The 115,343-nt window shown below is 60.9% G+C and carries 86 protein-coding genes, 2 tRNA genes, 1 pseudogene and 1 riboswitch (2 of these 90 only partly in view); of the genes and pseudogenes, 54 read left to right on the forward strand and 35 right to left on the reverse strand.

Annotated features, from left to right (window positions below; translation table 11 throughout):
- From yccS to AC07V9_RS14325, 12 genes are all read right to left on the reverse strand, one after another.
- A protein-coding gene (gene yccS / locus AC07V9_RS14270; RefSeq protein ID WP_495016350.1) for a YccS family putative transporter crosses the window boundary here: on the reverse strand, window positions 1–87 show its beginning. Its footprint begins 2,124 nt before the window's first position; only the first 87 of its 2,211 coding nucleotides appear in the window; it begins with the start codon at window positions 85–87; its stop codon lies off the left edge, out of view.
- 245 nt (window positions 88–332) lie between these two features.
- On the reverse strand, window positions 333–1,511 hold the full coding sequence (locus AC07V9_RS14275; RefSeq protein WP_495016351.1) for a BaiN/RdsA family NAD(P)/FAD-dependent oxidoreductase: 1,179 nt from the start codon (window positions 1,509–1,511) through the stop codon (window positions 333–335).
- Between the two features lie 140 nt (window positions 1,512–1,651).
- A complete protein-coding gene (gene dbpA, locus AC07V9_RS14280; protein WP_495016352.1) occupies window positions 1,652–3,031 on the reverse strand; it encodes an ATP-dependent RNA helicase DbpA in 1,380 nt (459 codons plus the stop codon).
- 274 nt (window positions 3,032–3,305) lie between these two features.
- Complete coding sequence (gene mdtD, locus AC07V9_RS14285; protein WP_495016353.1) at window positions 3,306–4,748, reverse strand: multidrug transporter subunit MdtD; 1,443 nt, start codon at window positions 4,746–4,748, stop codon at window positions 3,306–3,308.
- Between the two features lie 186 nt (window positions 4,749–4,934).
- Complete coding sequence (locus AC07V9_RS14290) at window positions 4,935–6,260, reverse strand: TldD/PmbA family protein (protein WP_495016354.1); 1,326 nt, start codon at window positions 6,258–6,260, stop codon at window positions 4,935–4,937.
- Window positions 6,260–7,702 (reverse strand): TldD/PmbA family protein, encoded by a 1,443-nt coding sequence (locus tag AC07V9_RS14295; protein ID WP_495016355.1) that lies wholly within the window; start codon window positions 7,700–7,702, stop codon window positions 6,260–6,262. Before AC07V9_RS14295 ends, AC07V9_RS14290 begins: the two co-directional genes overlap by 1 nt.
- A 172-nt stretch (window positions 7,703–7,874) precedes the next feature.
- Entirely contained in the window at window positions 7,875–9,575 is a 1,701-nt protein-coding gene (gene betA / locus AC07V9_RS14300) for a choline dehydrogenase (RefSeq protein ID WP_495016356.1), read from the reverse strand.
- A 198-nt stretch (window positions 9,576–9,773) separates the two neighbouring features.
- Window positions 9,774–11,246: a betaine-aldehyde dehydrogenase gene (betB, locus tag AC07V9_RS14305; protein ID WP_495016357.1), complete on the reverse strand. Its 1,473-nt coding sequence runs from the start codon at window positions 11,244–11,246 to the stop codon at window positions 9,774–9,776.
- Between the two features lie 85 nt (window positions 11,247–11,331).
- Window positions 11,332–11,931 carry a transcriptional regulator BetI gene (gene betI / locus AC07V9_RS14310; protein WP_495016358.1) on the reverse strand — a complete coding sequence of 200 codons (600 nt, stop codon included), beginning with the start codon at window positions 11,929–11,931 and terminating at the stop codon, window positions 11,332–11,334.
- Between the two features lie 254 nt (window positions 11,932–12,185).
- Window positions 12,186–13,367, reverse strand: a complete 1,182-nt coding sequence (gene choV, locus AC07V9_RS14315; RefSeq protein ID WP_495016359.1) for a choline ABC transporter ATP-binding protein — start codon at window positions 13,365–13,367, stop codon at window positions 12,186–12,188.
- Window positions 13,364–14,209, reverse strand: a complete 846-nt coding sequence (choW, locus tag AC07V9_RS14320; RefSeq protein ID WP_495016360.1) for a choline ABC transporter permease subunit — start codon at window positions 14,207–14,209, stop codon at window positions 13,364–13,366. Before choW ends, choV begins: the two co-directional genes overlap by 4 nt.
- A 67-nt stretch (window positions 14,210–14,276) precedes the next feature.
- Window positions 14,277–15,224, reverse strand: coding sequence for a choline ABC transporter substrate-binding protein (locus AC07V9_RS14325; RefSeq protein ID WP_495016361.1), 948 nt, complete (start codon window positions 15,222–15,224; stop codon window positions 14,277–14,279).
- 478 nt (window positions 15,225–15,702) lie between these two features.
- Here AC07V9_RS14325 and AC07V9_RS14330 point away from each other — a divergent pair, with 478 nt between their 5' ends.
- Window positions 15,703–17,079, forward strand: a complete 1,377-nt coding sequence (locus AC07V9_RS14330) for an L-serine ammonia-lyase (protein ID WP_495016362.1) — start codon at window positions 15,703–15,705, stop codon at window positions 17,077–17,079.
- Window positions 17,080–17,663: 584 nt separating this feature from the next.
- Entirely contained in the window at window positions 17,664–18,767 is a 1,104-nt protein-coding gene (gene gbdR / locus AC07V9_RS14335; protein WP_166596071.1) for a choline metabolism transcriptional regulator GbdR, read from the forward strand.
- A gap of 172 nt (window positions 18,768–18,939) precedes the next feature.
- Here the strand turns inward: gbdR and AC07V9_RS14340 are convergent, their stop codons facing one another.
- A complete protein-coding gene (locus tag AC07V9_RS14340; protein ID WP_495016363.1) occupies window positions 18,940–19,203 on the reverse strand; it encodes a hypothetical protein in 264 nt (87 codons plus the stop codon).
- A 339-nt stretch (window positions 19,204–19,542) separates the two neighbouring features.
- Between AC07V9_RS14340 and AC07V9_RS14345 the strand changes: the two genes are divergently transcribed.
- Window positions 19,543–20,385 carry a 23S rRNA (adenine(2030)-N(6))-methyltransferase RlmJ gene (locus AC07V9_RS14345; protein WP_495016364.1) on the forward strand — a complete coding sequence of 281 codons (843 nt, stop codon included), beginning with the start codon at window positions 19,543–19,545 and terminating at the stop codon, window positions 20,383–20,385.
- 214 nt (window positions 20,386–20,599) lie between these two features.
- Here AC07V9_RS14345 and msrA read toward each other — a convergent pair whose 3' ends face one another.
- From msrA to aceE, 4 genes are all read right to left on the reverse strand, one after another.
- Window positions 20,600–21,262 carry a peptide-methionine (S)-S-oxide reductase MsrA gene (msrA, locus tag AC07V9_RS14350; protein WP_495016365.1) on the reverse strand — a complete coding sequence of 221 codons (663 nt, stop codon included), beginning with the start codon at window positions 21,260–21,262 and terminating at the stop codon, window positions 20,600–20,602.
- A gap of 106 nt (window positions 21,263–21,368) precedes the next feature.
- The gene (locus tag AC07V9_RS14355; protein ID WP_495016366.1) at window positions 21,369–24,062 is read right to left on the reverse strand and encodes a putative bifunctional diguanylate cyclase/phosphodiesterase; all 2,694 of its coding nucleotides are present in this window, start codon (window positions 24,060–24,062) and stop codon (window positions 21,369–21,371) included.
- Window positions 24,063–24,489: 427 nt separating this feature from the next.
- Window positions 24,490–26,139 carry a dihydrolipoyllysine-residue acetyltransferase gene (aceF, locus tag AC07V9_RS14360; RefSeq protein WP_495016367.1) on the reverse strand — a complete coding sequence of 550 codons (1,650 nt, stop codon included), beginning with the start codon at window positions 26,137–26,139 and terminating at the stop codon, window positions 24,490–24,492.
- Window positions 26,140–26,280: 141 nt separating this feature from the next.
- Window positions 26,281–28,929: a pyruvate dehydrogenase (acetyl-transferring), homodimeric type gene (gene aceE / locus AC07V9_RS14365; protein ID WP_495016368.1), complete on the reverse strand. Its 2,649-nt coding sequence runs from the start codon at window positions 28,927–28,929 to the stop codon at window positions 26,281–26,283.
- A gap of 387 nt (window positions 28,930–29,316) precedes the next feature.
- Here aceE and glnE point away from each other — a divergent pair, with 387 nt between their 5' ends.
- From glnE to AC07V9_RS14405, 8 genes are all read left to right on the forward strand, one after another.
- Window positions 29,317–32,268, forward strand: a complete 2,952-nt coding sequence (glnE, locus tag AC07V9_RS14370; protein WP_495016369.1) for a bifunctional [glutamate--ammonia ligase]-adenylyl-L-tyrosine phosphorylase/[glutamate--ammonia-ligase] adenylyltransferase — start codon at window positions 29,317–29,319, stop codon at window positions 32,266–32,268.
- Window positions 32,269–32,528: 260 nt separating this feature from the next.
- On the forward strand, window positions 32,529–33,563 hold the full coding sequence (gene waaF, locus AC07V9_RS14375) for a lipopolysaccharide heptosyltransferase II (protein ID WP_495016370.1): 1,035 nt from the start codon (window positions 32,529–32,531) through the stop codon (window positions 33,561–33,563).
- Between the two features lies 1 nt (window position 33,564).
- A complete protein-coding gene (gene waaC / locus AC07V9_RS14380; protein WP_495016371.1) occupies window positions 33,565–34,629 on the forward strand; it encodes a lipopolysaccharide heptosyltransferase I in 1,065 nt (354 codons plus the stop codon).
- Window positions 34,629–35,753, forward strand: coding sequence for a glycosyltransferase family 4 protein (locus AC07V9_RS14385; protein WP_495016372.1), 1,125 nt, complete (start codon window positions 34,629–34,631; stop codon window positions 35,751–35,753). The genes waaC and AC07V9_RS14385 overlap by 1 nt, the downstream gene beginning before the upstream one ends.
- Window positions 35,750–36,556: a lipopolysaccharide core heptose(I) kinase RfaP gene (rfaP, locus tag AC07V9_RS14390; protein ID WP_495016373.1), complete on the forward strand. Its 807-nt coding sequence runs from the start codon at window positions 35,750–35,752 to the stop codon at window positions 36,554–36,556. Before AC07V9_RS14385 ends, rfaP begins: the two co-directional genes overlap by 4 nt.
- On the forward strand, window positions 36,556–37,290 hold the full coding sequence (locus AC07V9_RS14395) for a lipopolysaccharide kinase InaA family protein (RefSeq protein WP_495016374.1): 735 nt from the start codon (window positions 36,556–36,558) through the stop codon (window positions 37,288–37,290). The genes rfaP and AC07V9_RS14395 overlap by 1 nt, the downstream gene beginning before the upstream one ends.
- Complete coding sequence (locus AC07V9_RS14400) at window positions 37,287–38,042, forward strand: lipopolysaccharide kinase InaA family protein (RefSeq protein WP_495016375.1); 756 nt, start codon at window positions 37,287–37,289, stop codon at window positions 38,040–38,042. The genes AC07V9_RS14395 and AC07V9_RS14400 overlap by 4 nt, the downstream gene beginning before the upstream one ends.
- Window positions 38,043–38,228: 186 nt before the next feature.
- Window positions 38,229–39,668 (forward strand): lipopolysaccharide kinase InaA family protein, encoded by a 1,440-nt coding sequence (locus tag AC07V9_RS14405; protein WP_495016376.1) that lies wholly within the window; start codon window positions 38,229–38,231, stop codon window positions 39,666–39,668.
- Between the two features lie 50 nt (window positions 39,669–39,718).
- Here the strand turns inward: AC07V9_RS14405 and AC07V9_RS14410 are convergent, their stop codons facing one another.
- The gene (locus AC07V9_RS14410) at window positions 39,719–45,829 is read right to left on the reverse strand and encodes a dermonecrotic toxin domain-containing protein (protein WP_495016377.1); all 6,111 of its coding nucleotides are present in this window, start codon (window positions 45,827–45,829) and stop codon (window positions 39,719–39,721) included.
- 335 nt (window positions 45,830–46,164) lie between these two features.
- On the opposite strand from AC07V9_RS14410, the gene AC07V9_RS14415 reads away from it, so the two are divergent.
- The 7 genes from AC07V9_RS14415 (at window position 46,165) to AC07V9_RS14445 (ending at window position 54,630) form a co-directional block, all read left to right on the forward strand.
- Window positions 46,165–47,922, forward strand: a complete 1,758-nt coding sequence (locus tag AC07V9_RS14415; RefSeq protein ID WP_495016378.1) for a carbamoyltransferase family protein — start codon at window positions 46,165–46,167, stop codon at window positions 47,920–47,922.
- Entirely contained in the window at window positions 47,906–49,036 is a 1,131-nt protein-coding gene (locus tag AC07V9_RS14420; RefSeq protein WP_495016379.1) for a glycosyltransferase, read from the forward strand. The genes AC07V9_RS14415 and AC07V9_RS14420 overlap by 17 nt, the downstream gene beginning before the upstream one ends.
- A complete protein-coding gene (locus tag AC07V9_RS14425) occupies window positions 49,036–49,932 on the forward strand; it encodes an antimicrobial resistance protein Mig-14 (protein ID WP_495016380.1) in 897 nt (298 codons plus the stop codon). Before AC07V9_RS14420 ends, AC07V9_RS14425 begins: the two co-directional genes overlap by 1 nt.
- Window positions 49,929–51,338, forward strand: a complete 1,410-nt coding sequence (locus AC07V9_RS14430; RefSeq protein WP_495016445.1) for a PIG-L deacetylase family protein — start codon at window positions 49,929–49,931, stop codon at window positions 51,336–51,338. Before AC07V9_RS14425 ends, AC07V9_RS14430 begins: the two co-directional genes overlap by 4 nt.
- A 68-nt stretch (window positions 51,339–51,406) precedes the next feature.
- Window positions 51,407–52,363, forward strand: a complete 957-nt coding sequence (locus tag AC07V9_RS14435) for a glycosyltransferase (protein ID WP_495016381.1) — start codon at window positions 51,407–51,409, stop codon at window positions 52,361–52,363.
- 114 nt (window positions 52,364–52,477) lie between these two features.
- The gene (locus AC07V9_RS14440; RefSeq protein ID WP_495016382.1) at window positions 52,478–53,407 is read left to right on the forward strand and encodes a glycosyltransferase family 2 protein; all 930 of its coding nucleotides are present in this window, start codon (window positions 52,478–52,480) and stop codon (window positions 53,405–53,407) included.
- 86 nt (window positions 53,408–53,493) lie between these two features.
- A complete protein-coding gene (locus tag AC07V9_RS14445) occupies window positions 53,494–54,630 on the forward strand; it encodes an O-antigen ligase family protein (RefSeq protein ID WP_495016383.1) in 1,137 nt (378 codons plus the stop codon).
- Here the strand turns inward: AC07V9_RS14445 and AC07V9_RS14450 are convergent.
- The gene (locus AC07V9_RS14450; protein WP_495016384.1) at window positions 54,621–55,283 is read right to left on the reverse strand and encodes a protein kinase family protein; all 663 of its coding nucleotides are present in this window, start codon (window positions 55,281–55,283) and stop codon (window positions 54,621–54,623) included. The genes AC07V9_RS14445 and AC07V9_RS14450 overlap by 10 nt on opposite strands.
- 106 nt (window positions 55,284–55,389) lie before the next feature.
- Here AC07V9_RS14450 and msbA point away from each other — a divergent pair, with 106 nt between their 5' ends.
- Both msbA and hldE read left to right on the forward strand, forming a co-directional pair.
- Window positions 55,390–57,192 carry a lipid A export permease/ATP-binding protein MsbA gene (gene msbA / locus AC07V9_RS14455; RefSeq protein WP_495016385.1) on the forward strand — a complete coding sequence of 601 codons (1,803 nt, stop codon included), beginning with the start codon at window positions 55,390–55,392 and terminating at the stop codon, window positions 57,190–57,192.
- 141 nt (window positions 57,193–57,333) lie between these two features.
- On the forward strand, window positions 57,334–58,755 hold the full coding sequence (gene hldE / locus AC07V9_RS14460) for a bifunctional D-glycero-beta-D-manno-heptose-7-phosphate kinase/D-glycero-beta-D-manno-heptose 1-phosphate adenylyltransferase HldE (RefSeq protein WP_495016386.1): 1,422 nt from the start codon (window positions 57,334–57,336) through the stop codon (window positions 58,753–58,755).
- A gap of 178 nt (window positions 58,756–58,933) precedes the next feature.
- Here the strand turns inward: hldE and AC07V9_RS14465 are convergent, their stop codons facing one another.
- The 4 genes from AC07V9_RS14465 to AC07V9_RS14480 form a co-directional block, all read right to left on the reverse strand.
- Window positions 58,934–59,902, reverse strand: coding sequence for a metal ABC transporter ATPase (locus AC07V9_RS14465; RefSeq protein WP_495016387.1), 969 nt, complete (start codon window positions 59,900–59,902; stop codon window positions 58,934–58,936).
- Between the two features lie 37 nt (window positions 59,903–59,939).
- Window positions 59,940–60,749 (reverse strand): aldo/keto reductase, encoded by an 810-nt coding sequence (locus tag AC07V9_RS14470; RefSeq protein ID WP_495016388.1) that lies wholly within the window; start codon window positions 60,747–60,749, stop codon window positions 59,940–59,942.
- Window positions 60,746–61,921, reverse strand: a complete 1,176-nt coding sequence (locus tag AC07V9_RS14475) for an NAD(P)/FAD-dependent oxidoreductase (RefSeq protein WP_495016389.1) — start codon at window positions 61,919–61,921, stop codon at window positions 60,746–60,748. The genes AC07V9_RS14470 and AC07V9_RS14475 overlap by 4 nt, the downstream gene beginning before the upstream one ends.
- 62 nt (window positions 61,922–61,983) lie before the next feature.
- On the reverse strand, window positions 61,984–62,316 hold the full coding sequence (locus AC07V9_RS14480) for a DMT family transporter (protein WP_495016390.1): 333 nt from the start codon (window positions 62,314–62,316) through the stop codon (window positions 61,984–61,986).
- 107 nt (window positions 62,317–62,423) lie between these two features.
- Between AC07V9_RS14480 and AC07V9_RS14485 the strand changes: the two genes are divergently transcribed.
- Window positions 62,424–63,308 (forward strand): LysR family transcriptional regulator, encoded by an 885-nt coding sequence (locus tag AC07V9_RS14485; RefSeq protein WP_495016391.1) that lies wholly within the window; start codon window positions 62,424–62,426, stop codon window positions 63,306–63,308.
- 14 nt (window positions 63,309–63,322) lie between these two features.
- Window positions 63,323–64,597 carry a lipid IV(A) 3-deoxy-D-manno-octulosonic acid transferase gene (gene waaA, locus AC07V9_RS14490; protein WP_495016392.1) on the forward strand — a complete coding sequence of 425 codons (1,275 nt, stop codon included), beginning with the start codon at window positions 63,323–63,325 and terminating at the stop codon, window positions 64,595–64,597.
- Between the two features lie 197 nt (window positions 64,598–64,794).
- Here the strand turns inward: waaA and AC07V9_RS14495 are convergent, their stop codons facing one another.
- Window positions 64,795–66,234 (reverse strand): TolC family outer membrane protein, encoded by a 1,440-nt coding sequence (locus AC07V9_RS14495; protein WP_495016393.1) that lies wholly within the window; start codon window positions 66,232–66,234, stop codon window positions 64,795–64,797.
- 181 nt (window positions 66,235–66,415) lie between these two features.
- Window positions 66,416–66,520: riboswitch (TPP riboswitch) on the forward strand.
- Window positions 66,521–66,690: 170 nt separating this feature from the next.
- Here AC07V9_RS14495 and thiC point away from each other — a divergent pair.
- Together thiC and cytX are read left to right on the forward strand one after the other, a co-directional pair.
- Complete coding sequence (gene thiC / locus AC07V9_RS14500) at window positions 66,691–68,577, forward strand: phosphomethylpyrimidine synthase ThiC (protein WP_495016394.1); 1,887 nt, start codon at window positions 66,691–66,693, stop codon at window positions 68,575–68,577.
- A gap of 133 nt (window positions 68,578–68,710) precedes the next feature.
- Entirely contained in the window at window positions 68,711–70,021 is a 1,311-nt protein-coding gene (cytX, locus tag AC07V9_RS14505) for a putative hydroxymethylpyrimidine transporter CytX (RefSeq protein ID WP_495016395.1), read from the forward strand.
- Here cytX and AC07V9_RS14510 read toward each other — a convergent pair.
- The gene (locus tag AC07V9_RS14510) at window positions 69,990–70,736 is read right to left on the reverse strand and encodes an RsiV family protein (protein ID WP_495016396.1); all 747 of its coding nucleotides are present in this window, start codon (window positions 70,734–70,736) and stop codon (window positions 69,990–69,992) included. The two genes, cytX and AC07V9_RS14510, sit on opposite strands and share 32 nt — an antisense overlap.
- A gap of 231 nt (window positions 70,737–70,967) precedes the next feature.
- Between AC07V9_RS14510 and AC07V9_RS14515 the strand changes: the two genes are divergently transcribed.
- Both AC07V9_RS14515 and AC07V9_RS14520 read left to right on the forward strand, forming a co-directional pair.
- Window positions 70,968–71,585, forward strand: a complete 618-nt coding sequence (locus tag AC07V9_RS14515; protein WP_495016397.1) for an NUDIX domain-containing protein — start codon at window positions 70,968–70,970, stop codon at window positions 71,583–71,585.
- Window positions 71,576–72,034 carry a DUF1249 domain-containing protein gene (locus tag AC07V9_RS14520; protein ID WP_495016398.1) on the forward strand — a complete coding sequence of 153 codons (459 nt, stop codon included), beginning with the start codon at window positions 71,576–71,578 and terminating at the stop codon, window positions 72,032–72,034. The genes AC07V9_RS14515 and AC07V9_RS14520 overlap by 10 nt, the downstream gene beginning before the upstream one ends.
- Here AC07V9_RS14520 and AC07V9_RS14525 read toward each other — a convergent pair whose 3' ends face one another.
- Entirely contained in the window at window positions 72,035–72,511 is a 477-nt protein-coding gene (locus tag AC07V9_RS14525; RefSeq protein ID WP_495016399.1) for a YkgB family protein, read from the reverse strand.
- Between the two features lie 280 nt (window positions 72,512–72,791).
- Between AC07V9_RS14525 and cpdA the strand changes: the two genes are divergently transcribed.
- The 7 genes from cpdA (at window position 72,792) to AC07V9_RS14560 (ending at window position 81,021) form a co-directional block, all read left to right on the forward strand.
- The gene (gene cpdA / locus AC07V9_RS14530) at window positions 72,792–73,601 is read left to right on the forward strand and encodes a 3',5'-cyclic-AMP phosphodiesterase (RefSeq protein WP_495016400.1); all 810 of its coding nucleotides are present in this window, start codon (window positions 72,792–72,794) and stop codon (window positions 73,599–73,601) included.
- Between the two features lie 187 nt (window positions 73,602–73,788).
- Window positions 73,789–74,355: a YqiA/YcfP family alpha/beta fold hydrolase gene (locus AC07V9_RS14535; RefSeq protein WP_495016446.1), complete on the forward strand. Its 567-nt coding sequence runs from the start codon at window positions 73,789–73,791 to the stop codon at window positions 74,353–74,355.
- Window positions 74,356–74,445: 90 nt separating this feature from the next.
- The gene (gene parE, locus AC07V9_RS14540) at window positions 74,446–76,350 is read left to right on the forward strand and encodes a DNA topoisomerase IV subunit B (RefSeq protein WP_495016401.1); all 1,905 of its coding nucleotides are present in this window, start codon (window positions 74,446–74,448) and stop codon (window positions 76,348–76,350) included.
- On the forward strand, window positions 76,350–77,345 hold the full coding sequence (locus AC07V9_RS14545) for an esterase-like activity of phytase family protein (protein WP_495016402.1): 996 nt from the start codon (window positions 76,350–76,352) through the stop codon (window positions 77,343–77,345). Before parE ends, AC07V9_RS14545 begins: the two co-directional genes overlap by 1 nt.
- Before the next feature lie 35 nt (window positions 77,346–77,380).
- Window positions 77,381–77,863 (forward strand): retropepsin-like aspartic protease family protein, encoded by a 483-nt coding sequence (locus AC07V9_RS14550; RefSeq protein ID WP_495016447.1) that lies wholly within the window; start codon window positions 77,381–77,383, stop codon window positions 77,861–77,863.
- 10 nt (window positions 77,864–77,873) lie between these two features.
- A complete protein-coding gene (gene parC / locus AC07V9_RS14555) occupies window positions 77,874–80,132 on the forward strand; it encodes a DNA topoisomerase IV subunit A (RefSeq protein ID WP_495016403.1) in 2,259 nt (752 codons plus the stop codon).
- A 181-nt stretch (window positions 80,133–80,313) separates the two neighbouring features.
- Window positions 80,314–81,021, forward strand: a complete 708-nt coding sequence (locus tag AC07V9_RS14560) for a PqiC family protein (RefSeq protein ID WP_495016404.1) — start codon at window positions 80,314–80,316, stop codon at window positions 81,019–81,021.
- Window positions 81,022–81,162: 141 nt separating this feature from the next.
- On the opposite strand, the gene AC07V9_RS14565 is transcribed toward AC07V9_RS14560, so the two are convergent.
- Complete coding sequence (locus AC07V9_RS14565; protein WP_495016405.1) at window positions 81,163–82,686, reverse strand: histidine kinase; 1,524 nt, start codon at window positions 82,684–82,686, stop codon at window positions 81,163–81,165.
- Window positions 82,687–82,816: 130 nt separating this feature from the next.
- On the opposite strand from AC07V9_RS14565, the gene serB reads away from it, so the two are divergent.
- Entirely contained in the window at window positions 82,817–84,034 is a 1,218-nt protein-coding gene (gene serB, locus AC07V9_RS14570; protein ID WP_495016406.1) for a phosphoserine phosphatase SerB, read from the forward strand.
- Window positions 84,035–84,059: 25 nt separating this feature from the next.
- Here serB and AC07V9_RS14575 read toward each other — a convergent pair whose 3' ends face one another.
- The 4 genes from AC07V9_RS14575 to AC07V9_RS14590 form a co-directional block, all read right to left on the reverse strand.
- Window positions 84,060–85,844: a cyclic-di-GMP receptor FimW-related protein gene (locus AC07V9_RS14575; protein WP_495016407.1), complete on the reverse strand. Its 1,785-nt coding sequence runs from the start codon at window positions 85,842–85,844 to the stop codon at window positions 84,060–84,062.
- Window positions 85,845–86,127: 283 nt separating this feature from the next.
- Complete coding sequence (gene asd / locus AC07V9_RS14580) at window positions 86,128–86,997, reverse strand: archaetidylserine decarboxylase (protein WP_495016448.1); 870 nt, start codon at window positions 86,995–86,997, stop codon at window positions 86,128–86,130.
- A gap of 47 nt (window positions 86,998–87,044) precedes the next feature.
- Window positions 87,045–87,860, reverse strand: coding sequence for a rhodanese-like domain-containing protein (locus AC07V9_RS14585; protein WP_495016408.1), 816 nt, complete (start codon window positions 87,858–87,860; stop codon window positions 87,045–87,047).
- A 45-nt stretch (window positions 87,861–87,905) separates the two neighbouring features.
- Window positions 87,906–89,441: an HDOD domain-containing protein gene (locus AC07V9_RS14590; protein ID WP_495016409.1), complete on the reverse strand. Its 1,536-nt coding sequence runs from the start codon at window positions 89,439–89,441 to the stop codon at window positions 87,906–87,908.
- A gap of 211 nt (window positions 89,442–89,652) precedes the next feature.
- Between AC07V9_RS14590 and motA the strand changes: the two genes are divergently transcribed.
- Together motA and motB are read left to right on the forward strand one after the other, a co-directional pair.
- Entirely contained in the window at window positions 89,653–90,504 is an 852-nt protein-coding gene (gene motA, locus AC07V9_RS14595) for a flagellar motor stator protein MotA (protein ID WP_480398463.1), read from the forward strand.
- Between the two features lie 3 nt (window positions 90,505–90,507).
- Window positions 90,508–91,545 carry a flagellar motor protein MotB gene (gene motB, locus AC07V9_RS14600; RefSeq protein ID WP_495016410.1) on the forward strand — a complete coding sequence of 346 codons (1,038 nt, stop codon included), beginning with the start codon at window positions 90,508–90,510 and terminating at the stop codon, window positions 91,543–91,545.
- Window positions 91,546–91,663: 118 nt separating this feature from the next.
- Here motB and rsgA read toward each other — a convergent pair whose 3' ends face one another.
- Window positions 91,664–92,695 carry a small ribosomal subunit biogenesis GTPase RsgA gene (gene rsgA / locus AC07V9_RS14605; protein WP_495016411.1) on the reverse strand — a complete coding sequence of 344 codons (1,032 nt, stop codon included), beginning with the start codon at window positions 92,693–92,695 and terminating at the stop codon, window positions 91,664–91,666.
- Window positions 92,696–92,808: 113 nt separating this feature from the next.
- Here rsgA and orn point away from each other — a divergent pair, with 113 nt between their 5' ends.
- A complete protein-coding gene (gene orn, locus AC07V9_RS14610) occupies window positions 92,809–93,345 on the forward strand; it encodes an oligoribonuclease (RefSeq protein WP_495016412.1) in 537 nt (178 codons plus the stop codon).
- A gap of 134 nt (window positions 93,346–93,479) precedes the next feature.
- A complete protein-coding gene (locus tag AC07V9_RS14615) occupies window positions 93,480–94,091 on the forward strand; it encodes a trimeric intracellular cation channel family protein (protein WP_495016413.1) in 612 nt (203 codons plus the stop codon).
- Between the two features lie 156 nt (window positions 94,092–94,247).
- On the opposite strand, the gene queG is transcribed toward AC07V9_RS14615, so the two are convergent.
- A complete protein-coding gene (queG, locus tag AC07V9_RS14620; protein WP_495016414.1) occupies window positions 94,248–95,357 on the reverse strand; it encodes a tRNA epoxyqueuosine(34) reductase QueG in 1,110 nt (369 codons plus the stop codon).
- 62 nt (window positions 95,358–95,419) lie between these two features.
- Here queG and AC07V9_RS14625 point away from each other — a divergent pair, with 62 nt between their 5' ends.
- From AC07V9_RS14625 to AC07V9_RS14685, 13 genes and pseudogenes are all read left to right on the forward strand, one after another.
- The gene (locus tag AC07V9_RS14625) at window positions 95,420–96,916 is read left to right on the forward strand and encodes an NAD(P)H-hydrate dehydratase (protein ID WP_495016415.1); all 1,497 of its coding nucleotides are present in this window, start codon (window positions 95,420–95,422) and stop codon (window positions 96,914–96,916) included.
- The gene (gene tsaE / locus AC07V9_RS14630; RefSeq protein ID WP_495016416.1) at window positions 96,904–97,374 is read left to right on the forward strand and encodes a tRNA (adenosine(37)-N6)-threonylcarbamoyltransferase complex ATPase subunit type 1 TsaE; all 471 of its coding nucleotides are present in this window, start codon (window positions 96,904–96,906) and stop codon (window positions 97,372–97,374) included. Before AC07V9_RS14625 ends, tsaE begins: the two co-directional genes overlap by 13 nt.
- A 2-nt stretch (window positions 97,375–97,376) precedes the next feature.
- Window positions 97,377–98,816 carry an N-acetylmuramoyl-L-alanine amidase gene (locus AC07V9_RS14635; RefSeq protein WP_495016417.1) on the forward strand — a complete coding sequence of 480 codons (1,440 nt, stop codon included), beginning with the start codon at window positions 97,377–97,379 and terminating at the stop codon, window positions 98,814–98,816.
- Window positions 98,817–98,824: 8 nt separating this feature from the next.
- Window positions 98,825–100,813: a DNA mismatch repair endonuclease MutL gene (mutL, locus tag AC07V9_RS14640; RefSeq protein ID WP_495016449.1), complete on the forward strand. Its 1,989-nt coding sequence runs from the start codon at window positions 98,825–98,827 to the stop codon at window positions 100,811–100,813.
- Window positions 100,813–101,784, forward strand: a complete 972-nt coding sequence (miaA, locus tag AC07V9_RS14645; protein WP_495016418.1) for a tRNA (adenosine(37)-N6)-dimethylallyltransferase MiaA — start codon at window positions 100,813–100,815, stop codon at window positions 101,782–101,784. Before mutL ends, miaA begins: the two co-directional genes overlap by 1 nt.
- Before the next feature lie 90 nt (window positions 101,785–101,874).
- The gene (hfq, locus tag AC07V9_RS14650; protein WP_339448568.1) at window positions 101,875–102,135 is read left to right on the forward strand and encodes an RNA chaperone Hfq; all 261 of its coding nucleotides are present in this window, start codon (window positions 101,875–101,877) and stop codon (window positions 102,133–102,135) included.
- Window positions 102,136–102,147: 12 nt separating this feature from the next.
- The gene (gene hflX, locus AC07V9_RS14655) at window positions 102,148–103,449 is read left to right on the forward strand and encodes a ribosome rescue GTPase HflX (protein ID WP_495016419.1); all 1,302 of its coding nucleotides are present in this window, start codon (window positions 102,148–102,150) and stop codon (window positions 103,447–103,449) included.
- 96 nt (window positions 103,450–103,545) lie between these two features.
- On the forward strand, window positions 103,546–104,721 hold the full coding sequence (gene hflK, locus AC07V9_RS14660; RefSeq protein WP_495016420.1) for an FtsH protease activity modulator HflK: 1,176 nt from the start codon (window positions 103,546–103,548) through the stop codon (window positions 104,719–104,721).
- Window positions 104,721–105,590, forward strand: a complete 870-nt coding sequence (gene hflC / locus AC07V9_RS14665; RefSeq protein ID WP_495016421.1) for a protease modulator HflC — start codon at window positions 104,721–104,723, stop codon at window positions 105,588–105,590. Before hflK ends, hflC begins: the two co-directional genes overlap by 1 nt.
- A 295-nt stretch (window positions 105,591–105,885) precedes the next feature.
- Window positions 105,886–107,073 (forward strand): ATP phosphoribosyltransferase regulatory subunit, encoded by a 1,188-nt coding sequence (locus AC07V9_RS14670; RefSeq protein ID WP_495016422.1) that lies wholly within the window; start codon window positions 105,886–105,888, stop codon window positions 107,071–107,073.
- Window positions 107,074–107,128: 55 nt separating this feature from the next.
- Window positions 107,129–108,421 (forward strand): adenylosuccinate synthase, encoded by a 1,293-nt coding sequence (locus AC07V9_RS14675; protein WP_495016423.1) that lies wholly within the window; start codon window positions 107,129–107,131, stop codon window positions 108,419–108,421.
- A gap of 966 nt (window positions 108,422–109,387) precedes the next feature.
- Window positions 109,388–109,600: pseudogene (locus AC07V9_RS14680) on the forward strand (methyl-accepting chemotaxis protein); the annotation flags it as partial.
- A gap of 201 nt (window positions 109,601–109,801) precedes the next feature.
- Window positions 109,802–110,506, forward strand: a complete 705-nt coding sequence (locus AC07V9_RS14685) for a methyl-accepting chemotaxis protein (protein ID WP_495016450.1) — start codon at window positions 109,802–109,804, stop codon at window positions 110,504–110,506.
- A 147-nt stretch (window positions 110,507–110,653) separates the two neighbouring features.
- Here the strand turns inward: AC07V9_RS14685 and AC07V9_RS14690 are convergent.
- Window positions 110,654–110,740 (reverse strand) — tRNA-Leu (locus AC07V9_RS14690).
- Between the two features lie 222 nt (window positions 110,741–110,962).
- Window positions 110,963–111,049: transfer RNA gene (locus AC07V9_RS14695), tRNA-Leu, on the reverse strand.
- 227 nt (window positions 111,050–111,276) lie between these two features.
- On the opposite strand from AC07V9_RS14695, the gene rnr reads away from it, so the two are divergent.
- The 3 genes from rnr to rpsF form a co-directional block, all read left to right on the forward strand.
- Window positions 111,277–113,883, forward strand: a complete 2,607-nt coding sequence (rnr, locus tag AC07V9_RS14700) for a ribonuclease R (protein WP_495016424.1) — start codon at window positions 111,277–111,279, stop codon at window positions 113,881–113,883.
- A complete protein-coding gene (gene rlmB, locus AC07V9_RS14705) occupies window positions 113,880–114,638 on the forward strand; it encodes a 23S rRNA (guanosine(2251)-2'-O)-methyltransferase RlmB (protein ID WP_495016425.1) in 759 nt (252 codons plus the stop codon). The genes rnr and rlmB overlap by 4 nt, the downstream gene beginning before the upstream one ends.
- Before the next feature lie 319 nt (window positions 114,639–114,957).
- On the forward strand, window positions 114,958–115,343 hold the 5' portion of the coding sequence (rpsF, locus tag AC07V9_RS14710) for a 30S ribosomal protein S6 (RefSeq protein ID WP_062379020.1). The gene runs 37 nt beyond the window's last position; the window shows 386 of its 423 coding nt (coding positions 1–386); the start codon lies at window positions 114,958–114,960; its stop codon lies off the right edge, out of view.

Here is a 115,343-nt window from a genome sequence, read left to right on the forward strand (position 1 = left end):
CAGCGCGATAAACACCCGCACGCTGTAGGAAAACTTGTCCAGCGCCCACAGGCGGCGGAAGGTATTGCGCAACGATTTCGATGCCATGAACGCGGACGGCCTTTTTCGCGACTGATTCTGCTGAAGGATATGTACAGCGCCTGATGCACGCTGTACATCCGGTTAGCAAAATTTATTCCGTTGTGCGGCCGACACCGATCTCCCGTAGGAGCTTGCGGAGGTTACGACGCTGGCGAAGGGGCCGGGATAGTCAACACATCTTCATCATCAGACAGATCGCTTTCGCCAGCGTCGTAACCTCCGCAAGCTCCTACAGGGATTTGTGTAATGCCTTAGATGTACTGCGCTGCTGCGTACGCCGAGGCCCAGGCCCACTGGAAGTTGAAGCCGCCCAGATGGCCGCTCACATCCAGCACCTCGCCAATGAAGTAAAGCCCCGGGGATTTCAGCGACTCCAGGGTCTTGGACGACACTTCCCGCGTGTCGATGCCGCCCAGCGTCACTTCTGCCGTGCGATACCCCTCGGTGCCGGCCGGAACCACCTTCCAGCTCGCCAGTTTCTCGGCGATGTCCGCCAGCTCGGCGTGGGTGTACTGCTTCATCGGTTTGGAGACAAACCACTGATCGGCGATCAGGTTGGCCATTTTTTTGGTGAAGATCTCGCCCAGCAGGGTCTTGAGCTCGCTGTTCGGGCGCTCGGCCTGTTGCTCGGTCAGCCAGCCGTGGGCGTCGTGATCGGGCAGCAGGTTGATCTCCACTGTGTCGCCGGGGTGCCAGAACGAGGAAATCTGCAGGATCGCCGGCCCGCTCAATCCGCGGTGGGTGAACAGCATGTTCTCGCGAAAGCTGATCTCGTTGCAGCTGATCAGGCAGTCCACCGACGTGCCCGACAGCTCGGTGCACAGGTCTTTCAGCTGATCAGTGATGGTGAACGGCACAAGGCCTGCGCGCGTCGGCAGCAAGGTGTGACCGAACTGCTTGCCCACCTGATAACCGAAGCCGGTGGCGCCCAATGTCGGGATCGACAGCCCGCCTGTGGCAATCACCAACGACGTGCAGGTGATGGTGCCGAGTGTGGTTTGCAGAAGATAGCCGGATTCGGTTTTCTCGATGGCCTGCACCGAGGTGTCCATGTGCAGGGCGACGCCTGCGTCATCGCACTCACTGAGCAACAGGCCGAGGATGTCGCTGGACTTGTTGTCGCAGAACAGCTGGCCGAGTTTTTTCTCGTGATACGGCACGCCGTGCTTGGCCACCAGCGCGATGAAATCCCACTGGGTATAGCGGGCCAGCGCTGATTTGCAGAAATGCGGGTTCTGCGAGAGGAAGTTGGCGGGCTCGGTGTACAGGTTGGTGAAATTGCAGCGCCCGCCGCCCGACATGAGGATTTTCTTGCCCGGCTTGTTGGCGTGATCGATCAGCATCACTCGGCGTCCACGATTGGCGGCAGTGGCAGCACACATCAAGCCTGCGGCGCCAGCGCCGATGATCACAACGTCAGTAACGGGCAAAGCGGTGTCCTCGGGTGTTCTGTGGTGTATCAGAAGGTTTGCGGTGATTGTGAGTACGTTTCGCGAATGAATTCGCTCCCACAGGTTGAACGCGGTCAGTCTGTGGGAGCGAATTCATTCGCGACGCGGTTTGCGGGTTCTCAGAGAATCCGCACCCGCAACGACTTGCCCTTGATCTTGCCGTTGTTCAGGCGATCCAGTGCCTGCTTGGCAATGCTGCGCTCCACTGCCACATAGGCCTGGAAGTCGAAAATCGCGATCTTGCCGACCTGAGTGCCCGCAACGCCCGCGTCACCGGTGAGTGCGCCGAGGATGTCGCCCGGACGCAGTTTGTCCTTGCGGCCCGAACCGATGCACAGGGTGGTCATCGGTGGCAGCAGCTTGCCGCCTTCCTTGCGAGTCAGTTGGTCGTACTGCTGCCAGTTCAGCGGCGCTTTCTGCAGCTCTTCGACGGCGCGGGCGCGCTGGCTTTCGCCGGGGGCAACGAGGCTGACGGCGATGCCGGTCTCGCCCGCACGACCCGTACGGCCAACGCGGTGAATGTGGATTTCCGAATCGCGGGCGAGCTCAACGTTGATCACCATGTCCAGCGCGTCGATGTCCAGGCCGCGAGCGGCGACGTCGGTGGCGACCAACACGGAGGTGCTGCGGTTGGCAAACATCGCCAGCACCTGATCACGGTCACGCTGTTCCAGATCGCCATGCAGCCCGACGGCCGACATGCCCTTGGCGGTGAGGTGATCGACCACTTCCTGCACCTGCTGCTTGGTGAAGCAGAACGCGACGCAGGATTGTGGACGGAAATGATCGAGCACCTTCACTACTGCTTCCAGACGCTGCTCGGGGGAGATTTCGTAGAAAATCTGCTCGATCTGGCTGTCGGCGTGCAGCGCTTCGACCTTGACGGTTTGCGGGTCGCGCATGAACTTGGAGGCCAGCTGCTTGATGCCGACCGGGTAAGTGGCCGAGAACAGCAGGGTCTGACGACGCTCCGGGGTCTGCTCGATGATGTCGGCGATAGCGTCGTAGAAACCCATGTCGAGCATGCGGTCGGCTTCGTCGAGAACCAGCGTGTTCAGGCCATCGAGAACCAGCGAGCCTTTGCGCAAGTGCTGCTGAATGCGCCCTGGCGTGCCGACGATGATATGCGCGCCGTGCTCCAGCGAAGCGATCTGCGGGCCGAAGGACACGCCGCCGCACAGGGTCAGGACCTTGATGTTGTCTTCGGAGCGCGCCAGGCGGCGGATTTCCTTGGCCACCTGATCCGCCAGCTCGCGGGTCGGGCAAAGCACGAGTGCCTGGCAGCCGAAGTAACGCGGGTTGATCGGGTTGAGCAGGCCGACGCCGAATGCGGCGGTCTTGCCCGAACCGGTCTTGGCCTGGGCAATCAGGTCCATGCCCTTGAGCATCACCGGCAGGCTCTGCGCCTGAATCGGCGTCATCTCGGCATAACCAAGGGACTCCAGGTTAGCCAGCATGGCGGCGGAAAGGGGCAGCGAGTTGAAAGCGGTGTTGGTCACGGGGCAGGCCTGCAAAACAAAATGTCGCGCAGTGTATCAGGTCGAAGCCCCTGCCTTGGGGCTGCGGGCGATAAATGGTGGGGTTGTGCAACGATGTTGGGCGCGCCGGTGATCTCGCTGTCGAAATGCGATCTCCTGTGGGAGCGAATTCATTCGCGAGACGGCGGTACATCCGACAGATATGTATCGAATGCACCGGCCTCTCGCGAATGAATTCGCTCCCACAGAGGGATTTGCGTCCGGCAGGCGAGACCGGTGCGCGCCTCTCCGACGATCACGCCTCGATCTCAGGCTCCGTCTGCGGTTTGCGCGGCGGGTTCTCGGGTGGCATGCGCGGCGACAGCTGCAGAAAGATCGACGCCGCCAGCATCGCCAGCACCCCTACGCACAGGAACGTCAGCTGAAACGCGCCCAGGACGCTGCTGACTTCTCCGCTCGCCACATCATCGGTAAAGCCCCCCAGCAGCGCTGCCGCGCAGGCAACCCCCAGGCTCAGGGACAGCTGCGCCACCACCGACAGCAAGCTGTTGCCACTGGCCGCGCTGGCGTCGTCCAGGTCGATCAGCGTCACCGCGTTCATCGCCGAAAACTGCAGCGAGTTCACCCCGCCCAGAAACGCCAGGTGAATCAGCAGCATCCAGTACGGCGTGTCAGCGTCCACCAGTGCCATGCTCGCCAGCAGCGCGCCAAGCAGCAACGTGTTGCCGGTGAGCACGATGCGATAACCCAGGCGTTCGATGGCACGAGTAGCCAGGGGCTTGGCGAACATCGCCGCCAAGGCCAGCGGAATCATGCTCATCCCTGCGTGGGACGGCGAATAGCCCAGCGCCACTTGCAGCATCAATGGCACCAGAAACGGCAATGCGCCGCTGCCCAGACGCGCAAATAAGTTGCCCATGATCCCCACCGCGAAACTGCGGGTGCGGAACAGCGACGCGGAAAACAGCGGCGATTCCACATGACCCGCGCGCAGCCAATACGCCGCCAGGCACGCCATGCCGCCGAACAGCAGCATCACTACGCGCAGGTGCGGCAGGTGCAGCTCGCCCAGGCCTTCCAAAGCGATGGTGATCAGCACCATAGAAGCGCCGAACAGGGCAAAACCCACCAGATCGAAACGAGTACGCCCGCCGCCCACGAGATCAGGGATAAATTTGCGTACGGCAAAACAGCCGAGAATGCCCACCGGAATGTTGATCAGGAAGATCCAGTGCCAGCTCAGGTATTCCACCAGCCAGCCGCCGACCGTCGGGCCCATCAGCGGGCCGAGCAGGGCCGGCATGGTGATGAAACTGAGGATGCGCACCAGTTCCGTTCGCGGATAGGCCCGCAGCACGATCAGCCTGCCCACTGGCATCATCAACGCCCCGCCGAGCCCTTGAACCACGCGGGCGGCGACCAGCATGCCCAGGGAATTGGCTGCCGCGCACAGCAGCGAGCCAAAGCTGAACAGCAGGATGGCGCTGAAGAAAATGCGCTTGATGCCGAAGCGGTCCGAGATCCAGCCGGAGGCCGGGATCAGCAGGGCGATGGTCAGCATGTAGGCGATGATCACCGACTGCATACGCAGCGGGTCTTCGGACAAGGATCGGGCCATGGACGGCAACGCGGTGTTGAGGATCGTGCCGTCCAGGCTCTGCATGAAAAAGGCGATGGCGATGACCCATGGCATCCAGCGCAGGGTTCTGGCGTCCAGTTGCGGCGTGGTGGTCGGCATGTGAAGTCGTGGGTCCTTTTGGCTTTTTTATGAATTTTTAAAAGTGTCGCTTTCCTGTAGGAGCGCGCTTGCCCGCGAAAGGGTTTGTCAGTCACCCACGATGTTGGATGTGCCGACGTATTCGCGGGCAAGCGCGCTCCTACAGGAAGGTCATCGCCCGGCAGATCTTGAGAGTCTGCTGCCTCGCTACAACGTCAACGTCAGCTTGTTGACCAAAGCCCCCGGCAGCAGATTCGAAGCTGTCTGACGTTGACTGTAGGTACTCGTCGAGAGGATGAGTTCCCTTTGCGTGGTCAATTGTTCGAGCGCGCTGCCCAGCAGGCTGAACACGCTGTCATCGAAACGCATGGTGCTGACCGGTGCCTTGATCTTGCCGTCTTCGACCCAGAAGGTCGCGAACCGGGTCATGCCGGTGATACGCCCGGCCGTGCGGTCCGAGAAGTTCAGGTACCACAGGTTGCTGATGTACAGCCCCGTGCCCAGCGCCTTCAGCACGTCGTCCAGTGCCAGCGTGCCACCGTTCATGCTCAGCGCGCTGGGCGATTCACCCCATCCGGCGCCGTTGGCGGTCAGGCCGTATTCGGCGGCGCTGCGCGAATCGATCAGGCGGTCTTTTGCGACGCCTTCAACCACCAGCGACAGGTCCGAGCGCGGGTAGCCTTCGCCCGAAAACGCGGGAGACAACGAGCCCGTCACCTGCTCATCCAGGCTCACCAGGGGATTCAATGTCGCGTGACCGTCGTACAGACGTTGCAACGGGCTGGTCTTGTCGGCCAGCGATTGCGCCGAGAAACCACCCCAGCACAGCATGCCGACCACTTCTTCCAGCGCGGCCGGTGCCAGGTACGCGCGATAGTGGCCGGGCGCCAAGGTGTACGACGGCTGACCCAGAAATGCCAGCTGCTCGCGGGCCAGGGCAAAGCGTTTGGCGAATGCTTGGTCGCTCCATTCGTGGCCGGCGTAGTTCGCCTTCACCGCCTGACCGTTTTCGTGAAACAGGCTCCAGTCGAAATTGAAGCTGTTCGCCTGATGCCAGCCCAGTGCGCCGTTGGAGCTGGCAAAACCGCGATAGATCGGCCCTGCGGCGTAGATGCCGACCAGATCCAGCCCTTCGCCCAGTTGCGCGATCTGCTCGACCACACGGGCGCTGTCCGGCAGCGGTGCGTCCTGAACATTGCTGCTCTGCCAGGCGTCGTCGTTGAGCAGCAGATACGGATCGGCAGGCAGCAGCGTCAGGGTTTCGCGCAATTGTTGCAGCGCCTCGTCCAGACGCTGACGATCCACGGCCTCATCACCCGACAGGGTCAGGTTGAGGTCGGCATGGCGACCGTCGTCGATCAGCTTGAAATACACGCTGGCTTGCTGCACATGCCCAGCCTGCCGCACCTTGGCGTGGTTGAAACGAATGAAATCCGAAGCCTCGGCGTTGTAGCTGAGGGTGAAGCGTTCCTTCGGCGTGATCGCGCCTTGCAGCCAGTCGACCAGCGCCTTGAATAGGGATTGATGGGACATCAGGCGTCACCTCCGAAAACATCGACGTTAGCGAACACGCAGGCGGGCGAGGCATGGCCTACGCGCACCACCTGATTGGGTTCGCCCTTGCCGCAGTTCGGCGTGCCGAGCACTTGGAAAGTGCTGGCGTCGCCGACCGCGCTGAGGTTGCGCCAGAACTGCGCAGAGATCGCCCGATAGTTGGGGTTTTTCACCACGCCCTTGAGTTCGCCGTTCTCGATCAACTGGCCCCACTCGCAGCCGAACTGGAATTTATTGCGTGCATCGTCAATCGACCACGAGCGATTGGTGCTCATCAGAATGCCGTGCTCGATGCCGCCGATCAGCTGCTTCAAGGTCTTGTCGCCGGGCTCGATGTTGAGGTTGGCCATGCGGTCGATCGGTGCGCGGTTCCAGCTGCAGGCGCGGCTGTTGGCGACGCCTTCCATGCCGCTGCGAAACTGCGACAGCGCGCCGCCCAGCGGACGTTCGAGCACGCCGTTCTTGATCAGGAATTGCTTGCTGGCTGCAGTGCCGTCGTCGTCGAAAGCGTAACTGGCCAGTTGTTCGGGGATTTCCGGGTCGAACGTCACGTTGAGCAGCCTGGAGCCGTATTGCAGGCTGCCGAAGTCGCTGGCCTTCACGAAACTGGTGCCGGCGTAGTTGCGCTCATCGCCCAGAATGCGATCCAGCTCCAGCGGGTGGCCGATGGATTCGTGGATCTGCAGGATCATCTGGTCCGGCGTCAGCAGCAGGTCGCGCGGGCCGATGGGCGTGTTGGGCGCCATGATCAGTTGCAGCGCCTGATCGGCAACGTGGGCGGCAGCGCCAATGATGCCGCAGGAGGTGATGACTTCCGCGCCGCCCTGTTGGCCGAAATTGTCGCGGCCCAGGCTGCGGGTCTGGCTGTCCTGGCCGTCGTAGGCGGTGACGCTCAGGCCGGGAAAGACGAAGCGCTGGGCCTGACGAATCTCGGCGCCTGCAGTGTTGAGGTAGATCTGCTCGACGTTCTCAAGGCCGAGGCTGACCTGCCAGTTTACCAGGCGCTCATCCCTGGGCACCGACGCGGATTCTTGACCGAGCAGGGCGTAGCAGTCGCTGAGCGAAGGGAAGGCGCTGGTCAGGTTCGGCGACAGGTAGTCGGCGCGGCTGGTGGCGACGGCGTGCTCGCGCAGGTCGAGCAGGGAGTGCCCGGCGAGTGACCGTGCCTGGGCTTCGGCCCGTTCAAGGGCGGCCTGCAGGCCTTGTTGCGAGAGGTCGTTGGTGGCCGCGTAGGCTTCGACCCCGTCGATGCGCACGGTCAGCATGGCGCCTTCGTCGACGCTCAGTTGTGGCGGTTCTGGGACGTTCTTGCGTACGGCCAGGTGTTGGCTGGTCTGTTTGACATAGCGCAGGGAGAGAAACTGGGCGCTGCTGTGCAGGGCGGCGAAGCGCTGCTTGAGTTGAGTGGAGAAGTCGAACATGCAGGAAAGCTCCTTGGTCATTCGGAGGGCATGCTGCGAATCATAGCGCGCAAGGGCTCTGGGGCGCGCCACCTGTAGGAGCGCGCTTGCCCGCGATGAAGCTGTGCCAGTCACCAACGTGGTTGGATGTGCCGACACAATCGCGGGCAAGCGCGCTCCTACAGGAGAATGGTCACGCGGTTGGGTTGATTTCCCTCATCGGCTTGCCACGCACCGGTGCATCTCCGGCCACGAAATATTTGGCGGTGCTGCGCGGCAGTGGCGTGCGGCCACGGATCTTGTCGGCGATTTTCTCGGCGATCATGATCGTCGGCGCGTTGAGGTTGCCCGTGGTGATGATCGGCATGATCGAAGCATCGACCACGCGCAGGCCTTGTATGCCATGCACACGGCCTTCGGCGTCGACCACGGCCATCTCGTCGGTGCCCATCTTGCACGAGCACGACGGGTGAAACGCCGTCTCGGCATGCTCGCGGACGAACTGGTCAAGCTGCTCGTCGCTCTGCACTTCGATGCCAGGGCTGATTTCGCGGCCGCGGTATTTGTCCAGCGCAGGCTGCTGCATGATTTCGCGGGTCAGGCGAATGCCGTCACGAAATTCCTGCCAGTCCTGCTCGGTGGCCATGTAGTTGAAGAGGATGCTCGGGTACTCGCGAGGGTCCTTCGATTTCAGCTGCACGCGGCCACGGCTCGGCGAGCGCATAGAGCCGACGTGCGCCTGGAAACCGTGCTCCTTCACGCCATTGCTGCCGTTGTAGTTAATCGCCACTGGCAGGAAGTGATACTGAATGTTCGGCCACTCGAACTCCTCGCGGGAACGAATGAAACCACCGGCTTCGAACTGATTGCTCGCGCCAATGCCTTTGCCGAGGAACAGCCATTCGGCGCCGATGGCCGGCTGGTTCCACCACAGCAGCGACGGGTAGAGCGACACCGGTTCCTTGCAGGCGTATTGCAGGTACATCTCCAGGTGATCCTGAAGGTTTTCACCCACGCCTGGCAGGTCGTGGATCACCGGAATGTCGAGCTTTTTCAGCAGCGCAGCCGGGCCCACGCCGGAGCGTTGCAGCAGTTGTGGCGAGGCAATCGCGCCGCTGCTGACGATGACTTCCTTGCGTGCGCGGGCTTCGATGCGGGTGTCGCTGTCGCCCACCAGATACGTCACGCCGACCGCGCGCTTGTTGTCGAACAGGATGCGATCGGTCAGCGCATGGGTGACGATGGTCAGCGTCGGGCGCTGCTTGGCCTGGTCCAGATAACCGCGCGCGGTACTGGCGCGACGGCCGTTCGGCGTCACGGTGCGGTCCATCGGGCCGAAGCCTTCCTGCTGATAGCCGTTGAGGTCGTCTGTGCGCGGGTAGCCCGCCTGCACACCGGCCTCGACCATGGCGTGGAACAGCGGGTTATTGCCCGCTTTTGGCGTGGTCACACTGACCGGGCCATCGCCGCCGTGGTAGTCGTTGGGGCCGATGTCGCGGGTTTCGGCCTTGCGGAAATACGGCAGACAGTCGAGGTAAGACCACGCTTGCAGGCCTGGCAGTTTTGCCCAGCCGTCGTAGTCCATGGCGTTGCCGCGGATGTAGCACATGCCGTTGATCAGCGACGAGCCGCCCAGGCCCTTGCCACGGCCGCATTCCATACGGCGGTTGTTCATGTGCGGCTCTGGGTCGGTTTCGTACGCCCAGTTGTAGCGGCGGCCCTGCAGCGGGAAGGCGAGGGCAGCGGGCATTTGAGTGCGGAAGTCGGCGCGGTAATCCGGGCCGCCGGCTTCGAGCAGCAGGACCGTGACGCCAGCGTCTTCGGTGAGGCGCGTGGCCAGGGTGTTACCAGCCGAGCCTGCGCCGATGATGATGTAGTCGAATTCCTGAGACATGAGATCCTCCGTTCAGAAAGTTGTGGCGGGGGAGAGGCGTGGGGAGCGATTGGCTGCTCGACCCCTTGCACCCCATGCTAGTGCGCTGGCCGGACCGGCCTCTCGCGAATGAATTCGCTCCCACAGGTTAATGGCGGTCCCTCTGTGGGAGCGGATTCATCCGCGATGGCGTTGGCCGGTGCTTACCGGACGTCTGAATCAGAACACCGACGCGTAATCGCCCAGCTCCACCTGTACTGATTTCAGGCGCGTGTACTGCGCCAGCGAGCTGATGCCGTTCTCGCGCCCGACGCCCGATTGCTTGTAGCCACCGACCGGCATCTTCGCGTCGGATTCACCCCAGGCGTTGATCCAGCAAATGCCCGCTTCGAGCTGATGAATCACGCGATGGGCGCGGTTCAGGTCCTTGGTGACGATGCCTGCGGCAAGGCCCATTTCGGTGTCGTTGGCGCGACGGACGACTTCTTCTTCAGTCTCGTAGCTGAGAATGCTCATGACCGGGCCGAAGATTTCCTCTTTGACGATGGTCATGTCGTCGCGGCAATCGGTAAACACGGTAGGCGCCACGAACGCACCCTTGGCGAACTCACCCTCGCTCAGACGCTCGCCGCCGATCAGCAGGTGCGCGCCTTCTTCCTTGCCCTTGGCGATGTAGCCCAGCACGCTTTCCATGTGCGCGAAGCTGACCAGCGGGCCAAAGTTGGTGTTCTCGTCCTGCGGGTTGCCAGCGCGAATGCGCTTCACACGCTCGACGATCTTGGCTTCGAACGCAGCCTTCGAGGCGCTCGGCACGAACACGCGCGTACCGTTGGTGCAGACCTGACCGGAGCTGTAGAAGTTGGCCATCATCGCGATGTCGGCGGCGCGATCCAGGTCGGCGTCGTCGAAGATGATCAGCGGCGACTTGCCGCCCAGTTCCATGGTCACTTCCTTGAGCGAAGAACTCGACGCGCTGGCCATGACTTTCTTGCCGGTGTCGGTGCCGCCGGTGAACGAGACTTTCTCGATGCGTGGGTGCTCGGTCAGCCAAGTGCCGACTTCACGGCCGCTGCCGGTCAGTACGTTGAACACGCCGTCGGGCAGGCCGGCCTGGGTGTAGATTTCGGCAAGTTTGAGGGTGGTCAGCGAGGTGACTTCGCTCGGCTTGAAGATCATCGCGTTACCGGCGGCCAAGGCCGGTGCGGATTTCCACAGGGCGATCTGAATCGGGTAGTTCCACGCGCCGATGCCGACGGTGACGCCCAGCGGTTCGCGGCGGGTGTAGACGAACGAGGAGGTGCGCAGGGGAATCTGCTCGCCTTCGATGGCCGGGACCAAGCCTGCGTAGTATTCGAGCACGTCGGCGCCGGTAACGATGTCGACGTATTTGGTTTCGGAGATGGCTTTGCCGGTGTCCAGGGTTTCCAGCTCGGCCAGCTCATCGTTGCGTTCACGCAGGATGTCGACGGCGCGACGCAGGATGCGCGAACGCTCCATGGCGGTCATCGCAGCCCAGATTTTCTGACCCTTTTCAGCACTGACCACGGCACGTTCGACGTCTGCCTGAGTGGCCCGCTGAACCTTGGCGAGCACTTCGCCGTTGGCCGGGTTGATGGCTTCGAAGGTTGCATCGCCGCTGGCGTCGACGTAACCGCCGTCAATGTAGAGTTTTTGCAGTTCGAAACGGGCCATAAAGTCCTCGCAGTTGTCTGTGATGGGCGTTGACCGGGTGCGCCGTGCGCAGTGCCGATCGCGGTTGGGCGGGCTGCCGTCCCTATCAGGAGCGGTGCGCCGCTTTTGCCAGTTGCAAATCCATGTATTCGTAGGCGAGCTGTTGCGCCTGTTCGGTATCGAAGGCGTCCCCCGAGAGCGCGCCGCGTAGCCACAAGCCGTCGATCAATGCCGCCAGGCCGCGAGCGGCGGTGCGTGCTTCGTCCAGCGCCAGCACGCGGCGGAACTGGCAACACAGGTTCGAATACAGGCGGTGATCGTTGATCCGCTGCAAGCGATGCAGCGACGGCGAATGCATGCTGGTGGCCCAGAAGGCCAGCCAGGTTTTCATCGCCGGGCCATTGACCTGGCTGGCGTCGAAGTTGCCCTCGATGATGACTTTCAGATGCGCCCGGGGGCTGTCGTCGGTCAGTGCCTGACGACGCTCGGCGACGTTGACGATCAGCGCGTTCATCAGGTGGCGCATGGTCGCTGCGATCAGGCCGTTCTTGTCCTGAAAGTAGTGACTGATGATGCCGTTGGAGACCCCTGCCAGTTTGGCGATCAACGCAATGCTGGCGTCGCCCATGCCGACCTGATCCACCGCCGTGAGGGTGGCCTGGATCAGCTGTTGACGCCGAATGGGTTGCATACCGACCTTGGGCATCTGTGAGTCTCCTTGGCTCGCCAGTGATCGTGAAAGACTGAAAAACGGCCCCCAGTCTAGTGCTTTTTAATTGAACGTTCAATCAACAAAAAACCATAGGCGTGCGAAAAGGCTCTGCAAGCCTCTGATTCCGACCTTAAATCAATCACCTGTAGGAGCGCGCTTGCCCGCGATGAGGTCGGCACATCCAACATCGTTGGCGGCTGACACTACGCAATCGCGGGCAAGCGCGCTCCTACAGTCCGGTGATGCTCTTAGCCGTGATTCTTACCAAGCAATGCGTGGTACAGCTCGCTGTCGCCGAGGATGCCGACCAGCTGGTTGTTCTCTTGCAGCACCAGCTTGTTGCCGGTGTGGTAACGAATCTGCAGGGCTTCGCGCATGCCGATGTCCGAGTGCACGACGGTCGGTTTGCGGCCGAGCGCTTCGACCGACTGACCAGGCGTCCAGCTCTGCAGATCGACGGCAGCGCCATGCTGACGCAGGCCTTTGATCTGGTTGCCTTCGGCCAGGTCGATCCATGAATCGTCGCCCGGGTCGAGGCACACCTGGGAGCCGTTGATGCGGGTGCAATCGGTGATCGGGCGCATCAGGCTGCGACCGCACAGCACGTTCAGCGGGTTGGTGTGGGCCACGAAGGTGCGCACGTATTCGTCCGCGGGGTTGAGCACGATCTCTTCCGGCACGCTGTACTGGATGATCCGGCCGTCTTTCATGATCGCGATGCGGGTGCCGAGCTTGAGGGCTTCGTCCAGGTCGTGGCTCACGAATACGATGGTCTTGCTCAGCTTTTTCTGCAGCGCCAGCAGTTCATCCTGCAGGCCTTGGCGGATCAACGGGTCGAGCGCGGAGAACGGTTCGTCCATCAGCAGAATGTCGGCGTCCATCGCCAGTGCGCGGGCTAGGCCCACACGTTGCTGCATGCCGCCGGACAGCTCGTCGGGCTTCTTGTTGCGCCATTGAGTCAGGCCGACCAGTTCAAGTTTTTCGTCCACCAGCTGGCGACGTTCCTTCTCGGGGCGACCCTGCATCTCCAGGCCGAAGCTGATGTTCTCGCGAACGGTCAGCCAGGGCATCAGCGCAAACTTTTGGAACACCATGGCGATGCGCTTGGTGCGCATCATTTTGAGCTCCGCGGGCGAGCAGTTGGCGATGTTGATCTGCTTGCCTTCGTGCTCGACGAACAGCGAACCGCGGCTGACGGTGTTCAGGCCGTTGATGCAGCGCAGCAGACTGGATTTGCCCGAACCGGACAGACCCATCAGGACGCAGATCTCGCCTTTGTTTATTTCCAGACTGGCTTTTTCAACACCGACGATCTGGCCGGTTTTCTTCAGGATTTCCGGCCGCGCAAGGCCCTGATCCAGCAGCTTGAGAGCCTCGCGCGGGTCTTTGGAGAAGACGACGTCTACCTGGTCGAATTTGATGATGCTCATGCGTCGGCCCTCACTTTAGCGTCGGGTTGTTTGCAGATACGGTCGAGCATGATCGCCAGCAATACGATCGCCAGGCCCGCTTCGAAGCCCAGTGCGATATCAGCAGTGTTCAGTGCGTTGACCACGGGTTTGCCCAGGCCGTCGGCGCCCACCAGTGCCGCAATCACCACCATCGACAGCGACAGCATGATGCACTGGGTGATACCGGCCGCGATGCTTGGCATGGCGTGGGGCAGTTCGATTCGCGACAGCAGTTGACGACGCGAGCAGCCGAAGGCTTTACCGGCGTCGAGGAGTTCTTGCGGGACATCGCAGATGCCCAGATAGGTCAGACGGATGGGCGCGGCGATCGCGAACACCACCGTCGAAATCAGACCCGGCACCACACCCAGCCCGAAGAGGGTCAGGGTTGGAATCAGGTAAACGAAAGTCGGGACCGTCTGCATCAGGTCCAGGACCGGGCGCATCGCGGTGTAAAACCACGGTTTGTGTGCGGCGACGATGCCCAGCGGCACACCGATGACCACGCAGACCAGGGTGGCGAACAGTACTTGCGCCAGGGTCTCCATGGTTTCCTGCCAGTAGCCCAGGTTCAGGATCAGCAGAAAGGAAATCACGACAAAGGCGGTCAGGCCCCACTTGCGCTGAATGAAGTGAGCAAGCAGAGCAATCAGGCCGATCAGAACGAAAGGATTGAACCAGGTCAGACCACCGGTCAGTCCGTGGATCATGGCTTCCAGTGACGAAGCGATGGCGTCGAAGGTGCTGGCGCCGTGTTGCGTCAGCCATTCGACAAAGCCTGCGATGTACTGGCCCAGGGGAATTTTATGATCAGTCAGCATGGTATCGATTGTCCGCGTGCGGGATGAAAAGGGGACAACAGGCGGGCGAACCCGCCTGCCTGTCGAGTTACTTCGTCAGCTCGGCTTTAGCGGCTTCCAGGCCAGGTTTACCGTCCACTGTGGTGACACCCGCCAGCCAGGTGTCGAGTACTTTCGGGTTCTTCTTGATCCACGCCTTGGCGGCGGCTTCAGGCTTCATTTTGTCGTCCAGGATGTTGCCCATCAGCTCGCTTTCCATGTCGACGGTGAATTCCAGATTCTTCAGAAGCTGACCGACGTTGCTGCATTCGCTGGTGTAACCCTTGCGGGTGTTGGTCGCCACGGTTGCCGCGCCGAAATCAGGCCCGAAGAAATCGTCCCCGCCGGTCAGGTACTGGATCTTGAAGCGCTTGTTCATCGGGTGCGGCGCCCAACCCAGGAACACCACGGCGGTGTCGCGTTTGGAGGCGCGGTCGACCTGCGAGAGCATGCCGGCTTCGCTCGACTCCACGACTTTGAAGCCTGCGTCTTTCAGGCCAAAGGCGTTCTTGTCGATCATGCTCTGGATCAGACGGTTGCCGTCGTTGCCAGGCTCGATGCCGTAGATTTTGCCGTCGAGTTCTTTCTTGAATTTGGCGATGTCGGCGAAGTCATGCAGGCCTTTGTCGTACAGCGCTTGCGGCACGGCCAGGGTGTATTTGGCGCCGGTGAGGTTGGTGCGAACGACTTCAACAGTGCCGGCGTCGCGGTAGGCCTTGATGTCGTTTTCCATGGTCGGCATCCAGTTACCCAGGAAAACGTCCATGTTCTTGCCATCGGCCAGCGACTTGTAGGTCACGGGCACGGAAATCATGGTGGTTTTAGTCTTGTAGCCCAGCGACTGGAGGACAACGCTGGTGGTGGCGGTCGTTGCGGTGATATCGGTCCAGCCTACATCGGAAAAATTAACCGTCTGGCAAGCGGCGGGTTCTGCAGCCTGCGCCAGCATCGGCAGACTCAACGCAACGCCCAGTAATAGCTTGTGTGAACCTTTCATGGTTGGACTCCTTAGGTGTTTTCTTCTCGTCATCAGTCAGGGCTGACGCGTTTTTTTGGTGTCGGCGAGTCAAGTGGGAAAACAGCTCTATCACTGCGTCTGGCGATTGAGTCGATAACGATCATGTAACAGCCAAAATCAAACGCCTACAGGGTGCGTCGTAACCAGTACAGAGGGGGTCGTATCCAGTGTCGGTGACGTCGCTTACAGCTTTTTTCCCCGCTCGCGGACTGGTTTTCGAGTGTCGTTGCGGCAAAAAGTGTCGAAAACAGTGGCTCTTCTTCTGGGGGATGTGCCCCTGCGCGCGAATGCGTCGCCGCGACGTTTGTGGACAAGAGTGAGTCGGTGTGAGACGCCGCCCCTCGAGATAAAAGGCTGATGATGCCGCCATCTCGACGGATTGCAGCTTCAAGCGTAGCAGCTCCGTCGCCGGCCGCTGGGCGCGCCGGAAACCGTGTGTTTCGGGGGTTTGCAGTTAATGGCTATCAGCGTGTTCGACCTGTTCAAGATCGGTATCGGTCCTTCCAGCTCCCACACCGTGGGTCCCATGCGTGCTGCGGCGCTGTTCGCTCAAAGCTTGCGTGAAAGCGACCGCCTGGGGCAGGTGACGCGCATCGAAGTGCGCCTTTATGGCTCGCTTTCGGCGACCGGTGTCGGCCACGGCAGCGACAACGCCGTGATCATGGGGCTGATGGGCGAATGGCCTGACGCAATCGACCCGACCCAGATCGGCCGTCACATCGCCGAGCTGCGCGAAACCGACACCCTGAAGCTCAGCAACGATCATTCGATTCCTTTCGTCTGGCAACGCGACATGCTGCTGCTCGACGAAAACCTGCCGTATCACCCCAACGCCATGACCCTGATCGCCTTCGATGCCAGCGGCGAGCTGCATCGCGACACCTACTACTCGGTGGGCGGCGGTTTTGTAGTGGACGAAGCGCAAGCGGCCAGCGGCGTGCTGGATGCCGACACCACGGTGTTGCCTTATGACTTTTCCAGCGCCGAAGAACTGCTGAGGCTGTGCAAGCAGCACGGTCTGCGGGTTTCGGAACTGATGATGGCCAACGAGAAGGTCTGGCGCAGCGAAGAAGAGATTCGCGCGGGCCTCATGCGTTTGTGGCGCGCGATGCAGGATTGCGTTGAGCACGGCCTTAAAGAAGAGGGCGTGTTGCCCGGCGGCCTGAATGTGCGTCGTCGTGCGGCGCGCTTGCATCGCAGCCTTCAGGAACTGAACAAGCCCAACGTCATTGGCTCGACCCTGAGCGCGATGGAGTGGGTCAACCTGTTCGCCCTGGCGGTCAACGAAGAAAACGCCGCGGGCGGGCGCATGGTTACGGCGCCGACCAACGGCGCGGCGGGGATCATCCCGGCGGTGCTGCATTACTTCGTGAAATTCAGCGATGAAGTCAGCGAAGCCAACGTGGTGGATTACTTCCTCGGCGCGGCCTCGATCGGCATCCTCTGTAAAAAGAACGCCTCCATCTCGGGCGCTGAAGTGGGCTGTCAGGGTGAGGTCGGTTCGGCCTGCGCCATGGCTGCGGCCGGGTTGGCGGATATCCTCGGCGCATCCCCGGAGCAGCTGTGCAACGCCGCTGAAATCGGCCTGGAACACAACTTGGGCCTGACCTGCGACCCGGTGGCGGGGCTGGTGCAGGTGCCGTGCATCGAGCGCAACGCGATTGCCGCGGTGAAGGCCATCAACGCTGCACAGATGGCGCTGCGTGGGGATGGCGAGCACTTCATCTCGCTGGACCGCGTGATCCGCACCATGCGCGACACCGGCGCCGACATGCACGACAAATACAAAGAGACCTCGCGCGGAGGGTTGGCGGTCAGCGCGGTGGAGTGTTGATCAGTCAATTCTCGCTGTCTGTGCTGATGCTTTCGTGAGCACGCTCACTCCCATAGTATTTCAGGCGTCTTCAAATACCACGTGCACCCCAAAAACTGTGGGAATGAGCTTGCTCACGAAGGCGTAATAACTGGCACCGCTGAAACCGGTTCTCATTTGCTTACCCGGTTCTGCTCGCTTTTCGCTCACGCGCCAAACCTGCCGCTTTCTTTTGGCGCGTGAACGGTTGCGGCATGGCGCAACGCCATGTCACGCCCGCGTTACCTGTGCTACCGCCGGTCAGCCGTGCATGGGGGTGACACTCACCCTGTCGCCGAGTTTTCGGCGATTCACACAAGTGCTACCGAATTGCTCATCCCGCCCGCCGTTTCCGTGGCCTAACGATCGGTAGGTCGCTAACGGAACATCCATGTCGCTCCCGAATAGACGCATCGCGACGTCGCTATCAGAAGTTATTGAATGCCCATTCAACTTTAGGCATGGCATTTGCGTTGCAATAGACAAAGCTCTCCACAGATGAGGGCGAAACAACAAGAGCCTCTGCTTGGGGCCATCAACCGCTTTTCGTGTGAGGAGATACCGTGATGACTTCGTTCAACTCCGGGGCTCAACCCCAGAACCGTGCGCCTCAATCCATCGGCTTTCTGCTGTTGGACAATTTCACACTCATCTCTCTCGCATCTGCGGTTGAGCCACTGCGTATGGCCAACCAGCTCTCCGGCCGTGAGCTGTATCGCTGGACCACCCTGAGCGTCGACGGCGGCCAGGTCTGGGCCAGCGATGGTCTGCAAATCACCCCTGACGCGGCCATGCACAAGGCCCCGGCGCTGGACACCGTGATCGTCTGCGGCGGCGTCGGCATTCAACGCACGGTGACCCGCGAACATGTAAGCTGGCTGCAAAGTCAGGCGCGTCAGTCTCGTCGTCTGGGCGCGGTCTGCACCGGCAGCTGGGCGCTGGCGTGCGCAGGGCTGCTCGATGGATTCGATTGCAGCGTGCACTGGGAATGTCTGGCGGCGATGCAGGAAGCCTTTCCGCGCGTGGCCATGAGCACCCGCCTGTTCACCCTCGACCGTAACCGTTTCACCAGCTCCGGCGGCACCGCGCCACTGGACATGATGCTGCACCTGATCAGCCGCGATCACGGCCGTGAACTGTCCGCCGCGATTTCGGAAATGTTCGTCTACGAGCGCATCCGTAACGAGCAGGATCACCAGCGCGTACCGCTCAAGCACATGCTTGGCACCAACCAGCCAAAGCTGCAGGAAATCGTCGCACTGATGGAAGCCAACCTCGAAGAGCCGATCGACCTCGACGAGTTGGCGGTCTATGTGTCGGTGTCGCGACGTCAGCTCGAAAGGCTGTTCCAGAAATACCTGCACTGCTCGCCATCGCGCTATTACCTCAAGCTACGCCTGATCCGCGCGCGTCAGTTGCTCAAGCAAACGCCGATGTCGATCATCGAAGTGGCGTCGGTCTGTGGCTTCGTCTCCACGCCGCACTTCTCCAAGTGCTACCGCGAATACTTCGGCATCCCGCCGCGTGACGAGCGCGTAGGCTCCAACACCGCCCAACAAGTGGCGATGATGCCGATTCCCCAGGCGATGGTGCTGGCGCCGCTGTCCGGGCCGTTGTCGGCATTGAGTCAGGCGCGTAACGAGTCGACGTTTGCGAGTGTGAGGTTGTAAAGGCGGGCGGGACGATATTGGGATCATGTGCCTGGCGCATGACCCTTTGTGGAAGCGAATTTATTCGCGATTGGCCAGTACATCCGACGGACTTCTAGCGGCTGTATGATCTTTCGCGAATGAATTCGCTCCCACAGGTTTTATGTTGCCGTCGAGGTTGCGCCAGCCGTCCTCAGGCGCTTTGGGATTTGTTATACGTCGCCAACGCCGGCAACAGCTGCTGATCAATCGCCTGACGCACTGCGGGCAAGATAGTCGCGCTGCCGCTGAGCATTCTTTCTACCAACTGACGCAACGCGCGTGCGCGGTCTTCGTTGAGGCCGCAGACGGCCTGAGCACAGGCTTGTTCGGCGGTGGCGCCTGATGGCATTTCAAAGCCGATGGATCTGAGTTGACCGAGTAGATCGTCCTGGTCGATCAGGTCTGCATGCATCATGACGCTCGCTCCTTTTATTGACGTTGAAGCGATTCTGGTAGCGCGCCGCACGCTCGGCAATACCTGTCGTCGGCAATGTCTGGCATGCACATCAGTGTGTCGGTTTTGGCTATGTAACCGTTTAGTTAATTCGGCATAATGGCCTCACTTAACATTGTCCGCGCCACGGTTTGGTCACCCTCTAGCGCGGACAAGCACCTCAACCCCGGTTTTGTAACGGCTTAACCGGGGCTTTTTTTGCCTGTCGTTCTTGCAGCAGCGGTTCTGCTGGCTCGGGCTACGAGCGGTCTGCGCAACGCCGACCGTTTTGGTAAACTCCGCAGCCTTCCAGGAGCCGCCATGAACTACCGTCACGCCTTCCACGCCGGCAACCACGCCGACGTCTTGAAACACATCGTCCTGACTCGCTTGATCGCGCTGATGTCGCGTAAGGAGCAGCCGCTCGCCTATATCGACACCCACGCAGGCCTCGGTCTGTATGACTTGCAGGGCGATCAGGCGACGCGCACCGGTGAATGGATCGAAGGCATCGGCCGTCTGTGGGACGCCGACGACATTCCAGAAGCTGCCGCCGGTTACATGGACGTGATCCGTCACATGAACCGCAAGACCGGCGAGCTGCGCTACTACCCGGGCTCGCCCGAGCTGGCCCGACGCGTGACCCGCGAGCAGGACCGCGTGCTGCTCAACGAGAAGCACCCCGAAGACGGCGCCCTGCTTAAAGACAACATGAAATACGACCGCCGCGTTGCTGTGCACCTGGGCGAGGGCTGGCATGTGCCACGCGCGCTGCTGCCGGTGCAGGAGAAACGCGCCGTCATGCTGATCGATCCGCCGTTCGAGCAACTGGACGAAATGAAGCGCTGCTCGGTGGCCCTCAAGGAAGCCATCGGCCGCATGCGCCAGACTGTCGCGGCCATCTGGTACCCGATCAAGGACCCGCGCGCGCTCAAGCGTTTCTATCAGGAACTGGCTGAAACCGGCGCGCCAAAGCTGTTGCGTGTGGAGTTGCTGGTGCATCCGCTGGACACGCCGAACAGCCTGAACGGCTCGGGCCTGGCGATTGCCAACCCGCCGTGGGGGCTGGAAGAGGAATTGCGCGCGCTGCTGCCGTGGCTGGCCGAAAAACTGGGGCAGACCCAGGGGGACTGGCGGCTGGATTGGCTGATTGCCGAGGCCTGAGGGCTTGCGAGCTTCACGCCATGAAGGCTTGAGCCGAATCGCACGCCGAACCGAACCTGTGGGAACGATCTCAAGCCGAAACCTGTGGGAGCGAATTCATTCGCGAGACGGACATGCAGCCGTTAGAGATACGCCGGATGTACCTACGATTCGCGAATGAATTCGCTCCCACAGTGGATCGTCGCTGTTCAGCTGTGACGATGTTCCAAACGGATTACGCCTGATTGAGGCTTGGCGGCATGCAAACGCCTGTCCCGCCAATCCCGCAATAGCCCTGCGGGTTCTTCGCCAGGTATTGCTGGTGATATGCCTCGGCGAAATACACGGTCGGCGCCTGGTCGATCTCGGTGGTGATATCGCCCAGCCCTGCCTTGGTCAGTTCAGCCTGATACACCTTGGCGCTGGCCTGGGCTGCGTCCAATTGTTCCGGTGTAGTGCAGTAGATCACCGAGCGGTATTGAGTGCCGATGTCGTTGCCCTGACGCATGCCCTGGGTCGGGTTGTGCAGTTCCCAGAACATCGCCAGCAGCTCCTGATAGCTGACCTTCGCCTTGTCATACACCACCAATACCACTTCGCTGTGGCCGGTCAGGCCGGAGCAGACTTCTTCATAGGTCGGGTTGGGCGTGAAGCCGCCTGCGTAGCCGACGACTGTGCTGACCACGCCATCGCGTTGCCAGAAACGACGCTCGGCGCCCCAGAAGCAACCCAGGCCAAAAATGGCGAATTCCACGTCTTCGAAGAACGGTCCCAGCAGCGGGTTGCCGTTGACGAAGTGGGTTTCAGGCAGGGCCATCGGGGTTTCGCGGCCCGGCAACGCTTGCTGGGCGGTAGGGAGTTCGTTTTTGTTCACAAGAATTTCCGAGCGCAGGGCCATGAGGTCAATCCTCTCTGGACAGGTGACTGCCATAAGTGGGGGCTGGATGTGCTGAATCCAATGAAAGGCGGTCAGTTTGCCGTACAAGCGTGGGGCAGGGAAGGGCTCAGGACTGGGTGACGCGGGGGTAGCGACGCAGGGCGTTGATCAGGTCTTCGCCGGGGATGGGCTTGTCGAACAGGTAGCCTTGGCCCACGTCGCAACGATGGCGGCGCAGGAACGCCAGCTGCTCGGCCGTCTCGATGCCTTCGGCGACCACGGTCAGCTTGAGGTTATGCGCCATGGCGATGACCGCCGAGGTGATCTCCATATCGTCCTGGTCATCCGGAATGTCGCGGATGAAGCTGCGGTCGATCTTGATCACATCGATGGGGAATTTCTTCAGGTAGCTGAACGACGAGTAACCGGTGCCGAAGTCGTCCATCGCCAGGGTCAGGCCCAGGGTTTTCAGGGACTCCAGCTGCAAGCGTGTGTCTTCGGTGGCCTCCAGCAGCAGGCCTTCGGTCAGTTCAAGCTCCAGCAGCGACGGGTCGAGCTGTTCTTCGCGCAGGATGCTGGCCAGGGAGCTGACCAGATCCGGGTCGGAGAATTGCTTGGGCGAGACGTTAATCGCCACGTGCAGCTTGCCGTAACCGGCGGCGGTCAGTTGCTTGCTCATGCGGCAGGACTGACGCGCGACCCATTTGCCGATCGGGATGATCAGGCCGGTTTCTTCAGCCACGCTGATGAACTGGTCCGGGCGGATCATGCCCTTTTCCGGGTGATTCCAGCGCAGCAGCGCTTCCATGCCCAGCAACCTGCCGGTACGCAGGCACAGTTTGGGCTGGTAGAAGACTTCCAGCTCGTTCTGGGTCAGGGCGCGGCGCAGATTGTTTTCGACGAACAGCTTGTAGCTTGCCTCGGCGTTGAGCGCTTCAGTGAACACCTGTACCTGATGCTTGCCGTTGGCCTTGGCCTTGTGCAGCGCAAGCCCCGCGTTCTTCATCAGGGTCTGCGGATCGCGACCGTGCAACGGCGCGCAAGCCAGGCCCACGGAGCCGGTGACGCTGATCAGCTGATTGTCGACGAACATCGGTTTGTCGAGGGTGGTGAGCACCTGATGCGCGATGCGCTGGCCGTCTTCAGGGCCGGTGTCGTCGAGCAGCACGGCGAATTCGTTACTCGCAAAACGCGCCAGAATCCCGGTGGGGCTCAGGCTGTTGCGCAGGCGCCGGGCCAGACTGATCAGCAGTTTGTCGCCCGTCTGGTGGCCGAGGCTGTCGTTGATGCGCTTGAAGTTGTCGATGTCCACCAGCAACAGACTGATCGGCGTTTCGACGTCCCGGGCGAAATGCTCGTCGAGGGTGCGAATGAACGCCGGGCGGTTGCCCAGGTTGGTCAGGTTGTCGGTGTACGCCAGGCGCTCGATCCGCTGTTGGGAGAGCTTGGCCTGGGTGATGTCTTCGTAGATGCCGATGTAATGGGTCAGCTCGCGGTTGTCGCCATAGACCTTGGAAATCGACAACTGGCCCCAGTAGGGCTCCAGATTCTTGCGGCGGCTCTTGAATTCGCCTTGCCAGCTGTTGCCGGTGGCCAGGCTGGAATTGGCGTCAAGCAGCAGCGAGCCGAGATTTTCCAGCGCTGGCAATTCCGACAGGCGATGCCCGTGGACCTCGTCGGCGGTGTACTGGGTGATTTCGGTGAAACTCGGGTTGACGTACTCAACCACGCCGTTGCAATTGACCAGCAGAAACGCATTGGCGCTCTGCTCCACGGCACGCTGGAACAGGTGCAGGGCGTTGGTCGCGGTGCGACGGTTGTGATTGTTGATCGCTTGCGCGAACTGATCGGCCAGCTCACCGGCAAAGGCGATCTCGTCGGATTGCCACTCGCGGGTCGCGCCGGTTTGCTCCAGGCAAAGCACGCCGACCACGTGGCCATCGATGCGAATACTGGCGTCGAGGATTGCGTTGATGTCACGAGGCCCGAGGCTTTCTGCCAGCTCGCGGGTGCGCGGGTCATGCTGGACGTCGTGGGCGTCGATGGCGCGGCTGGTGTGCAACGCTTCCAGATAACTGGGGAAGCGGCTGATGTCGATCGGTGCGCCCTTGAGGTACTCGTCAGTGTCGCGGCGGTACTCGGCGATGGGCTCCAGCACGTTGCCGACGAGGTTCCAGATGGCGGCGCGGTCGATGTCGTAGATTTCGCAGGCGTTTTTGGTGATCAGCTCTGCGGCTTCCAGCAACGAGTCGTTGGAGCGGTAACGGTGGCGGGTCAGGCGCAGGATCAGGTCCTGCTGGGCGCGCACCCGTTCCAGGTGCTTCAGTTGCTCGTGCTGAGCGCGCTGATTGAGCTCCAGCGCGATCTGCAGGCGCGAGTTCTGCACTTCAAGGTCGGGGGCAATGGTCAGTTCGTTGGAATCGAAGACATCGTCGACCACCATCAGGTAGCCGCGCAGCAACTCGCGATTGTGCTGCCGGTAGCCTTCACCGATTTCCAGCAGACCCAAGGGGCCGCGGGTGGTGTGCAAGGTGTAACGGATGACGTAGTGCGAGTTCGTGCCCAGTTGCATCTGCACGGCGTCGTGTAACTGGTACCGGGCCTCGGGCTCCATCAGGCTTGCGTAGGGCGCTCCGATCAGGGCACACAGCTCGATGGCGGGCATGTCGAACTGCTTTTCGCAGCTTGGGTCCAGGTACAGCATCGCCCAGCTGGGTTCATTCAGCCGCTCGAAACGCAGCATGCCGAGCCGCGAGGGCACCGGCAACTGAGTCACGACCTCGGCTGCCGATCGGGCGGCAGCATCAGGTTGGCTTTTCATGAAGGAACTCGCTTTAAGAGTACTGTCGCGCGTGGGCAAGGAGCCCATCGTTAAATCGCGTGTCGCAAGGTTGCATCATGGCGAACGGGCTGACAAGTGAGCGCGATGGCTTAGTGCTATAAATCTGTCGGCAAATCGTGCATTAACTGAAGGTTGTTGGTCGGATTTGTCGGAAAGGGGCGGTAACTGGTTGTTAGTAGTACTTCTGGTTATCGGCAGAGACGCAATTCTCTGTAGGAGTGCCATTGCCCGCGACGGCGGGGTGTCAGTCGCCAACGATGTTGTATCGGCCGACGCCGTCGCGGGCAAGCGCGCTTCTACAAGAAAAAGGCAAAAAAAGCCCCGCCAATCAGCGGGGTTGAGGTACGAGCGTGGCAGCTCGAAAAACAGCGAAGGCCCGCCTCTACAGAAACGGGCCTCGTACGGCTTACAGCAGAATGGTACGGATATCCGCCAGCAGATCACCCAGACGCTTGGTGAAGCGAGCGGCTGCGGCGCCATTGATCACGCGGTGATCGTAGGACAGCGACAGCGGTAGCATCAGGCGTGGCTGGAAAGCCTTGCCGTCCCACACCGGTTGCATGGTGGCCTTGGACACACCCAGGATCGCGACTTCCGGCGCGTTGACGATCGGCGTAAAGCCGGTACCGCCAATGTGACCCAGGCTTGAGATGGTGAAGCAGGCGCCCTGCATGTCGTTGGCCGACAGCTTTTTGGAGCGCGCTTTTTCAGCCAGCTCGGCTGCTTCGGCGGCCAGTTGCAGCAGGCTCTTCTGGTCGACGTTCTTGATCACAGGGACCAGCAGGCCTTCCGGCGTATCCACGGCGAAACCGATGTGGAAGTACTTCTTGCGGATGACCGCTTTGCCGCTTGGCGCCAGCGAGCTGTTGAAGTCCGGCAATTCCTTGAGCAGGTGCGCGATGGACTTGAGCAACAGCGGCAGCACGGTCAGTTTCACGCCCGCTTTTTCAGCGACGGCTTTCTGCGCCACGCGGAAAGCTTCCAGGTCGGTGATGTCGGCCTGGTCGAACTGGGTCACGTGCGGGATGTTCAGCCAGCTGCGGTGCAGGCCGGACGCGCCCAGTTGCATCAGGCGGGTCATCGGTACTTCTTCGATTTCGCCGAAACGGCTGAAGTCGACTTCCGGAATCGGCGGGATGCCTGCACCGCCGGTTGCACCAGCAGCGGCCGGTGCGTCCTTGGCCTTGGTCATGATGGATTTGACGTACGCCTGCACGTCTTCCTTCAGAACACGGCCGTGTGGACCGGTGGCGGTCACAGCGCTCAACTCGACGCCGAACTCGCGAGCCAGCTGACGAACAGCTGGGCCTGCGTGGACCTTGGCACTGGCTTTTGCCGGAGCGGCGGCTGGAGCAGGGGCCGCTTCAGCTTTCGGTGCAGGCGCGGCAGCCGGTGCGGCAGCAGGCGCTTCAGCCTTGGCTGGTGCCGGGGCAGCAGCCTGAGCAGGGGCGGCGGCGGGTGCTGCGCCTGCGACTTTGAGTTGCAGGATCAGGTCGCCAGTGCCGACTTCGTCTTCGACCTTGACGCTGATGCTCTCGACCACGCCAGCAGCTGGAGAAGGAATCTCCATCGAGGCTTTGTCGGATTCCAGGGTGATCAGCGATTGATCAGCTTCGATGCTGTCGCCCACTTTGACCAGCAGCTCGATGATGCGAGCCTTGCCCGACGAGCCGATGTCCGGCACGTGGATGTCCTGAACGGCTGCTTCGGCAGCAGGCGCAGGTGCGGCGGCAGGAGCAGGTGCTGCAGCTTCAGCGGGTTTTTCAGCAGTTGGCGCAGGTGCGGCAGCAGCAGGCTCGGCAGCAGGCGCTGCGGCGGCGTCGCCTTCCACTTCCAGCTCCAGCAGTTCGTCGCCTTCTTTGAGGCGGTCGCCCAGTTTCACTTTCAGGCTTTTGACGACACCGGCTTTCGGCGCAGGGATTTCCATGCTCGCCTTGTCCGACTCAAGGGTCAGCAGGCTCTGATCGGCTTCGATGCGATCGCCAACCTTGACGAACAGCTCGATGACTTCACCGTCACCGCTGCCGATGTCGGGTACACGAATTAACTCACTCACAATGTCTCTCCTCAGGAGAACCTGTTCACTCGATTGCGCCGGTACAGGTGCAACGAAACAGCCTGGGATGCTCATTTACCGAAGTAAATTCCGCATCGGCGGCTGTTTCGTGCACGCGCCCGGCGCGCTTGCGATCTACGATCAGCAGTCCAGCGGGTTGCGCTTCTCAGGGTCGATGCCGAACTTGGTGATGGCTTGCGCCACGACTTTAGGTTCGATATCGCCACGATCAGCCAAGGCTTCCAGAGCGGCCAGCACGATGAAGTGACGGTCGACTTCGAAGAAGTGACGCAGCTTCTTGCGGCTGTCCGAACGGCCGTAGCCGTCAGTGCCCAGGACCTTGTATTCCTTGGTAGGAACCCACTGACGGATCTGGTCAGCGAACAGTTTCATGTAGTCGGTCGAAGCGATCACCGGACCTTTACGGCCGTTGAGGCACTCTTCAACGTAGCTCAATTGTGGCTTCTGACCCGGCTTCAGACGGTTGCTACGCTCAACGGCCAGGCCGTTGCGACGCAGTTCGTTGAAGCTGGTGACGCTCCATACGTCAGCGCCGATGTTGAACTGCTCACGCAGGATCTTCGCCGCTTCACGCACTTCATTGAGGATCGTGCCCGAACCCATCAGTTGCACGTGATGAGCCGCTTCGCGCTTGTCTTCCTCAAGCAGGTACATGCCCTTGATGATGCCTTGCTCTACACCGGCCGGCATGGCTGGCTGGTGGTAGTTCTCGTTCATCACGGTGATGTAGTAATAGACGTTTTCCTGCAGCGTCATCATGCGGTGCGTGCCTTCCTGCATGATCACCGCCAGCTCGTAGGCATAGGCAGGGTCATAGCTGCGCACGTTCGGGATGGTGCTGGCCAGAATGTGGCTGTGACCGTCTTCGTGCTGCAGGCCTTCACCGTTGAGCGTGGTCCGCCCGGAGGTGCCGCCCAGCAGGAAGCCGCGAGTCTGTGCATCGCCCGCCGCCCAGGCCAAGTCGCCGATACGCTGGAAGCCGAACATCGAGTAGAAGATGTAGACCGGCAGCATCGGGGTGTTGTAGTTGCTGTAGGCGGTACCCGCTGCGATGAACGAGGAGAACGCGCCGGCCTCGTTGAGGCCTTCCTGCAGGATCTGGCCATCTTTCTCTTCGCGGTAGTACATGACCTGGTCGCGGTCGACTGGCTCGTACAGCTGGCCGACTGGCGAGTAGATACCCAACTGGCGGAACATGCCTTCCATACCGAAGGTACGGGCTTCGTCAGCGAGGATCGGAACGATGCGCTTGCCCAGTTCCTTGTCCTTGACCATCGAGGCGAGGATGCGACCGAACGCCATGGTGGTGGAGATTTCGCGGTCACCCGAGCCATCCAGTACGGACTTGAGGGTTTCCAGCGGCGGCGTCGGGATGCTGATGTTGCCGCGGTTGCGCTGAGGCAGGGAACCGCCCAGCTTCTCGCGGCACTTGCGCAGATATTTCATTTCCGCGCTGTCTTCGGCCGGACGGTAGAACGGCAGCGATTCGAGTTCGGAATCGTTCAGCGGAATGTCGAAGCGATCACGGAATTTCTTCAGCGACTCGATATCGACTTTCTTGGTATTGTGCGCAGTGTTCTTCGCTTCGCCCGCGCCGGTGCCGTAGCCCTTGATGGTCTTGGCCAGGATGACGGTAGGCTGGCCTTTGTGATTGACCGCCTGGTGGTACGCTGCGTAGACCTTGTACGGGTCGTGACCGCCACGGTTGAGTTTCCAGATCTCATCGTCTGACAGGTTCTCGACGCGCTTGAGCAGCTCTGGATCGTCGCCAAAGAAGTGCTTGCGTACGTAGGCGCCGTCTTTGGCCTTGTAGTTCTGGTACTCGCCGTCGATGGCTTTGTCCATGCGACGCTGCATGAGGCCGTCTTCGTCCTGGGCGAACAGTGGGTCCCACATGCGGCCCCAGATGACCTTGTTGACATTCCAGGCGGCGCCACGGAACACGCCTTCCAGTTCCTGGATGATCTTGGCGTTGCCGCGAACCGGGCCGTCGAGGCGCTGCAGGTTGCAGTTGATGACGAAGATCAGGTTGTCGAGGTTTTCGCGACCGGCCAGGGAGATGGCGCCTAGGGTTTCCGGCTCGTCGCACTCACCGTCACCGATGAAGCACCACACCTTCTGCTTGCCGGCCGGGATGAAGCCACGGTTTTCCAGGTACTTCATGAAGCGTGCCTGGTAGATCGCGGTGATCGGACCCAGACCCATGGAAACGGTCGGGAACTGCCAGAAGTCAGGCATCAGGTGTGGATGCGGGTACGACGACAGGCCGCCACCGTCCACTTCCTGACGGAACTTGAGCATCTGCTCTTCGCTCAAGCGGCCTTCGAGGAAGGCGCGAGCGTAGATGCCCGGCGAGGCGTGGCCCTGGTAGTAGATCAGGTCGCCGCCGTGTTCTTCGGTCGGGGCCTGGAAGAAGTAGTTGAAGCCGATGTCATAGAGCGTTGCGCTGGAGGCGAAGGTGGAGATGTGGCCGCCCAGATCTGGGTCTTGCATGTTGGCGCGCATCACCATCGCCAGGGCGTTCCAGCGAACGATCGAACGGATGCGGCGTTCCATGAACAGGTCGCCGGGCATGCGTGCTTCGCGGGTAACGGGGATGGTGTTGCGGTATGGCGTGGTGATGGAGTACGGCAGCTGTGTACCACTGCGGGTGGCCAGCTCGCCCATACGGGTCATCAGGTAGTGCGCACGGTCTTCGCCTTCTTTGTCGAGAACCGATTCCAGGGCGTCCAGCCATTCCTGGGTTTCGACGGGATCGAGGTCTTGCATGGCTTGCTCCAGGGCGGAAAGGCTACCAGAATCGGTTGCCTGAGTTTGTTGCGACTGGCCTTGTGGGCAGACGGTATAAAAATTCTTGGATAACCGGAGAGGTACCCGGCTCCGTGTAGTTTTACTACAAATCTTCGGCTGTTTCAGCTTTTTGACTTGTATATACAGTAGTAAAACTACAGTTGAGCGCTGTTTTCGCTCATGTTTCGCGATGAATCAAATGAAAAATGTTGGTAGAAACCATAAAAAGATCAGCTGGCAGGTGATGCTGACGATCAAAAACAGGCAAATGCCAGCAATTTTTAACCTTTGTTCGACAGTCTGACCCTCAACGTGTGTACAACCCACGGTTTGGGTAGCCTTTTGAACGCCGATCAAGGATAGACCATGAGCCTTCCTTTGCTGGCCGAATTGCCAGCCACTCTGCTTGCGTTGGTCTCGCATGCGCAACAGACGTTCCGCGCTGCGCTCGCTGCTCAGACCGATGGTGGGCAGGCGATTTTTGATGCCTGGCCTGCTGAACGTCTGAGGGCTTTCGATCGTGTCTGCGCGGCCAGCGATTTTGTCGCCGAGCACGTGGGACGCGACCCGCAGATGCTGCTCGATCTCGCTGAATCCGGTGAGCTTGAGCGCAGTTTCAGGGCCCTTGAGCTGCGTGAGCACATCGCCAATGCGGTCGCCGAAGTGGCTACCGAGGATGAGCTGGGGCGTAATCTACGTCGTCAAAGGACGCGGCAGCAAGTCCGAATTATCTGGCGTGACATCACTCGCCAAGCCGATCTGGTGGAAACCTGCCGTGATCTTTCTGACATGGCCGATGGCAGTATCGACCTCGCGTATCGGTGGTTATATGACAAACATTGCCAGCAATTCGGCGTGCCCACGGGGCGTCGTACCGGCGAGCCGCAACAGATGGTCATCCTCGGCATGGGCAAGCTGGGGGCCGTCGAGCTCAACCTCTCATCGGACATCGACCTGATCTTCGCCTACCCCGAGGGTGGCGAAACCGTGGGCGTGAAACGTCCGCTGGATAACCAAGAGTTTTTCATTCGCCTGGGGCAGCGCCTGATCAAGGCATTGGACCCGGTGACCGTCGACGGTTTCGTCTTTCGCGTCGACATGCGCCTGAGGCCTTACGGTTCATCCGGGGCGCTGGTGCTCAGCTTCAACGCGCTGGAGCAGTACTACCAGGATCAGGGCCGCGACTGGGAACGCTACGCCATGATCAAGGCGCGGGTGGTCGGTGGCGATCAGGCCAAGGGCAGCGAATTGCTGGAGATGCTGCGGCCATTCGTGTATCGCCGTTATCTGGACTTCTCGGCCATCGAGGCGCTACGCACGATGAAGCAGCTGATTCAGCAGGAAGTCCGGCGCAAGGGCATGGCGGCGAACATCAAGCTGGGCTCGGGGGGCATTCGCGAGGTCGAATTCATCGCTCAGGCGTTCCAGCTGATTCACGGCGGCCGTGACCTGAGCCTGCAACAACGGCCTTTGCTCAAGGTGCTGCGCACGCTGGAAGGGCAGGGTTATCTGCCCACTGCCGTCATCACCGAGCTGCGCGAAGGCTACGAATTCCTGCGTTACACCGAGCATGCCATTCAGGCGATTGCCGACCGCCAGACCCAGATGCTCCCCGACGACCCCCGTGATCAGGCGCGTATTGCCTTCATCATGGGCTTCGCCGACTGGGACGCGTTTCACGAGAAGTTGATGTACTGGCGCGGCCGGGTCGACTGGCATTTCCGGCAGGTCATCGCTGACCCTGACGAGGAAGAAGGCCAGCAGGACGGCGGCGAAGAAATCGTGGGCGGCGAGTGGTTGCCGTTGTGGGAAGAATCGCAAAACGAAGAAGCCGCCTGCCTGCAGTTGGAGGAGGGCGGATTCGTCGACGCGCAAAAAGCCCTGAAGCATCTGAGCAACCTGCGTAACAGTTCCCAGCTGCGCTCGATGCAACGTCTGGGGCGCGAGCGTCTCGATGCGTTCATTCCGCGTCTGCTGGCTCAGGCCGTCGAGCACGACAACCCTGACCTGGTGCTGGAGCGCGTGCTGCCGCTGGTCGAGGCCGTTGCGCGGCGTTCGGCGTATCTCGTTTTGCTCACCGAAAACCCCGGCGCGTTGCGACGCTTGCTGACCCTGTGCGCCGCAAGCCCCTGGATTGCCGAGCAGATCGCCCGCTTCCCGCTGCTGCTCGATGAGCTGCTCAACGAAGGACGCCTGTTCAGTCCGCCGCAAGCATTGGAGCTGGCCGCCGAGTTGCGTGAACGGCTGACGCGCATCCCTGAGGATGATCTGGAACAACAAATGGAAGCCTTGCGCCACTTTAAACTGGCGCACCGGCTGCGGGTGGCGGCGTCGGAAATCACCGGCAGCCTGCCGCTGATGAAGGTCAGCGACTACCTGACCTGGCTGGCCGAGGCGATTCTCGAACAGGTGCTGGCCCTGGCCTGGCGTCACACCGTCGCTCGCCACGGCGCGCCGCGTCGTCCGGATGGCACGTTGTGCGATCCGGGTTTCGTGATTGTCGGTTATGGGAAAGTCGGCGGCATCGAATTGGGGCATGGTTCGGACCTGGACCTGGTGTTCATCCACGATGGCGACCCTCAGGCCGAAACCGATGGCGCCAAACCCATCGATGGAGCGCAGTTCTTCACGCGGTTGGGGCAGCGCATCATTCACCTGATCACCACCCAGACCAACTCCGGCCAGCTCTATGAAGTGGACATGCGCCTGCGGCCTTCGGGTGCGTCGGGGCTTCTGGTCAGCTCGCTGGGAGCGTTTTCGCGCTATCAGGAGAACGAGGCCTGGACCTGGGAGCATCAGGCACTGGTGCGTGCGCGGGTGCTGGTGGGCAGCGCAGATGTGGGCAAGGGATTCGAAGCGGTACGCGCCTCGGTGCTGGGCCGCGAGCGGGATCTGGACACCTTGCGCCAGGAAGTCAGCGACATGCGCGCCAAGATGCGCGACAACCTCGGGACCAGGGGCACGTTGGCCGGAAAGGGGGAAAACGCCTTCCAGCCCATGTCGTCGTTCGATCTCAAGCAGGACGCCGGTGGTATCGTCGATATCGAATTTATGGTGCAATACGCGGCCTTGGCGTGGTCCAGAGAGCATCCCGCGCTGCTTCGATACACCGATAACATCCGCATTCTCGAAGGTCTGGAAGAGGCGGGGCTGATGCCCGCCGCCGACGCGAGCCTGTTGCGCGAGGTGTATAAAGCCTACCGCTCAGCCGCTCACCGTCAGGCCCTGCAGAAGGATGCGGGCGTGGTCAGTGGCGATCAGTTCGCCAGCGAGCGGCGGGAAGTGATGCGGATCTGGGCGCAGTTGGGGTTGAGTTGATGTTGGCGCAGGACACATCACCCCCTGTGGGAGCGAATTCATTCGCGAAAGATGTGTCAGGCGACGCAGATGTGTCGATTGGTCTGGCTCATCGCGAATGAATTCGCTCCCACAGGAGGCCGGGCCAAGCAGTGAGTGCACTGCAACGCCCGAATTGAAAGGCATATATAAAGCTATGACAGGGAGGCGTCAGGCTGTGTGGAAGCGTCACGCAGTCTGATGGGCCTCCCTGCTCGTTTCTGGTCGTTTTTGGATTGAGCATGAGAATTCTGATCGTAGGGCCCAGCTGGGTCGGTGACATGGTGATGGCGCAAACGCTATTCCAGTGCCTGAAACAGCGTCACCCGCAGTGCGAAATCGATGTGCTGGCCCCCGAGTGGAGTCGGCCGATTCTTGAGCGCATGCCCCAGGTGCGCAAGGCTTTGAGCTTTCCGCTCGGCCACGGCGCGCTGGAACTGGCGACTCGTCGGCGCATCGGCAAGTCGCTCAAGGGCCAGTACGACCAGGCGATTCTGCTGCCCAACTCGCTGAAGTCGGCGCTGGTGCCGTTCTTCGCCGGTATTCCCAAACGCACCGGCTGGCGCGGCGAGTTCCGCTATGGCCTGCTCAACGACGTGCGCATCCTTGATAAACAGAAATACCCGCTGATGATCGAGCGCTTCATGGCCTTGGCCTATGACAAGGACGCCGAAATCCCGCGTCCTTATCCAAAGCCGAGCCTTTCGATCGAAACCGCCAGCCGCGATGCCGCTTTGGCCAAGTTCGGCCTGGCCCTTGATCGCCCGGTTCTGGCCCTCTGCCCTGGCGCCGAGTTTGGCGAGTCCAAGCGCTGGCCGTCCGAGCATTACGCCAAGGTCGCTGAAGCGAAGATTCGCGAAGGCTGGCAGGTCTGGCTGTTCGGGTCCAGGAACGATCACGCGGTTGGCGAAAGCATTCGCGATCGCTTGATTCCTGGCCTGCGCGAAGAGTCGAGCAACCTCAGCGGCGAGACCTCGCTGGCCGAGGCCATCGATCTGCTGTCCTGCGCCGATGCTGTGGTGTCCAACGACTCCGGCCTGATGCACGTCGCGGCAGCGCTCAACCGGCCTCTGGTCGCCGTATATGGCTCGACCTCGCCGGGCTTCACGCCACCTTTGGCCGATCAGGTCGAGATCGTGCAACTGGGCATCGAGTGCAGCCCGTGCTTCGAGCGCACCTGCCGTTTCGGTCACTACAACTGCCTGCGCCTATTGGAGCCTGATTCGGTGATCAGCGCCCTGGGCCAGTTGGGCGGCACCCCGGTCGAGGTTGCCTGACTTGCGGGTACTGCTGATCAAGACCTCGTCGCTGGGTGACGTCATTCATACCCTGCCTGCGTTGACCGATGCCGCGCGGGCGATCCCCGGCATCCAGTTCGACTGGGTGGTGGAAGAGGGCTTTGCCGAGATCCCGACCTGGCACCCGGCGGTCGCAGGGGTGATTCCGGTGGCGATTCGGCGCTGGCGCAAGAACCTGTGGCAGACCTTTAAGAATGGCCAGTGGCGTCAGTTCAAACAGCGTCTGCGCAACACCCGTTACGATTTGGTAATCGACGCTCAGGGCCTTTTGAAAAGCGCGTTCCTGACCCGTTACGTCAAAGCGCCGATTAGCGGATTCGACAAGCATTCTGCACGCGAGCCCTTGGCCGCACGCTTTTACGACAAGGCGTACCCCGTTGCTCGCGGGCAACATGCGGTGGAGCGTTTGCGCCAGTTGTTCGCTCAGGCGCTGGGTTACGAAGTGCCTGCGGGGCTGGGTGATTACGGCCTGGATCGCAGCCGTTTGCTGAACAATGAAGGCGGCGCGCCGTTCGTGCTTTTCCTGCACGGTACGACGTGGGTCACCAAGCATTGGCCTGAAGTGTACTGGCGCCAACTGGCCGAGCGCATGATCGCTCAGGGCCTGGAAGTGCACTTGCCGTGGGGCAACCCGGCAGAAAAGGCCCGCGCCGAGCGCATTGCCGAAGGCCTCGATAAAGCCGTCGTGCTGCCTAAATTGAATCTCGCAGGCGTCGCCAAAGTGCTGGCTGGCGCGCAGGGCTGCGTTGCCGTGGACACAGGGCTCGGGCATCTGGCGGCTGCGCTGGACGTGCCGACGCTGTCGCTGTTTGGCCCGACCAACCCCGGCCTGACGGGCGCGTACGGCAAGTCGCAGGTTCACCTGGCGGGCGATTACCCGGCCTGCGCGCCGTGTCTGCAAAAGAAATGCACCTATCGACCGACGGCTGAAGATCAGCGTCAGTTCGATACCGAACGCGAGTGGCCGATGTGCTTCACTCGCCTGAATCCCGAGCGAGTAGCGCGCCAATTGGGCTCGCTGTTGCTGGCAAAGGAACATCCGTGATGCAACTGGCATTCGTGCTTTATAAATACTTTCCCTTCGGCGGCTTGCAGCGCGATTTCATGCGCATCGCCCTGGAGTGTCAGCAGCGCGGACATTCGATCCGCGTCTACACCCTGATCTGGGAAGGCGACGTGCCGCCCGGCTTCGAAGTGCTGGTGGCGCCAGTCAAGGCGTTCTTCAACCATCGCCGCAACGAAAAGCTCACCGACTGGATGAACGCGGACCTGGCCAAGCGTCCGGTGGATCGCCTGATCGGCTTCAACAAGATGCCCGGTCTGGACGTGTATTACGCTGCTGACGGCTGCTACGAAGACAAGACGCAGAACCTGCGCCACGGCCTGTACAGGTATTGGGGCCGCTATCGTCATTTCGCCGATTACGAGCGGGCGGTGTTCGCCAAAGACGCGAAAACCGAAGTGCTGATGATCTCCGAAGTGCAGCAGCCGCTGTTCATCAAGCACTACGACACGCCGCTCAAACGCTTTCACCTGCTGCCGCCGGGCATCTCCCAGGATCGCCGCGCGCCAGCCAATGCGGCCGAGATCCGCGCTGAATTTCGGCGCGAGTTCCAGCTGGCTGACGATGACCTGCTGCTGGTGCAGATCGGTTCAGGCTTTAAAACCAAGGGCGTTGATCGCAGCCTCAAAGCGCTTGCAGCATTGCCGTCTGAGCTGAAAAAACGCACACGTCTGTTTGTAATTGGCCAGGACGACCCCAAAGTATTCCAGCTGCAAAGCACGACACTGGGCCTGGGCGACAACGTCACCTTCATGAAAGGCCGCAGCGACATCCCGCGTTTTCTGTTGGGCGCCGACCTGCTGATCCACCCGGCGTACAACGAAAACACCGGGACCGTACTGCTTGAGGCACTGGTCGCAGGCCTGCCGGTGCTGGTCAGTGCGGTGTGTGGCTACGCCCACTACATCGCCGAGGCCGACAGCGGTCTGGTGCTCGATGAGCCGTTCGAACAGAACCAGCTCAATGACTACCTGGCCCGCATGCTCAAGGACGATGCCGCGCGCACGACCTGGGGCCGAAACGGGCTGACATTCGCCGACACGGCTGATCTTTACAGCATGCCGCGACACGCTGCGGATGTGATTCTGGCGGAGCACCACGGATGAAATTGATCCTTGCTGAACCCTTCAAGACCCTCTGGGCCGGGCGCGATGCGTTCCAAGCCGTGGAGGAGTTGCAGGGCCAGGTGTATCGCGAGCTGGAAAATCGCCGCACCCTGCGCACCGAAGTCAATGGCCGTGGCTATTTCGTCAAGATCCACCGTGGCATCGGTTGGGGAGAAGTGGCGAAGAACCTGCTGACCGCAAAACTGCCGGTGCTGGGCGCCGGCAAAGAATTCGAAGCGATCAATCGTCTCAAGGAAGTCGGCGTGCCGACCATGACCAGCGTGGCCTACGGCGAGCGCGGCAGCAATCCGGCGGCGCAGCATTCGTTCATCGTCACCGAAGAGCTGGCGCCGACGATAAGCATGGAAGACGTCAGCATCAACTGGGTGAAACAGCCGCCCGAGCCGCGCATGAAACGCGCCTACATTGCCGAAGTCGCGCGACTGGTGGGCATGATGCACCGCGCTGGCGTCAACCACCGCGATTGCTACCTGTGCCACTTCCTGCTGCACACCGACACGCCGGCCACTCCCGAAAGCTTCAAGCTCTCGGTGATCGACCTGCACCGCGCACAGACCCGGCCGCAGATCACCCAACGCTGGCGCAACAAGGACCTGGCCGCGCTGTACTTTTCGGCGCTGGACATTGGCCTGACCCGCCGCGACAAGCTGCGTTTCCTCAAAGGTTATTTTCAGCAGCCGCTGCGTCGGATTCTGGCTGAAGAGTCGGCGCTGCTGGTGTGGCTGGAGGCCAAGGCCGAGAAGCTGTATCAGCGCAAGCTGCGCTACGGGGATGCGCTCTGATGGCGGGTTGGAACCTTGAGCCCCAGTACGCTGAGCTGGCCGCTGACTTCGGATCCCTCGACGCCGTGTTCGCCTTGCAGGGCGAGCGCCTGACTCGCGATCCGCTGTCGGAAGTGATTCGTGTCCAGCGCAATGGCGTGAATTACTACGTCAAACGCTATGTGGCGGCGGGCAAAGGCCTGCGTCGTTATCTGGGGCGTCCTCGGGTCAAGTCTGAGTGGCAGAACCTCAAGCGTTTCGCCAAATGGGGCATCCCGACCGCCGAGGTGGTGGCCTGGGGCCTTGAGCGCAAGGGCGCGTCCTATGATCGCGGTGCGTTGATCACCCGTGAACTGCCGCATACCGAAGACCTGTCGGAGCTGGCGCGCGTTCACGATGAGCGGCTGGATAACCGCTCCTGGGTTGATCGCATCAGCCAGCAGGTGGCGCGTTACACTCGAACCATGCACGATCACCACTTCACCCATAACGATTTGAAGTGGCGCAACCTGCTGGTGGACGATCAGTCGACGGTGTTCCTGATCGACTGCCCCAACGGCGCGTTCTGGGTCAGCTTCATGCTGCGCTATCGCATCACCAAGGACTTGGCGTGTCTGGATAAAGTGGCCAAATACCACCTGTCCGCCACCCAGCGCCTGCGCTTTTATCTGCAGTATCGCGGGCGCGAGCGCCTGAATGATTCGGACAAGAAGCGCATTCGACACATCGTCAGCTTTTTCGAGGGGCGCGAATGAATGTTTTCATCGCCGATGCCGACCGGGGGCTTCTGGAGCGCCATGGCCTGGCCGATTTTGACTCGCTGTGGGACGTGCAGCTCGACGCGGTGGACGAGCCCAACACCGGCCGCGGCGGCTGGAGCAGCGTGTTTCGCCTGGAGCTTGAGGGTTCGGGCTATTACCTCAAGCGCCAGAGCAATTACCTGACCCACACCCTGCATCACCCGTTCGGCGAGCCGTCGTTCTCCCGCGAGTTTCGTAACATCAGCCTGTATCAGAAGCTCGGCATTCCGGCGCTGCATGCCGTGTTTTATGGCGAGAAGAAGGTCGGTGGCGAACGTCGCGCCATTCTGATGACCCGCGCCTTGGACGGCTGGACCGATCTGGACACGCTGTTGACGCAGTGGGACGAAACGGCCGCGACCCAGCGTCTGGCCATTTTGCAGGCCTGTGGACAACTGGCACGTACGCTGCACAAGGCCGGGCAAGTGCACGGCTGTTTCTATCCCAAGCATATTTTCCTCAAGCCCAAAGGCAGCGCGTATCTGGCGCAGTTGATCGACCTTGAGAAGACCCGCAAGTCGATCTTCGGCCAGCGTGATCGGGTCAAAGACATCGAACCCCTGCTGCGTCGCGCGCCGATGTGGAACGAAGCCGAGATCCGCGAGCTGTTGGCGGCCTATGTGCAGGCTCCTGGTGACAGCGGGTTGGTGGATAGGTGGTGGCAGCAGCTGGCCAGGCGCGGCAGTCATAAGCGCAGCGGTCGGTAGGCATGACCTGAATTGGAATGCTGGCCTGTGGGAGTGAGCTTGCTCACGAAAGGGTCGGTACATCCTGTACATCCTGTACATCTTGTGTGTTTCACCAGCCATCTTCGTGAGTAAGCTCACTCCCACAGGTGCTGTGTAGCCTGTTAGATCACTGATCTGGCTCAAGCTTGATGAAAGAGGGCACCGATGCGTTTGTCTGAACTGAAAAACGCCGGTCGCACCCCGACGCTGCCGATGAGCATTGCGTTGGCGGATGCGGCGGGTCCTGCCGAACTGCAGCTGTTGAGCCTGCTGCGTGTGCTGCCGGGTCAGCGCTACGTCGGCGCGGGTATCTGGCGCGGGCGTCCGGTGCTGGCCAAGTTGCTGGTCGGCAGTAAGGCGCCTCGGCATTTTCAGCGCGAGCGTGCCGGTGTGCAGCTGCTTGCCGAACAGAACTTGACCACGCCGTTGCTGCTGGCCGATGGGTTGCAGGAGGGCGAGGGCGGCTGGTTGTTGTTCGAGTTTCTCGATCAGGCGCAAAGCCTTGGCGACGCCTGGAAGTCCGTCGAAAGCTTGCCGCCACTGGCCGATGAACAGACCGCCGTGCTGGGCGACGCCCTGGCCGCCGTCGGGCAGATGCACGCCAGGGGCCTCTGGCAGGAAGACCTGCACCTGGACAATCTGCTGCGCCAGAACGGTCAGCTGTACCTCATCGATGGCGCTGGCGTTCGCGCCGAAGAAGCAGGCAAACCGCTGTCGCGCCAGAAGGTGCTGGAAAACCTCGGCGTGTTTTTCGCCCAGTTGCCCAAATCCCTGGAGCCGTTCACCGAAGAGCTGCTGGTCTACTACCTGCTCAGCAACGGCGAGCACGCGCTACCGGTCGAAGCGCTGCAAAAGCAGATCGACAAGGTCAGCAGCTGGCGTCTCAAGGACTACCTGATCAAAGTCGGGCGCGAATGCAGCCTGTTCAGCGTCTTTGATGGCCCGTTCGCCCTGCGCGCGATTCGTCGTGAAGAAGAGGCCGCGATGCGTCCGGTGCTGGAGCAGGCCGACACGCTGATTGACAGCGGCCACCTGTACAAGACCGGTGGCGCCGCGAGCGTTGCCAAGGCCGACGTTGCCGGTCGCGAACTGGTGATCAAGCGTTACAACATCAAGAATTTCGCCCATTGGCTCAAGCGTTTCTGGCGTCCGAGCCGTGCGTGGCATTCCTGGCGTGAAGGCAATCGCCTGATGTTCCTCGGCATCGCTACGCCCAAGCCGCTGGCGTTGCTGGAACAGCGTTTCTTCTGGTTGCGGCGCAAGGCCTACCTGGTGACCGAATACCTGCCGGGGCCAGACATCATCGAGCGTTTCGCGCCCTATGTGGCCTCAGGCGATGCGCCGGAAAGCGAGTTGCAGGCGCTGGATAAACTGTTCGAGCAACTGCTGCGCGAGCGCATCAGTCACGGCGACTTGAAGGGCCACAACGTGTTCTGGCATCAGGACCGCTGGGCGCTGATCGACCTCGACGCGATGTGTCAACACAGCTCGCAAAGCGCGTTCGCCGCAGCGTTCGCCAAGGATCGCGCGCGCTTCATGCGCAACTGGCCTGCCGACAGCGCGCTGCACCAGTTGCTGGAACAGCGCCTGCCGAAAGCGCCTTGATGCCGTGCCGAAGGTGCTAGCCGATCGGGCCGCACCTCCGGCATTCAGCGTTACCCTACGCGGTTAAAGCCGCTTCTCTCCAGTAAACGCACCAGCGCCTCCAGGCTTTCCTGAGGCTGCAAATGCAGACTCATGGAGGCCCAGCTTGGGCGATCGACGAACACGTTGCCGTCGGCATTGACCTGTACAGGCGTGCGATAGATCGCGTTATCTCGAGCCCTGTGCACGATGACCGCGCCTTGCCCCGGCTCCTGCTCGATCAGCAGCATGCCGGGTCGCGCCAGACGCTCTTGCACCGGCAAAGTAGGGGCAGGTGTGAGGTCGATGATGGTGCCGGGCACCTCGATGTCGATCTTGAAATCGCTCTTGACGAAGCCTTCTCGGCCGCCCATTGGCATCCGCGAGTATTCGCCGACGTCGAGGGTAATACCTCGGGACGTCCCAGGGGCCACGTCATCCAGGCGAAGGCCAATTGCCCCTTCCAGCTCGGCGATGCCGGGTACGGTTTTGTAGGTATTGCAGTGGGTATTGCCCACCAGTGCGACCCATCTGTGCTTGCCGATGATCGCCTGATGACGGCGAATCGTGCGCGAGGCGAAATAATTCATCATTTGCTGGCGAGTGGTCGGCGTTTCCAGACGAATACCTTTGAGGTGATAGCTGGCGGCACAGTCGATGGCGCGGACTTCAACGCCGTGTTGCCGGGCCTTGATCACCAGGTTTTCGAAGTTGTACACCTTGTTCGGGTCAGTCAGATGCCCTCTGTCGATCGTTCGCAAGTCGTTCAGCAGCCGTTCGCTCATGTGACCGGTCTCGAAAAAACGATCCAGGTCCAACTGATGCAGGTCGGTCATCAGATGTTCCATGTACAGCGTTTTCACGTTCTGTTCTGCAAGCAGCGGCAAGTTGTCGATGATGAATTTCTTGCTGGCGACCGAGGCGTGGAATTCGCCGACGACCATGCCGTCGGTTTGCTGATAAAGGCGAGTGATGAACTGTTCGGTGCTCGGTTGCGGCTCAATGGCGGGCATCGTCGGGCGCGCAGCAAAGTCGTCGAAGATGATGTGACGCGAATCCGTTTGCAGTTTCTGACGCAGTCCGTAGAAGTGCGTCTCGACCGGTATCACGTCCTCGTCCAGCGTGAAGTAGCGACTGTCCAGGCCACGGTGCCGGTGATAGGCCAGCTCATGCAGCATCTCGCGCATGTGTGTGGGCATCTCATAGGCTGCATCGGCCAGCGACTGTTGCAGTGCAGTCGGCGGTGTTTCGCCAACCCATTGCTCGGGGGCGATACGCTGCCAGCCGGCCGTTTCGTCCCAGCGAAAACCTGTCGCGCCGACACGGGTCTTATCGGAAACCGCAGCGGCACCGCTGTTCAGGTCGCTGGCAAGATCGGCAGGCAAGGCTGGATCGGCCATGCTCGGGTTGGCAAACTCGATCTTGAAATCGCACGGCGCCGTCTCGACGTCAGTGGCGACTCGACCGGTATCGACGCTAATGCGCGTTGCCTGGCTCGATGGTACATCTTCGATGTGAACGCTGATCGCACCCTGCAGCTCGGTAATGCCGGGAACCTGCTCGCCAGTGGTAGCCATCTTCTGTTCTAGCAAGGCGATCCAGCGCTTGGCGGGAGCGCGCTCAACGTCCGCGCTGATGATCTTGTGACCGAAGAAATTGCTCATTTTTTTACCCGCTGCGCTGTCTGTTCCCGCAGCGGCGACCTCGAAGCCATTCACCGGATAGCTGACCGAGGAGTTCAATGGGCGCACTTCGATGCCGTGGCGATGAGCCTCCTTGACGAGGTGGTAGTAGTCGAATTCGCGGCTGGTGTTATCCAGCGCGCCACCGTTGATGTGCTCCAGGTGGTTCTTGATCTCGTGAGAACCGGAGCGAACCGTTTGGCCCTTGGCGTGATATTTGGCCAGCTTGCGCAGATGCTTGTCGGTAAACAGGTGCGGTAGATAAATAACTTCGACCCGCTGCTCTACCAGCTCCTGCATGTGCTTGATGAGGAAATATTTACTGGCGATGGATTTGGGGGCTTCGCTCAGGACCAACCCTTTGCTGTTGGCAAATACGTTTTTGAGGAAGCTGCCGACGTCCGTGGGTGAGTCGATAGCAGGGATTGGCGGGCGGGGTGGTAGCACGAGCGGTTGTTCGAAAAACTCGTGGGCATGGCCGTAGAATTGCTTCTTGACCCTGCGCAACACCTCACGCATCTCGGCGTAGTAGACCTCGAAGTATTCTTCCAGACCCGCGCCGATATCTTCCAGCGGCGTCGGGTCGAGAATCCGTTCCAAATGCCGTTGGTAATTCTTCGGCACCTCAAAATCGCGCAGGCTGGTGGGTATGCTGGCGCCTGCCGACGCCTCTTCCTGCAAGGGCGTGAAGCCGGTCAGGTCATCCTTGCCGCCGCCGCGCAGACCTGTGCGCTCGATCAGCCTCCACTGGCCTTGTTCGTCCAGTCTGACGGGCTGACGCCCGAAGAACGCATACGGGTTTTGCGGATCGACGATGTTCCAGCAGCGAAGGTTCGCATCGTAATGCACCTGATACACCAGACTGTTCATTTCGATGTAATGCGTGCCGTTGCCAAGGCTGACTCCTTTGGCATGCCCCTCTGTTATACGCGGCAGGTCGCGCAGGGAAATAGGCACCACACGGTCGGCTCTCACCGCATTCGGCGCTGATAGCGTTGCATTGGCGGATGATTGACCCAGCGGTCGCCAAGCGCCGCTGTCATCTCTGAATGCATAGTGCCTGGTCGCGTACACATCCTCATTGTCGGAACCCAGACTGCGATACACGGCGGCCTGGCCATTGGCGTTGGGCTTGCCGATCAGGAAAGGCTCGTCCTGCAATTTGATCGGGTAGAGTTTTTCGCTACCGGTCGAGCGTGACAGGTTTTTCAGCGCGGCGGGCTGAGCGGTTTTGCTTGAATCCTTGCCCAGTTTGCGCAACACGCCACCAAACCCTTTCAGGCCCGACTGCAAGTCACCCGCAGCGCCGGCCATGTTCAGCATCGAAGCGAGAATCAGTGCATTGGCGTCTTCCGGCGACTCGCCCGTCAGCGCTTGAAAGGCCTTGAAGCTGTCGCGCAACGAAAGCCCCACACCGACCACGAAGCTGGCGGGCGGAAACGGCAGCGTGAGGACCGTTGCGATGATGTCGACACTGGTCCAGACCAGCCGGCTCAGCATGTCATGACGACCGGTGGTGGTTTCCTCCACGTCCCGCAGTTTGCGTTCGATAGGCCGGTTGAAGCAGATCTGCGCGAAGTCGGCGATCGAGTCCTTTGGAATCACCGGCGGCTTGTTGGCGTTGCCTTTTTTCATGTCGTTGAGAAAGAACGACATGACTCGGCGCGCGCTCATTCGGCAACGATCCTTGTAGTAGTCGATCATGCCGGGTTGGCTGAGCGAGTCGACGAAGGAGCTGAATACCCGGAATTCGATTCCGTCTGGGGCCTGAGGGGTGTAAAGCAGCGCTGCCAGACGGTTATCGGCCGACATCAGGGCGAAACAGCCTTGAACCGTTTCCACATGGGTCAGGCTGGTGTCGCTCCACACCAACTGGTCTACGCCTCGCAGGCCTGAGGCAATGAACGGTTTGTCGACATGGATTTGCAGCGGGTATACCGGATAGCGTGCGCGGGTTTGCGCGTCGCTGAGGTGCAGGTGGCTGATCACATTGTCGATCGAGTGGTATTGGGCGGCGTCGATGTGCCCCTTGAGCAGGCTACGCAACGCGGCAGTCTGCATTTGCAGACGGGTGATCACGGTACTGGCCTGACGCCGGTACTCGTAACCGTCGGATGTCGGGCTGAGCAGAGTGCGCTTGATCAGGGCCGCGTAGTCGTCGGCCAGCCATTTGCCGTGAACCGAACGCGCAACCGACACCGGAGTAAGCGGGCTCAGATCAACGCCTTCGGGGCCGCTGAATGTCGCCACGGTGTCGGCGGTGGGGGTAATCAGGCCGATGCTGTCGTCGTAACCGTTACGCAGCATCCTGGTGTAGGTCAGGGTTTCCCGCTCAGAGGTGATGATGATCCTATCGGGGTCTACCGTGCCGACCGCCACGTTCAACAGTTGGCTGATCTTCTCGCTGGCGCGTCGATGCACGTAGTCTTCGAACTCTTCAACCTTGGTGTGTGTTTGCGCCTCGTAGTTGCGAATGGCGCCGACGGTCGCGTCTTCCAGTGCCAACAACTTTTGACGATCTGCCGCGCTGGCTTGCAGGTACCAATCCGGTGTATGGGCGCGTTGATTGGAGAGCGCCACGTTGACGATTTCGCTGACGAAGGCACTCAAAGCTGCGTCGTGGCTGTCCAGTGACAGCAACTGGATAAAACCCGGCCCAGGATGCGGTTTTTGATCCAGCGCGGCCAGCGCTTGACTGAGTGCGGGGCGTCCGCTGGCCGAGACTTGTTGCAGCAGGTAGTCGCTCATCTCGGGAATGGAAGCCCATTCCACGAGCTCATGCAGCAATTGAGTTTCGTTGTGAAAACCCTGGAACAACTGACCCCGCGGTGCCTGCGAGGTGAACATGATCAGCCGTTCCAGATTGCCCTGCGCGTTATTCTTTCGAAACAATACTATGCGGCTGAGGGTTTCGCCGCCGTTGATCCTGATGTGCTGGACGGTCAGTGCTGCATCGTTTTCGGCCGGCGTGGACGAGGTAATCGCTTCAATGATATCGAAGTCTTCTTTTGAAATATGGCCTTGCATCTTTGCCGCAAAAGCCGATTCGGCGACCTGCATCTGCAGCAGATCACGCATCGCTTTCTGGCTGGCCTCGTTGGCGTGAACCGTGCGCTGGTAGTCACCAAAGCTGGCCCGCAGTTGCAGGTCATTGACGACTTCGGCGATATAGGCCGGGGTCAGCGCGGCATGGGCGCTGCCAGGGGAAGTGCCGTCAACCTTGATGGTGGTGCCCAGCAGAAATTCCGAGCCGTCAGCCGCATCAGTCGGGTGCAGCCCGTACAGCGCCAGCTCTGACAGGGTGCGCTGGGTGCTATAGCGTTCTCCGCTCACGGGCAGGGTGCGCTGGGTGCTGATGTCGATCTTGTCGGGGTCGATGTCGTAACCCAGGTCGTTGGCCAGGCGAGTTCGAAGAGTGACCTGAGCGTATTGATCAGCAGTAGCAGCGCCGTTCAGCACGCTGGTCAGCGCTACGCGTGCCTGGTCGTAGCGATGCAAATGCCCGATGTAGGTTTCGATGTCCGCTGGCGCCGCAATTTTTACCCAGTGTGGCAAATCCTTGCGCAACCGGTGTTCAGCCGCAGCCTGCTCTCGGCGTTCGAGCATGGCTGACGGGCCGGTCAAACCGGCCATTCTTATCGCGCCTTCGATCTGTGCCGCGTGCTGCGCCACATCGCTGCTCAGCCCCGTGCCACAGACATGGCGCACGTCTTCACGCTGCTTATCGATCTGGCGTAGCAGGGCATATCGATAAGGGTTCTGGGTAATGGGCTGAAGCTGCACGTCGAAGGCCGTGAATGGCTCGATGAACAATTCGGGATCGTGCGCAACGGCAAAGATCGCTTCCTGATGGCGCAGGTCGGCATTGATCAATAAGGCCCGTCGCAGCACGTCATCGTTGAGCCATTGGGTCACGGCTGTCAGCATCGCGCGGCGAGTCGGGAAATCGCTCAGACCGCTTCCGGGTAGCGCGAGTAGCGTGCGGCCGGTTTCGGTGCTGAAGATCAGCGCACCTTTGATTTCCACGCGCGTCTGATCATTGAGCTTGACGTGCAGCGACCAGGTGCTGGTCCCGCCTTGATGGCTTTCCCCTTCGCTCGGCGCGTAAATGGGCAGGCACGCGACTGCATCCGGGCCAAGTTCGTCTTCGTGGGATTTGAGCACCGCTTCGTCATGCAACGCCTTGTTCAAACGGGTTGCAAACAACTTGCGTCGGCTTCGGTTGTGCGCGCTGGGGGCACGCCAGTAGTCATCGATTCGTTGCAGCAGAACAGTCAGCTCCTGCTCGACTTGATCTTTATTTGCGGTTTTTAGAGCGTCAAGCAACGCCTGATGGGCCTCTGGCAGATGCTGCAGCTCTCTGGACAGCATCGTGCTCGAGCGTGCCAGACGCTCCAGAGCGGCCGAGGCCTCGGGCTGCGTGGGGACGGGTGTTGCGGGAACGGGGGTAAACGTATGCATAGGGCATGATTCCTGATGGCGCTTTGCAGGGCGCGTGTGGCACGGATGATTGCGCGTGCGTTCAGGCGTCAATCAATCACGACTCACTCAGGGCGTGGCGGTAGATATGTATTGCAGGGTGCGGGGCGAAGTACCGGGGTTCATCTATGCTGGCGCCATGGCGGGCCGGCAAGTGAGTGCGGAGCTGGCGTTGGTTGGGCGGTTTTATTCGCCCTGCGCCATATCTCACTTCATTACGCTATAATCCCGCCCTTTAGCTGCCCGCCGCACTTGCGCAGGCGCACCTTATTTATCAGGCGTACCACGCCTGCTGCAGACTTGAGAGGCTAGACCTAGTGGCATTGACGATCCTTGGCCTGTCCGGCGCCCTTAGCCATGATCCCTCCGCGGCCTTGTACATCGACGGCAAGCTGATCGCGGCCGCCGAAGAAGAGCGCTTCGTGCGCGACAAGCACGCAAAGAACCGCATGCCCTACGAGTCTGCGAAGTTCTGCCTTGAACAAGCGGGTATCAAGCCTTCCGATGTCGACGTGGTTGCCATCCCGTTCGCGCCGATCAGCCTGTTCGGTGAAGCGCGCTGGCATTACGCCAAGCGCTACTGGTACGCCCCGGATCGCGCCCTCGACGCCATCCTGATGGGCAACCGCCGCTACAAACGCTATCGCAACAAAATCGTCTGGTGCCTTGAACAACTGGGTTTCGACCCGAAAAAGGTCAAGATCGAGCCGGTCGAGCACCATCTGGCTCACGCCTCCAGCGCCTACCACTGCTCCGGTTTCAAGGAGAAAACCGCGATCCTGGGTATCGACGGCAAGGGTGAGTACGCCACCACGTTCTTCGGCTACGGCGAAAACGGCAAGATCCACAAGATCAAGGAATTCTTCGACCCTGATTCCCTGGGCGGCCTGTACGGCGCGATCACCGAGTTTCTCGGCTTTGAAATGCTCGACGGCGAATTCAAGGTCATGGGCATGGCGCCGTATGGCGACGCGACCAAATACGATTTCTCGCGTCTGGCCAGCTTTGAAAACGGCGAACTGGTGATCAACACCGAATACGCCAATGTCATCGGCCTGCGCCGTTATAAAGAGAAGGGCAAGGGCTTCTACTTCTCGCCAAAACTGATCGAGTGGCTGGGGCCCAAGCGCGAAGGCGACATCGCCGACGAACCCTACATCCACTATGCCGCCAGCATGCAGGCGCTGTTCGAGAAGCTGGCGCTGCAGATGATGGATCACTATCTGGGCGACATCCTCAAGGAAACCGGCAAGATCGCCTTCGCCGGTGGTTGCGCGCTGAACGTCAAGCTGAACCAGAAAATCATCGCCCGTCCCGAGGTCAAGGAGCTGTTCGTTCAGCCGGCCTCCGGTGACGCCGGTACCGCGGTCGGCGCGGCGGCGTACGTCTCCCACGCTCGCGGCGTGCCGGTCGAGAAGATGGAACACGTCTACCTCGGCCCTTCATACAGCAACGAAGACGTGATCGCGGCCTGCGCCCGTCACCCGAGCCAGCCCAAGTGGCGCAAGCTGGAAAACATGCCCGAGCAGATTGCCAAAATCATGGTCGATGGCAACCCGGTGGCCTGGTTCCAGGGGCGCATGGAGTTCGGTCCGCGCGCCCTCGGCGGTCGTTCGATCATCGGCTGCCCGAGCGTCGCTGGTGTGGCTGATCGCATCAACCATCAGATCAAGTTCCGTGAGCGCTGGAGACCTTTCTGCCCGTCGATGCTCGACACCGTCGCGCCGCAGATGATCAAGATCGATCACCCCGCGCCGTTCATGACCTTCACCTTCGAAGTGGCTGAAGAGTGGAAGACCCGCGTGCCGGAAGTCGTCCACGAAGACGGCACGTCCCGTGCCCAGGTGCTCAAGCGTGAATACAACCCGCGCTACTACGACATGATGAAGGCGCTGGAAAACCTGACCGGCAACGGCGTGTCGCTGAACACCTCGCTCAACCGTCGTGGCGAGCCGATGATCTGCTCGCCCACCGATGCCCTGAACATGTTCTTCGGCTCGGACCTGCAGTATCTGATCATGGAAGACATTCTGGTAGTCAAAGACGGCGCGGACACCTATGACACGCTCGGCTGAGCGTCATGTGCTGCAGTTCTGCCACGGCTATGATGGGCCGTTTCTGGACTGTGCTCGTCAATACGCCAGCCTGTTCGCCGGCAAGGGATACCGGGTGACCACGGTATTCCTGACCGGCGCTGCCGATCCTGACGTGGCCGCCGGCTGCGCTTCGGATGAAGTGCTGTTCATGGAATACAGCTCCAAGGCCGTTCGTGGCCTGAAGCTGGGCGCCATTCGCGATCTTCGTAAAATCGCTGCGTCCCGCAATTTCGCGTTCTGCATCGCCCACCGTTTCAAGCCAATCTACATCGCGTTGCTGGCAACCCGTTTGCCGGTGATCGGTGTGCATCACGCTTTCGGCGACTATCAACGTCGCAGCCGCAAACTGTTCGCGCACCTGTTTCGCATGCGCCTGAGCCTGCTCGGTGTGTCCGATGCGGTGCGAGACGACATGCGCAAGTGCCTGCCAAAGTGGCCGACCGGCCGGATTCAGACGCTGTACAACCGCATCGATGTCCAGGCGCTCGCCGCGACGCAACTCCCTCGCGAGCTAGCCCGCGAAGCCTTGGGGCTGCCGCAGGATGCGTGGATCGTCGGCAACGTCGGCCGTTTGCACCCGGACAAGGACCAAGCCACGTTGCTGCGGGGCTTCGCCCAGGCTCTGCCCAGCCTGCCTGCCAACAGCGAGGTGGTGATTCTGGGCAAGGGGCGTCTGGAGCAGGATCTCAAGGAACTGGCGATGGAGTTGGGCATCGGTCGGCAGGTCCTGCTGCGGGGGCAGGTCCCTCAAGCCAGTCGCTATTACAAGGCGTTCGACGCTTTTGCCTTGAGCTCCGATCACGAGCCCTTCGGCATGGTGCTGCTCGAAGCGATGGTCGCGGGTGTGCCGTTGATTGCAACGGCTGCCGGTGGCGCGAAGGAAGTCGTCGAAGGCGTGGGCATCCTGTTCCCGCTCGGTGATGCCGAGCATCTGGCCCAAGGCCTGGTTCATCTGTCGCGACTCGATGCCGAGCAACGCCAATCCTGCGCCGAAATGATGCTGGAGCGACTGCGTGAGCGATTCTCCGACGAGGCTGTTCGCAACGTGTTCTGGCGCTTGCCGCAAGTCACCGACCTGACTGCGGAGGCCTGATGCTCAATCGTTTTCAAGCCTGGCGCGAACGTGGCTGGACGCTGATCGATGCGCCTGCCTATGAGCAGGCCTGGCAGCGTTTCGGTGGCAGCGTTGCGACGCACCCGCTGGTAGTCGAGCGCTTGGCCGGCCTGGCCGCAATCCCGGTGCGTTATCTGGCCTGGGAGCACCGCGGCGACTTGAAAGCCGCGATCCCGACCTGGGGCCGCTCGCTGGCGTTGTCCAAGGACGTGCTCAAGCGCCACGGTAAGAAGGGTCTGTTCGACCTGGGCAATGCCGAGTTGATCCTGCCGGCGGCCGCCGATGCTCAGGTGCCGTTGCGTCACGCGGGGCGTTATCTGTCGGAACTGAATCAAGGCCGCATCGCGACGCTCAAGCCTCAGGCCGAATCCCTGGCCATAGCCCGTACCCCGGAAGACCTGTCGAAGAAATTCCGCTACAACCAGCGCCGCGAACTGCGTCTGCTTGAGGAGGCGGGGGGCGTTGTACGTCCGGTCACCGACTTCAGCAGCGCTGAGATCGCGCGCATGTACTGCGATCTGTTCCAGCGCCGCTGGGGCTTTGCCGCCACTGGCGCCGAGCGCATGGCTGATGTGGTCGAGCTGCTGCGCGAGCTGCTGATTGGCTCGGTGATTTTTCTCCATGACGCGCCCATCGCCATTCAGCTGATTTACCGCGTCGAGGCGCCGGAGTGGATCAGCATCGAATACATCAACGGCGGCGTTGACCCCGAAACCCGCGACTTCAGCCCTGGCAGCGTGTTGAGCTTTCTCAACACGCAAAGCGCCTGGGAGGATGCGCGCGCGCGGGGCAAGGCGCTGCGATTTTCCTTTGGTCGCGCCGATCGTGAGTACAAGGATCGTTGGTGCAACCCCGTACCGGTATTTCAGATTTGAGCCGCAAACAGGAACTGCTCAAGCGCCACCGCCGCAACAAGCGCCTGGCCTTGCTGGTGGCATTGGTGCTGCTGGTGCTGGTCGGCGTGCTGGTCGCCTGGTGGCTGCCGCTGGGGCTGGCGGTACTGGGTTGGATGGCCCATGAGGCTTGGTTTTCCGATCACCTGTTCTATTCGCCGGGCGAGGACTATCAGTACCAACTGCCTGCGCAGAACGAAGTGGCGGGTGTGCGTTTACAGGGGGATGCGCTGTCGTTCGAGCAGCTCCCCGAGCTGATCGGCGGCGAAACGCTGGTGTTGGGCCTGTCGATCAGAAGCTCATGGCTGGGGCGTTTTTTTGACCCCCGCATCGAACTGCGCGGCGCAGGGCTTGACGACGTTCAGGCGTTCGAGCGTGGCGTCAGCGGTTTGCGTTATCTCAATCTCACCGGTTTTCAGGCGGCGCTCATGTCGGGCGAGCTGCGCCTTCGCGGGCGTTATTGCCACATTCAGGGGCAGCCACGTCTGTGGTCGTTCCGCCACGACGATGCCCGCCGCCAACGCGTGATGGTCATCGCGCCCCACGCCGATGACGCCGAGCTGGCGGCCTTCGGGTTGTACAGCCAGGCCGATGAAAGCTGGATCGTGACCCTGACCGCCGGTGAAATTGAAGCCGAGCACTATCAGCAAATGGGCATGAGTCGCCCTGAGGCGGCTCGCTTGAAAGGCCGTTTGCGCGCCTGGGACAGCATCACCGTGCCGCGCTGGGCGGGCGTGCCGGAGTCGCGCTGCGTGCAGCTGGGGTATTTCTGTCTCCAGCTTCCAGCCATGCAGGCGGCACCCGATCAGCCGATCGCCTCGCGCGAAGCCGATCTGAGCGATACGCGGATATTCCGGCAGTTCAATACTCTGGCGCTGCCAGGCGATGTCGATGGTGCGCCGACCTGGAACAACCTGATCGCGGACCTGCGCGCGTTACTGGTTAAGGCCAGGCCAGAGGTGCTGGTCATGCCCCACGGCGCCATCGATCCCCACCCCGATCATATCTGCTCGCAAGCCGCTGTACTTGAGGCGCTGCAGGGTCTTGAGTGGCAGCCCCGAGTGATTCTCGGCTACGCCAATCACCTTCACGACAATGATCGCTGGCCAATGGGCAACGCCTACAGCGGTGTTTCGCTGCCACCGGTCTTCGATGCGACGCAGGCGCTGGTGCCTTACAGTATCGAGCTGAATATCGAACAACAGCGAGACAAGGCCATGGCCTTGGGTATGATGCATGACCTGCAGCCTTCGGCTGCGCTCAAGCGTCGGATACGCCGCTGGCTGCAGACGGTTTTGGCGGGTCGGCAGTGGCCGGCTGAAGGCGAAAATGAATTTTTCAGAAAGGCCGTGCGTCGTCACGAGCTGTTCTGGCGCAGAGAGCTCTGATCGCCCTCATGACCTCGCTGCAGGGGTGAGCGGCCGGCGGACAGTGATCCGGTTTGATAAGGAAGCCCATGAAGGTTCTATTTCTGGTTCAGAAAGAGCAGCGCGCGATTCTGGATCGTCTGTACGAAGGCGTTGCTGCCAACTGTGAGTGCGACCTGCGCTGGTTGGATTCGGATGAGCAGCGCAACCTGCGGCGCTATTTCCGCCAGCATGTCGACGTCACGAAGTACGACCGCATCGTGTTTTTCCTGCGTTTCAAGCAGGAGATCCGTCAGGCAGGTTTCATCCGCACCGTCCCCAATCTGGTCATCCTCGAGCACGATGCCTACCAGAACTACATCCCCTGCAAATACACCGGCAAGTTCAGCGCCCACTACCGCAAGCTGCCGTGGGTGCGCGTGCTGAGCTCCGGCTTCGTGGTCAGCGAGCGTCTGCGAGGGGAGGGCTTCGACGCCGTGTTCGTGCCCAAAGGCTACGATCAGACACTGCTCGCCGATCAGGGCCGCGAGCGGGACATGGAACTTGCGTTCGTCGGCAGCACCAACAGCGTCGCCTACAGCGGCCGCAAGGCCTTGCTGGACGAACTGGGGCGTGTGGAAACGCTGGTCGTGACCCGCACCAAGTCCGGTGAGGAATACTGCGATACGCTCAACCGCATTCGCTTCTTCGTCAGTGCCGACGTCGGCATGGGCGAATACATGATCAAGAATTTCGAAGCCATGGCGTGTGGCTGTGTGCTGTTTGCCTATGATCAGGGTGAGGCCGAAAACCGCGCGCTGGGCCTGCAGGACATGCACAATGTGGTGTTCTACAGCGATATCCCCCAGTTGCAGGAGAAGCTGGCCATTCTGCGAAACGATCCGGCACTGGCTGAGCGTATTGCGCTCAACGGACGCAACCTGGCAGTGTCGCAGTTCAGTTTTGGGGCCATTGGTGCAAGGATCGTTCGTGAGCTGGAACCGGCACTGCGTCCCCAGGCTCCAATGAGCGGTTTAGCGAAGCTGCGGGCAGTGCTGGGGATTTGATTTGACTGTTTTTTGCCCTGAGAATAATGATACTAATTTGAAACTAGATACTCTGCGCATGCCATTTTTATCACTGTCCGGTTGCCACAGCACCCGACGCCAGCTCTCAGGGGTTTGGCTATTGAAGGCGCAGCCAGAAGCCAAGGATCGAGTGCGGGTATGAAATGGCCATTAGTCTCGATTTTAGTGCCGTGTTTCAACCATGAACGTTACATCGAAGAGTCCCTGCTCAGCGTGCTGGAGCAGGACTACGACAATTTTGAACTGATCGTCGTCAACGATGGTTCGACCGACGCAAGCGCTGAGAAAATTGAGGCGCTGCGTCGTGTTCATGGTTTTCAGTTCTATCAGCAGGACAACCAAGGCGTCAGCGCTGCGCTCAATTATGCTTTGAGCCACGCGCGCGGTGATCTTGTGCTGACCCACGATTCCGATGACGTCATGCTGGCTGGGCGGATCCGCCGTCAGGTCAGCTACATGCAGGAGCACCCGGAAGTCGGGTTGCTGGGGGCAAAGGTCGTCTACATCGACTCCAATGGCAAACCGCTCAAACACAAGGTGGCCAGACAGGCGTTGGTGCAGCGCTGGAGTTTCGACGAACTACTGGCAGACGCCTATGCCGTCGGCGGGCCGGTGGCCATGTATCGCCGCGAGGCCATTGACAAGGTGGGTGGCTATGACCCCGCGATCAAGGTTCAGGATTTCCAGATGACCCTGCGCATCGCCAAGGCGGGCTATCAAGTGCACATTCTTCCGGACCGGGTCACGCTGTACCGACGTCACGACACCAATATTTCCAAGACTGCATACAAGAGTCAGTTGATCTATGACCTGAAAGTGATCGACGCTTATCGCGATAATCCAGCCTACGAAGCGGGACGCCTGGCGATCATCAACAAAGCGTTGAAGGAGTCGGTCGTGGCGGACAAGCCGTTCGCGCGTGGCCTGTTCGCCAGCATACCGGTGCACCGCTGGAATCGCGTGACGTGGAAGCGATTCAGACATTTTGTATTCAAATACCGTAAGCCCAAAGGTGCCCAGTGAGTCAGTTTCAAAACACCCAACCATGGGTCCACCGTTTTTTTTCAACAGGCAGCGAACAACTTCGTTCCATCTGCGACCATCTTGGCATGGCGGGTGTTTTGCTGGCCTTCGGTCTGTTCTGGAGTGTCGCTGGCGTTTTGCTGACGCCTACGATGAAGTTCTACAGCTGGCTGCTGACTGCATTCGTTTACCTGCCCTGCCTGTACCTGATCGTTCGTTATTTTCATGAGTTCCGCCATACGGTGCTCAATCGCCGCGAGCTGTGGCTGTTTTTGCTGCTGTTCGCCTGGTCGCTGGCTTCGCTGATGTGGAGCGCCGGGGCAGATCGCTACCTGACCATCATCAAGCGCGAACTGTTCTTTCTCATGCTGATCCTGGGCTGGATCGTCTGGGGACGGACGTTCAATCGGCCTTTGCAGAGCATGATGATTCTGTGGGGAGGGCTGGCGGGGCTTTACTCCTTGGCAGCTTTAATCGCCTATCCGATACGTGGTATCGACCGGATGTACGGATTCGGCGGCTTCATGGATAATCCCAATCCGGCCGGGTACACCATCGCCGCACTGGTCGTGCTCAGTTGCACCTGGTGGCCGCAGAAAGTCAGTGGCCGCATCATTTGGGCGCTGCTTCAGGCATGTTCGATTGTTTTCGTCATCATGACCGCAAGCCGTGGTTCGATCGTCTCACTGATGGCCGTGGCCGGGATGGTCGTGCTGCTGGGCGGCGGGCGGTTTCACCGCACCCTGGCGATCCTGGCCCTGGTCGCGACCGTAGCCTTGGCCGTTTTCGAGCCGTCGTTCCTGCAGCGGGGTGACTCCCAGCGTATGCAGCTGATCAAGGGCGCTATCGATCTGATTCACCAGCGGCCTTGGCTGGGTATCGGTCTGAGCAGTGATTATGAAGTCTCGGCGGGTGGTGTTGTCTTTGGCCATTGCCACAACCTGATATTCGACACTGCTGTGCAATTTGGCATTCCGTTCACAGTACTGTGGGGCGTGTTATGGCTGTGGCTGGGCTTGCGCGCCTGGCGTCACCGCGATGAGGCGCTGGGCATGGCCATTCTGATGATCTGGGTCTTCGCCACGGTCGCGGTGCAATTCGATGTGTTTACCGTGTTCGGACGGGCGCGTGCCATGTGGATGGTGGTGTGGATGCCGTTCGTGCTGTCGCTGTGTCTGGGCAAATCGGAACGCAGGGATACAGCCATCCCGCCTCAGGCCTGATCGGCCAGTGCCAGGTGCTCTGTGAGTACCTGACGTTTCCATTGATGAGCGCTGTGTTCGATGTAGGCCTCGAGAAACACGTCACCGTTTCCTTGCAGCAGCCAGGCGTGGTCGTTCTTGTAACGACGCATGTGCTGAAAGTTACGCAGACAAAGGCTTTTGCGCAGCGGGCGGCGCAGTGTCTTCAGGTCGGCGATGTCGATAAGCCCGAATTCGTTTTCCGGCGTCATCACCACATTGCCCAAGTGCAGCGAGCGAAAGTAAATCCCCTGGTTGTGCAACTCGGCTACGAAGCGTCCAAACTTTCGCAGCAACGCTACGTCGTTGAAATGCTCCGGCTCGGCAATCAACTGGCGCAGCGTACTGCCGGGCAGTGGCTGGTAATGCACGACATCACGCGCGATATCGCTCACCCGGTAGGTCTCCAGCACGTTCGGGCACGGAATGCCGCGTTTGTGCAGGGTCAGAGCGTTGTTGGCGAAGCGCTTGGCGTAGGGATACAGGGCCGCCGACGAGATCAGCCTTTTGCGCCGGAACAACTTCATGAAGTTGCCATCGGTCAGGCGCAGCACCTTGTCCCCAAAGAAGTCGGCTTCAATGACTTCAGCATCGCTGCGTAAGGCTTGGTAGTCAGAGTAGGCGAGTGCGCGCATGCGGGCTCCTTCGGAAAAGGCGGCCATCATACCTCAGCGGCTCACCCCAGGCCCAATGCTCTGCCTGTGTGTTAGTATTTCGGCTCTTTTTATCGTATCGATGACCATGAGCACGCCAGAAAAAAGCGAATCATCCAGCCTGAAAATCTATTTCCGACTGCTGACTTACGTTAAGCCTTACGTAGGTATCTTCCTGCTCAGCATCGTCGGTTTTGTCATCTTCGCCTCTACCCAGCCCATGCTGGCGGGCATCCTCAAGTATTTCGTCGATGGTCTGACCAACCCTGAGGCGGCGCTGTTTCCCAACACGCCGTACCTCAAGGACCTGCAATTGCTTCAAGCGGTGCCGCTGTTGATCGTGTTGATCGCGGCGTGGCAAGGCCTGGGGTCGTATTTGGGCAACTACTTCCTGGCCAAGGTTTCCCTTGGGCTGGTTCACGACCTGCGCGTTGAGTTGTTCAATAAGCTGTTGGTCCTGCCCAACCGTTATTTTGATACCCACAACTCCGGTCATCTGATTTCGCGCATCACCTTCAACGTGACCATGGTCACGGGGGCGGCGACCGACGCAATCAAGGTGGTGATTCGTGAAGGCCTGACCATCGTTTTCCTGTTCTTTTACCTGGTGTGGATGAACTGGAAACTGACCATCGTGATGCTGGCGATCCTGCCGTTGATCGCAGTCATGGTCGGCAGTTCGAGTAAGAAATTTCGTAAACAGAGCAAGAAAATTCAGGTGGCGATGGGGGATGTGACGCACGTTGCGTCGGAAACCATCCAGGGCTATCGCGTCGTTCGCAGCTTCGGTGGTGAGAAATACGAAGAAGAGCGCTTCGCCAAAGCCAGCACCAGCAACACCGACAAGCAACTGCGTATGACCAAGACCGGCTCGATCTACACGCCGATGCTGCAGCTGGTGATCTACACCGCGATGGCTGTGCTGATGTTCCTCGTGCTGTGGCTGCGCGGCGATGCGACTGCCGGTGATCTGGTGGCCTACATCACGGCGGCGGGCCTGCTGCCCAAGCCGATTCGTCAGTTGTCGGAAGTCAGTTCGACCATTCAAAAGGGCGTCGCGGGTGCAGAAAGCATCTTCGAACAGCTCGACGTCGAGCCTGAAGTCGACACCGGTACCGTGGAAAAAGAGCGGGTCGAGGGCCATCTGGAGGTTCGCAACCTGAACTTCACCTACCCGGAAACCGAGCGCAAGGTGCTGCACGACATCAGCTTCTCGGCAGCGCCCGGGCAGATGATTGCGCTGGTGGGGCGGTCCGGCAGCGGCAAGTCGACGCTGGCCAACCTGATTCCTCGCTTCTATCACCACTCCTCGGGCGAGATTCTGCTCGATGGCGTTGAGATCGAGAATTATCGCCTGCGTAACCTGCGCCGCCACGTGGCTCAGGTGAACCAGAACGTGACCCTGTTCAACGACAGCGTCGCCAACAACATCGCCTATGGCGATCTGGCCGGTGCGCCGCGTGCCGATATCGAGGCTGCAGCCGCCGATGCCTATGCCAGGGAGTTCATCGAGCAGTTACCTGAAGGTTTCGACACGCAGGTGGGCGAGAACGGCGTGCTGCTCTCCGGCGGCCAGCGCCAGCGATTGGCGATTGCCCGGGCGCTGCTCAAGAACTCGCCGCTGCTGATTCTCGACGAGGCGACGTCGGCGCTGGACACCGAGTCCGAGCGTCACATCCAGGCTGCTCTGGATCACGTGATGAAAGGCCGAACCACGCTGGTGATCGCTCACCGGCTGTCGACCATCGAACGAGCCGACCTGATTCTGGTGATGGATCAGGGCTGTATCGTCGAGCGCGGTACTCATGCCGAGCTCCTGGCGCAGAACGGCTATTACGCCCGCCTGCACGCCATGGGGCTCGACGAGCCAGCGCCGGTCGGGGCTGTGTGATTGTGCCTGTGGGAAACGGCTCGGCCGTTTCCCACAACTAAATAATCCGCTGTGTCAGACCGACTTTTCCTCAAGGCCTCAAGCCTTCGCAACCCTGTGCTAAGATTCGGCCCCTGTTCATTCTTAGTTACGGGTTGTTCGATGAAGTTGTCCATGCCGCGTTTCGATCAGGCACCAGTTCTCGTGGTGGGCGACGTCATGCTCGACCGCTATTGGCATGGCGGTACCTCAAGGATTTCCCCCGAAGCGCCGGTGCCGGTGGTCAAGGTCGATCAGATCGAAGACCGTCCGGGTGGCGCCGCCAACGTGGCGCTGAACATCGCAGCGCTGGGCGCCAAGGCGTCGCTGGTTGGTGTTACCGGTGAAGACGAAGCCGCCGAGAGCCTAAGCAACAGCCTAAAGGCCGCAGGCGTGACCGCTCGCTTCCAGCGCATCGCGCATCAGCCGACCATCGTCAAATTGCGGGTCATGAGCCGCCACCAGCAACTGCTGCGCATCGACTTCGAAGAACCGTTCGCCACCGACGCCGTGGCGCTGAGCACTGAGGTCGACGCGCTGCTCGAAGGTGTCAAGGTGCTGGTGCTTTCCGACTACGGCAAAGGCGCGTTGAAAAACCATCAGGGGTTGATCAAGGCCGCTCGCGACCGTGGCATTCCGGTGCTGGCCGATCCGAAGGGCAAGGACTTCGCCATCTATCGCGGCGCCAGCCTCATTACCCCGAACCTCAGCGAATTCGAAGCCATCGTCGGCCATTGCGTCGATGAAGCCGAGCTGGTGGCCAAGGGGGCGCAACTCATGGCCGATCTGGAGCTCGGCGCGCTGCTGGTGACCCGCGGCGAGCACGGCATGACCTTGTTGCGCCCTGACCAACAAGCGCTGCACCTGCCAGCCCGCGCCCGCGAAGTGTTCGACGTGACCGGCGCTGGCGACACTGTGATTTCCACCCTGGCGGCAGCCATGGCGGCAGGAGAAGAATTGCCCCACGCGGTGGCGCTGGCCAACCTCGCAGCCGGCATTGTTGTCGGCAAGCTGGGTACGGCGGCGATCAGCGCGCCTGAACTGCGCCGCGCCATTCAGCGGGCCGAAGGTTCCGAGCGTGGCGTGCTGAGCCTCGACCAGCTGCTGCTGGCCATCGACGACGCTCGCGCTCATAACGAGAAAATCGTGTTCACCAATGGCTGCTTCGACATTCTGCATGCCGGCCACGTTACCTACCTGGAGCAGGCGCGTGCTCAGGGCGATCGTCTGATCGTTGCGGTCAACGACGACGCCTCCGTCAGCCGTCTCAAGGGGCCGGGCCGTCCGATCAACAGCGTCGACCGTCGCATGGCGGTACTGGCGGGGTTGGGCGCGGTGGACTGGGTAATCAGCTTCCCGGAAGGCACCCCTGAGAATCTGCTGACCCACGTCAAACCGGACGTACTGGTCAAAGGCGGCGATTACAGCGTGGATCAGGTGGTCGGCGCGCCGATTGTCCAGGCCTACGGTGGCGAAGTGCGGGTGTTGGGGCTGGTGGAAAACAGCTCGACCACGGCCATCGTCGAGAAGATTCGCGGGCAGTAGTTCAGTCGTCGTTGGGCCTCGGTATTGGGGATTCCGAAGGCGGCGCTTTCGAACTGTGGGAGAATTTTTCGCGAAAAAATAGGCCAGGCGACGCAGATGTGTTGATCGTCCTGGTCCTTCGCGAAGGAATCGCTCCCACAGGGTTTTGCCTATACCAATAAAAGTGTGTCGTGGCCTATTACTTGTGCAGCTTCTGCCGCGCCATGCGCAGCAGCTGTTTGGCACCTACTTTCAACCGACGCTTGATCCCGGTCTTCTTCGCTTTCGGCGGCACCATGCCTTGCTGCAGCAGCCAGTCCTTCCAGCGAATCCTCTCCTCGCGCACCACCCAGCCCTCCTGCGCCGCAAAACTCTCCGCCAGGTAAAGCCCCCGGGTACCCGCCGGTGACAGCTTGTCGTTCTTCAGGGTGTACAGCTCTGGCAGCGGCGAGCCGTTTTCCAGTGGCATCAGATAAAGGTCAGGCTTGCTGCGATTGAGCCGCGCGACCAGTTGATCGTTCTCCAGACTCTCGTCGACGTGAAACAGGCTCAAAGGGCGTGCGTCTTTCGGCACTTCCAGGCGCATATCATAGATCAGCTGCAATGACGCGGTCGGTAAATGCACGTAGGCGCGGGGCCGCTCGATCAGGTTCAGGCTGCCGCAGCGCACCGGGCGAGCCGCGCCGGACAACGGGCTCAGGCGAAAGGGCATGGCCTCGCGATAATGCAGGGCAGCCGCGTAGGGCGCCGGCAGCCAAGTGTCGTTGAAACGTCCGCTGAGCCAGCCTTGCGGGGTTTCGATCAGGCATTCCTCTGCCACTTCCTGGATCGCCGTCAGCAGCGGCAAATTCAGCTCGTGGGCGGGGACATAGCCGGAAATCAATTTCAGCACCACGTCGCCCCGATCCTGGCGACGTTGACGCACGAGCACCCAGTAATCGCGGTTTTGCCAGTTGAGGGTCAACCGCACCGACACGCCCAGATTCGCCAGCTCCGTGGAAAAACGCTCGCTACTCTCCACCTCGATCTTGCGACGGCGTTGCAGGGTCTGAGAGAAGTTGAGCGGCATCCCGACGCTCTGGTAACTCAGGCCTTCGGGAGTGGCTTCGACGAGCAGCGGCAGGGTCTTGAAGTTGCTGGGGTTCTTGCGGATCAGCGTTCGCGGCATATCGGCTCCTTCTTGCGTTGGGGTCGGCCGCCCGTCGTCAATCCTGACGACGAATCACGGCAGCGGCAGTGGCCACGTTGTGGGACAGGTGCAGCGGATTGATCGTTCCGACAATAGCACCGGTGACGCCGGGGTGCCCAAACAGCAACTCGAAACTGGCCTGCACCGGATCGACGCCGGGGCTCAGGCAAACGTGCCCGCTGGCCAGCGCTTTCTTGATCAGAATGCCTTTGCCGTGTGCAGCAGCGTAGTCGAGCACAGGCTTTTCGCCTCTCTCATTGAGGTTGTAGGTGACCATGGCGCAGTCGCCGTGCTGCAAGGCCTGCAGCCCGCCCTCGACAGTTTTGCCCGAGAAGCCGAAGCCGCGAATCTTGCCCTCGCGCTTGAGGTCGGCGAGGGTCTGGTACACCTCGCACTCGTCGAGAATGTGCAGGTCGTTGCCGTCGGAATGCACCAGAACCAAATCGATGAAATCCGTTTCGAGACGTTTCAGGCTGCGTTCTACCGACAGCCGCGTGTGGACGGCGCTGAAGTCATGACGGGACTGGCCTGCGTCGAACTCTTCGCCGACCTTGCTGACAATCACCCAGTCCTGACGCTGGCCGCGCAACAGCGGGCCGAGGCGCTCTTCGCTACGGCCATAGGCGGGCGCGGTGTCGATCAGGTTGATGCCTAGATCCCGCGCCAGCTTAAGCAGCATGCGCGCCTCATCGTCATCGGGAATGGTGAAGCCGCTGGGGTACTTGACGCCCTGATCGCGGCCCAGCTTGACGGTGCCCAGGCCAATCGGAGAAACGTCGATGCCCAGGCTGCCCAACGGTCGATGCAGATCGTGCAGGGTTTTCATGGCAGCAGGACATCCCACACCGCTTTGGCCATCGGCGGGCGGGGCAGGCCGGAGCAGGCCGGTTGCGGGATCGGGTGAATGTCGTCCCGCGACAGCGACGCCAGCACGCGATCGGCGAAGTCTGGGGCCAGGGCCAGCTTGGTCGGCCAGCCCACCATCAGGCGACCTTGCACGTCGAGGAATGCATTGTCCGGACGCACCAGGCCGCTTTGCTGAGGCTCGGCGCGATCAACGCGCATCGTTGCGAATTGCGCCTGACTCAGGTCCACCCACGGCAGCAACTGCGACAGTTCTTTTTTCGCCGCCGCGATCTGCTCGGCAGGCTCCCGGGCCACGCCTTCAGCTTCGGAAATATCGCCGCCCAGGTACCAGACCCACTGGCCGTCGGCGGCCGGATGTGTGGTCACGGTAATGCGCGGTTTAGGCCCGCCGCCCAGGCAATGGGCGTACAGCGGCTTGAGCGTCGGGCCCTTGACCATGACCATATGCAGCGGGCGACGCTGCATGGCCGGGTGGCTGACGTTGAGTGTCTTGAGCAGGTCAGCCGTACCGCCGCCTGCGCTCAGCACCACACGCTGGGCATGGATGTCGCGGCCGTCGACGCGCAGGCCCACCAATTCGCCTTCGTGCAGCAGTGGCTCGATCTTCTCGCCTGCCAGCAGACTGTCGTCGGCGAGCTCGGCCAGTTTTTCGATCAGGCTCGGCACGTCGATCACCAGCTCCGCCAAGCGATACACCTTGCCCTTGAAGCGCGGGTCCTGCAGGGCAGGCGGCAGGTCGCTGCCTTTGACCTGATCGACACGCCCGCGCACCGCCTTGCTGGCGAAGAAACTGGTGAGGTTCCCGGCCAGGGTGCCCGGCGACCACAGGTAATGCGCTTCGGAGAGCAGGCGCACGCCCGAGAGATTCAGCTCACCCTTGCCGGCCAGGGCTTCACGCCAGCGGCGCGGCATGTCAGCGATGGCCTCCGACGCACCGGACAGCGCGCCGTGCAGCGCATACTTGGCGCCGCCGTGAATGATCCCTTGCGATTTAACGGTCTGCCCGCCCCCCAGGCTGGCGCTTTCCACCACGATCGTCGAGAACCCCTGCCGACGCAGACGCGCATTGAGCCAGAGACCGGCAACGCCCGCGCCGACAATCAGGACGTCAGTGGAAATAGCAGATGGCATGGAGACCTCAGATGGCGAAACGAATCTCGCCATTATAAGGGAAGCCGCTTTTGTGTGGCCCTTTAATGACCCGCCGTTTTCGAGAACAGCTGGATCACCACCACGCCCGCGACAATCAGGGCCATGCCGCCGATTGCGGGCAGGTCGAGCTTCTGGCCATAAATGATCAGCGCCGCAATGCTCACCATGACGATGCCCATGCCCGCCCACACGGCGTACGCCACGCCCACGGGAATCGTGCGCACCACCAGCGTCAGCATCCAGAAGGCCACTGCATAGCCGACAATCACCAGCAGCAAGGGCAGGGGCGTGCTCAGGCCTTTGACGGCCTTCATGGAAACGGTGCCGATGACTTCGGCGCAGATGGCGATGGCGAGCAGGTAGTAGGCAGACATGGTGATAACCCTCTTGGCGCAAACGGTCTTCAATGACGGCGATTCTAGAGAGTGTGCAGATGGGGTAAAGTCATTACCTATCTCTGTGGCTGATAGGTTGCCCTGTTATGGAATGGAATCTTGAGCAGATTCGGCTGTTCGTCAGCGTGGCTGAACAACGTTCGTTTTCGGCGGTGGCGCGGGATTCCAGGCGCGCGCAGTCGGCGGTCAGCAGCGCCATTGCGATGCTGGAAACCGATCTGGGGGTGAGCCTGTTTGATCGCAGCAGCGGGCGTCAGCCGCGTTTGACGGAAGCGGGCACGGCGTTGCTTGAAGAGGCGCGAGAGTTGTTGCGTCAATGCGATCGGCTGGAAGGGCGCGCGCTGGCCTTGATGCGCGGGCAGGAAGCGCGTCTGCGGCTGGCACATGACGAGGCAATGCCCTATCAGCCGGTGCTCGACAGCCTGGACAAGCTGGATCAGCGTTTCCCAAGTGTTGAGGTGCAACTGGCCAGCGGGGCTCAGGGTGACGTGGCGCGCAAGCTGGTGGAGCGTCGTGCGGATCTGGGCCTGTTGTTCCATCATGAGCAGATGCCTGAAGCGCTCGAGCGGCGGGCGCTTGGCAGCGTCGAGATGGTCACCGTCTGCGCCACCAACCATCCCCTGGCCCGCGAGCCCGTGGTGACTCGCCAGCAACTGGCCCGGCATCGACAATTGCTCATCGCGCCGCAGCAAAGTGGCTATCCCGGAGGCGAGCAACTGAGCCCGCAGGTCTGGCGCGCCGACAGCTTTTACGTGATGGCAGAGCTGCTGATGCGCGGCTTGGGCTGGGCCTGGCTGCCGCGGCATGTGGTGCAGTACCCGGCCTATCAGAACCAGATGATCGAGCTGAGCAGCGAATGGACGCCGCCTGCGCTGGTGGTGGAAATGGTCTGGCGCCGCGACGAACCGTTGGGGCCCGCCGCCCGTTGGCTTGCCGAATGTTTCACCCATCATCTGAAGGCCATTGGCTGATAAACTCCGCGCCCATGAATAGAACTCTCTACAGCTTCCTGTTTCATCTCGGCCTGCCCCTCATCGCCCTGCGCCTGTGGCTGCGCGCTCGCAAGGCTCCGGCTTACGCGCAACGCATCGGCGAGCGTTTTGCCCGCCGATTACCGCCCATGCGCAAGGGCGGTATCTGGGTCCACGCGGTGTCGGTGGGCGAGAGCATCGCGGCCGCGCCGATGATTCGCGCCTTGCTCGCGCGTTATCCACAGCTGCCGATCACCGTCACCTGCATGACCCCCACAGGCTCCGAGCGCATCCAGTCGATGTTTGCCAACGAACCGCGGATTCAACACTGCTACCTGCCGTACGATTTTCCGTGGGCGGCGGGGCGTTTTCTCGATCACATTCAGCCAAAAATTGGCGTGATCATGGAAACCGAGCTGTGGCCCAACCACATTCATCAGTGTGCGAGACGAGGCATTCCGACCATTTTGGCCAATGCGCGTCTGTCGGAACGTTCCGCGCGAGGCTATGGAAAGTTCGCCAAACTGACCCGCCCGATGCTGGCTGAAATGAGCCTGATCGCGGTGCAGACCGAAACCGAAGCCCATCGTTTTCGCGATCTGGGCGCTCGCCCTGAATGCGTGACGGTGACCGGCTCGATCAAGTTCGACCTGACCATCGACCCGCAACTGCTGGAGCGCGCGAAGCTGCAGCGTGCAGAGTGGCAGACCACAAATCGTCCTGTCTGGATCGCGGCCAGTACCCACGCTGGTGAAGATGAAGTGGTGTTGGCGGCCCATCGCGAGCTGCTGAAAAAGCATTCCGAAGCCTTGCTGATCCTGGTGCCGCGCCATCCCGAGCGGTTCAACAGCGTCTTCGAATTGAGCCAGCAGCAGGGATTCGCCAGCGTTCGGCGTTCTACCGCCGAGCCTGTGACTAACGCCACGTCGGTGCTGGTCGGCGACACCATGGGCGAGCTGCTGTTTCTCTATGCGCTGGCTGACATCGCCTTTGTCGGCGGCAGCCTGGTGCCCAATGGCGGGCATAACCTGCTGGAGCCTGCGGCGCTGGACAAGCCCGTCCTGAGCGGCCCGCATCTATTTAACTTCCTCGAAATCGCCGCGATGTTACGCAGCGCCGGGGCGTTGGAGGAGGTGAGTGATTCAGCGGGATTGGCTGCCGTGGTGCAGCGTTTGATCGAGCAGCCTGAACAGGCGAAAACCATGGCCGATGCGGGGTTGGCGGTGATGAAGGCCAATCAGGGAGCGTTGCAGCGGTTGCTGGATGGGATCGGCAGATTCTTGCACTGATCCGCTTTTGATTCTGCCCGGAGGGCGTAGGAGCCCAGCTTGCTCGCGATCTGCCGGGCACCGGCAGCAAAGCCGAACACCTTGGTTGTGTCAGATACGCCTCAGACACAGGGTTTGCCGCCGCTTCGTGGCAGATCGCCCGATCGCGGTCCGCAGCAAGCTGGACTCCTACGCCCTCCGGGCAGAAGCTTTTTTAACTACCGTTCCGACGGGCGCTCGAAATTCTTTGCCGCCTCTTTCGCCAGGTCCGGCGGCAGGAAATCTTTGTCCGGGTTGTAATCGGATTTCAGATAACGCGACAAGTCCTGCAGATCCCCCGGGCTCAGCGTCCCCGCCGCCTGCTTCAAGCGCAGGTTGTCGAGGATGTAGTCGTAGCGAGTGTTGTTGTAATCGCGCACCGAGGCGTACAGCTGGCGTTGCGCGTCGAGCACGTCGACGATGTTGCGGGTGCCCACCTGATAGCCGATTTCCGTGGCTTCCAGCGCGCTCTGGTTGGAGATGATCGACTGTTTGCGCGCCTGCACCTGCTCGACATCGGTGTTCACCGCGCGGTGCAGGTTGCGGGTGTTTTCCACCACCTGACGACGCAGGCCCTCACGCTGTTGTTCGCTCTGGCCGAGGCGCGCATAGGCTTCGCGCACTTGCGAGCTGGTCAGCCCGCCGCTGTAGATCGGGATGTTGACCTGCAGGCCGATGGTGCGTTGTTCGACGCTGCCGTGAAAATTCTGCCCGGTGTAGTTCGGGTTGGTGAAGCCCAGCGGGTCGTTGTCGCCTTTTTCGTATTGCGCGACGGCGTCGACGGTCGGTGCGTGTCCGGCCTTGCGCTGGCGCAGGGTTTCTTCGGCAGCGCTGACGGCGTAGTTGCTGGCCAGCAGATTGAGGTTCTGTTGCGAGGCCGTGTCGACCCAGGATTTCGCATCGTTGGGCGATGGCGCCAGCACCGGCAGGGTGTGGACGATGCCTTCGATGGAGTTGTATTCGCGGTTGGTCAGGGTCACCAGAGCCTGAAACGCATCGTCCACCTGACGCTTGGCGACGATGCGCGCAGCCCGTGCGGTGTCGTAACTGGCCTGGGCCTGGAGCACGTCGGTCTTGTCTGAGAGGCCGACATCGAAGCGCTCGTTGGCCTGGTCCAGTTGGCGTTTGAACGCCGCTTCTTCAGCCTTGGTCGAGGCCAGGTTGTCCTGGGCGCGCAGCACCGAGAAGTAGTCTTCGGCACTTTGCAGAATCAGATTTTGCTCGGTGGCCGAGAGCTGCAGGATGGCCTGTTCGTTGACGTCCTTGGCGGCCTTGAGCTGGAACCAGCGGTCGGCGCGGAAGATGGGCTGGCTCAAGGTCGCGCGATAGACCGTGCCGCTGCGATTGATCACGGCAGAGGGTTGATCGATCTTGGTACGGGTGTCATTGATATCGGCGCCGCCGGAAAGGTTAGGCAACAGACCTGCGCGGGCCTGAGGCACGATTTCTTTCTGCGCGTCGTAACTGGCGCGGGCGGCAGCCAGATCGGCGTTGTTGTTCACGGCTTCCTGATAGACGCTGACCAGACCGGTTCTGGTCGGCAGAGGCAAGTCCGCTGCCCCGGCCATCGCATTCGAAGCATACGACACGGCAATGGCCAATGAGAGTTTGCGCAGCATAGACATTCCCTGGTAGTTGGTTTCGTTAAAGCGCTTTCGTCAAGCCGAATACAGACGGCGTTTGGCGCCGCGTAGCGAGTGTAGTTCCGTGCGATCTCGACAACAATCGGCCATATCAGCCATTTAACGAGCGTTTGAATTCCGCGCTTGGCGTTTGCCCCGTCCCACGTCTAGACTGACGCAGTTCTTGTCGGGGTGCCTTGATATGAGGCTGAGATCGGATAATCCGGATCCCGTTGAACCTGATCAGGTTAGCGCCTGCGTAGGGAACAAGATTTCTCGTCTCCCGGCGAGTCCTCTTGAGTGTCGTCCGGGGTCGTCTTTGTTCAATTATTGAACAATCCTCGTTTTTCGATTCTCAGCATCCGTTTCATCTCAGGGTGCCTCCGTCCGTTCGAATCAGGCTCAAGCTCCGACAAATCAATCCGCCGCTGGATGATGTCTGGAGAGCCCGTGATGAGTACAAAACTAAAAAACGCCAATCTGAGTGAATCCGCCCAGGTCGACTCGGGGTCGGTTCAGCCGTTTACCCGCTCGCAGAAAATCTACGTTCAGGGCTCGCGCCCGGACATCCGCGTGCCCATGCGTGAAATCAGCCTGGACGTCACGCCCACAGACTTCGGTGGCGAGATCAACGCACCCGTCTGCGTGTACGACACCTCGGGCCCCTACACCGACCCCAACGTCATCATCGACGTGCGCAAAGGGCTGGGCGACGTGCGCTCGGCGTGGATCAATGACCGTGGCGACACTGAACGCCTCGATGGCCTGAGCTCCGACTTCGGGCAACAGCGTCTGGCCGATGCCGAGCTGACCAAACTGCGCTTCGCCCACGTGCGCAACCCGCGCCGCGCAAAAGCCGGGGCCAACGTCAGCCAGATGCACTATGCACGTCAGGGCATCATCACCGCCGAGATGGAGTACGTCGCCATCCGCGAAAACATGAAGCTGCAAGAGGCCCGCGCTGCCGGTCTGTTGAAGCAGCAACACGCCGGTCACAGCTTCGGCGCCAGCATCCCGAAAGAGATCACTCCAGAGTTCGTGCGCGAAGAAATCGCCCGTGGTCGCGCAATCATTCCGGCCAACATCAACCACGTCGAACTGGAACCGATGATCATCGGCCGTAACTTCCTGGTGAAGATCAACGGCAATATCGGCAACAGCGCGCTGGGTTCGTCCATCGAAGAAGAAGTGGCAAAACTGACTTGGGGCATTCGCTGGGGTTCGGACACGGTCATGGACCTGTCCACCGGCAAGCACATTCACGAAACCCGCGAGTGGATCATCCGCAACTCACCGGTTCCGATCGGCACCGTGCCGATTTATCAGGCGCTGGAGAAAGTGAACGGCGTTGCCGAAGACCTGACCTGGGAGCTGTTCCGCGACACGCTGATCGAGCAGGCAGAGCAGGGCGTCGACTACTTCACCATCCACGCTGGCGTCTTGCTGCGCTACGTGCCGCTGACTGCCAAGCGCGTCACCGGCATCGTTTCCCGTGGCGGCTCGATCATGGCCAAGTGGTGTCTGGCGCATCACAAGGAAAACTTCCTCTACACCCACTTCGACGAAATCTGCGAAATCATGAAGGCCTACGACGTCAGCTTCTCGCTGGGCGATGGCCTGCGTCCCGGCTCGATTGCCGACGCCAACGACGAAGCGCAGTTCGGTGAGCTGGAAACCCTCGGCGAGCTGACCAAGATCGCCTGGAAGCACGACGTGCAATGCATGATCGAAGGCCCGGGCCACGTGCCGATGCAGCTGATCAAGGAGAACATGGACAAGCAGCTGGAGTGCTGCGACGAGGCGCCGTTCTACACCCTCGGCCCGCTGACGACCGACATTGCGCCGGGCTACGACCACATCACCTCGGGCATCGGCGCGGCGATGATCGGCTGGTTCGGTTGCGCGATGCTCTGCTACGTCACGCCGAAGGAACACTTGGGCTTGCCGAACAAGGACGACGTGAAGACCGGGATCATTACCTACAAGATCGCCGCCCACGCCGCCGACCTCGCCAAAGGCCATCCGGGGGCGCAGATTCGCGACAACGCCTTGAGCAAGGCGCGTTTCGAGTTCCGTTGGGAGGACCAGTTCAACCTCGGTCTGGACCCGGACACCGCACGTTCCTATCACGATGAAACCCTGCCGAAGGATTCGGCCAAGGTTGCGCATTTCTGTTCGATGTGCGGGCCAAAATTCTGCTCGATGAAGATCACCCAGGAAGTCCGCGAGTACGCGGCCAACCAGAAGATCGAGGCGGTTGACCTGTCGGTGGCCGAAGGCATGCGCGAGCAGGCCGAGCGGTTCAGGCAGGAAGGCAGCCAGTTGTACAAAAAGGTCTAGTCATAAGCTGATCCCCTGTGGGAGCGAATTCATTCGCGATGCGGTTGTACGGACGACAGATTTGCGTCGGATGTACGGACCTCTCGCGAATGAATTCGCTCCCACAGGTTTGATCGCGTGACGCCCCACAACAATGTTCCTTCGAGAAAACAATGTGAACACACCCAGCACCTATTCCCCCGACGCTCCCGTCCCCGCCAGCAAGCGGGTATTTGGCGGGCGTGATCTGTTTTCCCTGTGGTTCTCCCTCGGTATCGGCCTGATGGTCCTGCAAACCGGCGCGTTGCTGGCGCCGGGCCTGGGCATGTCCGGCTCGATGCTGGCGATCTTCCTCGGCACGCTGGTCGGCGTTCTGCTGCTGGCTGCCGTGGGCGTGATCGGCAGCGACACCGGCCTGTCGTCGATGGCCGCGCTCAAGCTCAGCCTCGGCACCAAGGGCGCGGGGGTGCCAGCGATCCTCAACCTGCTGCAACTGGTGGGCTGGGGTTCATTCGAGATCATCGTCATGCGCGATGCGGCCAGTTTGCTCGCGGCCGGCGCGTTCAGCGAAGGCAGTCTGTGGACAAATCCGTTGTTGTGGACGCTGCTGTTCGGCGGCCTGGCCACCCTGCTGGCGGTCAGTGGCCCGCTGACCTTCGTGCGGCAGATCCTGCGCAAGTGGGGCATCTGGCTGTTGCTGGCGGCGTGCGTCTGGCTGACCTGGAACCTGTTCGCCAAGGCCGATCTGTCAGCCCTATGGTCTCGCGCTGGCGATGGCTCGATGCCGTTCGCGGTGGGCTTCGACATCGCTATCGCCATGCCGCTGTCGTGGCTGCCGCTGATCGCTGACTACTCGCGCTTCGGCAAACGCGCAGGCGGTGTGTTCGGCGGCACGGTACTGGGCTTCTTTATCGGTAACTTCTGGCTGATGACGCTGGGCGTTGCCTACACTTTGGCATTCGCGCCAAGCGGTGAGGCCAATGCACTGCTGTTGGCGCTGGCCGGGGCAGGGATGGGCATTCCGTTGCTGCTGATTCTGCTCGACGAGTCGGAAAACGCCTTTGCCGATATTCACTCGGCGGCGGTTTCCAGCGGGATTCTGTTGAAAACCAAGGTCGAGCATCTGGCGCTGGCCATCGGCGTCATCTGCACGCTGATCGCCTGCTTCGCGCCGCTGGCGCAGTACCAGAACTTCCTGCTGCTGATCGGCTCGGTGTTCGCGCCGCTGTTCGGCGTGGTGTTGGTCGATCACTTCATTCTGCGTCGTCGCAGCCATGGTCCAGCGACTGTAGGCCTGCGCTGGATGACGCTACTGGCCTGGCTGGGCGGGATTTGCACCTACCATCTGCTGGCCAATCTGTACCCGGACGTTGGTGCAACACTGCCAGCGCTCATCGTCGCTGGCGTGTTGCAATTGGTCTTGAGTAAGGCGATCAGCTCCGGCCGGGGAACAGTTCCGGCTTGATGATGCCATTGAGCTGAGGGTAAGGAATCTTCAGCTCGATGTGGCCCATGGAGTATGGGGCGATCGTGGTGACCGGATATTTCAGGATCACCGCACCGTACGTCAGGGCGACGTTGGAAGTGCGCTTGAACGGCCACATCTTCTGAAACTCGGTGTCCTTGTCCAGTTTGACGCTGACCTGCCAGGCTTGATGCGCCAGTTCCGCTTTCGCCCAGAACGCCGCTTCCTGCCCTGGCACCAGCATGTCGGCCAGGGTCAGCACGCGCTGTTGCTGGCGGGAATAGTTGATGAAGGCGCGCCCCGGATTGCCCTGAGCGCTGCCGGTATCCAGGTAGCTGGACAGCTCGACCACCACGATTCCGTCATGCTGCTCGCGTACTTTGGCCTGCAGATAACTGCTGTTGCGCGCCTGGGCACGGGCCAGAAATTGCTCCTGATAAGCCTTCAGGCTCGGCGGCACGGGGCCGTCGGTGTCGTTGCGGGTCAGTTGCAGCAGGGTGCGCTGGACGATTTCATCCAGCTTGGCGTCATCCGGGAAATGCACGGTGTCGATGTTCACCAGCGGGCAATCGTCCGTGGTGCAGCCTGGTTTGAGCTGCTCGGATGCGTCACGCTGAACGGTCAGCGGCTTGCGCAGGTTGGGCTCGAAAAAGCTCTGGCAGGCGCCCAGCATCAGGGCCAGGCAGGCCATGGAAATGATCTTTGGAAACGACATGGTGATCCTTGGCGTTGGCAGAGAGGGCCATAAATGGCGATCACAGAGAGCGATCGGCAACGGGCTTGGACTGCATGGCAGGCAATCGGTTCGCCACTGGGCGGATTAGAGTGCCTTTGCCCTGCTGTCGTCTACCCTGAGTGCCGTATTTGCCTACGTCCGGGGGCTGCATCCCGCGCCACAGCGCGTTAGGATGGCGCCACATCACGAGTGCTTTGCAGTGAGAAAACTATGACCGACAGCGCTAAATCAACACCCACGAAGCACGAGATCACCCACCGCGAAACCTGCTTCAAGGGTTTCTATCAGCTGGATCGCCTGCACCTGCGTCATGAGCTGTTCGACGGCGGCATGAGCCCGGAAATCAAGCGCGAGCTGTTCGTTCGCCATGATGCCGTGTGCGTCCTGCCCTACGACGCAAAGCGTGACGAAGTGGTGCTGATCGAGCAGTTCCGGGTCGGCGTGGTCGGCAAGCATCCCAACCCCTGGCTGATCGAAATGGTCGCCGGGCTGATCGACAAAAAAGAGGAGCCTGAAGAGGTTGCTCACCGCGAGGGAGAAGAGGAAGCTGGGCTTGTCTTCAGCGCGTTGTGGCCGATCACCAAATACTTTCCGTCGCCCGGTGGCAGTAACGAGTTCGTTCACCTGTACCTGGGCAAATGCGAAAGCGAGGGGGCTGGCGGGGTGCACGGGCTGGAAGAAGAGGCCGAGGACATCCGTGTGTCGGTATGGTCCTTTGATGACGCGATGCAAGCCGTAAAAGACGGACGCATCGTCAACGCGGCAACTATCATCGCAATACAGTGGCTGGCACTCAATCGTGCCGAAATCAGGGGGCTGTGGTCGTGAATCTTCTGCGCGAGCGCTATCGTGTCGACCTTGCCGGGCTGCAAGCAGCCTGTGAGGCGAACTACGCGCGCTTGATGCGTTTGCTGCCAGACATGCGCAACGGCGGCGGGCAGCGTTCTCGCCGGGTGGCCGTCACCCAGGGTGATCAGATGCTGGGCGTGCTGGCGGTCGAAGTCCTGCTGGACTGTCCGTACACCACCACCCTGCAAGTGCGCCAGGAGCACAGCCTGCCGTGGCTCCCGGTGCCGGTGCTTGAGGTGCAGGTTTACCACGACGCGCGCATGGCCGAGGTCATTGGCGCCGAGCATGCGCGGCGTTTTCGTGGCATCTACCCATACCCCAACGCCGACATGCACCAGCCTGACGAAAAGGCCCAGTTGAACCTCTTCCTCGGTGAATGGCTCAGCCATTGCCTGGCGTGTGGGCATGAGTTCGAGGCTGTTCGCTGATCAACCCGCCTGTTGTCTTGCCGCCAGAATCCCCTGTTTGAGCAGCACCAGCGAAGCGGCCGCCAGTACCGCATCCTTGATCAGAAACGACGTATCGCCACCCAAGGCCGGAAACCCGCCTGCAGACGCTTCCCATCCGCCGGGCGTGGTGATGATCAATGTCAGGGTCATGCAGAAGGTTAGGGTCGACGCCGCTGCGGCAATGACCGAAATACGCGGCTTCCAGGCGCCGATCGCCAGCCCCAGGCCCGTCGCCCATTCGATGACACCCAGCGCATAACTGGCACCCTGTTCGCCAAACACCGGGTACATCCAGGCAAATAACGGGCTGTTGGACATCAACGGGATCAACGCCTCGGCCTCATAAGCGAACCATTTGCTATAGCCGAACAGCGCGAAGATCAGCACCAGCGTCCAGCGCAGCAACTGAACATCGATGTTGGAGTGGCAAAACCGGGTTATTTTGCATTCATGCATGGGAGCATCCTCGTCCTAAAGAAGCGCTCGACTATAGTGCGGTACCTGCGCGAGTCGGCGTGCCAGACATATCCCGAATGAGCTTTGACGAGGCATATGCCCTGCAATCAGGCTCACGCCGCGTAAACCGGGCGTGCAGAAAAAAGCACAATAGGTGTCGATCTGTGACGGCGCTCGCAGGATGAGGGGCCTCGGGCGTGATTTGATGCTAATACTCAGATTGCTGCTCCATGACCATGCCAGCATAATCTGCCCTTGATCTCAGTTCAGGAGACGCTCATTGTCCCAGGCACTCCTTCACAGCCCCTCTGTTCTGTTGGTGCAACTGTCCGACAGCCATCTGTTTGCTGAAGCAGATGGCGCGCTGCTGGGCATGACCACCCGCGAAAGCCTCAAGGCCGTGGTCGATCTGGTGCTGGCCGAGCAACCGAATATTGATCTGGTGGTGGCCACCGGCGACCTGTCTCAGGATGGAACCGTTGAGTCCTATCAGGCGTTTCGCGAGGCCAGCGACCGGCTCGCCGCGCCCAAACGCTGGTTGCCGGGCAATCACGACGAGCTGCGCGAGATGGCCATTGCCGCCCAGCAGAGCGATTTCCTCGAACCTGTAGTCGATGTCGGCAATTGGCGAATCACCCTGCTGGACTCGTCCGTGTCGGGCTCGGTGCCGGGGTATCTGGAAGATAAACAGCTGCAATTGCTTGCGCAGGCCTTGAGTGAAGCGCCGGATCGCCACCATTTGGTGTGTCTGCATCACCATCCGGTGCCGATTGGCGCGGCATGGATGGAACCCATCGGCCTGCGCAACCCCGACGCCCTGTTCTCGGTGCTGGAGCGTTTTCCGCAGACGCGGGCGCTGCTCTGGGGGCATGTGCATCAGGAGTTCGATCAACTGCGTGACGGCTTGCGTCTGATGGCCTCGCCGTCGACCTGCATCCAGTTCGCGCCCAACAGTCAGGATTTCGGCCTCGATTCACTGGCCCCCGGCTATCGCTGGCTGCGTCTGCTGGACGATGGCCAGATCCAAACCGGTGTCTCGCGCGTCGCCGCTGACCTGTTCGAAGTCGACCTCAGTGGCGCCGGGTATTGAAGGAAATGTCCTGAATTCGTCGCAAACGTTCATCATACGAGTGTTCACGCAGTTGTCCCTGTAAACTGCGTGGCCTCGCCCCTGTGAGCGCCACAGGAACCCGTATTGCCCCGCCGCGCCTGGAGGCCACCGCGTGAACCCTGATCATTCGACGCTTCTTTATATACATGGCCTGAACAGCTCGGCGATGTCGAAAAAGGCCACGCAGCTGGCAGCGTTGATGACGCACCTGGGTCTGGCCGAACAATTGCGCGTGCCGGAGTTGCATCACCATCCGCGCCAGGCCATCGCGCAGCTTGAAGCGGCGATCGAGGAGCTGGGCGGGCGGCCATTACTGGTCGGCAGCTCGCTCGGCGGCTACTATGCGACTCACTTGGCCGAGCGCCATGGCCTCAAGGCCGTGCTGATCAACCCGGCCGTGAACCCGCATCAGCTGTTTGACGGTTTTCTGGGCACCCAGACCAACCTCTACACCGGCCAAACCTGGGAACTGACCCACGACCACGTGGCTGCGCTGGCCGAGCTTGAAGTGCCCGCGCCGCAGGACCCGCAACGCATTCAGGTGTGGTTGCAAACCGGTGACGAAACGCTGGATTATCGCCGGGCTCAGGCCTTCTACCGGGCCTGCGCCTTGCGCATAGAAGCGGGCGGCGATCATGGCTTCCAGGGTTTTGCGCAGAAAATGCCGACCTTGTTGAGCATCGCAGGCTTTGCCCCGGAACTGCTGCAGGCGATCGATCTGTCGACGCTTTGAATCACGCGCCTGCTCAAACACAGATGTCGAACAAGCTTGAAACACTGGCTTCACTCCGAAATTTCATGAACGACTTGATGACGAGACCCCATGGCCAATCCCAGCGCTAGCTCTTATAACGCAGACGCCATCGAAGTCCTCTCGGGCCTCGACCCGGTCCGCAAGCGGCCGGGCATGTACACCGACACCTCTCGGCCGAACCACCTCGCGCAGGAAGTCATCGACAACAGCGTCGACGAAGCCCTGGCCGGTCACGCCAAATCGGTGCAAGTGATTCTTCACGCCGACAACTCCCTGGAAGTGGCCGACGACGGTCGCGGCATGCCGGTGGACATTCACCCTGAAGAGGGCGTGTCGGGCGTCGAGCTGATCCTCACCAAGCTCCACGCGGGCGGCAAGTTCTCCAACAAGAATTACCAGTTCTCCGGCGGCCTGCACGGCGTGGGGATTTCCGTGGTCAACGCGCTCTCTACGCAAGTGCGGGTGCGGGTCAAGCGCGACGGCAACGAATACGAAATGACCTTCGCCGATGGCTTCAAGGCCACCGAACTTGCGGTCGTAGGCACCGTTGGCAAACGCAACACCGGCACCAGCGTGTATTTCGCGCCGGACCCCAAGTATTTCGACAGCCCCAAATTCTCGGTCAGCCGCCTCAAGCACGTGCTCAAGGCCAAGGCGGTTTTGTGCCCGGGCCTCTTGGTCAGTTTCGAAGACAAAAGTACCGGCGAGAAGGTCGAGTGGCATTACGAAGACGGCCTGCGCTCCTACCTGCAGGATTCGGTCAATGACTTCCTGCGCCTGCCGGACGAGCCCTTCTGTGGGTCATTCGCGGGTAACAAGGAAGCTGTCGATTGGGCGTTGCTCTGGCTGCCTGAGGGTGGCGACAGCGTTCAGGAGAGCTACGTCAACCTGATTCCGACCGCTCAAGGCGGCACCCATGTCAACGGCCTGCGCCAGGGGCTGCTTGACGCCATGCGCGAGTTTTGCGAGTTCCGCAACTTGCTCCCCCGTGGCGTGAAGCTGGCGCCGGAAGACGTCTGGGAGCGCATCGCCTTCGTGCTGTCGATGAAGATGCAGGAGCCGCAGTTCTCCGGCCAGACCAAAGAGCGCCTGTCGTCTCGCGAGGCCGCCGCGTTTGTCTCCGGTGTGGTCAAGGACGCCTTCAGCCTGTGGCTCAATGCGCACCCTGAAATGGGCATGCAGCTGGCGGAGCTGGCGATCAACAACGCCGGCCGTCGCCTGAAAGCGAGCAAGAAGGTCGAGCGCAAGCGCATTACTCAGGGCCCAGCGCTGCCGGGCAAGCTGGCCGATTGTGCAGGGCAGGACCCGATGCGCGCCGAGCTGTTTCTGGTCGAAGGTGATTCCGCAGGCGGTTCGGCCAAGCAAGCGCGGGACAAGGAGTTCCAGGCCATCCTGCCGTTGCGCGGCAAGATCCTGAACACGTGGGAAGTCGACGGCGGCGAAGTGCTGGCCAGTCAGGAAGTGCACAACATTGCAGTCGCCATCGGTGTCGATCCGGGCGCTGCCGACATGAGCCAGCTGCGTTACGGCAAGATCTGCATCCTCGCCGACGCCGACTCCGACGGGCTGCACATCGCAACGCTGCTGTGCGCGCTGTTCGTCCAGCATTTCCGCCCGCTGGTCGATGCCGGTCACGTCTACGTCGCGATGCCGCCGCTGTACCGTATCGACTTGGGCAAAGACATCTTTTACGCCCTCGATGAAGCGGAGCGTGATGGCATTCTTGACCGGCTGGTCGCCGAGAAGAAGCGCGGCAAGCCTCAGGTCACGCGATTCAAAGGCCTGGGTGAAATGAATCCGCCGCAGCTGCGTGAAACCACCATGGACCCGAACACCCGCCGCCTGGTGCAGCTGACCCTGGACGATTTCGAGGCCACTTCGGAAATCATGGACATGCTGCTGGCGAAAAAACGTGCAGGCGATCGCAAAACGTGGCTGGAGTCCAAGGGCAACCTGGCCGAGGTGCTGGTTTGATGCGAGGTTGGCTGGCCGCACTGTTGCTGACCGCCACGCCTGCTTTCGCCGCTCAGCCCGTGGCGCAGAAGCCGTTGCCGGAGCTCAGGCTGCTGTCCGAGCATGCGGTCGACGACATGATCGGCGGCAACCTGTCGGGCCTCGCCTCGTGCAACGGCACACTGTGGACGGTGTCCGACCGGGACGACACGCTGCTGTACAGTCTCGACACGTCGGCAACTGTGTGGAAAGCCCGGGCGCAGGTGCTGGAAATTCCGCCGATTCCCGACAGCGGCCTTTCTGCCACGCTGCGCGGCATGGCCAAGGCGGCTGGGTTGATTCGTGGCGGTGATCTGGATTTCGAAGGCGTGAGCTGTGATGCCGCTGGTAACCGGTATCTGGTCAGCGAGGGCTATGCCACGGTGCTCAAGGTACCGGTGAATGGCGCGCCAAGCTGGCTTGAACTGCCGAAAAAACTGGTTCAGGAAGCGCAGTCGGCCGGCATGTTGCAGCACTTCAACGCGATTTTCGAAGGTATCGCCATCAGCCCCGCAGGGGATCAGGTCTGGCTGGCGGCCGAGCGCGAGAAACGCGGGTTGCTGACCGCCAAGCTGGGCGGGGATGGCTGGGCTTGTGGTGCCAGTTGCATCCTGCGCGTGGAATCCGGAAACGATATATTGCCGCCGCAACTGGGTGGCAAATCCGTCGCCAAGGATTTCTCCGACATCTCGCTGTACAAGGGCAAACTCTACAGTCTGGAGCGCGCGGCCTATCGCATCTGTCGGCGCAGTCTGGAGACCGGTCAACTGGAGACTTGCTGGTCGTTCGCCAAAGAGGCGCTGCAGCCCAACCGGCTGTACGACCAGAAGTACGGTTTGACCGAAGCGCTGATTGTCGATGACACCGGGGCATGGGTTGGCACCGACAACAACTTCGGGGCCCGTGCCGATGGCGAGAAACGCCCTATCGTCTGGCGCTTCGCGGCACCTGAGGGTGGTTGGAGCGCCAGGCCTTGACCCAGGCACCTCCCGGCAAGCGCGCCGGGCGCCTGATGCTGATCGTCGCCTGGGCCGCGGCGCTATTTCTGGCGACGCGGTTTTTTGGCGAATGGGAACAGCGTCAGGAAAACCCCAACACCGCCGTCACCTCGCAACACGGTGATGGCTATGTCGAAGTGCAACTGGCGAGCAATCGTCAGGGGCATTTCGTCATGACCGGGCAGATCAATGCCCGCCCTGTGGAGTTCATGCTCGACACGGGAGCGACCCATGTCGCGATCCCTGAGGGGGTTGCGGAAAAACTGCGCCTGGAGCGTGGCGCCCGGGTGGAGGTCAGCACGGCCAATGGCCGCACCGACGCCTTCAGGACCACGCTGCAAAGGCTGCAAATCGGCGATATCGTCCTGGACAATGTGCGCGCCCTGGTGGTGCCCGGTCTGAATGGCGATCAGGTGCTGCTGGGAATGAGCGCCGTCAAACAACTCGAATTCACACAGCGCGGCGGCACCTTGCTGCTGCGTCAGACGACAAAATGATGAGGCCCGCATGAGCGACTCCCTTGACCTCAGCCTGGACGGTGTAGAACGCCGCTCATTGGCTGACTTCACCGAACAGGCCTATCTCAATTACTCCATGTACGTGATCATGGACCGGGCCCTGCCGCACATCGGTGACGGCCTGAAGCCGGTGCAACGACGCATCGTCTACGCCATGAGCGAGTTGGGCCTGGATGCCGACGCCAAGCACAAGAAATCGGCGCGTACGGTCGGTGACGTGCTCGGTAAATTCCACCCCCACGGCGACTCGGCCTGCTACGAAGCCATGGTGTTGATGGCGCAGTCGTTCAGCTATCGCTACACACTGGTCGACGGTCAAGGTAACTGGGGTGCGCCGGACGATCCAAAATCGTTCGCGGCCATGCGTTACACCGAAGCGCGTCTGTCGCGTTATTCCGAAGTGCTGCTCACCGAATTGGGCCAGGGCACGGCGGACTGGGTGCCGAACTTTGACGGCACCCTCGACGAACCGGCTGTTCTGCCTGCACGTTTGCCGAATATCCTGCTCAACGGCACCACCGGCATCGCCGTGGGTATGGCGACCGACGTGCCGCCACACAACCTGCGCGAAGTCGCTGCGGCCTGCGTGCGCCTGCTTGATGAGCCCAAAGCCACCATCGAGCAACTGTGCGAGCACGTTCAGGGCCCGGATTACCCGACCGAAGCGGAAATCATCACCCCGCGCCATGACCTGCTGAAGATCTACGAGAGCGGCCGTGGCTCGGTGCGCATGCGGGCGGTGTATCGCGTTGAAGACGGCGATATCGTCGTCACCGCGTTGCCTCATCAGGTTTCGGGCGCCAAGGTGCTGGAGCAGATCGCCGCGCAGATGCAAGCCAAGAAGCTGCCGATGGTCGCGGACCTGCGCGACGAGTCGGACCACGAACACCCTTGCCGCATCGTCATCATTCCGCGCTCCAACCGCGTCGACCCTGAAGAACTGATGCAGCACCTGTTCGCTACGACGGAGCTGGAATCCAGTTACCGGGTGAACATCAACATCATTGGTCTGGACGGCAAGCCGCAGCTCAAGAACCTCAAGGCGCTGCTGTCCGAGTGGCTGACGTTCCGTATCGGCACAGTGCGTCGTCGCCTGCAGTTCCGGCTGGACAAGGTGGAGAAGCGCCTGCACCTGTTGGAAGGTTTGCTGACGGCGTACCTGAACCTGGACGAAGTGATCCACATCATTCGTACCGCCGAACACCCGAAAGCCGAACTGATCGCGCGTTTCGAGCTGTCCGAGATCCAGGCCGACTACATCCTCGACACCCGTCTGCGTCAGTTGGCGCGTCTGGAAGAGATGAAGCTGCGTGGCGAGCAAGACGAGCTGCTCAAAGAACAGGCCAAACTGCTGGCCCTTCTGGGCAGTGAGACCAAACTGCGCAAGCTGGTACGCAGCGAATTGATCAAGGACGCCGAAACCTATGGTGACGACCGCCGCTCGCCTATCGTCGAGCGTGCCGAAGCCAAAGCCCTGTCCGAAAATGAACTGATGCCAACCGAGCCGGTAACCGTGGTGTTGTCGGAAAAAGGCTGGGTGCGTTGCGCCAAGGGCCACGACATTGACGCCACCGGGCTCTCCTACAAGGCCGGCGACGGCTTCAAGGCCGCCGCAGCAGGGCGCTCGAACCAGTTTGCCGTGTTCATCGACTCCACGGGTCGCAGCTATTCGCTGGCGGCGCACACCCTGCCGTCGGCGCGGGGGCAGGGCGATCCGTTAACCGGCCGTCTGACGCCACCGCCAGCCGCCACGTTTGAATGCGTGCTCTTGCCCGATGATGATGCGCTGTACGTCATCGCGTCCGACGCCGGTTACGGCTTCGTGGTCAAGGGCGAGGACCTGCAAGCCAAGAACAAGGCGGGCAAGGCGTTGTTGAGCCTGCCGTCGGGGGCGAAGGTCATCCTGCCGCGTCCGGTGCCCGATCGCGAACAGAACTGGCTGGCCGCCGTTACCACTGAAGGTCGCCTGCTGGTGTTCAAGGTCAGCGATTTGCCGCAGCTGGGCAAAGGCAAGGGCAACAAGATCATCGGTATTTCGGGCGAGCGGGTGGCCAGTCGTGAGGAATATGTGACCGACTTGGCAGTGATTCCCGAAGGCGCGACCTTGGTGCTTCAGGCCGGCAAGCGTACCCTGTCGCTGAAACCGGACGACCTGGAGCACTATAAAGGTGAGCGTGGCCGCCGTGGCAATAAGCTACCACGCGGTTTCCAGCGCGTAGACGCGTTGTTAGTGGAAAGCGCTACTTAATCCCGTGATTTGGGCGGTCGATCTTCGTTTCGTCACGAAGATCGATGCAGAATCGCTGGAGTCGTCGCGCATATTCACGGATGATATGACGTCGTTAGGCACGGGCGTGGCTTAGTGCCTTCACGTTTTCTCGAGTATTTGACATCGTGGACGCGCCGTATGCGTTCACTTGGACGGAATGATGAATTTCTTACGCGTTCCTTTTGTTCTGTTATTGACCGGCGTTCTGGGTTTGGCCGGGTGTAGCGTTCATCAGCCTCAATCGCTCTATCAGCTGGACAGTGGCGATCCCGGGCAACCTAAACAAAGTGCCGGCGTTGCTGTTTTGCTGGGTCCGGTTTCTGTTGCCGATTATCTGCAACGCGAAACATTACTGCAGCGCCAGCCTGACGGCAGCCTGACGGCGTCCACAGACGGTCGTTGGGCAGGCAGCCTGTCTTCGGACATCGATCAACTGCTTCTGCGCCAACTGGCGTGGAAGCTCGACAGCCAGCGTGTGGTGATGGCCCCTGCGGCTGCCAACTTCACCCCGGATGTGCAGGTTGTCCTGTCGATCACCCGACTGGACTCCGGTGCGAACCAGCCGGCGGTGCTCGACGCTCAATGGCGCCTGCTGGACCGTCGCGGTACCGTGCGTGACAGCAAGCTGATTCACCTGGAAGAGCCTCACGCAGGCACTTCCGCCGCTCAGGTCAAGGCTCAGGGCGTGTTGTTGCAGCGTCTAGCCGAGCAGCTGAGCGCGGCGGTCAAGCCTGTCGCTAGCCAGCCTCTGGTCGCTGAAGAGCCCAAGAAAGCCGCTCAGCCTGCCAAGACACGCACTGATCAAGACAAGCCCAAGATCCCGATGGCATCGCCGATTCGCACCGATCTTGAAGTGTTCCGCTTCTGATTCAGGCGCAAACGAAAAAAGCCCGCAGTGATGCGGGCTTTTTTGTGGGTTTGGGTTTGAATTGCTACATGGATGCCCTTCGGGCGCCTTCGCTGGCAGGGCATCAAAATAAAAATGCCAAGCCAACCCCAGCAACCTTCGTCACACCTTGCGCGCCTCATGCATGCGCGCCAGCTGACGCTCCAGCATCGACGGATACGGCTCCATCAGGCGCTCCACACAGCTGGCGCCCTCGGGGCTTGCGATCGGGCGGATGCGGGCGCGCTGGCGAATGGTGGGGTCTTCGCTGATCTTGCGCTCCACCAGCAGCAGGTTGCGGCTGTGTTGCGACAGGGCCAGGGCGTCCTGAGCGGTTTCGGTCAGCAGCAGGTCGATCTGGTTCATGCCGTGCAGGCCTTCACCCAGGGTCAGGCCCAACTGCAATTGCAGGGTGATGCCGCTGTCGGCGACTTCGATCTGCAAGGCATGGCTCAGCGCGCGCAACAGCTCACCGCAGCAAATGGCGTTGGTCAGGTAATCGTCGCCGCTGTCCTGAGTGCTGAACACCATCAGCGAGCTGCCGTCGTTCAGGGTGTGCAGTTCGCTATCGTACAGCGAGGCCGCCTGGTCGATGCAGTCGCGGTATCGCTCCAGCAACTCGGTCAAGCGAGCACGTGGCAGGCGGCGCAGTTGCTCTTGCGAGCCCAGTTGCACGGCCAGCACGGCGCTGTACTGAGGCTGCGAAGGCACGACGGGCAGGACCGGGCGCGGCGCAGGCTTTTGCGCCACCGGGGTGTCGTCGCGAAGATCGGCGAACGGGTCGTCTTCTTCATCTTCTTCGGCCACCAGACGGCGGGTCGGGATTGCCGTGGCACGAGGCTTCGGCGTTTCGTCGAATGCCGGGTCGTTCAGATCGCTGGCATCGAACGCGGGCGACGCGTCGTCTTCGTCGTCGACATGCTCAGGTTCAGGAGCAGGCTTTGGCTCAGGCTCCGGTGGCGCGTAGGAGGCCTTGAGCTGACGGGCCAGATCACCGATCTCATCCTGACGATCAGTGGCCGGGGTGTACGGGTCGATGTAGCGCAGCCACATGCGCAATTGCAGCATCGGCGTTGAAATATGCCGCCCCAGGCGCAGGCTCAGGGCCAGGGCGAGCGCCAGCAGAATGCCCGCCAGAATGCCCATGCTTTGCAGGCTGATGGTCAACGGCTGCTGGAACTGGGACATGTCCAGGCTGATGCGCAGGGTGCCTGCGACCACGTCCTGGAAGGTGACCTTGATCTCGTAGAGACCTTCGGCTTCTCCCAGCAGGCCATTTTTCGGGCGCTGGCCGGCTTCGGCGAGGATGCGGTTGTCCACGCTATAAATAGCCGCGTGAGCCACCAGCGGGTTTTTCACCAGATTGCCCAGCAGCACGTTGAGGCTGAGGATGTCGTTGGACACCAAAAGCTCTGTGGCGGAGGTCGCGGTTTGCGTGGTCAGGGCCTGCCCCAGTGCGTCGGCCTGTTCGTGCATGGCTTGCTTGAACTGCAAGCCCATGACGCAGGCGTAGATCACCAGCGCCAGCGCGACGAGGATCACGTTATGGCTGGCGATACGCAAAGCAATCGGAACACGTCGATGACGCAATGCCCGGAAGATCAGCAAGAAGAAATTATCGGTTTTTACTGGCGTGGGCCGGTTCACTGAGCACGGCTCTCTTGGAGAAGTTGGGGCGCAGTATAGCGAGCGACCCAGACGCGGCAAAGCGCTCACTGTGCCCGGTGGTCACTGAAAGTGCGTAGAATGCGGTTTTTTTCCACTGCGGGGGTGCGCCTTGCGCGAAATTGTCCTGATAAACATCACCGGCGAAGACAGTCCGGGTCTGACGGCGGCCATTACCGGCGTGCTGGCCCAGGGTGGCGCCGATGTTCTGGATATCGGTCAAGCCGTGATCCACGACACGCTGTCGTTCGGCATTCTGGTGCAGATTCCTGACACCGAAAGCGGCTCCAAAGTATTGGATCGGGTGCAGTCCAAGGTCGATGAACTCGGCCTGCAAGTGCTGTTCACCCATGTCAGTGAAGACGATTACCAGCATTGGGTCGACGATCAGGGCAAGGACCGTCACATCGTCACGCTGCTGACCCGCAAGGTCACGGCCGAGCAGTTGCACACGGTCAGTTCGATCACCACCCGATACGGCTTGAACATCGATCGCATCGATCGTCTGTCCGGGCGCATGGCGCTGGACATGCCGAGTGACAAGGGCAAGGGCTGCATCGAGTTTTCCGTGCGGGGCGAGCCTGCCGACGCGCAGGAAATGCGCGCCGAGTTTCTGCATGTGGCGCAGGAACTGAACGTCGACATCGCTTTCCAGCAGGACTCGGTGTTCCGCCGCAATCGTCGCCTGGCCGTGTTCGACATGGACTCCACGCTCATCGAGGCCGAGGTCATCGACGAACTGGCCAAGGCTCATGGTGTGGGCGAGCGTGTCTCGGAGATTACCGAGCGTGCGATGCGTGGCGAGCTGGATTTCCGCGCCAGCTTCAAGGAGCGTCTGGCGCTGCTCAAGGGGCTGGACATCAAGGTGCTGGACGAAATCGGCGCGTCGCTGCGTATGACCGAAGGCGCAGAAACCCTGTTCGCCGAGCTCAAGCGTCTGGGCTACAAGACGGCGATCCTCTCCGGTGGCTTTACCTATTTTGCCCGCCAGTTGCAGGCGAAACTGGGCATCGACTACATCTTTGCCAACGAGCTGGAAGTGGTGGATGGCAAGTGCACCGGCGTTGCCGTCGAGCCGATCGTCGATGCGCAGCGCAAGGCCGATCTGTTGCGTGAACTGGCGATCAAGGAAGGCTTGAGCCTAGAGCAGACCATCGCAGTCGGCGACGGCGCCAATGACCTGCCGATGCTGGCCATCGCCGGTCTGGGTGTGGCATTCCGCGCCAAGCCGCTGGTCAAGCAGTCTGCCAGGCAGGCGATCTCGACGCTGGGGCTCGATGGAGTGCTGTATCTGCTGGGCTTGCGCGATCGCGAAGGCCGGGGTCTCTAAACCGATTCGGGGTCTCTAAACCGGATTACAGCACCGTCCACAACGAATCGAATTCCTGCTCCGGACCACCCTCTGGAGCAGCTTTCTTCGGCCCTTCAAGAATTTCGTATTCAAACTGATTGTAGCTGCCGGTCGTCGCGCGACGTCCGCTCAGGGTGGCCCGACGTTCATCGCCACTGCTGTTGATCATCACCTTGCTGCCATTGTCGAACGGCAGGCGCGGAGCGATGACGGTTGCTGGCACATCGATAGCCCGCACTTCAGGCAACAGCAGCGCACGAAGGTACTGACTGCTCTGTTCAGCGCGCAGCAACTGCATGCCGCAGGCCTGGGCGAACGGGGCGATCAGCTCGACGCCCATCTGTGTCCCGCCGCTGCGCACTTGGCGCACCCAGCGCACCACCGCAATGCTCCAGCCGTGACCGTGGTCCTGGATGCCGATCATCTCGCCGGCCTGCAGCTGATCCGGTACCTCTTTGGGCCATGCCAGGCAATAGCCGCCCGGGCTGTGGTTGACGATGTTGAGACTGTAGGTCGGAAAGCCTTTCTGACCGTCCGAGGCGGCAGCGGCTTCGGCCTCACTGCCTTGGTACTCGATCTCTTCGAACGGCAGCAGGGTGCTCGACGTTCCGGCGCGCTGAACGTCGATTGCCTGCCCCCACGGATCCTGTTTCTGTGGTTCAAGGGGTTGCAGTGTGTAATCAGCGACTTTGCTGACTGTATCGGTTGGCACCAGCAGCAGGTCGCTGAAGCATTTTTGCCCGCCGACGAAGTAATGCAGCGCGCTCATGCCCACGCAAACGGTCAGCGTGCCCTGGCTTGGAGTGCGCTGGAAGGCACGCTCCGAGACGTCGCCCCACGCAGCTGCCAGATGCTGAAGCACGTCGATCGACAGGCCCGGCGGCACATGCAGGTACGACTGGGTACGCTGCTCGATGGGGGTCTCGATGTAGCGCTGCAAGGCCGCCGACAGCGGGCGAGGGTTTATGCCCAGCAGGTTTGCGCGTTGATCCTCGGCATACAGCGAGGTGTAGCGCGGCGCGGTGTCAGTGCCATACGCCACGGCATACAGGCTCGAATCGTCGGTCGGCTGTTGCAGGGTGACCATCGAGCTCCAGGCATCCAGCGCATCGGCCAGCTTGCCGATGTTGTGCTGACGCATCTGGTTGCAGCGCGAGCAGCCCATCAGCAGCGCGACGGTGTAGGTCTGTTCGACGGTCAGCGTACGAGTGTGGTGGGCCTGATTGTCGGCAACCGGCACGTTGTGCAACTGATTCTGCCGGGCGATTTGGTAGATCTGATGCAGTTCGAGCCACAGACCATCCTGCACCGGACAGTAAAGCTGATTGGCACGAATGAGCGGGCCGTTGAGGCAATGCAGGGCTCGCTGCAGCGCTGTGGTCAGCAGCGTTGGGCGGTCCCGGCTGAATTTGGGGGCGATTCTGGCGATGATCTGTTTGTAGCCAATCGCCAGATGGTTCTGCAGCGCCTGGCAGAGGTTGGCGACCTTGCGAGGCCGCTCTTCCAGTACTACTGACTGATTCAGGAAGTGCCGCTCCAGATGCTTGCATACGAAAAACACTTCCGGGCGCAGCAGTTCGAGCAGTTGCAGGCGGTTTTCGCTGGGGGTGAGCAGCTGGTTGAGTTCGCCGAGGCCCTGATACAGCTGGCGGGCCATTTCGCCGAGGTTGGCTTTGGGCAGGGTCGAGATCCAGCGCTTCAGATCTTTGGGCGTCGCGTCACAGAACGACAGGCTCGACTGCGTCGGCACAGGTGCGCGCAACAACAGTGGGAGACTTAATTTACTCATGTGACAGGCAAACTCCAACAAACTACTGGCCCGAATGGCTTCATGTAAATGCGGTGCAGTGGCACGTTTACCGAGCGAAAGGAGCAAGTTTACGTCAATTGAAAGCGAAGTTTCCTACAACACCAATGGACGACTTTACCAGCATCGGTTAGCAGTCGCAGCCCTTAATATCAAAATGAAATTGTATCTGGGCTGAGACTCCAGGTCTTTGACGGCCAGTGGCGGGCCTCGTCAGGTCATGAGGGCGCGCCAAAAAAACGTTTCAAGATTTATCAGGCAAAAATCAGGCCTGAATAGCAGTGGCCAGCAGTTGACCCATTTGCGTCGGTGAGCCTGCCGCCAGTTGCTCAGCCCATTTCACCTGGTTCGGGCCGAACAGCACGATGGCTGTGGAGCCCAATTTGAAGCGGCCCAGTTCGGCGCCTTTTTCCAGATGAATCGGTGCACGGGCCGCTTCGTCGTAGCGGAACGTTTTCAGCTCGCGCTTTGGCGGGGTCACAAGACCGGCCCAAACGGTTTCGATCGAGGCGACGATCATCGCGCCAACCAGCACCACGGCCATCGGGCCGCGCTCGGTGTCGAACAGGCAGACGACGCGCTCGTTGCGGGCGAACAGCTCAGGCACGTTTTCGGCGGTGGTCTGGTTGACCGAGAACAGACGGCCCGGCACATAGACCATCTCGCGCAAAGTGCCTGCCAGTGGCATGTGCACGCGGTGATAGTCCTTCGGCGACAAGTAAATGGTGGCGAACTCGCCGCCCATGAACGGCGCGGACAGGCGCGCATCGCCACCGAGTAATTCCAGCGCACTGAAGCTGTGGCCCTTGGCCTGGAAAATGCGGCCATGATCGATCGGCCCCAACTGGCTCACTGCGCCATCGGCAGGGCAGAGGATCGCGCCCGGCGTTGCATCCAGCGGGCGTGCACCCGGTTTCAACGCGCGGGTGAAGAAATCGTTGAAGTGTGGGTAGGCAGTGAAGTCTTCCACCAGCGCCTGGGACATGTCGACCTGATAGCGGCGCACAAACCATTGGGTGAACGCATTCTTGAACCAGCGCACGCGGCACTCGGCAACGCAGCCGGCCAGACGTGACAGCAGGTGGTGGGGAAGCAGGTATTGGAAAAGAATAAACAGACGCTGTTTCATCAAGATTCCTAAAGCGTTTCAAAATAGGGAAATGCCATTCGTGTGTGCGACGGTTACTTCTCGATCGGTGTATCCGCGTGATTGCCCCACTCGCCCCACGAACCGGCGTAACCCTTGATTCGTGGGTAGCCCAGCGCCTTGGCCACCAGATAGGTGAAGCCGGAGCGGTGGTGGGTCTGGCAATGGGTGATGACTTCTTTGTCCGGCGTGATGCCCAGGGTTTCGAGGATCTGCGGCATGTCCTTGCGAATACGCAGGTTGCGCGCCTGATCCATGCCTGCGGTCCATTCAAAGTTCACGGCGCCGGGAATGTGACCGCCTCGGGCTGCGACGAGCTTCTCGCCTGAGTATTCGGTGGGGCCGCGCGCGTCCCAGATCGCCAGGTCAGCAGCGCCCAGACGGCTTTGCAGATATTCGCGGGTGGCGGTCGGTTCGTCGTGAATAGTGATTGGGACAGGGCCGCCAGCAGGGGCCGGCACTTCGCTGGACAGAGGCAAGCCTTCTGCCTGCCAGGCCAGCACGCCGCCATCCAGATAGTGGTATTTCGAGTGCCCGATCACGTCCAGCAGCCAGATGAAGCGTCCGGCCCAGCCACCGCCTTCGTCGTCGTACACCACATAGACCGCGTCCGGGTTGTGGCCCAGCTCGCCGAACAGGGTTTCAAGTTGCGACTGCGTGGGCAGCAGCCCCGGTGCGGGTGGCTGGCCCAGTTGTGTGCGTTTCGGATCGACGAAACGCGCCCCCGGAATGTGGCCGGTCTCATAGCGGGCGGCGCTGGTCAGGTCGACCAGAATCAGTTCTGAAACGCCGAGGCGTGCCTGCAATTCTGCGGGCTCGATCACCAGCGGCAAGCTTGAGAAGGCAGACATGTAGGGGCTCCAGATCTTGAAAAGAAGCGAATTGTAGCTCAGCCATCAACCCTTGCGTTGGCTAAAGGTGGTCAGCGCTTTCTCGATGCATTGCCCGGTTTTTCCGAACGCCTGGACCGTCATTTCCGAGAACGGCCCGCCGCCCTGATCGGCGACGATCACCATCAACACTCGGCCATGGCTGGCCAATGAGCGGATCAACAGGTTCTCCCCCGCAAACAGGCTGCGAAGCTGCGGCGGCAGCAAAGCGGAAAACTGTGCATTGTTGCTGGCGGTCAGTCGCAATTGTGTGGCTTGGGCCATCAGTCGTTGCAGCACGGTGCTTTCCCGGTAGGGGATGAGCAGCGCTGCAGCGGACGTGTCCACCCCGGCTAACTGGTGCACGCGCAGCGTGTCGGTCTTGCGATCAATCATCAGCAGCAGGGCGCGACGCATGCCCGAGGCGAGCAGGGCGTCACGCGCGCAGGTGGTCAGGTGCATCGCGTTGGTAAAGGTGCTCGGCTCCTTGAGCAAGTCGCCGCAAAGCCGGCGCCAGTCCTGCAGGGCTTCGGCCGAAGGCGGCGGGGCTGGGAGCAAACCTTGATGCACGCGTCGGGTGTCCCAGGGCCAAAGCAAGGCTTCGGCGGGATGCCAGACCCCGACGGCCGCGTGTTGACGAGCACTGGCCGCAGCGTTCTGGTGCACCTGTTGCTGCAGGTCATCGAAAGGCTTTTGCAGATAAAGGCTGGTAAGCAGCTCCCAGCGCACGGTGTGCGGGGTATCCCAGGCTTGCTGCGCTGACAGCGCCAGGCCGCTGGCCAGCAGAATGGTGTTTGCAGGTTGGTTCAGCCATCGGCGCAAAGGCAGGTCGGCGTCCAGTGCCTGCTGCTGTTTGAGCGGGTCGTCATTCTCATGAGCGATGCGCAACACCCGCACCAGGCTACGTTGCTCGCGAATCAGCAGGTCGTAGCCCTGAGTCACCCAGATCGGCAATTGCCAATGCGTCGCCAGCGCCCGACACAACTGCACCAGACGCACGCCAAACAGGGATTTCTCGACCGTCTTGGCGCACTCACCCTTGTGGATGATGCGCAGCTCCCATTCCTCCAGCAGCTTGGGGTGCGCGAGCGCCATCGGCCAGAGCGGGGCGAGAAACAGCAGGCTGCCCAGATGAATGTCCTGCCACAGCCGCGCCAGCTGATTGGCGAACAAACCATAGGCCTGTTGCGTGGCGTGCTGGCTGATCAATTGCAGCTGGCGCAGGGCGACGGGAATGTTCTGCAATTCGACACTCGGCAGGCGCCCCAGCAGCGTGCCGGTGCGCGCCAGACCCAGGCGATTCAGCGCTACCTCAAGGCTCTCCGCAGGCTCGGCCAGGCCACCACTGTGCAGATTGGCCTCGCGCAGCACGCTGAGCACCAGTGCCGGGCTGTCCTGCATCAGATCGGCGATCTCGCGCAGGGAGCGGCGGCTGTCGTTGAGCGCGGCATGCACTTTGGCGTGGGCGAGGGCTGGAACGGGCAGGGCGATGCTGTCCAGTTGTTTGACCCACGCGTCGAGTGTCTGCGGAACGAGGAGCTTAGAGGCGTTATCTGGTTGCATTCACAAGGCCCGTACGGCTGGGAGGTTTTGATCGGTGTCGAACGATGGCATCATGCTGGCCGTTGCGCTGCGGTGCCCGAACCAGACGCCAGACAGGATTTTCGCCTGAATTGACTATAGTCTGGCGCACTCATGCCGATAAGTAGAACAAGAGTTTCGAACGCTTCTCGCACAATGACCATGAACCCGACTCAGTAAGTATTCTTTATCTATGGCAAAAATTATCGGCATCATCGTCGTTTTCGCGAGCGTTCTCGGCGGCTACGTTCTCTCCCACGGTCAAATCGCTGCGTTGATCCAGCCTTTCGAGGTGATGATCATCGGCGGTGCCGCGTTCGGTGCATTTTTGCAGGCGAACCCGGGTTATATGACCATGCACGTCATCAAGAAGTCCGTGAAGATGTTTGGTTCACGCTTCACTCACGCCTTCTATCTCGAAGTGCTGGGCCTGATCTACGAGATCCTCAACAAGAGCCGTCGCGAAGGCATGATGGCGATTGAAGGGGATATCGAAGAGCCTGAAAACAGCCCCATCTTCGCCAAATACCCAAGCGTGCTCAAAGACACCCGCATGATCGCGTTCATCTGCGATTACCTGCGCATCATGTCGTCCGGCAACATGGCTCCCCACGAGCTCGAAGGCCTGTTCGACATGGAACTGCTGAGCATGAAAGAAGAGCTCGAACACCCTTCCCACGCGGTCACCGGTATCGCGGACGGTATGCCCGGTTTCGGTATCGTTGCGGCGGTACTGGGTATCGTGGTGACCATGGCGTCCCTGGGTTCCGGCGACAAGGCAGCGATCGGTATGCACGTAGGTGCGGCGCTGGTCGGTACCTTCTTCGGTATTCTTGCGGCCTACGGCTTCTTCGGCCCGCTGGCACAGTGCCTGGCGCACGATGCCAAGGAAGAAATGAACGTGTTCGAATCGATCAAGGCCTCGCTGGTGGCTTCGGCGTCGGGCGTGCCGCCTTCACTGGCTGTCGAGTTCGGTCGCAAGGTTCTCTATCCAGCGCACCGCCCCAGCTTCAGTGAGCTGGAACAAGCTGTTCGCGGTCGTTGATCCATGGAAAATAATCAGCCCATTATCGTCAAGCGCGTAAAGCGCTTTGGCGGCGGCCACCACGGTGGCGCCTGGAAAATCGCCTTCGCCGACTTCGCGACGGCGATGATGGCGTTCTTCCTCGTGTTGTGGCTGATGTCCTCGGCCACCCCCGAGCAGTTGATCGCCATCGCCGGCTACTTCAAGGACCCGGTCGGCTTTTCCGACAGCGGCTCGCCGTACGTCATCGACCTGGGCGGTTCGCCCGAGATGTCGCCGGACCAGACCCTCAACCCTGAAATCAAATCCACCCCCGCGCCGGACAAAGTGCCTGTGGATGCGGACAAGCAGGATGCGGCGGCCGAGCAGGTCGAACAGGAGCGTCTGGAGATGTTGCTGCAAGAGCTGCAGACCAAGGTCAACGAGAACCCGCAACTGGCGAAGTTCAAGGACCAGATTCTGTTCGAGATCACTCAGGACGGCCTGCGCATCCAGATCATGGACGCTGAAAACCGCCCCATGTTCGACATCGGCAGCGCGCGCCTGAAACCGTATTTCGAAGACATTCTGCTGGCCATGGCCGACACCATCAAAACGGTGCCGAACAAGGTGAGCATCAGTGGCCACACCGATGCGACGCCTTATGTGGGCAACAACGGGTTCGGCAACTGGGAGCTGTCGGCCAACCGCGCCAACGCCGCACGTCGTGCGCTGACGGCCGGTGGTTATCCTGATCCGCAGGTTGCGCGGGTCGTGGGCTACGCGTCGTCGTCCCTGTACGACAAGGACAACCCCAACAGCCCGATCAACCGTCGTATCGACATCACCGTGCTGACCAAAAAGGCACAGGCGCGTATCGAAGGCGCGCAGAATGCAGGCGAAGCGCCGAAAACCGATGCCGTCCCTGCACCGGCCTCACCTGCGGCTCCCGCCGACAAGCCTGGTGCATCGACCGCTGCGCCTGCAATCGATCCGCAGGCCTACGCCCAGCCCCACGAGATTCGCCAGAAGCTGAACATCTTCGAACAAGGGCAGTTGAAGATCGACGAGACGAAGAACTGATACCGGTTCTGACAAAAACGCCGCGATGATCGCGGCGTTTTTTTGTTTGTCATCAATGGGGAGCGGAAACCTTGTAAGGGCCAGCAAGCCGGCTCCCACAGGCGTGCAGTGCGTCTGCTCAGTAACTGGTTTCCGGCAAGCTCGCGATGATCGAGCGATAGCTGTTCATCCGCTGCTGCTGTACGCGGCCATCCTCCAGCCCCTTGAGCAGTGCACAGCCCGGCTCGCGGTCATGTTTGCAATCGCGGAAGCGACAGCGTCCGATCAGGTCGTTGAACTCGATGAAGCCTGCTTCGACGTCGGCGCGGCTGACGTGGCCCAGGCCGAATTCGCGGATGCCGGGGGAGTCGATCAGATCGCCGCCACGGGGGAAGTGGAACAGGCGCGCGGTGGTCGTGGTGTGGGTGCCTTGCCCGGAATATTCCGACAAGGGCCCGACCCGCGTTCCTACTTCGGGCAACAGGCTGTTGACCAGCGAGGACTTACCCACACCCGACTGACCCACGAACACGCTGACGTGGCCGTCGAGCAAATCCTGCAGTTGTTGCATGCCATTGCCGTGGTGAGCGGACACCTCAAGCACCGGATAGCCGAGGGTGCGATAGACCGCCAGCAGCGCGTTCAGGGCCGGGGCGTTCTCGTCGTTGATCAGGTCGTACTTGTTCAGCAGCAGCAACGGGCGAATCCCCGAATGCTCGGCAGCCACCAGATAACGGTCGATCAAATTGGCGTGAGGCTCGGGTGCCGGAGCGAAAACGATGACGATCAGGTCGACGTTGGCCGCCACCGGTTTGAGCTGGCCACGGGTGTCCGGGCGGCACAGCTCAGTATTGCGCGGCAGTTGCGCGACGATCACGCCGATGCCCTGATTGCCGGCGCGCCAGACCACCTTGTCGCCCGTCACCAATGCCGGCAGGTTGGCGCGCAAATGGCAACGGAACACCTGGCCGCTCAGCTCGCCTTCCTGCGCCTCGACTTCCACCTGCACACCGAAGTGCGCGATCACGAGCCCCGTTTGCTCAGGGCCGAGATCGCCGCCTTCGAGCGTTTCCAGGGCTTGCGACTCACGTTTGGCGGCGCGAGCAGCGCGCTCGCCCTGAATCTTTTCGATGCGCCAGTTTTGGCGGCGGTTGAGTTGGCGTTTGGCCATGGGTGTTCAGTGATCCGTTTTGATGACGCGTAAAGCTGCTGATTTGATGAAGCGCGAGCGAGTCTAGCATGCCCTTTAGGCTAAACTGCGCGCCTAAGCTGAGGAGCCGACATATGCAGAACAAGCAGAATCTGATCTGGATCGACCTGGAAATGACCGGTCTGGACCCTGATAACGACGTCATCATCGAAATGGCCACCATCATCACCGACAGCGAACTCAACACGCTGGCTGAAGGCCCGGTCATCGCCGTGCATCAGAGCGATGAGCTGCTCAACGGCATGGACGAGTGGAACACCCGTCAGCACGGCGGCTCGGGCCTGACCCAGCGCGTGCGCGAGAGCCAGATTTCCACTGCGCAAGCTGAGGCCATGACCCTGGACTTCATCAAGCAATGGGTGCCTGAACGCAGCTCGCCGATCTGCGGCAACAGCATCTGCCAGGACCGCCGCTTCCTTTATAAGCGCATGCCGACCCTGGAAAACTACTTCCACTATCGCAACCTCGACGTCTCCACGCTCAAGGAACTGGCCGCGCGCTGGTCGCCTGAGCTGAAGTTCAAGAAAGGCAACACCCACCTGGCGCTGGATGACATTCGTGAGTCCATTGCCGAGCTGCGTTTCTATCGCGAGCACTTCATCAAGGTCTGACGTCGTCAGGTAGGAGCGCGCTTGCTGCGATAACCATTTGCCAGTCAACAAGCGTTGACAGGCGGATGGCTATCGCGGGCAAGCGCGCTCCTACACGTTTTAAGCTACGCCTTCATTTCGCACGGATCGCCACGATGCTGTTGATGCTCTATCTGATCGCCATCACTGCCGAAGCCATGACCGGCGCGCTGTCTGCCGGGCGGCGTGGCATGGACTGGTTTGGCGTGGTGCTGATCGCCTGCATCACAGCGCTGGGTGGCGGCTCGGTGCGCGACGTGCTGCTGGGGCATTACCCGCTGACGTGGGTCAAACATCCGGAATACCTGATTCTCACCAGTGTCGCGGCGTTGGTGACGATCTTCATCGCGCCTTTGATGCGTCATTTGCGCTCGTTGTTTCTGGTGCTCGATGCCCTGGGTCTGGTGGCCTTTACTGTGATTGGCTGCACCACCGCGCTGGACATGGGCCTGAGCATGATGGTCGCGGCGGTCAGCGGGGTGATCACCGGGACCTTCGGCGGCATCCTGCGTGACATCTTCTGTAACGACATCCCGCTGATCTTCCGCCGCGAGCTTTACGCCAGCGTCTCGTTTGCGGCGGCTTGGTGTTTTCTGTTGTGTCAGTGGACGGGGTTGCCGATCGAGCAGGGCACGTTGATTACCCTGTTTGGCGGGTTACTGCTGCGTTTGCTGGCGATCCGCTTTCATTGGGAAATGCCCAAGTTTGTTTACAAGGATGGGCATTGAGTCGCTTCGATGGGACGGCCTGAACGTCCATACACGATGCGGCGAAGTCTCTGTAGGAGCGAATTCATTCGCGAACGATGTTCAGGTCACGAAGATGGGTTGGATGTACCGACGTCTCGCGAATGAATTCGCTCCCACAGGTCGTTTACCCTGCATTCAGGCAGTGTCTGTGCTCGAATGTTGCTGCAACGCCCACTCCACATGCTCGCGAACCATCTCTGACGGGTCATCCAGCCGCGTCTTCAACGCCTCGATCACCGGGATGCTCGACGGCGCGTTGCCCAATCCCACCGCCAGATTGCGCAGCCACCGCTCATACCCCGCGCGGCGCAGGGGCGAGCCTTCGGTGTTGCTGAGGAAGGTCGTTTCATCCCACAAAAACAGCGTCGTCAGCTCGGCATTATCCAGGCCATGACGAGGCTTGAAGTCGTTCTGGTCGGTCGGACGGGCGAAGCGGTTCCAGGGGCAGACAATCTGACAATCGTCACAGCCAAACACGCGGTTGCCGATCATTGAGCGCAGCTCTTTGGGGATTGACGTCTTCAGCTCAATGGTCAGGTAGGAGATGCAGCGTCGGGCGTCCAGTACGTAGGGCCCGACGAACGCGTTGGTCGGGCATACATCCAGGCACGCAGTGCAGCGGCCGCAGTGTTCGCTGGCATGGGGTTCGTCGGTGGGCAGCGCAAGGTCGACGAACAGCTCGCTCAGGAAGAAGTAACTGCCAGCCTTGCGATTGAGCACCAGGGTGTTCTTGCCGATCCAGCCCAGCCCGGCCTGCTCGGCGATGGCTTTCTCCAGCACGGGGGCGCTGTCGACGAAGGCGCGAAAGCCGAAGGGCCCTATGCGCTGTTGAATCCGCTCGGCCAGTTGCTGGACGCGCTTGCGAATCAGCTTGTGATAATCGCGGCCCAGTGCGTAACGCGAGACGTAGGCTTTTTCCGGCTGTGCGAGCAATTGCGCCATCTGCGTATCGCCCGGCAGGTAGTCCATGCGCAGCGACACGACCCGCAGCGTACCCGGCACCAGTTCGTCGGGATGCGAACGTTTGCAGCCATGCGCTGCCATATAGTCCATCTCGCCGTGGTACCCGGCTTCGAGCCAGCGCTCAAGATGCTGCTCATGTTCCGCCAGATCCAGTCCCGAGATGCCAACCTGCTGGAAGCCGAGTTCGCGCCCCCAGTCCTTGATCGATTGGGCAAGCTCGGCCAACCCGGCAGCTGTCAGGGGCGCTGGGTTTGTGGATGGATCTACAGTAATCGCGGACATGCAAGGAGGACACCGGGGCGCAGGTGCGTATAATTCTGCCAGACATCGGAGCCTAAAGACGCATGTTGCACAGCAAACCCCCACTTCCCGACGCACTGTACAGTGCCGCGCAGGTCCGCGACCTCGACGCACGACTGATTGCAGCGGGTACGCCTGGCTTTGAATTGATGCAGCGCGCCGCCCATGCGGCCTGGCGTGCAATCCGTCGCCACTGGCCGGACGGGCAACAACTGACTGTGTTGGCCGGCCATGGCAACAACGCAGGCGATGGCTATTTGATCGCTGCATTGGCCAAGCGCGCGGGCTGGCAGGTGACGGTGCTGGCGGTGGGCGATTGTTCTGCGTTGAAGGGCGATGCCGGGGCTGCTTATAAAGAAGCGCGGGGCGAACAGGTCGACATCCAGCCCTGGAATCAGCAGCTGCTTAAGGGCAATGTCGTTGATGCGTTGCTCGGCACTGGCTTGAAGGGTGACGTTCGCGATCCTTACGCCTCGGTGATTCAAGCGGTCAACGACAGCGGCCTGCCGGTCATGGCGGTCGATATCCCTTCCGGGCTCTGCGCCGACACCGGCCGAACCTTGGGCGTGGCGATCCAGGCTGATCTGACGGTGACCTTCATCGGCCTCAAGGTCGGGTTGTTCACCGCGGATGCGCCGGATCTGGTCGGCGAGCTGGTTTTCGATGACCTGCAAGCCGATCCCGCAATCGTCGCGCAGACGCCTGTCAGCGTTAAACGTCTCGATACATTTAATTTGCCCCGGCTCAAACCTCGTCCGCGCACGGCCCACAAAGGCATGTTTGGCCGGGTTCTGGTGATTGGCGGGGATCTGGGCTTCGGCGGCGCGGCGTTGCTGGCCACTGAAAGCACCTTGCGCAACGGCGCGGGCATGGTCACGTTGGCGACTCGTCCAGAGCACGTGAGCGCGGCCTTGGCGCGCGTTCCTGAGGTGATGAGCGCCGGGATCAGCTCGGCGAATCAACTGATGGGGCTGATCGAACCTGCCAGTGTGCTGGTCGTGGGGCCCGGCCTGGGGCAGCACGCCTGGGGGCGCAGCCTGTTGTCTGCTGCCGCCAGCGCCGAGCGTCCTCAGATCTGGGACGCCGATGCCCTCAATCAATTGGCAGCCGGACGGGTGCAACTGCCCAAAGATTGCGTGATTACCCCACATCCGGGAGAGGCAGCGCGTCTGCTCGGCGTCAGCACCCAAGAGATACAGGCTGATCGTCCCGCCGCCGCGCGGGCGCTGGCAAAAAAATACAACGCTGTCTGCGTGCTCAAAGGCAGCGGCAGTCTGATCGCCAGCCCGGCAGGCGAACTGGCGCTGGCCGATCATGGCCACCCGGCAATGGCCACCGGAGGGCTGGGCGACGTGCTGGCCGGGCTGATTGGCGCCTTGCTGGCGCAAAAAATGCCCGCATTCGACGCCGCATGCCTTGGCGTCTGGCTGCACGCGCTGGCCGGAGAAAAATGTGGGGCAAGCGGACGCGGAATGGCTGCCGCTGATCTGATTCCTGAAATTCGCAAGCTGCTGGAGGAGCAACAACCGTGTCTGAGTTAACCCTGCACCTGTTGGGTGAAGAGGCGATGACCAACTTTGGTGCGCGGATTGCCCAAGTCACTGAAAGCAATGGGATTATTTTCCTGGAAGGGGATTTGGGCGCTGGTAAGACCACGCTTTCGCGCGGAATCATCCGCGGTTTGGGCCACACCGGCGCGGTCAAAAGCCCAACTTTTACCCTGGTAGAACCTTACGAAATTGGGAGAAATCGCGCGTATCACTTTGATCTTTACCGACTTGTTGATCCAGAAGAGCTAGAATTCCTCGGCATACGCGACTATTTCGAAGGCAAAGCGCTTTGCCTGATCGAGTGGCCCAATCTTGGTGCAGGCTTTTTGCCAAAGCCCGACCTGATCATTACCATAAGGCCGCACGCGGAAGGTAGAGCGCTGACTCTGAGCCCGAGAAGCTCGCGCGGTGAGACATGGTGTGCCGCTTTGGCTTTGGAATTCAAATAGATATGGGGTTAGGTATGCGCATGCGCGCGCTGGTTTCTGTGATTGGACTGCTGCTGACGACATTGGCTGTCGATGCGTTTGCCGCCTCACAGGTACGAAGTGTCCGCTTATGGCGTGCGCCGGATAACACCCGGCTGGTCTTTGACCTGTCCGGCCCGGTACAGCATAGCGTCTTCACCCTTCAGTCTCCGGACCGTCTGGTCATCGACATCAACGGCGCCACGCTGGGCGGCGCGCTGAATATTCCTACGGCCAACACGCCGATCACCAGCATGCGTTCAGCGCAGCGCACGCCGGACGACCTGCGCGTGGTCATCGACCTGAAAAAGGCCGTCACCCCGAAAAGCTTCACGCTGGCGCCGAACGCGCAGTACGGCAACCGTCTGGTGGTCGATCTGTACGACAACCCGGCGGACGCCAACCCGACGCCAACCGTCGCGGACACGCCCGCTACCGTGGCGCCGGCGACTCCCGCTGTGCCGGTCAGCCCGTCCAAGCCTGAAATCAAATTGCCCCCTGTGCCCAACGGCAAGCGCGACATCGTGGTTGTGATCGATGCTGGCCACGGCGGCGAAGACCCTGGCGCTTCGGGCAGTCGCGGGGAGAAAGAAAAGAACGTCGTGCTGTCGATCGCCAAGGAGCTTCAGCGCCAGATCAGTGCCGAGAAAGGCTACCGCGCCGAACTGACCCGTACTGGCGACTACTTCATTCCGCTGCGTAAACGCACCGAAATCGCCCGCGCCAAGGGGGCCGACCTGTTCGTCTCGATCCATGCGGACGCGGCGCCTTCGTCGGCAGCGTTCGGTGCGTCGGTGTTTGCCTTGTCCGATCGCGGCGCTACGTCCGAGACTGCGCGCTGGCTGGCCGACAGTGAAAACCGCTCCGACTTGATCGGTGGGGCCGGGGCTGTGAGCCTGGACGACAAGGACCGCATGCTGGCGGGCGTATTGCTCGACCTTTCGATGACCGCTTCGCTGACCTCCAGCCTGAACGTGGGCCAGAAGGTACTGACCAACATCGGTCGCGTGACTTCGCTGCATAAGTCGCGGGTCGAGCAAGCAGGCTTCATGGTGCTCAAGTCACCGGACATTCCGTCGATCCTGGTCGAGACCGGCTTCATTTCCAACTCTGCCGAAGCCAGCAAGCTACAAGGTGCCAGCCACCAGCAGGCGTTGGCGCGCTCGATCACGGCGGGCGTGAAGCAGTTCTTCCAGCAGAATCCGCCGCAGGGCACTTACATTGCCTGGCTGCGTGACAACGGCAAGCTGGCCATGGGCCCGCACGAGCACACTGTGCGCCCTGGGGAGTCGCTGAGCATGCTCTCGGCGCGCTACGACATGAGCATGGCAACGCTGCGCTCGGCCAACGGCCTGAGCTCCGATGAGCTGCGGGTTGGCCAGCAATTGAAGATTCCGAGTGCGGAACTGGCGGGTGAGCCGTGAGTGATCTGTTGCTCGACGAACAGGGTTTCGACGTTTCTGCAGGCGCTGACAGCCCGGCGGCCCAGGCTGCGCGCATCCAGTTGCTCAGCCCGCGCCTGGCTAACCAGATCGCGGCCGGCGAGGTGGTCGAGCGCCCTGCGTCGGTGATCAAGGAGTTGCTGGAAAACAGCCTCGACTCCGGCGCCCGCCGCATCGATGTCGACGTCGAGCAAGCTGGCATCAAGCTGCTACGCGTGCGCGACGACGGTGGCGGGATCTCCTCCGATGACCTGCCGCTGGCGCTGGCCCGTCACGCCACCAGCAAGATCCGTGAGCTGGAAGATCTCGAGCGGGTCATGAGCCTCGGGTTCCGGGGCGAGGCACTGGCGTCGATCAGTTCCGTCGCGCGCCTGACGCTGACCTCGCGCACCCGCGACGCCGATCAGGCCTGGCAGGTGGAAACAGAAGGCCGCGACATGGCCTCTCGCGTACAGCCTGCTGCGCATCCTGTGGGCACCTCGGTTGAGGTCCGCGACCTGTTCTTCAACACCCCGGCTCGACGCAAGTTCCTCAAGGCCGAGAAAACCGAGTTCGATCACCTGCAAGAAGTGATCAAGCGTATGGCCTTGGCGCGTTTCGACGTGGCTTTCCATCTGCGCCATAACGGCAAGACTGTCCTCAGCCTGCACGAAGCCCGTGATGACGTTGCCCGCGCACGACGCGTTTCGGCAGTGTGCGGGCCGGGTTTTCTTGAGCAGGCGCTGCCGATCGAAGTCGAGCGCAATGGCCTGAAACTATGGGGTTGGGTGGGGCTGCCGACGTTCTCGCGCAGTCAGGCTGACTTGCAGTATTTCTTCGTCAATGGCCGTGCGGTGCGCGACAAACTGGTTGCCCACGCCGTGCGTCAGGCTTATCGCGACGTGTTGTTCAACGGCCGTCATCCGACGTTCGTGCTGTTTTTCGAGGTCGACCCGGCAGTGGTCGACGTCAACGTGCACCCGACCAAGCACGAAGTCCGCTTCCGTGACGGGCGCATGGTGCATGACTTCCTTTATGGCACGCTGCACCGCGCGCTGGGTGATGTGCGTCCTGAAGACCAAGTGGCCGGCACCACGTCAGTCACCGCGCTGGTGCGTCCTAGCGGGCCTGAGGCGGGCGAATTCGGGCCGCAGGGCGAAATGCGTCTGGCCAATAACGTGCTGGAAACCCCGCAGGGCTCAGCGTGGAATGCGCCGAGCAGCGCCGGAGCGAGCCCGGTCGCGGGTTCTGGCAGTGGTGCGGGTTATCAGTATCAGTACACGCCAAGGCCGTCGTCGGTGCTGCCTGCCGAAGAGGCCCGCGCTGCCTACAGCACATTCTTCGCGCCGCTGCCAGGTGCACAAGACAGCCCGGCGGCTGGCGCAGGCGTTGCGCTGCCTGAATCCCAAGGCGATATACCACCGCTGGGCTACGCGCTGGCTCAGCTCAAAGGCATTTATATCCTCGCCGAAAACGCCCACGGCATGGTGCTGGTGGACATGCACGCGGCCCACGAACGCATCATGTACGAGCGCCTGAAGATCGCCATGGCCAGCGAGGGCCTCAGTGGCCAGCCGCTGTTGGTGCCGGAGTCGATCGCGGTCAGTCAGCGTGAAGCCGATTGCGCGGAAGAGCACATGGCCACCTTCCAGCAATTGGGTTTCGAATTGCAGCGTCTGGGCCCTGAAAGCCTGGCGATTCGGCAGATCCCGGCATTGCTCAAGCAAGCCGAGGCCAATCGCCTGGTGCATGACGTGCTGGCTGATCTGATGGAATACGGCACCAGCGACCGGGTGCAGGCGCACATGAACGAACTGCTCGGCACCATGGCCTGCCACGGCGCGGTGCGCGCCAACCGGCGTCTGGCGATTCCGGAAATGAACGGCCTGCTGCGCGATATGGAAAACACCGAGCGCAGCGGTCAGTGCAATCACGGACGACCGACCTGGACCCAACTGGGTATGGACGATCTCGACAAACTGTTTCTGCGCGGTCGCTGATGAGTGCGTATCCCCCGGCCATCTTTCTGATGGGGCCGACTGCCGCTGGCAAAACCGATCTGGCCATCGAGCTGACCAAGGTGCTGCCTTGCGAACTGATCAGCGTCGATTCGGCGCTGGTTTATCGCGGCATGGACATCGGTACCGCCAAACCTTCAAAAGCGCTTCTGGATGAGTATCCGCATCGGCTGATCGATATCCTTGACCCGTCCGAGAGCTATTCGGCGGCGGATTTTCGCACCGACGCGTTGCACGCCATGGCTGAAATCACCGCCAGAGGAAAAATTCCCCTGCTGGTGGGTGGCACCATGTTGTATTTCAAGGCTCTATTGGAGGGCCTGGCAGACATGCCGGCCGCCGATGCCCAGGTTCGCGCGCAACTGGAGGCCGAAGCGGCGAGTCATGGCTGGCAGGCATTGCACGATGAGCTGGCGAGTATCGACCCGGTTTCGGCAGCGCGGATTCACCCCAACGACCCCCAGCGGCTGGTACGTGCGCTGGAAGTGTATCGGGTCAGCGGGATGAGCATGACCGCACACCGTGAGCAACAAAGTGCGCAAAGTGCTCAAGCTGGCGCTTCGGGGCGGCATCAATTGCCCTATACTGTCGCAAATCTGGCGATTGCACCTCAGGATCGCAAGGTACTGCACGACCGAATCGCGCTACGTTTCGGGCAAATGCTTGATGAAGGATTCGTTGAAGAAGTCGTAGCGTTACGTTCGAGGGGCGACCTGCACTCGAACTTACCGTCTATAAGAGCTGTAGGGTATCGCCAGGTCTGGGATCATCTGGATGGCAAGCTGACCCGCGACGAGATGCAGGAACGCGGCATCATCGCCACGCGCCAGCTGGCCAAAAGACAGTTCACCTGGTTACGAAGCTGGGAAAATTTACACTGGTTGGACAGCCTGGCTTGCGACAATCTGCCACGCACCTTGAAATACCTGGGATCGGCCTCCATATTGGGCTGAGTCCTTGCAATAGCCGTCTATCCTTGGGGGGTAACGGCCCAAGCCAATGTTTTCAAATTTATTCTATTGATCCTTAAAGGAGTGCGGCACATGTCAAAAGGGCATTCGCTACAAGACCCTTACCTGAACACTTTGCGTAAAGAAAAGGTTGGGGTTTCGATCTACCTGGTCAACGGCATCAAGCTGCAAGGCACGATCGAGTCGTTCGACCAGTTCGTAATTTTGCTGAAGAACACCGTCAGCCAAATGGTTTACAAGCACGCCATCTCGACCGTTGTTCCGGTTCGTCCAATTCGTCTGCCTAGCGCGTCCGAATCCGAAGCGGGTGACGCTGAGCCAGGTAACGCCTGATAGGAGTCTGCCTTGTTCTTTGAGCGCCACGGTGGTGGTGAGCGGGCGATCCTCGTTCATTTGGATGGTCAGGACCCTGAGGCGCGCGAAGATCCGCAGGAGTTCCGGGAGCTGGCGCTTTCGGCAGGTGCCGATATCGTTGCGTTTATCAACGTGCCACGGCATCGGCCAACCGCCAAGTTTCTGGTAGGCAGCGGCAAGGTCGAGGAATTGCGCGACCTGGTCCATGCCGAAAAAACCGATCTGGTCATTTTCAATCATGTCCTTACGCCCAGTCAGGAACGTAACCTCGAACGTGTTTTCGAGTGTCGCGTGCTTGACCGTACGGGCCTGATTCTCGATATCTTCGCCCAGCGTGCGCGGACTCATGAAGGCAAGTTGCAGGTCGAGCTGGCACAGCTTGAGCACATGAGCACACGTCTGGTTCGTGGCTGGACTCACCTTGAGCGTCAGGGCGGTGGTATCGGCCTGCGTGGTCCGGGTGAAACCCAGCTCGAAACAGACCGTCGTCTGCTGCGGGTGCGCCTGCGTCAGATCAAGGGCCGTCTGGAAAAGGTCCGCAGCCAGCGTGACCAGGCCCGTCGCGGCCGTTCCCGTGCCGATATTCCCACTGTCTCCATCGTGGGCTACACCAACGCCGGTAAATCAACGCTGTTCAATGCGGTGACCGATTCCGACGTCTACGCTGCTGACCAGCTGTTCGCCACCCTTGACCCGACCCTGCGCCGTCTCGAACTGAACGACCTGGGGCCGATCGTGCTGGCCGATACGGTGGGCTTCATCCGCCATCTGCCGCACAAGCTGGTCGAGGCGTTCCGGGCTACGCTCGAAGAGTCGAGCAACTCGGACCTCTTGCTGCATGTGATCGACGCTCACGAGCCCGACCGCATGGAGCAGATCGAGCAGGTGATGGCGGTTCTGGGCGAGATCGGTGCCCAGGACTTGCCGATGCTGGAGGTCTATAACAAACTCGATTTGCTCGAGGGGGTCGAGCCGCAGATCCAGCGCGATGCCGATGGCAAACCGCAACGGGTCTGGGTGTCTGCACGTGACGGTCGTGGCCTGGACTTGCTCAAGCAAGCCATTGCCGAGCTGTTGGGGGACGATCTGTTCATTGGCACGCTGTGCCTGTCGCAACGCTTTGCCCGGTTGCGCGCCCAGTTTTTCCAGCTGGGAGCGGTTCAGAGCGAAGAGCATGATGAGGAAGGCCAAAGCCTGTTGGCGGTACGTCTGCCCCGAGTTGAATTCAATCGCCTGGTGAGTCGCGAAGGACTGCAGCCGCTGGAATTCATCGAGCAACACACTTTGCAATAAAAGCCTTTCGAAGCGGTTGTGCTGCTTTGACAGGCATTCTGTAGCATTGGTCGGCGCGCCGTGGGCGCGTCTTTGCTTTATCAGATGGAGAGCGCTATGGCTTGGAATGAGCCGGGTGGCAACTCGAATAATCAGGATCCCTGGGGCGGCAAACGCAAGGGCGGCGACCGCAAGGGGCCACCGGATCTCGACGAGGCCTTCCGAAAGCTGCAGGAAAGCCTGAATGGGTTGTTCGGTGGTGGAAAAAAACGCAGCGGTGATGGCGGCGGCAGCGGGAGTTCGGGCAAGGGCGGCGGTTTTGGCCTGCTCGGCATCGGCCTGGTCGTGCTGCTCGCAATCTGGCTCTACAACGCGATCTACGTGGTCGACGAGCAAGAGCAGGCGGTCGTCCTGCGTTTCGGCAAATACTACGAAACTGTCGGTTCGGGTCTGAACATCTACTTCCCGCCGTTCGATCGCAAGTACCTCGAAAACGTGACGCGCGAACGTGCGTACAGCAAGCAGGGCCAGATGCTTACCGAAGACGAGAACATCGTCGAAGTGCCTCTGACCGTGCAGTACAAGATCACCAACCTGCAGGATTTCGTGCTGAACGTTGATCAGCCTGAAGTCAGCCTGCAGCACGCCACCGAAAGCGCCCTGCGCCATGTCGTCGGTTCGACCGCGATGGACCAGGTGCTGACCGAAGGCCGTGAGCTGATGGCCAGCGAGATCAAGGAGCGCCTTCAGCGTTTCCTCGACACCTATCGCACCGGTATTACCGTGACCCAGGTGAACGTGCAGAGCGCTGCTGCGCCGCGTGAAGTCCAGGAAGCCTTCGATGACGTGATCCGCGCCCGTGAAGACGAGCAGCGTTCCCGTAACCAGGCCGAAACCTATGCCAACGGTGTGATCCCGGAAGCACGTGGTCAGGCCCAGCGCATCCTCGAAGACGCCAACGGCTACCGCGACGAAGTGATTTCGCGCGCCAAGGGTGAGGCTGATCGCTTCACCAAGCTGGTCGCCGAGTATCGCAAGGCGCCAGAGGTCACTCGCGAACGTCTGTATCTGGAAACCATGCAAGAAGTCTTCACCAACACCAGCAAGGTGCTCGTGACCGGTGACAAGGGTCAGAACAACCTGCTTTACCTGCCTCTGGACAAGATGATCGAAGGCAGTCGTAACGGTTCGGCATCCTCGTCGGGCGGAGCTTCGGCCACCGTCGTCGATCCGGGTTCCCGGGCTGCGGACATGCAACAGCAACGTGACACGCGCACTAGGGAGACTCGCTGATGAGCAATAAATCTCTGGTCGCCCTGATTGTCTGTGTCGTGCTCGCCGTTGTGGCGTGGAACAGCTTCTACATCGTTGCTCAGACCGAGCGTGCGGTATTGCTGCAGTTCGGTCGCGTGGTTCAGGCTGATGTTCCACCGGGCCTGCATGTTAAGGTTCCTTACGTGAACCAGGTGCGCAAGTTCGACGGTCGTCTGCTGACGCTGGATGCGCCGACTCAGCGTTTCCTGACCCTGGAAAAGAAAGCCGTGATGGTCGATGCCTACGCCAAATGGCGCGTGAAGGACGCTGAGCGTTTCTACACCGCGACATCGGGCCTCAAGCAAATCGCCGACGAGCGCCTGTCGCGCCGCCTTGAATCCGGGCTGCGTGACCAGTTCGGCAAGCGCACCCTGCACGAAGCCGTGTCGGGTGAGCGTGACGCACTGATGGCGGACATCACCGCAGCGTTGAATAAAATGGCCGAAAAAGAACTGGGCATCGAAGTCATCGATGTTCGGGTCAAAGCCATCGACCTGCCGAAGGAAGTAAACCGCAGCGTGTTCGAACGTATGAGCACCGAGCGTGAGCGTGAAGCCCGCGAGCATCGCGCCAAGGGTAACGAGCTGGCCGAAGGCATCCGTGCCGACGCCGATCGTCAGCGCCGCGTGCTGCTGGCCGAAGCCTATCGTGAGTCCGAGGAAGCCCGTGGTGATGGCGATGCACAAGCCGCTGCCATCTATTCCAAGGCCTACGGTCAGGACCAGGAGTTCTACGCGTTCTATCGTAGCCTGCGTGCCTACCGTGAAAGCTTTGCGAGCAAAAGTGACGTGATGGTGCTGGACCCGAACAGCGAATTCTTTCGCTATCTGGAAAAAGCCAAACCGTAAGCGCACACCGTGAATGGCCACTCCGCCGGGCGGCAAAACTGTCCGGCGGGGTGATCGCGCGGCAAAACGTGTGTATGATGCGGCAGCCGGGAAATTCCCGGCTTTTTTGCGTCTACACGATTGATTGGCCGTGGCGTGTTTCGTGCGCGGCAGTTTTTTCGAGGACAGTGTTCGCAATGCTGCGAGGCAGAAGGCTCAGGCGTGAATGCCCTGAAAATGACGCCCGCAGAGCACTGTCTGCTTCACTCAAGGCTTGCCCAAGGGTTGGCCGCCCGGATCATAGGGGAAAGGCGTAATGGCAACGGTTGACCGCTGGCTGCTGCCGGATGGCATCGAGGAAGTACTGCCGCCGGAAGCTGCGCGCATAGAAGTGGCGCGTCGTCAGGTGTTGGATCTGTTTCAGAGCTGGGGCTATGAGTTCGTCGTCACCCCGCACATTGAATACCTGGAATCACTGCTCACAGGTGCTGGCCAGGATCTGGATCTGCGCACCTTCAAGGTCGTCGACCCGCAATCGGGACGGCAGATGGGTTTTCGCGCGGACATCACGCCGCAGGTTGCCCGCATCGACGCGCACACCCTGCGCCGCGAAGGCCCGAACCGCCTATGCTATGCCGGTAGCGTGCTGCATGCGCAGCCTCGCGCACTGTCGTCCTCGCGTAGCCCTATTCAACTGGGCGCCGAGTTGTATGGCGATGCCAGCCCGAGCAGTGACGTCGAAGTCATCAGCCTGATGCTGGCTATGCTGAAGCTGGCGGACGTGCCTGACGTCCATATGGACCTGGGCCATGTCGGTATCTACCGCGGTCTGGCCCGTGCGGCCGGTCTGTCGGGAGAAGTCGAGCAGCAGCTGTTTGACGCGTTGCAGCGCAAGGCGATCGACGAAGTCATCGCCCTGACTGCCAACCTGTCGGCGGATCTCGCAGCGATGCTGCGTGCGCTGGTCGATCTGTGTGGCGGCCGTGAAGTCTTGGCGGCGGCTCGCGAGCGTCTGGCCAAGGCGCCGGCGCCGGTGATCGATGCGCTGGATGACCTGGTGGAAATCGCCGAGCGGCTGTCGGCGCGTTTCCCGGAACTGCCGTTGTACTTCGACCTCGGCGAGCTTCGCGGCTATCACTACCATACCGGTGTGGTGTTCGCGGTGTTCGTGCCGGGGGTCGGCCAGTCGATCGCCCAAGGCGGTCGTTACGATGACATCGGTGCCGACTTCGGTCGTGCGCGTCCGGCAACGGGCTTCTCCACCGATTTGAAAACCCTGGTCACGCTGGGGCAGGCACAGATCGAGCTACCGTCTGGCGGTATCTGGATGCCTGACAGCACCGATGCGGCACTCTGGCAGAAAGTCTGCCAGCTGCGCAGCGAAGGTCATCGCGTGGTTCAGGCACTGCCGGGCCAGCAGGTTTCGGCAGCGAAAGAAGCCGACTGCGATCGGCAATTGATTCAGCACGGCGAGCTTTGGCAGGTACTGCCGCTGGCCTCTTGAGTTTTCCAGCCGGCTGCAGCCGGCACCCAAGTTTGCGTGAATGAGGACAAGTGTTATGGGTAAGAATGTCGTAGTCCTGGGCACCCAGTGGGGTGATGAGGGCAAAGGCAAGATCGTTGATCTGCTGACCGAACATGCTACCGCGGTAGTTCGCTATCAAGGCGGCCACAACGCCGGTCACACCCTGGTGATCGATGGTGAGAAAACCGTTCTGCACCTGATTCCGTCCGGCGTCCTGCGCGAAGGCGTGCAGTGCCTGATCGGTAACGGTGTCGTCGTGGCGCCTGACGCACTCATGCGTGAAATCACCAAGCTGGAAGAAAAAGGCATTCCAGTGCGCGAGCGTCTGCGCATCAGCCCGTCTTGCCCGCTGATCCTGTCCTACCACGTGGCGCTGGACCAGGCGCGTGAAAAAGCCCGTGGCGAGCACAAGATCGGTACCACCGGTCGTGGCATCGGCCCGGCCTACGAAGACAAGGTTGCACGTCGTGGCCTGCGCATCGGTGACCTGTTCCACCGCGAGCGTTTCGCCGCCAAGCTGGGCGAGCTGCTGGATTACCACAACTTCGTGCTGGTCAATTACTACAAAGAGCCTGCGGTCGACTTCCAGAAGACACTCGACGAGTGCATGGAATACGCCGAGCTGCTCAAGCCGATGATGCTCGACGTTACCGCTGCGTTGCATGAAATGCGTCGTGCCGGCAAAGACATCATGTTCGAAGGCGCCCAAGGTTCGCTGCTGGACATCGACCACGGTACCTACCCGTACGTGACCAGCTCCAACACCACGGCGGGCGGCATCGCCACCGGTTCCGGTGTGGGCCCGATGTTTATCGACTACATCCTGGGTATCACCAAGGCGTACACCACTCGCGTCGGGTCCGGTCCGTTCCCGACTGAGCTGTTCGACGACGTGGGCGCGTTCCTGGCCAAGCGTGGTCACGAGTTCGGTGCGACCACCGGCCGTGCCCGCCGTTGCGGCTGGTTCGACGCCGTCATTCTGCGTCGCGCCATCGACGTCAACAGCATCTCGGGCATCTGCCTGACCAAGCTGGACGTGCTGGACGGTCTTGAAACCATCAACATCTGTGTGGGTTACAAGAACGAAAACGGTGCGGTAATCGATGCTCCGACCGACGCCGACAGCTACATCGGCCTGGAGCCGGTTTACGAGCAAGTGCCCGGCTGGACCGAATCGACCCTGGGCGCGAAAACCCTGGAGGAGCTGCCAGCCAACGCGCGCGCTTACATCAAGCGTCTGGAAGAGCTGGTCGGCGCACCGATCGACATTATTTCGACGGGCCCGGATCGCAACGAGACCATCGTTTTGCGTCACCCATTCGCTTGATAAGTCGTTGATATACAAAGAGGGGTCGCATCTGCGACCCCTTTTTTATGCACGTGTGATTCATATCGGCAGAACGGCACGGCCCTTGCTATAAAACAACCCATTAGAGATGCCATCACTTTAATGGCGTTTGTTGTCGGGGAATCTACAATGTCAGCCGTCCTATCGCTTCTGCGCAGCCGCCTGCTGCGGCCCGTATTCATTGCTCTTGGCATCGCTCTTTTGGTGCAGGTCCTGGTGGCTGTCGCCCTTACCCGGAGCACTGTTACCGCCCTCGAAGCGGATCTGGCCGCGCGCCTGGGTGTAGATTCGCAACACTTGTCGGGGGAGCTTGGGCAGGCGAGCCGCGACGTCACGTCCAGTCTAGACACACTTTCCCAGAACACCCGTCAGCGTTTGAGCGCAGGTTTGTCGGCGCGCCTCAAGGATGAGCAGAAGCAACTTCGCGCAACCCTGGAGAAAACCCTCAAGGACTCGGCAACCGACATGGCCGAGCTGCTCGCCGCTGTTGCCCCGCGTGCGATGTGGGACAACGACACGCCGACTCTCTCCGAATTCGCACGTCGCGCCCAGCGCAATCCCAATGTGCTGTTCGTGGTGTACGACGACGCGCAGGGCGAGCATCTGACCCGCTACCTGAACCGCGACAACGAGTCGATCAAGAATCTGCTGGCCAGGGGCGAAGGCGAGCGGGCCATGGACAAGGTCCTTAACGCCGCACAGAACGACCCCTCGGTTTACTACGTCGAGGCCTCGATCAGCCCTAACGGCGTCGAGATCGGCAAGGTGCGCATGGGTGTGTCGACGGCTTCGGTGGAGGCGGATCTGGCGGCGCTGGACAAGCGTTTTACGGCGTTGATCGGCAATGGCGAGCAACTGGTGTCCGACAGTCTGGGTGGTGCCGCAGCGGAAAGCTCCGCGGCGCTGCGTTCTCGTCTGCAAACCGCTCAGGGTGCGGCGTCTGCGATGGCTACCAACACCAGCTCAACGGTGCAGGAAGCCGCCTCGACGCTGCGCTGGAGAATAGGCGTGGGCCTGGCGCTGGTGGGGCTGTGCGTTTTGCTGGTGTTGGCGGTAGTGCTGGGGCGTCGCGTCGTGCTGCGTTTGCAATTGCTTAATCGCGCGCTCGATGACTTGGCGGCGGGCGAGGGTGATCTGACCAAGCGGGTCAAACTCAACAGTAATGATGAGATTGGTGACATGGCCGCGGCGGTAAACCGATTTGTCGACAAACTTCAGCCGATCGTCCGTGAGGCAGGTGATGTCGCGCAGCAGACCGGTGTCGAAATCGGCGCAATGAGCAAGCGCAACGCAGGCGCCAATGTGGCCGCCGAGTTGCAGCGTGACGAGGTGGCTGCCAGCCTGCAGGCGTTGTCGCAAATGGCCGACGAGGCTCAGGCTGAAAGCCAGGCGATGCAGGCGGCGTTGCAACAGGTGGTGGATATTCGCCAAGCCACCGACGAGAACACGCGCACCTCCAACCAGGTGGGCAATCTGATCGAGGCGCTTGCCGGACAAGTGGATGCCGGGGCGCAGGTTATCGAGCGTCTGGCTCAGCAAAGTGAACAGATCGAAGTGGTGCTGGAAGTGATCCACGGCATCGCCGAGCAAACCAACCTGCTCGCGCTCAACGCCGCTATCGAAGCGGCGCGCGCAGGCGAAACCGGCCGCGGCTTCGCGGTGGTAGCCGATGAGGTTCGCGCGCTGGCGAGCAAGACCCAAAGCTCGACCGGCGATATTCAGGAGCACATTACCAAGCTGCAATCCGGTGCCAAGGAAGCGGTGGCGACGATTGGTCTGGCCGGGCGTCAGGCCAAGGAAGGGCTTGAGGTGCTTCGCGACAGCGCGCGTCTGCAGCAAAGCGTTCAGTCGTCAGTGGAGCAAGTTCACGCTGCGATCGGATTGGCGACACGTGCCGCCGAGCATCAGGCCAAAGGTGCGCAGGCCGTTAGGGGCCGAGTGGAGGTGATCCATGCTCAGGCAGAAAAGGCTGCGCAGGCGGTTGTCGAAACCACGGCCAGCGGCAAGACGCTGGATAAACTGGCGGCGCAACTGAAAGCGAGTTTGGGGCAGTTCCGCGCTTAGAGAGGTGGTGCTTCTGTAGATATCGGCTTGCCGACGGTGGCGTGAGTGAAATCGCCTCCGTCGGCAAGCCGCACTTGAAGGGGGCATAGATAAATTTTCAAACCCCGGAAAGCACAAAACCGAGCACTTGGCTCGGTTTTGTTTGTTTGGTGCCCAGGAGAAGACTCGAACTTCCACGACCGTAAGGTCACCAGCACCTGAAGCTGGCGTGTCTACCAATTTCACCACCTGGGCATGGCGCTGATTTAATTAGATTTTTCGTTTTGATGCAACAGAATTTTTAGTTTTTTTGATCGGCGGGACGCAACCGCTTGAACAGCTGTCGAAAATCGGCAGCAAACTGACGGATGAGGACAGGGCAGGGGAAGTGATCTACGCTCAGGGCTGTTTCTGCAGGGCGGAGTTTGCAAACCCCAGAAAGCACAAAACCGAGCACTTGGCTCGGTTTTGTTGAATTGGTGCCCAGAAGAAGACTCGAACTTCCACGACCGTAAGGTCACCAGCACCTGAAGCTGGCGTGTCTACCAATTTCACCATCTGGGCAACTCGTTGATTTCACTCGGCTAATGCTTGAAAAAGCCGTTTGATTTCAACTACAACGTGGCGTGTGCCGTCGTTGTGGGGCGCATCTTACGGAGGAGATTCGGGGCTGTAAACCCCTCGATGTAAATTTTTTTTGAAATAGCAAAAAACCTCAATGAACGCTGCCTTCGCGTTTCAATCGGGTATATGCCAAACTAATTGCATACAGATAAGGTGAATTCATTCTAATGGCCGATTGGCAGTCCCTCGATCCCGAGGCCGCTCGTGAAGCGGAAAAATACGAAAACCCCATTCCTAGCCGTGAGCTGATTCTGGCGCACCTCTCCGAGCGCGGTTCGCCCGCTGCCCGTGAAGAACTGGTGCAAGAATTTGGCCTGACGACCGAAGACCAGATCGAGGCCCTGCGCCGACGTCTGCGCGCCATGGAGCGCGACGCGCAACTGATCTACACCCGACGTGGCACCTACGCGCCTGTGGATAAGCTGGACCTGATCCTGGGTCGCATCAGCGGCCACCGTGACGGCTTCGGTTTCCTGGTGCCGGACGATGGCTCCGATGACCTGTTCATGAGCCCGGCGCAAATGCGTCTGGTGTTCGACGGCGACCGTGCGCTGGCCCGGGTTTCCGGCCTGGACCGTCGTGGTCGCCGCGAAGGCGTCATTGTCGAAGTTGTTTCGCGCGCGCACGAAACCATCGTCGGTCGCTATTTCGAAGAGCAGGGCATTGGCTTCGTCGTCGCGGACAACCCCAAGATCCAGCAGGAAGTGCTGGTCACGCCGGGTCGTAACGCCGACGCCCGTGTCGGTCAGTTCGTCGAGGTGAAGATCACCCACTGGCCGACCCCGCGCTTCCAGCCTCAGGGCGATGTGGTCGAGGTCGTCGGTAACTACATGGCGCCGGGCATGGAGATCGATGTCGCACTGCGCACCTATGACATCCCTCACGTCTGGCCGGAAGCCGTGGTCAAGGAAGCCGCCAAGCTCAAGCCTGAAGTGCAGGAGAAGGACAAAGAGCACCGCGTCGACCTGCGCCACCTGCCGTTCGTCACCATCGACGGCGAAGATGCCCGCGACTTCGACGACGCCGTTTACTGTGAAGCCAGACCCGGCAAGCTGCGTCTGTTCTCCGGCGGCTGGAAGCTGTACGTGGCGATTGCCGACGTTTCCAGCTACGTCAAGCTCGGCTCGGCGCTGGATGCCGAGGCGCAGGTGCGTGGCAACTCGGTGTACTTCCCCGAGCGCGTCGTGCCGATGCTGCCTGAAGAGCTTTCCAACGGCCTGTGCTCGTTGAATCCGCATGTCGATCGCCTGGCCATGGTCTGTGAGATGACCATCTCCAAAACCGGCGAAATGACCGATTACGTCTTCTACGAGGCGGTGATCCACTCCCATGCGCGGCTGACTTACAACAAGGTCAGCTCGATTCTGGAACACCCGAAAACCACCGAAGCCAGACAGCTTCGTGGCGAATTCAGCGAAGTCGTGCCGGACCTCAAGCAGCTCTATGCGCTGTACAAGGTCCTGCTGGCCGCCCGCCACACGCGCGGTGCCATCGATTTCGAAACCCAGGAAACCCGCATCATTTTCGGCAACGAGCGCAAGATCGCGGAAATCCGCCCGACCACGCGCAACGATGCTCATAAACTGATCGAAGAGTGCATGCTGGCCGCCAACGTGGCCACCGCCGAATTCCTAAAAAAGCACGAGATTCCTGCGTTGTACCGCGTTCACGACGGCCCGCCGCCAGAGCGCCTGGAAAAACTGCGTGCCTTTCTGGGTGAGCTGGGTCTGTCCCTGCACAAGGGCAAGGATGGTCCGTCGCCGAAGGATTATCAGGCGTTGCTGGAGTCGATCAAGGATCGCCCGGACTTCCACCTGATCCAGACCGTGATGCTGCGTTCGTTGAGCCAGGCGGTGTACACCTCGGATAACAACGGCCACTTCGGCCTGAATTACGAGGCGTACACGCACTTCACCTCGCCGATCCGTCGCTACCCGGACCTGCTGACCCACCGCGCCATTCGCAGTGTGATCCGCTCCAAGCAAGATACCCCGCACGTGCGTCGTGCCGGTGGTGCGGCGATTCCGAAAGCGCGCATCTACCCGTACGACGAGGCGGCGCTGGAGCAGCTGGGCGAGCAGTGTTCGATGAGCGAGCGCCGTGCCGACGAGGCCACCCGCGACGTTACCAACTGGCTCAAGTGCGAGTTCATGAAGGACCGCGTAGGCGAATCTTTCCCGGGCGTGATCACTGCCGTGACCGGTTTTGGCCTGTTCGTCGAACTGACCGATATCTATGTCGAAGGTCTGGTCCACGTCACCGCGCTGCCGGGTGATTACTACCATTTCGACCCTGTCCATCACCGTCTGGCGGGCGAGCGCACCGGGCGCAGCTTCCGTTTGGGCGATACCGTGGAAGTGCGCGTGATGCGTGTCGACCTCGACGAGCGCAAGATCGACTTCGAAATGTCGGAGAAGGCTGCGGCAGCAATGCCGGCCGGTCGCAAGCGCAAGGCCGCCGAGCCTGCGCCTGCGCCTGCCGCTGCTCCTGCCCGCAAGGCTGAGAAAGAGAAGGAAAAAACCACTCTTTCCAAGCCGAGCCGTCGGGCAGCCAAGGAGCCAGAGGCATACCGCGCCAGCGATGCCGCGGCCAAGAACGCCGAAGTTCGCAAGAGCCGCGAGATGAAAAAGAACCTCCTGGCCGAAGCCAAGAGTGGTGGCAAGCCCGCCGCTGGCAAGGGTGATTCCGCATCCAAGCCAAGCAAACATCGCAAGGGGCCATCGAAGTCGGCACCTAAAAGCGGTGGATCACGTAAACCTAAGGCTACGTCATGAGTCAGTTGGAAAAAATCTACGGCGTTCATGCTGTAGAAGCGCTGTTGCGTCATCACCCAAAGCGAGTCAAGCAAATCTGGCTGGCTGAAGGGCGCAGCGATCCGCGCGTGCAGGTGCTGATCGATTTGGCAGCGCAGAATCGCGTGCAGGTTGGACAGGCTGAGCGTCGCGAAATGGATGCCTGGGTTGAGGGCGTGCACCAGGGCGTGGTCGCGGACGTGAGCCCGAGCCAGGTCTGGGGTGAGGCGATGCTCGACGAGTTGCTCGATCGCACCGAAGTCGCGCCACTGATTCTGGTGCTCGACGGCGTAACCGATCCGCATAACCTGGGCGCGTGCTTGCGTACGGCGGACGCTGCCGGCGCGCTGGCGGTGATCGTGCCGAAGGACAAGTCCGCGACCTTGACGCCGACTGTACGAAAAGTCGCCTGTGGCGCGGCGGAAGTGATTCCGCTCGTTGCAGTCACCAACCTGGCCCGCACGCTGGAAAAACTCCAGCAGCGCGGTCTGTGGGTGGTCGGTACGGCTGGCGAAGCCGAGCAGGAACTGTATCAGCAGGACCTGACCGGCCCGACGATCCTGATCATGGGTGCCGAAGGCAAAGGCATGCGCCGCCTGACCCGCGAGCATTGCGACTACCTCGTGCGCCTGCCGATGGCCGGCAGCGTCAGCAGCCTTAACGTTTCGGTCGCGACGGGCGTGTGCCTGTTCGAGGCCATGCGTCAGCGCAGTGTGAAGGCTGCTTCGAAGAAATAATCGCTGCAGAATCTGCCTTGTGGGGGCGAATTCATTCGCGAGGCGGTATTTCAGGCGATACAAATGCGCCGTCCTGTACCAGCCTTTCGCGAATGAATTCGCTCCCACAGGTCTACGTGCCGTATGTGCTGCGTGTGTTACAACTTCACTGTTCAAATAATCACCAATTGCCTTGCGCCGTTCCCGCCCCTTCTCTACAATTGCGCCCCTTGCTGTCATGGCAGGCGCCGATGTGCCTGTCCCTGTGCAAGATAAACCCGTGTTTTTCACTCCTTGTCTGACCGCCTTGGCGGCAGGCTACAACCCGTAAGGAGCATTCATGCGTCATTACGAAATCATCTTTCTGGTTCACCCGGACCAGAGCGAGCAAGTCGGCGGCATGGTTGAGCGTTACACCAAGCTGATCGAAGAAGACGGCGGCAAGATCCACCGTCTGGAAGACTGGGGCCGTCGTCAACTGGCCTACGCAATCAACAATGTTCACAAGGCTCACTACGTGATGCTGAACGTTGAGTGCACTGGCAAGGCCCTGGCCGAGCTGGAAGACAACTTCCGTTACAACGATGCCGTGATCCGTAACCTGGTCATCCGTCGCGACGAAGCCGTTACTGGCCAGTCCGAGATGCTCAAGGCTGAAGAAAACCGCAGTGAGCGCCGTGAGCGTCGCGACCGTCCTGAGCACTCCGACGCTGAAGGCGTTGACAG

Source organism: Pseudomonas sp. GW821-FHT02A11 (assembly GCF_059421985.1).

Excerpts from the sequence above, each read along its gene's own strand:
- mdtD (WP_495016353.1), bottom strand. The coding sequence starts at position 4,748 with ATGCCGACCACCACGCCGCAACTGGACGCCAGAACCCTGCGCTGGATG.
- AC07V9_RS14290 (WP_495016354.1), bottom strand. The coding sequence starts at position 6,260 with ATGTCCCATCAATCCCTATTCAAGGCGCTGGTCGACTGGCTGCAAGGC.
- AC07V9_RS14295 (WP_495016355.1), bottom strand. The coding sequence starts at position 7,702 with ATGTTCGACTTCTCCACTCAACTCAAGCAGCGCTTCGCCGCCCTGCAC.
- betA (WP_495016356.1), bottom strand. The coding sequence starts at position 9,575 with ATGTCTCAGGAATTCGACTACATCATCATCGGCGCAGGCTCGGCTGGT.
- betB (WP_495016357.1), bottom strand. The coding sequence starts at position 11,246 with ATGGCCCGTTTCGAACTGCAAAAACTCTACATTGACGGCGGTTACGTC.
- betI (WP_495016358.1), bottom strand. The coding sequence starts at position 11,931 with ATGCCCAAGGTCGGTATGCAACCCATTCGGCGTCAACAGCTGATCCAG.
- choV (WP_495016359.1), bottom strand. The coding sequence starts at position 13,367 with ATGAGCATCATCAAATTCGACCAGGTAGACGTCGTCTTCTCCAAAGAC.
- choW (WP_495016360.1), bottom strand. The coding sequence starts at position 14,209 with ATGCTGACTGATCATAAAATTCCCCTGGGCCAGTACATCGCAGGCTTT.
- AC07V9_RS14325 (WP_495016361.1), bottom strand. The coding sequence starts at position 15,224 with ATGAAAGGTTCACACAAGCTATTACTGGGCGTTGCGTTGAGTCTGCCG.
- AC07V9_RS14330 (WP_495016362.1), top strand. The coding sequence starts at position 15,703 with ATGGCTATCAGCGTGTTCGACCTGTTCAAGATCGGTATCGGTCCTTCC.
- gbdR (WP_166596071.1), top strand. The coding sequence starts at position 17,664 with ATGACTTCGTTCAACTCCGGGGCTCAACCCCAGAACCGTGCGCCTCAA.
- AC07V9_RS14340 (WP_495016363.1), bottom strand. The coding sequence starts at position 19,203 with ATGATGCATGCAGACCTGATCGACCAGGACGATCTACTCGGTCAACTC.
- AC07V9_RS14345 (WP_495016364.1), top strand. The coding sequence starts at position 19,543 with ATGAACTACCGTCACGCCTTCCACGCCGGCAACCACGCCGACGTCTTG.
- msrA (WP_495016365.1), bottom strand. The coding sequence starts at position 21,262 with ATGGCCCTGCGCTCGGAAATTCTTGTGAACAAAAACGAACTCCCTACC.
- AC07V9_RS14355 (WP_495016366.1), bottom strand. The coding sequence starts at position 24,062 with ATGAAAAGCCAACCTGATGCTGCCGCCCGATCGGCAGCCGAGGTCGTG.
- aceE (WP_495016368.1), bottom strand. The coding sequence starts at position 28,929 with ATGCAAGACCTCGATCCCGTCGAAACCCAGGAATGGCTGGACGCCCTG.
- glnE (WP_495016369.1), top strand. The coding sequence starts at position 29,317 with ATGAGCCTTCCTTTGCTGGCCGAATTGCCAGCCACTCTGCTTGCGTTG.
- waaF (WP_495016370.1), top strand. The coding sequence starts at position 32,529 with ATGAGAATTCTGATCGTAGGGCCCAGCTGGGTCGGTGACATGGTGATG.
- AC07V9_RS14385 (WP_495016372.1), top strand. The coding sequence starts at position 34,629 with ATGCAACTGGCATTCGTGCTTTATAAATACTTTCCCTTCGGCGGCTTG.
- rfaP (WP_495016373.1), top strand. The coding sequence starts at position 35,750 with ATGAAATTGATCCTTGCTGAACCCTTCAAGACCCTCTGGGCCGGGCGC.
- AC07V9_RS14395 (WP_495016374.1), top strand. The coding sequence starts at position 36,556 with ATGGCGGGTTGGAACCTTGAGCCCCAGTACGCTGAGCTGGCCGCTGAC.
- AC07V9_RS14400 (WP_495016375.1), top strand. The coding sequence starts at position 37,287 with ATGAATGTTTTCATCGCCGATGCCGACCGGGGGCTTCTGGAGCGCCAT.
- AC07V9_RS14405 (WP_495016376.1), top strand. The coding sequence starts at position 38,229 with ATGCGTTTGTCTGAACTGAAAAACGCCGGTCGCACCCCGACGCTGCCG.
- AC07V9_RS14410 (WP_495016377.1), bottom strand. The coding sequence starts at position 45,829 with ATGCATACGTTTACCCCCGTTCCCGCAACACCCGTCCCCACGCAGCCC.
- AC07V9_RS14420 (WP_495016379.1), top strand. The coding sequence starts at position 47,906 with ATGACACGCTCGGCTGAGCGTCATGTGCTGCAGTTCTGCCACGGCTAT.
- AC07V9_RS14425 (WP_495016380.1), top strand. The coding sequence starts at position 49,036 with ATGCTCAATCGTTTTCAAGCCTGGCGCGAACGTGGCTGGACGCTGATC.
- AC07V9_RS14435 (WP_495016381.1), top strand. The coding sequence starts at position 51,407 with ATGAAGGTTCTATTTCTGGTTCAGAAAGAGCAGCGCGCGATTCTGGAT.
- AC07V9_RS14445 (WP_495016383.1), top strand. The coding sequence starts at position 53,494 with ATGGCGGGTGTTTTGCTGGCCTTCGGTCTGTTCTGGAGTGTCGCTGGC.
- AC07V9_RS14450 (WP_495016384.1), bottom strand. The coding sequence starts at position 55,283 with ATGCGCGCACTCGCCTACTCTGACTACCAAGCCTTACGCAGCGATGCT.
- msbA (WP_495016385.1), top strand. The coding sequence starts at position 55,390 with ATGAGCACGCCAGAAAAAAGCGAATCATCCAGCCTGAAAATCTATTTC.
- hldE (WP_495016386.1), top strand. The coding sequence starts at position 57,334 with ATGAAGTTGTCCATGCCGCGTTTCGATCAGGCACCAGTTCTCGTGGTG.
- AC07V9_RS14465 (WP_495016387.1), bottom strand. The coding sequence starts at position 59,902 with ATGCCGCGAACGCTGATCCGCAAGAACCCCAGCAACTTCAAGACCCTG.
- AC07V9_RS14470 (WP_495016388.1), bottom strand. The coding sequence starts at position 60,749 with ATGAAAACCCTGCACGATCTGCATCGACCGTTGGGCAGCCTGGGCATC.
- AC07V9_RS14475 (WP_495016389.1), bottom strand. The coding sequence starts at position 61,921 with ATGCCATCTGCTATTTCCACTGACGTCCTGATTGTCGGCGCGGGCGTT.
- AC07V9_RS14480 (WP_495016390.1), bottom strand. The coding sequence starts at position 62,316 with ATGTCTGCCTACTACCTGCTCGCCATCGCCATCTGCGCCGAAGTCATC.
- AC07V9_RS14485 (WP_495016391.1), top strand. The coding sequence starts at position 62,424 with ATGGAATGGAATCTTGAGCAGATTCGGCTGTTCGTCAGCGTGGCTGAA.
- waaA (WP_495016392.1), top strand. The coding sequence starts at position 63,323 with ATGAATAGAACTCTCTACAGCTTCCTGTTTCATCTCGGCCTGCCCCTC.
- AC07V9_RS14495 (WP_495016393.1), bottom strand. The coding sequence starts at position 66,234 with ATGCTGCGCAAACTCTCATTGGCCATTGCCGTGTCGTATGCTTCGAAT.
- thiC (WP_495016394.1), top strand. The coding sequence starts at position 66,691 with ATGAGTACAAAACTAAAAAACGCCAATCTGAGTGAATCCGCCCAGGTC.
- cytX (WP_495016395.1), top strand. The coding sequence starts at position 68,711 with ATGTTCCTTCGAGAAAACAATGTGAACACACCCAGCACCTATTCCCCC.
- AC07V9_RS14510 (WP_495016396.1), bottom strand. The coding sequence starts at position 70,736 with ATGTCGTTTCCAAAGATCATTTCCATGGCCTGCCTGGCCCTGATGCTG.
- AC07V9_RS14515 (WP_495016397.1), top strand. The coding sequence starts at position 70,968 with ATGACCGACAGCGCTAAATCAACACCCACGAAGCACGAGATCACCCAC.
- AC07V9_RS14525 (WP_495016399.1), bottom strand. The coding sequence starts at position 72,511 with ATGCATGAATGCAAAATAACCCGGTTTTGCCACTCCAACATCGATGTT.
- AC07V9_RS14535 (WP_495016446.1), top strand. The coding sequence starts at position 73,789 with ATGTCGAAAAAGGCCACGCAGCTGGCAGCGTTGATGACGCACCTGGGT.
- parE (WP_495016401.1), top strand. The coding sequence starts at position 74,446 with ATGGCCAATCCCAGCGCTAGCTCTTATAACGCAGACGCCATCGAAGTC.
- AC07V9_RS14545 (WP_495016402.1), top strand. The coding sequence starts at position 76,350 with ATGCGAGGTTGGCTGGCCGCACTGTTGCTGACCGCCACGCCTGCTTTC.
- AC07V9_RS14550 (WP_495016447.1), top strand. The coding sequence starts at position 77,381 with ATGCTGATCGTCGCCTGGGCCGCGGCGCTATTTCTGGCGACGCGGTTT.
- parC (WP_495016403.1), top strand. The coding sequence starts at position 77,874 with ATGAGCGACTCCCTTGACCTCAGCCTGGACGGTGTAGAACGCCGCTCA.
- AC07V9_RS14560 (WP_495016404.1), top strand. The coding sequence starts at position 80,314 with ATGAATTTCTTACGCGTTCCTTTTGTTCTGTTATTGACCGGCGTTCTG.
- AC07V9_RS14575 (WP_495016407.1), bottom strand. The coding sequence starts at position 85,844 with ATGAGTAAATTAAGTCTCCCACTGTTGTTGCGCGCACCTGTGCCGACG.
- AC07V9_RS14585 (WP_495016408.1), bottom strand. The coding sequence starts at position 87,860 with ATGTCTGCCTTCTCAAGCTTGCCGCTGGTGATCGAGCCCGCAGAATTG.
- AC07V9_RS14590 (WP_495016409.1), bottom strand. The coding sequence starts at position 89,441 with ATGCAACCAGATAACGCCTCTAAGCTCCTCGTTCCGCAGACACTCGAC.
- motA (WP_480398463.1), top strand. The coding sequence starts at position 89,653 with ATGGCAAAAATTATCGGCATCATCGTCGTTTTCGCGAGCGTTCTCGGC.
- motB (WP_495016410.1), top strand. The coding sequence starts at position 90,508 with ATGGAAAATAATCAGCCCATTATCGTCAAGCGCGTAAAGCGCTTTGGC.
- rsgA (WP_495016411.1), bottom strand. The coding sequence starts at position 92,695 with ATGGCCAAACGCCAACTCAACCGCCGCCAAAACTGGCGCATCGAAAAG.
- orn (WP_495016412.1), top strand. The coding sequence starts at position 92,809 with ATGCAGAACAAGCAGAATCTGATCTGGATCGACCTGGAAATGACCGGT.
- AC07V9_RS14615 (WP_495016413.1), top strand. The coding sequence starts at position 93,480 with ATGCTGTTGATGCTCTATCTGATCGCCATCACTGCCGAAGCCATGACC.
- queG (WP_495016414.1), bottom strand. The coding sequence starts at position 95,357 with ATGTCCGCGATTACTGTAGATCCATCCACAAACCCAGCGCCCCTGACA.
- AC07V9_RS14625 (WP_495016415.1), top strand. The coding sequence starts at position 95,420 with ATGTTGCACAGCAAACCCCCACTTCCCGACGCACTGTACAGTGCCGCG.
- AC07V9_RS14635 (WP_495016417.1), top strand. The coding sequence starts at position 97,377 with ATGGGGTTAGGTATGCGCATGCGCGCGCTGGTTTCTGTGATTGGACTG.
- miaA (WP_495016418.1), top strand. The coding sequence starts at position 100,813 with ATGAGTGCGTATCCCCCGGCCATCTTTCTGATGGGGCCGACTGCCGCT.
- hfq (WP_339448568.1), top strand. The coding sequence starts at position 101,875 with ATGTCAAAAGGGCATTCGCTACAAGACCCTTACCTGAACACTTTGCGT.
- hflK (WP_495016420.1), top strand. The coding sequence starts at position 103,546 with ATGGCTTGGAATGAGCCGGGTGGCAACTCGAATAATCAGGATCCCTGG.
- hflC (WP_495016421.1), top strand. The coding sequence starts at position 104,721 with ATGAGCAATAAATCTCTGGTCGCCCTGATTGTCTGTGTCGTGCTCGCC.
- AC07V9_RS14670 (WP_495016422.1), top strand. The coding sequence starts at position 105,886 with ATGGCAACGGTTGACCGCTGGCTGCTGCCGGATGGCATCGAGGAAGTA.
- AC07V9_RS14675 (WP_495016423.1), top strand. The coding sequence starts at position 107,129 with ATGGGTAAGAATGTCGTAGTCCTGGGCACCCAGTGGGGTGATGAGGGC.
- AC07V9_RS14685 (WP_495016450.1), top strand. The coding sequence starts at position 109,802 with ATGGCCGACGAGGCTCAGGCTGAAAGCCAGGCGATGCAGGCGGCGTTG.
- rnr (WP_495016424.1), top strand. The coding sequence starts at position 111,277 with ATGGCCGATTGGCAGTCCCTCGATCCCGAGGCCGCTCGTGAAGCGGAA.
- rlmB (WP_495016425.1), top strand. The coding sequence starts at position 113,880 with ATGAGTCAGTTGGAAAAAATCTACGGCGTTCATGCTGTAGAAGCGCTG.